The sequence below is a fragment of the Paenibacillus sp. plas6 genome, assembly GCF_057221655.1.
The window spans coordinates 3,064,215-3,179,557 of sequence record NZ_CM170151.1; the positions used below are offsets into that span (position 1 = coordinate 3,064,215).

Genomic DNA, 115,343 nt, shown 5'->3' on the forward strand with positions numbered 1-115,343 from the left:
TTAGCATTTCTACACTGACAAATGAAACAACTAGTTTTGCGAATGAAGGACATATTACAATCGAAAATGCTTTAGAACAGATGAGTATCATTCAAAAAACGGTTGAAGATTCTAGTAATAAAATCAACGAACTCAGCAGTAAATCGACTGAAATCGGATCGATTGTAAATATGATTACTGATATAGCACATCAAACCAATTTGCTTGCGCTAAATGCTGCAATTGAAGCAGCGCGAGCTGGGGAGCATGGAAAAGGGTTTGCAGTTGTAGCAGAGGAGGTACGATCTCTAGCTGAACAATCTCGAGCTTCTGCTTCGAAAATTACCGAACTGATTAATAGGATTAATGAAGACACCGCAAACTCAGTCGAAATGATGGGACTGGTTCAAAATAGTGTTCTGGCAGGAATTAAAGTAACTGAAGAAGCTGCAAGTAAATTCGATTATATCTTAAAAAATATGAATACTTTAAATCCACAAACTGATGATATATCTGCAACTACAACTCAATTTTCTGCTCAAGCAGAACAAGTTTCTCTGGCAATCAAGCAGCTATTAGAAATGATAAATAATTCAAGTAACGCAACTGAAAAAATTGCAACTTCTTCTGAAGAGCAACTATCAATTATGGAGGAAGTTTCATCCTCGGCATCTGCTTTATCAGAAATGGCTGATTCCTTGCAACAATTAGTTATTAAGTTTAAGCTTTAAGTTCATTTAGGTTAATTAAATAAATACCTTAGAAGTTTAAGGTTTTACCTTAATTTTCTAAGGTAATTTTTATTAGTAAATGACAGAATGACCTCTATTTTCATTTGGAGATTAAATTATACTATTAAAATAAAACTAGATTATTTTTACATTTTTTATCAGTAAAAATATTTTAAATAAAAAAATATTATTTTTTTATCGTTTAAATATTGAGTTTTACAGTATATTTTGATGCTTTATAGTTATAAATGTTCGTCTTTGTTATAATAATGTACTAGTTTATAAGCAAATTCGCTCTAGTCAGAAACCGGTTTCTCAATGATTTTCAGTACATAGTGAAAGGATTATTGTAATGAAAATTACAATTCAGGATGTAGCGAAAAGAGCTAATGTTTCTAAGGCAACAGTGTCTCGTGTCCTTAATCAAAATCCTCAAGTTAAAAAAGAGATTAGAGAAAAGGTCTTAAAGGTGATAGAAGAGCTGAATTTTCGTCCTAATGCAGTAGCGAGAAACTTAGCGAATAGTCGTTCTAACACAATAGCACTTGTTGTACCCGATATGACAAATCCTTACTTCCCAGTTCTTGCACGAGGAGTAGAAGATGAGGCTCATAAAAGAGGCTATATGCTGTTTATTTCCAATACAGATAACAATGCCGAACTCGAGAAGCAATATTTAGATAAATTAATTGAACAACAAGTTTGTGGTATTGTGCTTGTTTCCGCCTTAAAGGAGGATGAGCTTTTGGCTCATTGGAATAAGCATCAAACTCCAATCGTTTTATGTGAGCGTCATATCGCTCATTCACCATTCGATATTGTGCTTATTGATGATTTTAAAGCTTCATACGATGTCATTAACGGTTTTATTCGTAAAGGTCATACTCATATTGCTCATATTACTGGGCCAATGTGGGTAGATTCTGCCAGAAAACGTAGAGAGGCCTATGAGCAAGCAATGCAGGAAGCGAATTTGCATGCTGTAGTGAAAATTGGTGAGTTCACTTTTGAATCTGGAAAAACATTGATGAATGAAATTTTGGATTCAGGTTATCAACCAACAGCATTATTTGCCGCTAACGATTTGATTGCGATAGGAGCAATTTCAGCTATTTATGAACGAGGGTTGTCTGTACCAGAAGATATTGCTGTAATTGGTTGTGACGACACTCTGCTTAGTTCAATGTCAAGACCTACGTTGAGTACGATTAAAGTGCCAGCATATGAAATAGGGGTTCGTGCCGTTCAACTATTAGATGGCAGAGTGAAAGGTGATAAACGAATGCCAACGATGGAATTTATGGAGCATCGCTATATTTGGCGTGAATCGAGTGGTGGACGATTGATTTAATTGATATATAGCTAGGCGAAATTGTATTACTTAATTACAAAGGCTAAAGGAGATTAGACAGAAATGAAAAAAAGTAAGCGTAGTTTTATTAGCATGATGTTATTATCTATGGCAATTTTAGTTTCAGCTTGCGGTGGTAACAACAGCGCAAATTCTAGTGCCAATACTAGTAACACAGCACAGTCTGCAAACTCAGAAAGTTCAAGCAATGAATCAAATTCAGCTAAGGCTTCAGGAGAAGAACTTAGTGTATTGTACTATATCAATGGTACATTTCTATGACTCTGCTCAAGCAGGATTAGATGCAGCTGCAGCTGACTTTGGAATTTCCGTTAAAACTATTGAAGGTGGAACTAACTCAGCTGACTGGCCTGCAGGTATGGCTTCTGCACTAGCAACTGGTAAATATAATGTTGTCGTAACTGGGACTACACAAATGGCTGATATTTCTAGAGAGCTTGCAGCAGAATATCCAGATGTTCAATTTATTTTCTTTGATGATTTAGTTGATGATGTACCAAATATATACTCAATGCTTTATGCGCAAGCTGAAGGTGCATTCCTTGCAGGTGCATTTGCCGCTTTAGTTACAACAAGTGATGAACTAAGCAATGCGAATGCAGACAAAACAATTGGTTTCGTAGGTGGTATGGATATTCCAATTATTAATGATTTCCGTTCAGGCTATGAGCAAGGTGCAGCATATGTTGATCCTTCTGTACAAGTAATTTCTTCTTATGTTGGTGACTTCTCAAGTGCACCAAAAGCAAAAGAAATTGCACTATCTCAAATTAGCACTCAAAACGTAGATATTATTTTCAACGTAGCTTCAGGTGCTGGTCTAGGTACACTAGAAGCAGCAAATGAAAAAGGAATTTACTCAATCGGTGTAGACAGCAACCAAAATCCTTTGTATCCAGGCAGTGTTTTAACATCTATGTTGAAAAATGTAGATGCTACAGTATATCGTGCTATTGAAAAATTAATTAACGGTGAACTTCCTGAAGAAGGCGAAATTCTTGGTATGTCTGAAAATGCAGTAGGTTTAGCTAAAGATGAATACTACGAGCAATATGTACCTCAATCTATTAAAGACAAAATGCTTGAAATTGAAGAAAAATTAGCTAACGGTGAAATTCAAGTTCAATCAACACTTTATTAATTTATATAGTATGAAAATACTAAATGTTGCTTCTATTAAGGAGGAGTAGGGTTTTCCTTACTTCTCTTTTTTATATCCATGATTTGATAGAGAATCGACATCACAGAGTGATCGTCTATTAACAACTTTGAAAGGAATGCCCTATATGACTGTATTGCTTGAAATGAAAAATATACATAAGGTGTATCCCAATGGAACTGCAGCAAATCGTGGCATTGATTTAACAATCAATGAAGGTGAGATTCATGCGTTAGTAGGTGAAAATGGAGCGGGAAAGTCGACTTTAATGAAAGTGCTATTCGGCTTAGAAGCACCTACGAGTGGCACGATTACGTATAAAGGCGAAGCTGTCTCGTTCAAGGGTCCCGGAGATGCTATTCATAAAGGTCTTGGTATGGTCCATCAGCATTTTATGCTAGCTCCATCGTTAACTGTTGCCGAAAATATTGTGTTAGGCGAAGAACCAAAGAAAAAGAGTTTTTCTTTTGTAAGGGATCGAAAAACAGAGCTCGCCGAAGTAGAGCGACTTATTCAAACTTATGGGTTAAATGTTAACCCGCATGCTAAAGTAGAGAGTATTCCTGTAGGACAAAAACAGCGTGTTGAAATCTTAAAAGTTTTATATCGCGGCGCTAAATTAATCATTATGGATGAACCTACAGCTGTGCTTACCCCGCAGGAGACGGATGAGTTATTCAACTCCATTAAAGCCCTTGTTGCAGAAGGACATACGATTATTTTTATAACGCATAAATTGCGTGAAGTTATGGAAATATCCGATCGGATTACCGTGCTGCGAGCTGGACAATCGATCGCTACTTTAATTACTGCCGAAACCAATCAAGAGGAAATATCACAATTAATGGTTGGTCGAGAAATTTTGTTTAAGGTTGAAAAAGCGCCAGCAAAAGTAGGCGAGAAAATTCTTGACGTTTCGGGGCTTTCTGCTGTAGATGATAAGGGACATGAAGCGCTAAAAGACATTTCGTTCCAAATTAGAGCTGGAGAAGTGCTAGGAATTGCAGGTGTCGAAGGTAACGGTCAAACCGAATTGGTCGAAGTGTTAACTGGACTGCGAAAAGTTAAGTCAGGCAAAATCGATTACTGCGGTCAAAATCTTGTAGGTGTGCCGGCAGTGAAAATAAGAAATATGCAAGTTGGACATATTCCGGAGGATCGCCAAACGTCTGGTGCATGTCTTACTGCATCAATAACTGAAAATATGATTCTGGATCATTATCGAAATAAAGAATATAAGCTGGGTCCATTTCTTAACAAGAAAAAAATGAGAGAGTTTACTAAAGAAATGATGAAAAAATTCGATGTTCGAGCGCAAAGTGAAGCGACTTTGGCAGGCTCCTTATCCGGAGGTAATTTGCAAAAAGTGATTATCGCCAGAGAACTTTCTAAAAATCCTAAGTTGCTCATTGCTTCTCAGCCAACTCGCGGCGTTGATATTGGCGCAATTGAATTTATTCATCGTGAGATTATCAATCATCGTGATCGCGGAGCAGCGGTTCTCGTTGTATCTGCAGAACTGTCGGAAGTTATGGCGTTAAGTGATCGCATTGCCGTGCTTTACAACGGTGAAATAGCGGCTGTGCTGGAAAATACGCCAGACTTAACGGAACAAGAGCTTGGTTATTACATGTTAGGGATTAAGAAACAATAGAAGGGAACGTCATCATGAAAAACTCACGCACATTAACTTTAGAGTTAACTGGTATATTAATCGCAGTTGTCGCGGCATTAATCGGAGGGTCTATCATTATTTTATTGACGAGTGCGGAACCATTAGTTGCCATAAAAGCGATGTTCATCGATCCGTTCTCTAGCGTTTTTAATATCGGTACCATATTAAATAAAGCAGTGCCACTGATATTAACGGGTTTAGCTTTATCGATAGTATTTCAGTCAGGCGTGTTTAGTATGGGGGCTGAAGGACAGCTATATATCGGAGCATTCGTCGGAACAGTAGTTGGGGTTAGTTTTACAGGGGAAGAACAGACGTGGCTAGCTTCGAATGATGTTGAGAAATTTATTGATATGAACCTAAAGTTATTTTGGACAAGTAATGTGCCAGGGTCAGGAGCCCCTGAATCACTTGCTGTTGCAGCAGTGCAGTCCATGCATAATATGGGCTACGAAACATCTCAGCTAGAGCCGCTTCTTGAAGAAGGAGAGCGTGCGTTGCTAGCGGAGGATTATCAGCAGCTGCAACGTCTAACTGCTCGCTTGATGAAACAACTAGATACATTGCCAAAAGTGGAGGATGCTAGCTATTGGCGTTATACACCATATACAAGCTGGAGTGAATACGAGAAAAAAGCTAAATTTACATCTTATGATCCAATAGATGTAAAGGCAGACTCATTTGCCTCACAAATTCATGCAGGCTGGGTAGCTCAAATTGTAGGTGGAGCTTTAGGGACAGCAATCGAAGGCTACACTTCGCAACAGCTTAAGGCTAAATTTGGCGATATTCATTATTATGTGCGTAAACCGAATACGTACAATGACGATATTACGTTCGAAATTGCCTTTTTAAGTGCATTTGAAAAGTTTGGTTATACGATTACTTCAGATGCAATTGCGGAAGAATGGGTTGCATTGGTTCCAAATGGTTGGTCTGCTGAGGAAATTGCACTAAAAAATATTCGTGCTGGATTCTATCCTCCGCTAAGCGGTTCGTTACATAATCCGTTTAAGGAGTGGATTGGCGCTCAAATGCGTGGTGCGATTTGCGGTATGGTTGCACCAGGCAATCCGAAGCTAGCTGCAGAGTTAGCTTGGAAGGATGGAGTTGTATCTCACGAGAATAACGGTGTATTAGGCGAAATTTTTAATGCTGTGTTTGTTTCGCTAGCATTCGTACAATCTGATGTCCGTCAAATTGTAGAACAAGCTGTGGCGGCAATTCCTGATGATAGCGAGTACTATCATTTTATAGCAACTGCGCTAGACTGGTGTCGTACGTATGAGAATTGGCATGAAACATGGGCACTCTGTGAAGAGAAGTTTAAAGAATTCAACTGGATTCATGCTTATCCAAATGCAATGGCTGAAGTTGTGGCACTTTGGTATGGAAACGGTGATTTTGACAAAACGATGCATATTATTGCAACAGTTGGTCAAGACGTAGATTGTAATGCTGCGCAAATTGCAACTGTTATTGGTATTATCGGAGGTCTTTCAGCTATCGATAAAAAATGGACGTCCGCTAGGAGATACGCTAAATACTTATTTACGTGGCATGAAGACTTCAACCATCAGTGCATTATCTGAATGGACGACACGTGCTGTACGTATTCATCAATCATAGGATGAAGTTAAAGGACATTATAAGTTATAATCGAGTTTAGTTATTGAATTAAACTACCATTTTTCATAGATTTCAAAATCTTGAGAGATGGTAGTTTTTTATATACCATATTTACAACTGTATATAAAATGTTATAATAAAACCGACAGACAGTCGGTCGGTGGATATGAGTGAAAGATAAAGGAGGATATTATGAGAAAGGAAGCTGAACAACGTAAAAATGAAATCTTAGATGCTGCAGATGAGCTTTTTAGTAAGAAGGGTTTTGAAGGTACAAGTACTAACGATATTCTTGAAAAAGTAGGTATTGCAAGAGGCACATTGTATCATCATTTCAAATCAAAAGAGGAAATTATGGATGCCTTAATTGCTCGTTATAGTGTTCGACTACTAGGTGCAGCACGAGTAATTGCCGCAGATAAATCAATTCCTATCATTGAACGTATAATTCGTGTTGCAATGTCGATGAATTTAAGCGGCGGCAGCAGTCATGAAATTATGGAACATATTCATAAGCCGCAAAACGCGCTTATGCATCAGAAAATTCAAAAAATGATTATTAACGAATTTACGCCGATATTAACGGATATCATCTGTGAGGGCATCGAGCAAGGGGTATTCAATACACCATACCCATATGAATGTATGGAGATGGTTCTGACCTATGCGAATAATATTTTTGATGATGACATGGTTCACATGACTGAGCAGGAGCGGGTTACCCGCATCACTGCATTTATCTTTAACATAGAAAGACTGCTAGGTGCAGAAACAGGAAGTCTAATGTCTGTTATGCAAATGTTTGAACGAAAATAAGCATCATTAAAAATGTGTTGTATGAATTATTCTTTATCATATAACTTTGGTTGGATATTGGGAATCAGCAGAGGTGAACTATGAACTTCAGAATAATACGCAATGACATTTTAAAAAATAAGCTAATTACGTTAGTAACCATTGTTTTTATTGCTGCTGCAACGATGCTTGTCGCGCTAGCAGCTATATTAACCGTTAATCTTACCGGTGCACTGGACACATTAATGACAAAAGCGAAAACTCCTCATTTTCTCCAGATGCATTCGGGAGAAATTGATAAAGCAAGACTTACTTCTTTTGCTGAACAAAATAGCAATGTTGAACAGTTTCAGTTGCTTGAATTTCTAAATATAGACGGCTCACAAATTGTGCTTGGAGAAAATACATTAGCTGATAGTGTGCAGGATAACGGTATTAGTACACAAAGTGATAAATTCGACTACCTTTTGGACTTGGACGGGCATATGATTACTCCATCCGCTGGGGAAATTTATGTCCCGATTAGCTATATGAAGGAAAACATTACAAAAGTCGGTGATAAGGCAGTAATCGGTGGACAGCAATTTGTGGTAGCGGGATTTCTTCGCGATTCAATGATGAATTCCACGCTTTCTAGTTCCAAAAGATTTCTGGTAAGTGAAAAAGATTATAACAAATTAAAAAAACTAGGGATTATCGAATATCTTATAGAGTTCAGATTAAAGGATCTGTCTCTTATTGGTGAATTTGAAACGGCTTATGCTGCTGCACAGCTAGCAGCAAACGGTCCAGCAGTTACTTATTCCCTTTTTAAAATGATGAATGCAATTTCTGATGGATTGATGATTGCAGTTATTCTTTTTATAAGCATACTTGTCATTACTATCGCCTTTATGTGCATTCGCTTTACGCTCCTCTCAAAAATAGAAGATGACTACCACGAAATTGGGGTGATGAAAGCAATTGGACTTCGTATTTCTGATATAAAAAGAATTTATTTTGGCAAATATGTAGCGATTGCTTTAGTCGGAAGTAGTATAGGATTTGCGCTTTCCTTATTGTTTAAAGGTACGTTACTTGAAAATATACGATTATACATGGGGGAAGCCGAAAATGCTTCTATTGCATATCTTTTCGCTGGTTTAGGGATAATGATCGTCTTTTTCTCCATTCTTCTTTTCGTAAATCTCGTGTTAAAGCATTTCCAAAAAATATCTGTTGTCGAAGCTATTCGCTTCGGTACTTCACAAGAAAAGCGTTCAAGGAAATCAAGATTTTATTTGAGTAAAAATCGGTTATTGAATACGAATATTTTTCTTGGTATTAAGGACGTTCTTATCAGAAAAAAACTGTATGCAACAATGCTGACAGTATTAGTTACTTCATCATTTATCGTTATTGTTCCATTAAATTTATACAATACGATTTCCTCTAAAGACTTCACTCAATATATGGGGATTGGCGATTATGACTTGCGAATTGATATTCAGCAGACGCAAACTATTTCCGAAAAAGCAAATGAAATTTTGCAGGAGATAGCAAGTGACGCAGATATTTCAAAATATGCAATACTTACAACTAAAATATTTAAGGTAAAGCTAGAAAACGGCACAGAAGAAAATATTAAAGTCGAACTAGGGGATCATACGGTATTCCCAATCAAGTATTCCAAAGGAAAAGCACCTGTTCAAGAAGATGAAATTGCTCTCTCTTCAATCAATGCAGAGGAACTAAATAAAAACGTGGGCGATCGAATGACGTTGGTGATTGAAGGAAAGGAAAAACAATTTTTAGTAAGTGGAATTTATTCTGACATTACAAATGGAGGAAAAACAGCCAAGGCAGTATTCATTGAGCGTTCACCTCATATCGTTTGGAGTATTGTTGTTGCTAAGCTTTCAGATCTCTCTATGATTGATAAGAAAATTACTGAGTATTCTACTAAGTTTGCTTACGCCAACGTTTCAGATATAAAGGAATTTATTAAGCAAACATTTGGCTCAACGATAAACGCTGTGGAAATGGCGGCTTTTGCTGCGATTAGCATTGCTCTTGTCATTACAATTTTAATTACGCTATTGTTTATGCGAATGCTAATTACTAAGGACAAACATTCAATCGCAATTTTGAAAGCATTAGGGTTTAGAAATCGAGATATTAAAATCCAGTATATTTCTCGAGCAATATTTGTTTTGCTTATAGGAATTGTTCTAGGAACGGTTATGGCAAATACGCTTGGTGAAGCTCTGGCAGGACTCGTCATTTCCTCGTTTGGAGCGGATACGTTTAAGTTTACGGTAAAACCATTTGCAGCTTATATCCTTTGCCCGCTAATGATGGTTGCTGCGGTGCTTATTGCAACCATAAGTGGTACAACCGGTGCAGGACAGATAAAAATTTCGGAAAATGTTAAGGGGTAGGCAGATGACAAAAATAATTATCGGTGAGCAAATAACAAAGACTTTTGGCCAAGGTAATGAACAGCGAAATATTTTAGATAAGATCTCTATTGAAATAAGTGAGGGCGAATTTGTTGCAATTATGGGGCCATCGGGTTCAGGAAAATCGACGTTAATGTTTGCACTTAGCGGAATGGAACGTCTCGACAGCGGAAAGGTGCTATTTGATGGGGAAAATTTATCTTCACTTGGGGAAAATGAGCTTTCAGATATACGCAGAGGGAAAATGGGCTTTGTCTTTCAACAGCCTACAATGCTGAAAAATTTAAATATTCTCGATAATATTATTCTCCTAGCTATGCGGAATAATCGAAAAAATGCAGCAGAGATTACAGAGAAGGCTAAGAGGTTAATGAAAAGAGTCGGCATTGAAGGACTTGAACAGCATAGGATTACCCAAGTTTCAGGAGGTCAATTACAGCGAGCGGGAATATGCAGAGCGCTTATGAATAATCCGAAAATTATTTTTGGAGATGAGCCAACAGGGGCGCTTAATTCTAAATTTTCGCAGCAAATTATGAATATTTTTTCGGAAATTAACGCAGAGGGTACAGCCGTTTTACTCGTCACGCATGATGCAAAGGTGGCTGCTCAGACAGAACGAATCTTATTTATGCGCGATGGGAAAATCGTAAGTCAGATGCAGCTTGCTAGATACGACGGGACTAATATGGACAATAGAGTTGCAATGGTTACGAAAAAAATGATCGAGCTGGATATTTAGCTGATCGAGTACTTAAGATAAGCGACGTAAAAACAGAGGCAGGATTTAGAAAGCTTTTATTATTTGGCTAAGCACAATTCTATGTTTTTTAATAGAAACTGATATAATGTATCTGAAAGTGTCCTGTTAGTAGATTGATGTCTTAATTTTGCACATTTTTTATTTGAGGGAGAACATTATGAACATCATTGAAAAACGAATTAATGAATTATTTAATTATCGTCCAGAGCTGACAAAGCAGCATGATTTAGAACAATTTTGGCAAAGAGCATTAAGCAAAGTTCATGAAGTTCCCCTTCATGCAACACGTACAAAACATGAAACCATTATTAACAGTATCGAGGTATTTGATGTCAAATTTAATGGCTTTAAGGAAACCGAGCTTCATGGTTTTTTAATCAAGCCAAAAAGCAGTGATAAAGCTTCATCAAAATTCCCTTGTGTCATTATTTTTCATGGTTATCAGCATGTGCGCACAGGACCAGAGCATTATATGGATTGGCTTTCTTTAGGTGTTGCTGTTTTTGCGGTAAGCGTACGAGGACAATCAACCGGCAATACGCTTGGTAGCGAGCATGGCATGGTAAAGGGATGGATGACCGAAAATCTATTAAATATTGAAGAAAGCTATTATATGGCGCTTGCAATTGATCATTTGCGAGCAGTGCGCTGGGTGCTTGAGCAAGCTGATTTAGATGCTGCGCGAGTTGCCGTGACAGGTGTTAGTCAAGGTGGCGGACAAGCACTTCTCGCTGCTGAGTTTTATCCGCAACTGCGAGCTGTCGTTGCAGACATTCCTAATTTATGTCATATCGATTATGGTATATTTTACTCTCAGGGCTCTTTAACAGAAATTGCAGAGTTTTGTCGTAAGGTCAATACAGACTGGCAAACCGTTTTGAAAAATTTAAGCTATTTCGATCATTTGAACCTAGCTGATCGGATACAAGTACCGATTATGATGTCAGTTGGGCTTAAGGATATGATCTGTATGCCTGAAACGATTTTTCCCGTATACAATCGGATCGCTTCCGAGCAGAAGAGCCTAGAGATTTATCCTTTTACTGGACATATGATTGAATATGCGCAGAAGAAAAAAGGGATGGAGTTTATTTATAAGCAGCTTTTTGCAGATGCGAATTAGTTTCGAGTTAGCGTTAACTAAACTAATAGAATATGTTTAAGTAGGATCGATTAGAATTATAATATTTCAATCAGTTGCAGAAACGAGAAAATGCCTTCCTGTAAGTTAACTAAAGCTTGCAGGAAGGTTTTTTTATGTTCGTTTTTTTACTATTTCATTTTTTTACTGCACGCTTATTGCGGTCCTAAATATTGTGTGATAAACTGACAATCGTAATTAATCGTAATCGTTACTATTACGATTAACCAAAAAGTAGGAGGTAATCAAATGAAAAAAATAGCGATCGCAATCCTTGTCTTACTTATTTCTAGTTTACTCTTTGCGTGCAGCACTGAGAGAACTGAGGTGCAAAGCAAAATAGAGCAGGTAGAAGCTAGTGCTGGAGCAAGTACACAAAGCTTTACAGATAGTTTAGGAAATGAAGTCGAGGTACCAACTGAGGTACATAGAATAGTTACATTGTCGACAGAGATGCTAATGCTGCTTGCTGATTTAGGTGTAAATGTAGTAGGGACAGTAGATAGTCATATGCATTTGCCAGAAGAAGAAGGGATACCAAAGGTTGGGGGCATTAATGAGGTGAATTTAGAGCAAGTTATCTCCTTAGAGCCTGACTTAGTTATTGGGACGCCGCGCTTTCATTCAAAATTATTACCTAGCATGGCAGAAAATCGTATACCGATGGCGATTATGCAAATGGTTACGTTTGATGATGTTAAGCAAGTGGCTCGTACATACGGAAAAATTTTAGGGATTGAAGACACTGTAGAGCAAAAAATAGCAGAAGCACAACAACGAGTAGATGCAGCAATTGCAAAGGCTTCAGCTGTAATAGACAAAAAGAGCGTCGTATTAAATGTTACTCCAGGGGGAATATCGATTCAAAAAAGCGGTACAACTACGTTAGAAGTAGTAGGGCTGCTAGGAATAAAAAATGTAGCCGATGAATTGCCTTCATTGCCTGATAGTGCTAATGCCGCTCCATTTAGTATGGAAACTTTAGTAGAATTGCAGCCTGATTATATTTTCATTACGGTACATGGGGCGACGGAAACAGGAACAGAAATTATTGAATCTCAGTTAAAAGCTAATCCAGCATGGCAAACATTACAGGCGGTAAAAAATAATCAAATCCATGTGCTGCCTTCAAATCTATTTCTAACAAACCCTGGCTTACATTATGAGCAAACGGTGCAGTATATGGTAGATATTATTTCACAATAGGAGAAGCAGCGAATGGCTTACTATCGGAAAAATACATTTTATTTGCTAGGCTACACTGTCGCTCTGCTTTTTATCTTTCTAATAAGCATTCATATTGGAGCAGTGAAAATACCGTTAAGTGACGTAGCGTATTACCTTTTTTCAAGCAAGGCAACGGGAAGTATGCATGACATTGTTTGGAATATTCGTTTACCGCGTTCTATTTTAGCAGCTCTTGTTGGCTCTGCATTAGCTATCGCAGGAGCATTGTTACAAGGGTTAATGCAAAACCCGTTAGCAGATCCGCAAATTATTGGAGTTTCTAGCGGGGCTGGTCTTGCTGGTATGATCATTTTAATTTTATTTCCTGAACAGATGCATTTATTGCCGCCATTTGCTTTTATCGGAGCGACGCTCGCAGTGCTGCTCGTTTATGGTTTAGCTTGGAAAAATGGTATTCAGCCCGTACGGGTTATTTTAGCAGGTGTCGCTATTGCGGCATTTTTTGGGGCAGGAACCTCAGCATTAATGTCATTTTTCAGTGATCGCGTACAAGGGACAATTAGCTTTATGGTGGGTGGCTTAGCTGCAAAAGGTTGGCAAGAGATAGGGATTATTTGGCCCTATATTCTAGCAGGTCTAATTATGGCGATGCTGCTAGCAAATCAAATGAACCTTCTTGTATTAGGAGATGCAGCAGCAAAAAGTTTAGGTCAACATGTTGAATTGACACGGGCAATTGTCACTGTTGTTGCTACATTATTGGCTGGAGCGGCTGTTAGTGTTGTTGGGCTGCTCGGCTTCGTTGGACTTATCGTTCCTCATATTACACGACTAATGCTCGGGAATGACTATCGCATTTTGCTTCCAGCATCAATGTTGCTTGGCGCTGGGCTGGTCACACTCTGTGATACGATCGCTCGCAGTATGTTTGCTCCGTTTGAGTTGCCTGTTGGTGTAATCATGGGTGTGATTGGAGCTCCATTTTTCTTATATTTGCTTAGAAGGAGAGAGCAGGTATGAGTTACTTAGTCGCTTCGGATATTGTGCAAATGATCGAGGGAAGGAAGATTTTACATCATATTGATTTGTGTCTTGAAAAAGGAAAAATTTACAGCATTATCGGACCAAATGGCTGTGGAAAAAGTACGCTGCTTAAAACTCTTGCTCGTCAGCTTCAGCCAGTGCAAGGTATGGTGCAGTTAGCTGGGCGAAGTATTTACAGTTTATCGCAAAAGGAGATAGCGAAACAGCTTGCTTATTTAATGCAGCATACAGGACGGATCGATATTACAGTGGAGCAGCTAGTTTCATATGGCCGTGCACCTCATAAATCGTTGCTGCAAAGACTTTCAGCAGAGGATGAAGCGATTATTAAATGGGCGATGGAGCAAACGAAAACTATGCATTTATGCAGGCGCAGCATCACCACATTATCTGGTGGGGAGCTGCAGCGAGTTTGGATTGCAATGGCATTAAGTCAAAAGACTGCGATGCTGTTTTTAGATTAGCCAACCAATCATCTAGATATTGCTCATCAGATTGATTTGCTAGAGCTAATTAAGCGACTAAATAAAGAGCTGACGATGACGATAGTGATGGTGCTGCATGATTTAAATTTTGCTGCCGCCTATTCAGATGAAGTGATTGTATTAAAAGACGGAATCATTTATGGAAGCGGCGCTCCAGAGCAAGTGATGGTACCGCAAATGTTTCAGGACGTTTTTTCAATTGATGTAAAGGTGCTTTTTGACGAACAGGATCAATCCCATTTTTTCAAAATGAAAGGAAGAAAACGATGAACGATATAATTTATCCTTTTTCCGCATTAGTCGGTCAAGAGGAAATGAAGCTAGCGTTACTCTTAAACTGTATAAATCCTGCAATCGGCGGAGTTTGTATTACAGGTGAAAAAGGGACGGCAAAATCAACTGCTGTGCGAGCACTAACAGGGTTATTTGAAGATTTACAAGTTGTTACATTGCCGTTAAGTGCAACGGAGGATCGTGTTGTCGGTACGCTTAATATTGAACATGCGTTAAAGCAAGGGGAAAAGAAGTTTGAGCCCGGCATTTTAGCCAAAGCGCATGGTCATATTTTATATGTCGATGAAATTAATTTACTGGAGGACCATATTGTTGATGTGTTGCTTGATGCTGCGGCAATGGGGGTTAATACAATTGAAAGAGACGGAATTTCTTATTCTCATCCTGCAAAATTTATTTTAGTGGGGACGATGAATCCAGAAGAAGGTGAGCTTCGTCCGCAGCTTTTAGACCGCTTTGGCTTATCAACGAATGTTGAAAGTGAAAAACTCCCAGCGCAGCGTGTAGAGGTTATAAAACGTCGACTCGCCTTTGAAGAAAATCCGACGGAGTTTATTCAGCAATATGAAATGCAGCAAATGGCATTATTCGCGCAAATTCAGCACGCCAAGCAATTATTATGTAAGGTGCAAGTCTCCGAGTATATTTATGATACCGTCGCAAATTTATCAATAACGCTTGGAATTGAGAGTCATCGAGCGGATATTACAATGATTAAAGCTGCAAAAACTTATGCTGCTCTGCAAGGGGAAGCAGAAGTAACAAACCGTCATCTAGCCACGATTGCACCGCTTGTTTATGCCCATCGTTTGCAGCAAAACCCGTTTGAAGATGAAAGTAAAACACGTCAGCAGATGAAAGCGATAATCGAACAGTATTGTGTGGTGGCACAATAAATGGCAACGCTACAGCAGGCAGTTACTGTGCTGAAATTGTTGGCGATAAATGAGCGAATAAAGAGTGTATGTATTGGCGGGGCAATTGGCAGTGGAAAATCTGAGCTGCTCTCGCTTTATAGGCAATTATCAGAGCGACCGCAAATTGTTATTCCAACTCATATTACAGTTGATCTGCTTTATGGTGGAGTATCTATCGAGGAAACATTGCAGCGGCAAAAGGTAGTATATGAGCAAAGTATATTTGAGCGAGCAGAAAATGGTTGCTTATTCGTCGAACAGCTAGAGCGATTGGAACCAATGATAGCTAGAACGATTGTGAAAGCAATAGAAGAGGAAACGATTACCTTTACTCGCGAACAGACAATAGAGAAAAGAATATCACATACGGCGCTTTATACAATACATACCCCATTTAAGCAAATGTCAAGCACATTATTAGATTGTATCGGATTAAGTGTAAGCTTAGATGCGCCAGATAAGGCTCAGCGAGTTAATGTTTTGAAAAATAATGCAATGGGTAATATCTCTGAAATACAGCGACAGATTAAAGAAGCCAGACTGCGATTATCGCATGTGACAGTTTCGGAAGAGATGTTAATATATATCGATCATCTGTTAGTGCAATACGGAATTTTTAGTATACGTGCCCAGTATGCATTGCTGCAAGCTGCACGAGCTCTGGCAGCAATGCAGAATGAATTCGAGGTAGCCGAATTGCATATTCAAGCAGTAGCTCCATATGTGCTTAATCATCGGGCTGCGGAACTGCATTCCAATGTAGAGTCGTCAGCGCAAAAGGAAGCTCAAGAAAATAAAGAAGAAACTTACGAGCAAGAAACCGAATATGAAGCTGATTCACTAGAGCCAACTACCCGAGAGAACGATTGGCAACCTAATAAACAGGAGATAAGTGGAGAAAGATTAGAGTATCCAGCTAATAACCAAGAGAAGAAAAATCAAGCTGGGGATCTTAATTATTCACTTGAATCGCAGTCACAGCAAGAAACTGATGCACTTGTTGATGTAAGCGCAGAGGAAGCAGGTGCAATTACGTTAAATGTAGAGCAAAGCTCACAAATGAAAAAATCGCTAAGCGGTAAGGCGGCAAAACTTCAAATAAATAAAAAGCGTGGACGTCAAATTGGAACGATGCCTTATAAAAAAGCAACAGCTGATTTGGACTTATTAGCTACGCTGGTAAAGGCAATTCCTGAACAACGATTGTATGAAAAAGGTAAGACTGCGATTACTGTAAAACCTCATCATTTTGTGAATAAAAAGCGTGAGCAAAAACAAGCACAGCATTTTATTTTTGTTGTTGATGCAAGTCAGTCAATGCAGCAAAATAAGCAAATGACTATCGTTAAAGGAGTAGTGTTATCGTTATTAAAGGATGCCTATCAAAAACGAAATGTAATTAGCTTTATTTCGATGAGTCAAGCAAAGGCTGAAATTCAATTACAGGCTGTCAAAAATATTAATTTAGCACGGAAAACACTGCAAAATTTGAAAGTTGGCGGAAAAACACCGCTAGCAAGTGGTTTAGAGCTAAGTTTATCGCTATTGCAAAACAGTGAGTTTCCTATTGATGCAGCGAAGATAATTGTTATTACCGATGGGCGTGCGAATATGACATTAGCTGGAGAAAAGCATGTAAAGCAGGCGATGCAGGAAGCATTAGCACAAGCAGAGCAGCTTCGCAAGTTAGCTGCACAAGTTCTCGTTGTTGATACGGAGCAAGGTGCCGTTAAGCTAGAGAAGTCCAAAGAGTTAGCGAGTGTGATACAAGGTCATTATATTCCATTTTCAGAATTTTCAAAATTAAAAACGTATCATTTTTTAAGAAAGGGAGATAAGTAATGCGATTAATTATTGCAACTGCTGCTGATGCTACGATCATTGAAGCAATTCAAGCATATAAGGAAATTAAAGAGGAACTGGCATATTTATCTGTTGAGGTTTACAGCATTCATCAGCCTGTAGCGGAAAAACAATGGATAGCTTTGCAGCAACCATCAACCGAGCATACGATGTTGCTTATTGATTCTCATGGAGCGGATGAGCAAACGGTTATGCGCATGTTAAATATTGCTGCAGCAGAGCAATGGGATGTTATTCCGCTCATGTTTAGTATGGAAGTAATGCATTTCTTCAAAATCGGCACTTTACAAGGATGTGATTTAGTTCCTGGCCAACATGGGCAGATGGTGCTGCATGAACATATACAGGGGACTGAGCGTGAGTGCAAACAACGTGATTTAGCTAATTTTATGCAGCTATTTGCATATTGGCGCGTATCAGGGCGAGCAAACTGGAAAAATGCATTGCTTTTTATCAGTAAGCATTATGCAGGCGGTAAACATGAGATTAGTCCACCAATTGAATATCCAGACATCGGCATCATCAATCCAGTTACAGATAAGCATTATGACAAATTAGAGAGCTATATAGAGGACATTCATTACGATTCCAGCCTGCCAAATGTTGCCTTTATTTATTTATCTGCAAAATCTCGATTAGATGCAACGCTTGTATTACAGAACTTCATTGAGAAATTGAAAGGTAAGGCGAATGTTTTACCGATTGGACTTGCAAGTATGATGAACGTAGATGCAGAGAAGCTGACAGCACTTTTGCAAAATCAAAAGATGCCGATAGATCTAATTGTTAGCTTTATGAATTTCCGTCTCGGAAGCGGGCCGCAAGGTATAGCGACAACAACCTATACTGATTTATTTGCAAAACTCAATGTGCCTATCGTTCATCCCGTTTTAATGGGAGGCATTGATTATGAAGATTGGCAGAAGCCTGATCGTACAATCAGTCCAGCCGAACAGCTTGTTAGCATTGTATTGCCTGAATTAGACGGTGTTATTGATAGTTTGCCAGTTGCAGCTATGCAAAATATTGGTGAGGATGAGGCGTTTCAAGTGAATATGAAAATACTGACGCCGATTGAAGACCGAGTTGAAAAAATGGTTAGACGGATCATGAATTGGCTAAAGCTGCGCAGACTTACCAATGATCAAAAGCGTGTTGCAATTATTGGCTATAACTATCCAGTTGGAGAAGGAAATTTATTTGGTGGAGCATTTTTAGATACGTTTGCTTCCCTTGAAAAAATGATAAAGCTGCTCCATCAGCAAAATTATGATGTGACACCATACTCTGCTGAAGAGCTGCGAGCTAAATTTATTGAAAATGGCTTTACAAATGGCAGCAATTGGTTTGCTGTCAATGAGACCGAGGCTATTTTTTATCCAGCTGAGTCTTATCAAGCGTTTATTGACAAGTCAGCATGGAAATCTGAAATTGAAGCAAAATGGGGAGCTGCGCCAGGCAATATCCTTGTTAACAAAGGGAAATTTTTAATTCCAGGAATTTGCAACGGGAATGTTTTTATCGGGATTCAACCGCCGCGAGCAGTACAGATTGATGCGCAAACGTATCATAGTGGTGACTTACCGCCAACCCACCATTATATTGCGTTTTATCAATGGATTCATGAAGTGTTTAAACCAGATGTTATTGTTCATATCGGTACACATGGTACGCTAGAATTTTTATCAGGTAAACAAGTAACATTAAGCGAGCATTGCTATAGCGATGCGTTAATTGGCGATGTGCCGCATTTATATTATTACTATGTCGGCAATGTAGCCGAAGCAATGATTGCCAAACGCCGCAGCAGTGCAACATTAATAACATATCAAGCTCCACCGTTTGCTAATGGCGAGCTATATGGGAAATATGAGGAGTTACATGCTTTATTGCAGGAATATTCGCAGGCAGAGCAGCTTAATCGGGAGCGCATGCAAACTGTATTAACACTTATTCAGCAGCAAGCAGAGCAGCTTCACTTACCGTCAAGTTCTCTACAAGATTTAGAGCGAGAACTTTATCGTATTCAAACATCCTTTATTCCAAATGGCTTACACGTATTTGGCGAAGGATTTTCTAAACAAGCAGCGCTTGATTTCACATTTAAAATTGTAAGTATGTCTCGTCCTGCGATGCATTCTATACAACAAGCAGTTGCGCTTAAACAAGGATTGTCTTTTGAGAAACTTGTAGAGCAAGGAGACATGTTGCAAGTCAAGCATATTGAGCAGGAAGCAAAGCAATTGCTTGAAAACTATATCAATAATCGCAAAGAACTGAATGCAGACGATCCAGTGGAAAAGGTGTTGAATTATGCTTGGACGATCTTTAATAAACTATACCAAAATAACGAGGAAGCAGGTTTGATCAATGCGTTAAATGGAGGCTATACTCCAGCAAAATTAGCCGGTGATATATTGCGTAATCCTGAAATTTTACCTACAGGCTACAACATGGTACAAATCGATCCTAGTACAATTCCTAGTGAGGCAGCTGTATTGCGCGGTCAGCAAATTGCTGAGAATTCATTGGCTGCTTACTTGGCAGAGCATGATCATTATCCTCAATCTGTTGGTTTAGTAATGTGGGGGATAGAAACGGCACGTACACAAGGAGAAACGATTGGACAAATCCTACATTATGTCGGAGCTCGTCTAGTCAAGGTACCTCATTCATTAACGAAGCGGGTTGAAGTAATCCCTTTAGCTGAGCTAAAACGTCCACGAATTAATGTGTTTATTAACGCCAGTGGAGTATTCCGTGATATGTTCTCAAATGTAATTGATGAGTTAAGTGATTTATTCCAGCAAATTTCCGAGTTAGATGAGCCGTTGGAAATGAACTATGTCAAGGCACAAACTGAGCGTGTACTTAAACAGCTTGGTGAGATGGAACATGCAAAAGAACTTGCTGCAGGTCGAATTTTCGCACCTGCTCTAGGGGAATATGATTCAGGGGTGACCCATTTAATTCATGAAAATAGTTGGAAAAATGATTCAGAAATTGGAGAGCTATTTGCAGCTAATCGAAATTATGTTTATACGAAGCAAGTTAAAGGAAAGAAGATAGCTTCACTTTATGATGAACATGCAAAGCAGGTTGATTTAATTTCACAAATTCGCAGTGAATTTGAATATGAGGTCATTGATTTAGATCATTATTTTGAATACTTTGGCGGTATGGCGAAAGCTGTGGAAAATGTGAAGGGGGAGCAGGTAGATATATTAATATCTGACTCTAGCAATGAGCAAATTTTAACTGAAACATTATCTCATTCCTTAGAACGAGCTGTTCGTACACGTTTAACCAATCCAAAATGGATTAACGGTTTGCTTGCTCATCAATATGCTGGCGGTCAATCAATTGCCAAGCGCTTTGAAAATATGCTTGGTTTAGCAGCAACAACGAATAGCGTCAAACAATGGGTATTCAATGACTTACATCAAACTTATGTAGAGAATGAAGAGATTGCGGCAAGACTTGAGGAAAATAATCCATACGCCTACGAGCAGATTTTGAGGACTATGCTTGTTTACTATGAACGTGGTTATTGGCAAGCTAGTGAGCAACAACTGGATCTAATAAAAGAAAAGTATTTGGAGCTGGAAAGTGTAATAGAATGAACGATGAGGACTTTTGCCTGTCTCTAATTTTATGCAGATACTAAAAAAGATGCTGCCTGAATCTATCGGGCAGCATCTTTAGTATGAGTTTGCAGTCAGTTCACATGCGGTCTTACATTCTATTCACTTAGTGCGAAGTAACCATTTCTGCCTTAACACGCTTAGGAATTCGCATTGTAATGCTGGTACCTCGACCTAATTCACTGTAAACTTTTAATGAAGTGCCATACTCATATTTTAAACGTTTATTAATATTAATAAGTCCAACACTTTCTGTGTTTCGTGTTAAATCGTCATTGAGCAACTGATGGATCATTTGTTGATTCATTCCTTGACCATCATCTGCTACAACAATTAACCATTCATGCTCAAGTTGATATGCTGTTAGCGTAATCGTACCACCTTCGACTCGACTTCCTAAGCCATGTTGTATCGCATTTTCGATAAGAGGCTGGATAATTAGTGGCGGTATTTTTAAGTTAAAAACTTCGGCATCAATTTCCTCATGCAAAGTTATTCGATTATCAAAGCGAGCACTTTCAATTTTCAGATAAGCTTGAATCAACTGATATTCTTCAGCAAATGTAATCGTTTCATCTGTATTGCTAAATCTAAAGCTTCCTCGTAAATAATCTGCGAAATCAATAATTAATTCTCTTGCTCGTTCAACATCAGAGTAGCTTAATGCAATGATAGTGTTTAAAACATTATATAAAAAATGCGGTTTTATTTGAGATTGCAAGAAGGCGAGCTCCATGCCTACTAAGCGTTCAAATGAGCTTTTCATTGCTAATAAGCTTTGCACACGTGCCTTTAATTCTTCAATATCAAACGGCTTTGGCAAATAATCATTAGCGCCAGCCTGAAATGCAGTGACTTTATCATTTGTTTGAATTGCTGCTGTAACCATCAAGATCGGCAGTTCTACCATCGAATAACGTTTTCTTATTTCTTGACATACCTCATAGCCAGATATTCCAGGCATCATATTATCTAAAATGATCAAATCGACTTTATGTCCGTCTTGCAGCTCCTCAAGTGCTTCGTATCCATTTTTTACGGCAATGACCTTATAATCAAACGGCTTTAAGGCATCAACTAATATTTTTAGATTAATAATCTGATCATCAACAACAAGTACAGTTTGTTTACCAGCAGGATTAGAAACATAAGGCGTTTCGATGAAATAACTTGGCTGATATGTTTCCTTATTAGAAAGAGAGCTAACTGCTGCAGGGTAGGAGTTAAAAACAGCTTCATTACGAACAGATAAAGCTTCTCCTACTGGAAGTGTGAACGTGAAAGTTGAACCTTCTCCTAAAGTAGAGGTAACCTCAATTGCACCATTTTGCAGTTCAACTAGTTGCTCAACGATAGACAGCCCTAGACCGAAATGTTCAATATTTTCATTATCTTCTATGTTGAACGGTTCAAAAATATAAGGAAGTCTGTCGGGCGCTATACCACTGCCCGTATCTTGTACCGAAATGACAATTTTACTATCCCGTTCTTCTGCCTTGACGATGACTTTGCCGTTTTGTGTATGCTTAATCGCATTGTCTAGTAAATTACTTATGATTTGACTTAAACGACTTTCATCAGCTAGAGCAGGCTTAAGATTTCTGTTTACTTGATTTTCTAACACAATATTCCGTTCTTTACTCATGTAATTATAAATATGGATTTGTGCATCTACAATTGCATGAACATCAACTAATCTAGGGGAAATATGCAGTACATTATGCTTTAGCTTCGATAAATCTAAAATATCATAGACAAGCTTAGAGAGTCTTGTCGTTAAGCTTCGAATAAGTTGCAGCTTTTCCTGCTGCTGATTATGCAATGGATACATAGGATCTTGCAAAATAGATTGCGTAATATGCAATATCCCGTGCAACGGAGTTTTAAACTCATGCGATGTGCGTGCTAAAAAATCATCCTTAACTTTATCTGCTTTTATAAGCTCTTCAGATAATTTAGCAATTTGATTATAAGCATTCGTAAAACGCAGCGACATTATAAGTGCTAGCATTAATAAAAACAAGAAAGGTTCAATAGGCGGTAAACCATATGTTGGAATACCGAAATAAAGACTCGCCCCTTGTTTAATTGTAATAATATTTAGCGCAATTGCAGCGACAACTAAATAAACAGTTCCTGCAATTTTATGCAGTGCTGCTAAAATAAACACATAGGTTGCATAGATTAATGTAAATGAAATGAAAAAAGTAGACAAATTTCTCACTATAGGACTTAACAAATGTGCAGAAAATAGTAAATAATAAATGGATAAAATGATGCCTAATATAAATCCAGCATACATAATAGATTTATTGCAGTACTTCCGCATAACGATATGCAAGTAAGAAAAAATGCAGATTACTGCAAGGAGGGAGACAATCATCTGAATGCGAAAGCTAAGCTGAAATGAAAAATCACCAAAGATATAAAATATTAATCGTTCGCTTCTAGTGCTTGTAAATATAGCGATAAAGATACATAACAGACCTAAAGATAGCCATGAATAATCAGATCTTCGTTGATAATATAATCCTAAAAAATTTAATCCCATAATGAAGAAGGTTGCTATTGTAATCCAATCATGAGCCATTGCATTATCTCTAAGCTTTGAAATTTGCTCTGCAGTTCCAAAATAGATCGGCTCTATAATTCCACTTTCAATTGGAAAATCGTAGTTTGAAACTTGCAAAATGATTTCATTCCACCCTTGCTGCAAAGTAAAATAACTTACATAGGGCTTATTTAATGCAGAATAGCTTTGCTTTTCTCCAGGTGTGCCGCTATTACCAATTTCATTTCCATTTAAAAATAGTTTATTGGACATGTAAATGGAAGATGTTTTTATACCGTATGTTGTCATTGAATCTGATGAATAGAGCAGTAAACGATAAGTAGCAGAACCAGTTATATTCATAACCGAATGCCATGAGCCAGGAACTTCAATTTTAAGGGGGGGCTGTAAAGCTTGCTCAGAAGAAGTGTTTGAATCGATACTGGATAGTAGGCTGTTAGGATAAAACTCCCATTCACCTTGCAATGGGATTACATCCTTAGCTGTAGCTTGCCAATCAGTAAGATCTAGTTTTCCATCAATTGCGTGAATATCATGATGTGTTTTACTTAATAAAAAATTTGAAAGCAAAGCATAAACTCCAATAATCAAGCAAAGTGTAAGCAGTATTGCTAAGAGCCGTTTATTCATATAATTTCACCCAATATATCTCAATTCTAAAATAGTATTGCTTATCTTATCATAAAAAATAGTTCTATGTCATTAGTGCTAAATGAAGTTATGAAATTATTATCTAATAATATACAATTTCTGTTAAAATAAAACAGTGCGGTAGAAATAGTTTTGCTGAAATTTAATGCTATTGAACTGTATAATGTAGACATATTACCTTATAATGATCCTGCAGATAAAAAAGAGCCTGGGACAAAACTTGTCTCTTAAAACAAGCAAACGGTGAAATCTGTTCAAAGATTTCACCGTTTGCTCATTTTAGGCTCTGTTTTTCTAATGCTATGCTACGTTCGTAGCACATATTTCCTTAAGTTTACTGCCATTAAGGCAAGTCCAATCTCATGCTCAACTTTCCGTTTTCCTCGAACTGAAAAGCGAGTGAAACCTAAATTAGCCTTCAAGAATCCAAAAACTGGTTCTACGTCAATTTTTCGTTGACGGTAGATCTCCCCTGTTTTTTCTCCTGAAAGCTGCTCTCTTACATAGGTTTTTTGTTGTTCCCAACGTGCATTGATCATCAGTTGTCGGTGTCTTCCTTCTTGTGCTTTCGTACATGAGGATCGGAAAGGACATCCTGTACAATCCGCACAAGCATAGATCTTGAATTGTCGCTCAAACCCATCTTTATCTTTGCGTATGGTATAGCGTTGAAACGTTAGTTCCTGTCCATTTGGACAAAGATAACGATCCTTTTCGGCATCATAGTGCCAGTTACTTGTTTGAAATGGATCGGTTTTAGACTTTCTCTTTTGCTCACGCTCATACATCGTATACTTTATTAATGGAACACGCTTGCGCTTCGTGATCACATCCTCATAGTTTTGCTCACTTCCATATCCGGCATCCGCTACGATATAGGTAGGCAAGTCAAAATAATGGGTTTCAATTTCATCAAGAAAAGGAATAAGCGTCTTGGTGTCCGTTGGATTGGAATAGATACCATAAGCCAGTGTGTATTGTCCTTCGGTTGCAATTTGTACATTGTATCCAGGCTTCAATTGTCCATTCTTCATGTAGTCATCTTTCATTCGCATGAAGGTTGCATCAGGATCGGTTTTGGAATAACTGTTGCGCTTTCCGAATCGTTGTTGATGAAGCTTGTACATGTTTTTTCGTTCCATCCAATCACGGACTTGCTTGAGTAGTTGTTTTGGTGCTTTTCGCTTGCTTCGTAATTGTTTTCGTTCACTCGTATCTTCGGATGCTGCGATCTTTTCTGTATAGCTTTCAACCACTCGCTCAAGGTGTTCTGCGATCTCCAGTAAGTTTTCCGTAGAGAGTTCTTGCTCATGTTCAAGCTCTGGAATGATCTTTTGTTCCAATAACTCGTTGTACAGTTGATTCGACTTTTCAATGAGCCGAGCATGATGTTTGTCCACGGCTTTTTTCCATACAAAGGTGAACTTATTCGCATTGGCTTCAATTTTGGTTCCATCAATGAACATCGCTTCTTGGGTAATGATCTTTTCTTCCACTAACTTCGAGCGAAATTGAACGAAGCACTGGCGGAGTAAGTCTTTCATCACAGGATGAACACGGAAACGATTAATCGTACGGTAGCAAGGTTCATAGCCTTGAGCTAACCACATCATCCGAATACTGTCTTTCGTAAGAGCTTCAATTTTACGACCAGAAAAGGCAGATTGAGTGTAGCCGCATAGAATGATCTTGAGCATCATGCGCGGATGATAGGCTGGACAACCGTCACGACGAACAAACGAACGAAACGCTTCATCTGGAATACTTTCGACCAAATGATGAATGGCAAATGCGATATCATGTTTATCTAATTTAACTTCTAAATTTAGAGGCAAAACTAATTGATTCATGTTATAATCTTTAAACATAAGGAACACCTTTCTTTTGAAATTTTTGGGGTGAGATACTTAAATTTTAACAGAAAGTGTTCCTTTTGTATGTAAAAAATGAACTCCTGGCATTCTACTTTGTAGAGCACCAGGAGTTTTCTTTCATTTAGCTGGGTTTTGTCCCAGGTTCTTTTTTTATAAAATCATATCACTCTGATGAATATTTAAAACCCCATCGCACAGCCGTCCTTACGCGGATCGGAGCCGCCCATTAACACGCCTGTTTGTCGGTTGATAGCAATGCCTTGATAGCCGCCTACTGCAAATGCGTCACCATCCTCTAGGGTGAGCAAACGATAGCCTAGCTGCTCCAGCTCTTTACGTACATGAGAAGGGAATGAACTTTCCAAATAGATGCCCTCATTATAATGACGGAAGCGTGGACAATCTGTAGCCTGCTGAATATTCATATTAAAGTCCAGCATATTTACAAGCACCTGTACTTGCCCCTGCGGCTGCATATCCGCGCCCATTACTCCAAAGCTAATAATCGGTACTCCATCCTTTAACACCATCGAAGGGATAATCGTATGGAAAGGACGCTTGTGCGGAGCTATTTGGTTAGGATGTCCATCTTCCAGTTTAAACAGCCCTCCGCGATTGTGCAGTACAATTCCTGTTTCAGGGATAGCAATGCCGCTGCCGAACAGACTAAAAATGCTGTTTGTAACTGAGGCGATATTTCCTTGGCTGTCAACAACTGTAAGATAGACGGTATCTCCTCCTAGTTCTGCTCCGATATAGTCGTTTAGATTGTCGCTCAGCTTAATTTGCTCTGCGAGCTGCTTAGCATACTCCTTTGACAGCAGATGTTCGACAGGAATATCGGCAAACTCTGAATCGGCGATATAGCGATCGCGATCTGCATAAGCTAGCTTTTTCGCTTCTGAAAATAAATGAATAAAGGCAGCGCTATTATGACCTAACGCTTGAATATCAAATTGCTCCAGTATATTTAGCATTTCAAGAACAACGAGTCCTTGACCGTTCGGCGGAATTTCTAAAATATCATAGCCGCGATAAGTTGTGGAAATCGGTTCTACCCAAGCAGACTGATGCTTTGCAAAATCCTCTTTGCGCAATAAGCCACCATGCTGCTTCATATACTTATCAATTTGATCAGCGATCTCTCCTTTGTAAAAGGCATCTCGTCCTCCCTCGCTAAGCTTTCTCAATGTACGAGCAAGCAGCGGTTGCTTGAATATCTCACCTGATTGAGGCAGTTTACCGTTAGGTAAGAAAAGTGAGCTTGCCTCGGCATCCTGCAGAAGCAAGTTGTATGCCTTTTTCCAGTAATAAGCGACCATTTCTGTTATAGGAAAGCCTTGCTCAGCATAGTGGATAGCTGGTGCGAGCGTTTGTTTAAAGTCCATTGTACCGTAACGCTTTAGCAACTCTGACCACCCATCAACGACACCAGGAATTGAAATAGAGTGGATACCAGTCATTGGGATGCTTGAATAGCCAAGCTGACGATAGCGCTCAGCAGTTGCTAAATGCGGGGCACGACCGCTTGCATTTAAACCCTTTATTTCTCCCGTTTGTGCATGATAGGTGATGGCAAACATATCGCCGCCAAGTCCAGTCATCATCGGTTCGACGACACATAAAGTTGCAGCAACCGCGACGGCTGCATCAAAGGCATTGCCGCCAGCCTTCAATATATCGATACCTGCTCCAGCAGCTAATGGATGACTTGTTGCGACCATACCACCTGTAGCTTGAACGACGGAGCGAGATTGAAAATGGGAGTAGCCTGGTCTATCGAACATGATGTTTCCCTCCTAATTTGAAAAAAGAATGGTTAAATAACAAAAAAGCCGTAAACAAGTGCAGCAACAATCATGAAGAAGGGATGCAGCTTAAATTTCTCCATAACAACTAAACTGACTGCGGCAATAAGCAAGGAATGAAGAAAGCCAAGCTTATTATAGGAATTGACGAAGAAATCAATTGCGATCGTTGCCAGCAAAGCAATGATAACAGGTTGGATGAGCAACATCATATTTTGAATTCTTGGCGAGCTTTTAAACTTCATCAGCAGTTGTAATAATCCAATCATTAATAACAAAGAAGGAAGAACGGTCGCGATAAGAGCGATCACGGACCCTAGAATGCCTCCTTGCTCGTAGCCAATATAACCTGCTAGTTTTGTTGCGATAGGACCTGGCAGTGTATTGCCTAATGCTAAAATTTCTGCAAATCGAGATGCATCGATCCAGCCGTAACGGTCGACTGCTTCATATTTAATGAGCGGAATAACCGACGGACCACCGCCATAACCAAGAATATTCGCTAGAAAAAATGCGATAAATAGCTCAAGATAGATCATTTGCCAGCTTCCTTTCGTTGCTTCTTCACGTTAATTGGCTTACTGTAAAAGGCTCCAATAAGCAGTAAGGCAACAATTAAGAACGCTGGATGCAAATTAGTAAAATATAGAGTTGCAGCGATAATAAAAGTCATTGCAATAGATAGTATAAGTCCGAGTTTTTGCTTGTTTTTTACCCACATTTGGTATGCCATGACAGCGAGCATCACTCCGATTACTGGCTCGATTGCCGCTGTAGCGTTAGTTACATGTACGTTTCCGCTTACTGAGCCCAACAAGGCAAATAAAGCAATTAAAGCGATAATCGTTGGGACGGTTGTGACAATGATTGCAACAACAGCTCCCATTATTCCTTTTAAATAATAGCCGATGTAGCCTGCCATTTTCGTTAAAATCGGACCTGGCAAAGAGTTTCCGATGGCAAGAATATTCGTAAATTCCTCATCAGAAAACCATTTATATTTCTCGACCGCTTCCTTATGAAGCAAGGGGATAGAGGATGGACCTCCACCAAATCCTAAAATACTTACGCGAAATAAAGCCATTATTAAGTTAGTCCACATGCTGTTCCTCCTGCTTGCCAGTTTGACTTTCTGGCAATCTAGCTGATTTTAAATGGTTAATGATTGCCATAACGCTGTAAGCTTCTCATTGCTCCACTGAAATGGATGATCACCAGTTCGGAGCCATTGGCCATTACGGAAGATCCATCGTCGATCAGGCAACATTACAAACAGTTGCTCTACTGAATTAACATCGAAAATAACAAAATCAGCAAGATGTCCTTCTTTGATTCCATAGCCTTTTGCTGCAACAAGTGCTGCAGGATTCTCTGTAATCATTCGGAGTAATGTCCGCATATCTCTTGGCGCTCCCATGTGAGCAGCGTAGGCTGCCAGTAAAGCGATTTGCACGAGATCTCCGCGACCAAAGGGGTGAAATGGATCGTTAATATTATCTGAGCCGATAGAAATGTTGACCCTAGCAGCTAAAAAATCTTTAATTCTCGTTACGCCTCGTCTAACCCGCGTATCATCACCGCGCCCTTGTAAATAAAGATTAGCTCCAGGCAGAGAAATAACATGAAGCCGTGCTGCAGCAATAAGTTTTATAATTGCTGCTGCTTCTTCTGTTGGCATCGACGCTAAAGAGCAAAGATGGCCTACAGTTATTTTTCCTTGCAGTCCGCGCTTAATCGTTTCCTCTGCAACATATACAACAGTTTTTGCATCAAGCTCATCGGATTCATCAGAATGGAAATCGAGAATACAGCGATAGTTTTCAGCTAGATCAAACATCGTCCGAATTTCTTCAGCAGGATTTTCTGCTAAATAAGGCGCACTGCCGATCCCGTCTGCACCAAGAGCTAGAGCTTTCTCTGCTAACACAACTGCTTTATCATCGAGAAAGCTTGGTGCGAGCAAAATTGTCTCGATTGTGATGAAAGGCTTAAGCTGCTCCTTCACTGCTAATGCTGCGCGAATGCCTCTTAAAGCGACCTCTTCACCAAGTTTAGTATGAAAGTCAATATGTGTACGAATAAAGGATGTCCCATAGTTAATAGCCTGAAGAGCTGAACGCAAAATTCGTTGCTGAAGTTCTTTTTCAGAAAAGCTTGCAACATTATTAAAATAGTTGCTGCATGCTTCACCTAATGTGCCCGATTGATTGCCTATAGTAGCTAGAGAAAAAGCTTTATCTAAATGCATATGACCATCAACCATACCAGGAAGGATTAACCTGCCCTGAGCATTGAGAATAGAAGACATGCCGCAATTTGCAGCTGTCACAGGAACGGAAAGATTATCCTCGATGTAAGCTTCTTGTGCATTGATCGAACTCCATTTACCGTCCTCAATTTGTAATGTATAGAGAACCTGTTCGTTAGAAAGGGGAAGTGCTGCATTTTGAATAATTAGCCCTTGGGTCATCATTTATCACTCCTTTATCAATTAAAACTGACTTATGATTGTTGAATCAGTATATTAGCTTGATTTGCACTCGTCAATTGTCATTGTTAAAAAACATGACAATTTCGTTTTTATGCACAAGGATAGTGCAAATAAAATAATGAAATAATGAAATTCGTGCAAATTATCTTACGATATTGTCATGTTTATTTACAATAACCTCGCTTAGAATGAGACTGAGGTGAGGGAAAATGCAAATTACTGTTGAGCAAGCGATGAACATCTATCCTTTGTCTGAAGGCAACGTTGTTGCTGGTGCTTCAGGGAATCAGCGAATTATTAAGGCAGTCAATATTATGGATGCACCTGATATTGCTGATTGGATTAAGGAAGGGGAAATGTTATTCACGACAGCCTTCCTTATTAAAGATGATTTAGATATGGCGGTTACGCTCATTAAGAAGCTTAATGCGCGTGGTTTAGCAGCACTTGGAATTAAGCTAGGACGTTTTTGGCAAGCGATTCCTCAGAAATTAATTGATGTTGCAGATGAGCTTGGTTTGCCGTTAATTGAGTTGCCTTATCAATATACCTTTTCTGATCAAATGAATGGGTTATTCCATGCAGAAATGAAAAGGAATACACAATTGCTGGAAAGTGTAATGGAGCGTCAATTAAAGCTTATGCGTTATGCTTTGCAAGCCGAGCCTGTAGGTTCCTTGTTTCAAAATATAGAGACGATAATCGGCTGTAAAATTGCTGTTATCGGTGCAAAAGGACAGATTATTCATAATGGAACAGCTTATCAGCGAGAATGGTTAGTCGCTGGCTGGCCATGGAATAATCAAAAGGTTGCTGTTCGTCGACGGGAATGGCATGGATTGCGCGTTCCTTTTACGAATTTTGAAAGCTATGGCGGTTTTGTTTATTTCTTCACTGAGACACCATATGTTACACCTGTGGAGGAAGCACTTTATGTGCAAGCAGCTGAGTTGATCACGCATCAATTAACTTTCCTTCACTCAGATTATTTAGAGCAATCTGCTCAAAAGGATTTTGGACTATTAATTCGTCAACATATAAAACATGGGCTTTCGCTAGAAGTATTAACTGATTATGCAGAACGTTGGGAAATGGGCTGGTTAATGGAAGGGTATCGTTGCATATTGATTGAGGTGGATGAGGTGATAGATGGCTCCACCAAAATTGAAAAATGGAACGAATTGAAAACAGCAATGCTTTGTCATGCAAAGATGCAGGCATTAAAAGGAATTTATTTATTGGTTGATGATGGGATATTAATTGTTATTCCTGATTCGTTGTCAGTCGAGAGCAGAGGATATGTCAAAATACTGGAATCAGTAATTGATGATTTTGATTGGGTCGATTGGCATGAGCCAAGAGTGGTGATTAGCAGTCGAAAAAAGCAACTGGCGCATTTGCTGGAGGCATATAAAGATTGTAAAGAAACATTAGTTCTTTGTCGCAAATGGAATATGTCAGAACGCGTTATATTACAGGAAACTTATGATCTTACACTTATATTTCAAAGTGTGCCGCATGATCGGATGAGAAAATTTTATACACATTGGCTAGCAGAGCTGCTGCCAGGCGGCAAAATTTATACCGAGGAAATGTATCATACGTTGGAAACGTATCTTGATTGTGACGGCAGCATTAATGAAACTGCAAAGCAGCTTTATGTCCATCGAAACACTGCAGCTTATCGCATTGAGAAGCTAAGTGAATTAATTGGTGTGGACTTAAAAGAAATGAATCACGTTATTCGCTTAAAGCTCGCTTTGTTGTTTTACCGAACATTGGAGGGAAAAGTATGCAGATAATAATGTTAGGTGTTAGAGATGGCTATACGGTGAAAGAACAAGCTGCTTTATTATGGAAAGGAAAAGCGGTGCTAGTTGAGACGCTCAATGAAACTTTTCAAAAGAAGTGGGCAACGACGGTTGCAGGCTTGCTGGAGTCATTGCAATGGGAAGAGTTAGTAGATTGGTATAATAATGAAGGAAAAATCAAGCTTAACTATGTAAAAACAGTCTCGTTTGAAAATGAGGACATCGTTCGGCTTTATGATAAGCCCAATGTTGTTTGGGGAGTTGGAGCGAACTATTGGAAAAAGGCGGAGCAGATGAATGTTACGCCGCCAGATGGCGAGCCGATCTGCTTCATTAAACCGTCATCCTCTTTAATTGGATACGGTGAATCCATTGTGCTGCCGGCTATTGCTCAAGATGTAACTGCGGAAGCGGAAATTGGTATTGTTATCGGCAAGCCTTGTAAAAATATCTCAATAGAAGATGCGTGGGATGTGGTAGCGGGATTTACACCAACACTGGATATGACTGCGCAGGACATTCATGCGCGTAATCCAAGGTTTTTAGGGCGCTCAAAAGTGTGTGACACTTTTTGCAGTTTTGGACCACTGTTAATTTCGCATGACGAGGTAAAGGATTGGGCGCAGTTATCTATTGAAACGATGCATAACGGGGCAGTGGTGCATCGCGCGGTTGTAGCCGATATGATCTATTCCATTCCTTATTTAGTGCATTATTTCTCCAGTATGATGACTTTAAAGCCTGGCGATATCATTATGACAGGAACTCCCGGCTCTGTAAAAATCCAAGCTGGAGACATCGTTATTAGTCGAATAGAAGGTTTTAGAGAGCTAAAAAATAGCGTGATATAAACAAAAAAGTAAATTTGCACTTTAACACATAGACGTTAGATTATATTACATTAATCTAACGTCTATTTTTGTAATAATGAACAAATAACCGATAAATCTTTGTAAAAACGAAATTAATGTCATGTTTCTTTACAAAAACCATTGAGTGTAGTGTAGTCATACGGTAAGATTCAAGTATCAAAAGCGGCACGAAAAAGGCAGCTTAGAAAGCATCAAAATGTGAGGTGTTAATGATGGGTGAAGCAGCAAAAATCATTACTGGAATAAACGAAGGCTTGAAAAATCAAGAAACAGCCAGTCAGCTAGTTGTTATGGATCGTGTTGGTAAAGTTTATCCGACAGGTACAGTTGCTGTAACAGATGTTAGCTTAACGGTTGGTGAAGGAGAATTCATTAGCTTTGTTGGTCCTTCTGGTTGCGGTAAATCAACAATCTTTAATATGATTACCGGTTTACAGGAAAATACAAGCGGTCATTTATCCGTGTTAGGAACGACACCAAAGCAGGCCAGACATCATAATGAAATTGCCTTTGTGTTTCAGGAGCACACATTACTACCTTGGTGCAGCATTATTGATAATGTGACGATGCCTCTACAATTAAAAGGTGTTAGTAAAAAGGAACGAAATGAAGCGGCAGAGCACGTGCTTGAAATGGTAGGCTTAAAAGATTATACGAAGGCATTGCCTAGACAGTTGTCTGGCGGGATGAAAATGAGGGTTTCAATTGCACGAGCTCTTGTTTCAAAGCCTAAGTTGCTTTTAATGGATGAGCCGTTTGGCGCATTAGATGAGATTACACGTCAATCGTTACAAGATGAGATTCTTAATATATGGAGTAAGGATAAAAAAATGAGCGTAATGTTTATTACGCACAACGTGTACGAGGCAGTTTACTTATCAAGTAAAATCGTCGTAATGACCCCTAGACCGGGCAAGGTTTCTGAGATTATTGAGGTGCCGGTACTGGGAGAGCGTGATGAAAGCTTCCGTGTTTCGCCGGAGTTTAATCAATATTTGAAACGTGCGTCTGAGGCGCTTAAGCATTAAATAAATGATGGGTTAAGGAGATGATAACGATGGCGAATGAATTAGTAGGAAAATTGCAACAAGAGCGTGTTGTCGTAGAGACGAAGAGATCCTGGAGTGAACATAAGCTCGCTAAAGCACTCAAAATGGCTCTTCCAACATTTTTAGTTTTTATGATTTTCATTGTCGGTTGGGAATTGATTGTATCTTTGCTTGGCATTCAAAAGTATATATTGCCTAAGCCTAGTGATATATGGGAAGCAGCAGTTGCCAACCAAGCGAATTTATTAAGTGCCATTTGGACAACTGTAAAGGAGTCCGTTATCGGATTTTTAATAAGTGTTGTACTTGGCGTAGGGGCTGCGGTGCTACTGGCATTGTCCAAAACAATTGAACGCAGCGTTTATCCATATGCAATCATTTTACAAACAATCCCCGTTGTCGCAATCGCTCCAATCATTGTTATTTGGATCGGTGCAGGGATTAATGCAATTGTAACGATTGCCTTTATTATTAGCTTCTTCCCGATTTTATCAAATACGCTAATTGGCTTGAATTCTACAGATAAAAACATGAGCAATCTCTTCTATTTATATAATGCTTCTCGCATGCAAACAATTATTAAGCTAAGAATTCCAGCAGCTTTGCCTTATATTATGGGCGGCTTAAAAATATCTTGCTCATTAGCAGTGGTAGGAGCAATTGTTGGTGAGTATGTCGCTGGGGTAGGCGGTGGTGATGGCGGGCTTGGTTATGCCATTACAGTAGCTGCAGCTCGTATGCAAATTCCATATTTATTCGCTTGTGGACTTGCTGCTTCAGTGCTAGGCATTGTGTTCTTCTTAATTGTTAATAGCTTTTCAAAATTAATGCTGCGTTCTTGGCATGAATCTGAAATGAAATAAGAGGTGTAGCGATATGACAAATGAAACAATGACAAAAGAGTGGATGACAGCTATTCGCGAGCAATTTGATGAAGAAATTATGAAGTGGGATGAAAAATCTCTTAAAAAATTCTCTACGGATTATTCTTATTTCTCTCCTGTACTAGTTGAGCAATTGAAGGATAAGCGAGCGGAATGCATCGTATCTCCGCGAGATGAGGCAGAGCTTGAGCAAATTATTACCTTTTCCGTAAAGTACGAAGTGCCAATCACTGTTCGCGGTAATGGAACAGGAAACTATGGACAGTGCGTGCCAATGACTGGCGGGATTGTACTAAACTTAGCTAACATGAACAAAATCCTTGAGGTGGGAGACGGCTACATGGTCGTGCAACCTGGGGTCCGCATGGGCAAGATGGAGCAAGAAGCACGGAAACATAATCAAGAAATGAGACTGTTGCCATCAACTTATTTAACAGCTTCAATTGGCGGTTATATTGCTGGTGGTTCAGGAGGAATTGGTTCAATCTCACACGGCTTTATCTGGGATGGCATGGTGCGCTCCATGAAAGTAAAAACGATCGAAGAAAATCCGCGTACGATTGAAGTTGAGGGAACAGAGCTAAGATCTTATCTTCATACTTATGGCACAATCGGCATAGTCTCTGAGCTGGTAATTAATATTGTGCCTAAGGTGGAATGGGCTCAACTGGTTGTTACCTTTGCTGATTGGGTAGAAGCAGCGAAGTTTGCGCAAGCAGTTGCTGAGGATGAGGGGATTCAAAAACGTTTAGTATCCTGTCATGAAGCAGAACTTGCGAAATACTTTAAGCCGCTTAACATTACCTCGGGACGTGCTGCGGCGTTGTTAGAAATAAGTGAGCAGCATCTTGAACAACTGCAACTGCACATTGATGAATGGAATGGCTTAATCGAAATGAAAATAGCAGCGGACAGTTATCATAAAGGAATTAGCATTTCAGATTTTAGTTGGAATCATACGACGCTTTGGACATTGAAATCAGATCCAACAGTGACATATTTGCAAATTGTTCATCAAACTGATGAATTTCTAGAAACGACAAAAATTCTTAAAGAAGAATTCCCAGAATATATGGTGCATTTAGAATTTGTTAAATCTCAAGGTAAAGTATCTCTTAATGGTCTGCCAGTATTTAAATTTACAGATGAAGCCCGACTTAATCGTATGATGGCACGCTGTGAAGAGCTGGGTGCTCCAGTGATTAATCCACATACATGGAAGGTTGAAGATATAAGTATTGATGGAGAAAGCATCCTTTGGCGAATTAAACGAAATCATGATCCTAAAGGAATACTTAATCAGTTGAAGTTAATTGAACCATCTGCTTAATCAAATTAAATCGAAAACAGTTATTGGAGGAGATCAGGATGAAGAAGATGAACCGTACGATGAAAACTATTTCGGCAGTTTTATTGGTGGGAGCAGTGCTTGCAGGATGCGGTAATGGCAATAGCAATAGTGTAAATAATAGTACAACTGGAAGCTCTGGATCTAACAGCTCGGCAAGCGGCGGCAATAATGCGGCAGTCGCAGAATCAACTGAGACACCAAAAGTAGAGGTTTCTAAGATTACACAAGTCGTAAACTGGTTTCCACAACCTGAGCATGGCGGACAATTTGCTGCCAATGAAAAAGGGTTTTATGAAGAAGCTGGCCTAGAGATGGAAATTCTTCCTGGCGGACCGCAAGTATCTACGATGCAAATTGTAGCTGCTGGTAAGGCGCAATTTGGTTTAGGTATTGCCGACGATATTTTAATGGCTCGTGAAAATGGTCTGCCGCTAGTTGCAGTAGCTTCAGTATTCCAAGAAAGTCCAAATGCGATTATGACGCATAAATCGGCTGGTATTGATTCATTGGAAAAAATTGAAGGACATAAAGTCATTGTAGCAAACAGCTCAAACTTCTGGCCGTTTGTAAAAGCGAAATTTGGCTATAAAAATATTACAGAGCAAGCTTATACAGGTTCGCTAGTAGAGTTTGCAAATGATCCGAACTCTGTAATTCAAAGCTTTGCTACTTCTGAGCCATTTGTTATGGAACAAGAAGGTGTAGATATTGAGCTGCGATTAGTAAGTGAATCTGGCTATAACCCATATATGAATCTAATTTTCACAACAGAGGAATTCCTTGAAGAAAATCCAGAAACGGTTCGTGCATTCGTTGAAGCATCACTTAAAGGCTGGGATTACTATAAAGAGAATTACGAGGAAATTAACCCAGTGTTGCAAGAAGGAAACCCAGACGTATCACTTGATCAAATGAAATTCTCTGCTGAAGCAGCAATGGATTATATTTACACTGGTGATGCATTAGAGTATGGCTTAGGTTTTATGTCTGTGGAACGTTGGCAAGAGCTTGCGGATCAATTGAGTGAGGTTGGTTTATTGAGCCCAGATACAGATGTTACACAAGCATTTACTAATGAATTTTTACCTGAAAGTGTAAAAGAGAAAATTAAATAAAGTCAGAATAGTTTGAATATTAACGATATTTAAGGATGTGAACATTATGGTAGCAACGAGATTTGCCGGAATTACAGTAGAGCGTAAGCAGCCATGCAGCATGCGTGATGGCACTGTCTTATACGCAGATATATACCGACCCGATACTACAGAGCAACTCCCAGTTTTGCTAATGAGACAGCCATACGGCAGAGCAATTGCATCAACTGTAAGTCATGCACATCCTGTGTGGTATGCACGACAAGGCTTTATCGTTGTAATACAGGATGTTCGAGGTAAGTGGGATTCTGAAGGGGAGTACGTTCCGTTTATACACGATGCTGACGATGGTTATGATACTGTCGAATGGGCAGCTCGCTTGCCAGGGGCAAATGGCAAGGTGGGAATGTATGGCTTCTCCTATCAGGGCTCAACTCAATGGGCTGCGGCTTCCGCAGCCCCACCTTCTCTAAAAGCAATTGCCCCTGCAATGTGTGCAGCAGATTTGTATCATGGGATGTTTTATCCTCACGGCAGATTTTTGTTGAGAGAGCATTTGCCGTGGGCGTATCAGCTGGCACGGGACCATGCAAAAAGGCTCGGTGCAGCGGAGGATGAACAGCAATGTGCAGCTTATATGCGTAATCCTGAGACACTTTTCTGGAAGTTGCCGCTTGCAAGTAAGGAAAATCATCCCTTGCTGGAAAAGTATTTTCCATTTTATCGCGAATGGCTGGAACATGAAAGCTACGATGCGTACTGGCAAGAGCGCGACTGGCTGGCAAAGCTGAAAAAGCAGAAGCAGTTGATTCCAGCACTTCATATCGGCGGCTGGTACGATGTATTTTTGCTTGGAACCTATCAAAGCTATCACGAGTTAAAACATCGACCAGGTGGAGAGCATCATCGCCTTGTACTTGGTCCTTGGACTCATATCCCTTGGGGACGATATGCTGGCGGTTATGATCATGGACCGCAAGCAGACGGCAATATTCATCAACTTCAGGTAGAGTGGTTTAACTATTGGTTAAAAGGTCAAGGCTCATCTATTGAGCAAAACATTACGTATTACGAATTTGGCAGTAAAGAATGGAAGCAATTATCTGATCAGACCTGTATAGAACAGCTTGAATTTGCTTTGCGCAGCAGTTATAAGCCGGCTAATGGAGGACTCGGCGGAGGGCATTTAGCGATAGATGATCATAATGCTGCAGACCTTCATAAGGAAAATAAGGACGAACTAGCTAAAGGTTTTGGACCTGATGTATTCGTATATGATGCAAGACAACCGATGCGATTAGATTCTTACTTACCGCTCGATCGTAAGGGAGATCAAGATCGGTATGAAATTTTAGTATATACAAGTGAACCTGTAGCAGAGGATGTTCATGTCTATGGCGTTCCTAAGGCAGAAATTAACTATCAATTATTAGAAGGCAAGGCAGATTTAGTAGCGATGCTTTCTCTGATCAATGAACAGGGGGAAGCTAGATTACTTTCAGTTGGAGTAAATGAGTTAGAGGCTAAAGAAGCACCAGATACGATAACTATCGAAATGAAGCCTTGTGCTTTTGTTATACCAGCAGGTTGTAAATTGAGGCTAGAGCTGACGGGAAGCGCATTTCCGCTGCTAACAAGACATCCTAATCAAGGGCTTGCAACACCTAATACTTCTGAACCGCTCCAGTTTAATATCGCAACAGTAGCAATTTATAGCAACCAAGGATATCTTTCAAAATTACAGCTGCCTATCTACAAATAAAAGAAGGTGAGTTTATGCAACGAATTGGAACTAGGAGCAATCATTGGTTTGTAAATAAGGACGAGGTTAGCTTTTATAGAGAGGCTGTTACGCCAAAGCTAATCTCAATTGATGCAGCACCGCAACGAATTACGTTAGATTTACATCGAACAGCAATTATTGTTGTTGATATGCAAAATGATTTTTGTTCTAAAGGCGGTTGGTTAGATCATATTGGCGCAAACTATGAAATATTACGTCAGCCAATTAAGCCATTACAGACTTTGCTGCCGAAGCTGCGTGCTCAAGGAGTTCCTGTGATTTGGCTAAACTGGGGAAATCGCAGCGATCGAGCTAATTTAAGTCCATCCATTATCCATGTATACAATCAAGATGGAGAAAGCAAAGGTATCGGTGACTCGCTGGCCAATGGGTCCAAGGTGCTTGAAAAGGGAAGTTGGGGAGCTGCCCTAGTCGATGAGCTTGTTGCTGAACCGGAAGATATCCATGTTGATAAATATAGAATGAGCGGCTTTTGGGATACACCGCTGGACAGTATTTTACGTAACCTAAAAGCAGATACGATTTTATTTGCTGGTGTCAATCTTGACCAATGTGTAATGGCAACACTGCAGGATGCAGTGAATAGCGGCTATGATGCCGTTCTATTAGAGGACTGTAGTGCAACAAACTCCCCCTCTTATTGCATAGATGCAACCATTTATAACGTGAAGCAATGCTATGGCTTTGTCACGAATTCTAAGGAGATCGTTGGTGCCATACAAGAGTAGGAGGAACAGCTATGAATAAAAGTATGATAGTGTGTGATGGGCATCACGAAGTAGAACATGCAGATTGGTATAAACAAGTGGTTGACAGTGCGATTGTCAGTCACTATCAAATAAATCCGTTAAATTCAGGAGTGTTAAAAGGCTTTCGGTTTGCGGTTAAGGATGTTTTTCAATTGGCTGGTTATCGCAATCGAGCAGGAAATCCAGATTGGTATGAAAGTCACCAAGCAGCTAGCGAGCATGCAGCAGCAGTACAGCTTCTGCTTAAGCAAGGTGCGGAGCTAGTTGCAACGACGCATACGGACGAGCTGATGTTTAGCTTAAATGGTGAAAACTATCACTATGGCACACCAATTAATCCTGCATCGCCGCAACGTATACCAGGCGGTTCTTCAAGCGGTTCCGCATCGCTTGTTGCATCAGGGTATGTTGATTTTTCATTAGGAACAGATACGGGCGGCTCCGTTCGCGTACCTGCTGCCTATTGTGGTATTTATGGATTTAGACCGACACATGGTGCAGTTGATATAACAGGAGTCATTCCTTTGGCAGAAAGCTTTGATACCGTAGGCTGGTTTGCGCAAAAGCTTGAGGTGCTAGAAAAAGTAGGTCAGGCTTTACTGCAAAATTTAAAAGAGTCTACTGAGGAGTTCAGCTCACTGTTCTATTGCAAGGAAGCATGGGAGCTAACTTCAAGAGAAGCTTACCAGCCTTTGCTAAATGCTGCGATGTCATTAACTAAAAAAAGCGGGCTGCCTGCAGAGTGGGTAACGATTTCGAAAAATGGGCTGGATGAATGGAAGGAAGCTTTCCGAGTCATCCAAGGCAAAGAAATTTGGACAGCACATCGTGATTGGATTAGTGAGCAGAAGCCTGCTTTTGGTCCTGGGGTTAAAGAACGATTCCAATGGACGTCTACTTTAACTGAGGAGGAGGCAAATGAGAAGCGGGCGTTTCGCAAGCAATTGAAGGCTAGTCTTGATGAGCTGCTTGCTGATCGTGCATTGTTAATTATTCCAACAACGCCAGACATCGCTCCGTTGCTGCATGAATCAGGTGAAGCGTTGGAGATAAGACGTCAGCAGACGCTTGAGCTGACTTGTATTGCTGGTCTGTCGGGTTTGCCGCAGTTAACGATTCCTGCTGGTCAGCTTAATGGAGCGCCAATTGCGATTTCTTTAATCGCTGGTCCGGGACAGGATTTGAAATTACTATCATTTGCCAAGAAGTTACTAGCACAATTGCAGGAGTGAGGACGATGTTTACAAGATATGAGGGCGAGGCTTGGAATAAACGATTTTTACCGCGCTTAAGTGCCAAGCAAGTGAAGGAATTAAATAAAGAGGATGCATTAGTTGTACTATCGCTTGGTGCTGTTGAGCAGCATGGACACCATCTTCCCGTCATGACAGATGCGTTAATTGGGGAAGAGACATTGACAAGAGTATTCGAAAAGATTAATCCAGAGGCTAATGTTTGGATGCTTCCGCCAATTTCTTATGGGAAGAGCAACGAGCATTTAGGAATTCCAGGGACGATCTCGCTATCTGCTAATACGTTGCAAAGCATGATTTTAGATATTGCTAACAGCTTAAAACTAAGTGGTTTTCGTAGATTAGTACTTTTTAATACACATGGTGGAAACGCTGATTTGCTTAATGTGGTGGCGCGTGAAATTAGGCTTACAACTGGTCTGATGGTATTTAGTATGATGCCATATGCCTTCCGTGTAGCAGATGATATTTTTTCAAAACGTGAATGGGAAGACGGGATTCACGGCGGAGATGTGGAAACTTCAGTCGTTTTATCAATTAAAGGCGACTGGGTCGATATGTCACAGGCAGTGTGTGAGTTTCCACAGCTTGAGAAATATGAGTTTCTTACTCTCGAAAGCTCGGTTCGTTTCGCTTGGTCAATGAGTGATATTTCTGTTAGTGGCATTGCAGGGGATGCGACAATTGCAACAGCAGAAAAAGGCAAAATTCTTCAAGATCGTGTAACGACCTTGCTTGCTAAGGCATTTGAAGAGCTCTGTACATTTGAAATTGAGGACGTAAAAACTAAATCATAACTAGGAGGCGTTAATTATGAGTAGCGAAATTCCAGGACTAATTGCAGGACATTTTACTGATTGCCCGGTACACAAAATTTCAGAAAAGGATACAAATAAATTTGTATTACTTTGTGATCGTACGCAGACAACATTTACATCATTTATTGAAATTTTTGATGTTGGTGGTCGTACACCGTCTAATGAGCATGCTGCTGCATATGAATACTTTTATATTCTAAAGGGTGAAGGAATTGCCAAGGTTTGCGACTTTGAAACTCCGATTCGTCAAGGTTCCTTTGTAATTATTCCACCGCAAAATCATCATGATATTATTAATACTGGCACTGAGAAGCTATACTGCTTAACATCAATGATACCGGATGAAAATTTTTCTGACTTAATTAAAAGAGGTCCAAAAGCTGAGCTGGATCAAGAGGATTTGGATGTATTGTTGAACTTTACACCGAGACAAGGGTAAATTGAAATGAAATAGACCCGAATGCAAAGCGATTGTTTTGCATTTGGGTCTATTTGGTTTAAGGGGAAAAACTATTCGAAAGCAACCTTATCTTTAGTCCGATATTTTTCACGGTACTGCCCTGGGGTCATTCCTTCTTGTTTTCTGAAGGAACGAATGAAGTTTTGGGAATTATTATATTTTAAGCGAGCGGCGATGTCCTTAATCGGTAGATTCGATTCAGATAACCATTTTTTCGCCATTTTAAAACGATACATCGTTAAATATTCACTAAAAGAAACATTGGTTTCCTTGCGAAACACTCCGCTTAAGTAATTAGCATTATAATGAAGCTTGGCAGCACATTCCTCTAAAGTAAGATCTGTATCGTAATATTGCTGAATTAAATCAATAATTTTCTCTGAAAGCTTATGGTATTGCTCCTCTTGTCGATCGCGATAAATATCAATTAATGGAGCGATAATCGTCTTCCAAAACCAATGTTCAATTTCCTGTCTATGAGAAATTTTTAGTAATTGCTCAAGTAAAGAAGCTGATCGTAGGTGAAGCTGATTAAGCATAATTCCAGACTCCTGCATCATATGAACAAGATTATTCAATAGACGTGTTAGTGGAAATTGAAATTCTTGCGGCGAGCGATTTGTCTGAAATATATTTAATAGGATTTGTGAGAGCAAATGCTTTGCTTGCTGTTCGTCAGCGAGCTTAATATTATCTAGTAGCTCATTTTCCAATTGTTGCGGATAGTTAAGCAGTAGGGCATGACTAGTCACATTTGTTTGATCATAGCGAATAATGATTCCTTCCCCTAGTATAATGCGATGCTTTAATGCATCTAGCCCCTCACGATATGCGGTGCTCATACTTTGGAATAAGTGAGCAGGCTGGCTAATCCCAATACTAATTTGTAAATGTAATATATCATAAATTTTCTTTTGCAAAGTTTCTGTTAAGCTATATTGAAAAGAATAAAACTTATCTTCGTTCGTTTCTGGTGAACCGATCGTAACAACGACACTTTGATCTAAAATAATTGGGGTTAGCCGTTGTTCTGTCTCGATTAACTCCTCGACGACATTATGAACAGCAAATAGTAGCAGATCACTATCTTGTTTCGTATGTCTAGTATTGTGATTGTAATCAATTTGGATCGTTAACGTCGCTAATGTATTCCAGCTTTCAAGCTGCTTATGGAATCCGTACTGCTGCAATTGTGAATGAAACTCTGATGACTTAATTTGTCCTTGATACGCCTTTATAAAAAACAACGTACGCACTTGATGCAGCTGTTGCTGCAATTGATGCTCAAGCTCGGATTTTGATTGAAATAGATCATGTACTCGCTCACTAATAAGCTGAAATTCATTGCTTTTTATTTTATCGAGTGTTGCTTCGCTGCTTGATCCGCTAATTTGCAAAAGCAAGCGCCGAATCGGGGTATAAAATTGTTTACTGCCTAACCAAACAATAAGGAAGCAGCCCAAAATTAAAATTAAGCAAATATAAATAGTATATAAGCCTATTTTTTTCGATTCTGCTGTCAACGCCTTAATAGAGGAAATTCCCATGTACGTCCAGCCTGTTAACGGTGAACGATAATAAGAGATGGCATAGGCTTCTCCATTAACCGTTACATCGTATTGTCCTCTTTGTTCGGTCATCTCCTCTAATGAAATCCCAATGCTTGAAACAGGCTCCCCAAGCAAAGTGGAATCTGGGTGGACAAGTAAACGCATATGCTCGTCAATAATCGTAACAGTTGTGTTGCTGTCATCCTGTTGATTCATTGTAATCATTTCCGTCAGACTGCAGGTAGGGATATTAGCAAGTGCTAAACCATAAGTATCTAGACTGTTGGCCGGGAACGGCTTGACTAAGGTAATGTTGTAGGGACATCCAGAAGTTGTACGTGCGAAACCTTCGCTATAAAACAAATAGGAAGGAGTTAACACCCACGAAGAATTATGAGGTGTATTCATTAACTGCATTAGCTCTTGTGCATATTCATACTCCTCTAACGTATATAGCCCTGAATTTTTAACTAACCAATTGTAACGTTCATTTATAAAAATGACATCCTCTAATTTTGTATCAAAGGATTGCATGTGGCGAATTTCATTGCGCAAATCGTTGTAGAGCTTAAACTCATTAGCTGATAATGATTGTCCTAAGGCTTGCTTTACAACTGTAGAGCCAAGAACTTGATTCATCGTATGGTTGACAGTTGTTAAGATATGCTCTACATTTGAGTTGATTTGCATAATTAGTTTAATTTTACCTTCATTAGCATTTTCTTGTATTGCTTGAGAGGATGTTAAGTAAGCAAAAATGCCGATAAAAATAACAGGAATGGTGCTTAGTAAACAACCAAATATCGTTAATTTAGCGAAATAGTTTAGCGATCGCATTAAGCTCCAACACCTTATCATAAATTGTTTTTGCTTAGCTTTATTTTAGTAAACGCATACATGATATACAATAATCATCTCCTCTCAAGATAATCATTATCTCATATTTGTCTAAAAAACCTTATAGAAAAGGGGATTTTGAATGCAAATAACGGTATTTCGGCAATATCATTTACATTTAATGCTAATGATTATTTTTGCATGCTTGCTCACTAGTTGTTCAAATAATGGAGCCCATTTTGCTTCCGAGCAGGACAAAACAGAAATATCGATTATGGTTCCTTTGCATTTTACAAATTTACCCAGTGACGAGGTGATGAATCTTTTCGAACAGTATACGAACACTGAACTGGACATTAGCTGGATTCCTGATGGCATTTATTCGGATAAGCTTAATACAGCACTTATGACCAATTCATTTAAGAAGGTTATGTTTGTAAAATATACCGATTATATGCTGGTTAAAAACTCCATTCGTGCAGGAGCTTTTTGGGAAATTGGTCCGTATCTTGAGCAGTTTCCTAATTTAAAGCAACTAAATCCTGTTATCTTACAGCAGTCAGCAGTAGATGGGAAAATTTATGGATTGTTTAGTGAGCGTCAGTCCTCACGGCAAGGTATCATTATCCGCAAGGATTGGCTTGATAAGTTAGAATTAGCACCTCCCACTAATTTAGAAGAATTGTACGATGTGTTATATCAATTTACCTATAATGACCCAGACGGTAATGGGATAGACGATACAATTGGCTTAACGGATCGAAATGATTTAATTTATGGAGCATTTAAGACATTAAGCTCATATTTTGGTACTCCGAACAATTGGGAGCTCAAGGACGGTAAAATTATTCCAGAATTTGAATCAGAGGGCTATCGCTTAACGATGGACTATATGAGGAAGATTTATAGCAATGGATTAATGAACGAGGAATTTCCCGTAACTAGTAAAGATAAGCAAAGGGAGTTGCTTATTCGTGGGAAGGCAGGAGTTTATATTGGCGCGATGACGGATGTTCAGCGGCTATATGAGGAAGCAAAGCATTTTAATGAGTCTGTAGAGTTTACGGTTGTAAATCGCATTGAAGGGCCAACTGGCTTTCATATATGGTCGATTCCAAATTTTAATGGTGTTTATTTGTTTTCTAAGAAAGCTATTCCAACAGAAGAAGAGCTGCTTAAAATTTTAGCATTTTTTGATCGAACGCTTGATGCTGATGTTGCCAATTTGATGCGTTATGGAATTTTAGATAAGCATTATTATGTTGAGGATGGAAAAGTCGTATTACCAGAAGAACTTACTGAAATTCGTATGCAGGAAATTGACGCTTTATATTCCCTAATGATTGCTTCATATAGCAATGAAAATATTATGGAAATAAAAATCCAACATCCGTTATGGAGCTATGCTGAAGATTTGATAAAAGATAATGAGCAATTTATTGTGTCCGATCCAACGGTAGGTTTGGAATCGCTTACGTTTGATGAGCGAGGCAGTGAACTATACAATTTAATTGCTGATGCAACCTATAACTATATTTTAGGTTCAATTACACTTGAGCAATTTAATCAAGAAGTTCTAACCTGGAGAGCAAATGGAGGTAACCAAATTATTAAGGAATTTCAGGAAAGTTATAATCAGAAGACAAAAAGCAATAACGAAGGGGCATAGCTGTAGCATGGGATAGTTATTCTAAGCAACGAAGCAATATTGAAAAAACTGTCAGTGGAGGAAAGTAAGCTCTGGAAACTTAGCAAGATGCATTTAAACCTGATGCTAACGTTTAATTATGAAGAAGCATCAGGTTTAAATAGCATTTTAAGCACTTACTGTTCTGTAGTGTTGTAAAGCATCAGCAAGAGCTTATCATTCCGAAACGCTCGGGAATTGTTGCGAATTCGTAGTCAACTTCAGCTACTTCATCAAGTATTACATCCTTACCAATGTCGTTCTTGTACATAATTAAAATGTCTTGCTCAGAGCTAACCTCGTTCATTGCTGCACTAGCGAATCCAGCACTGTTCAAGATTACTGAAAAGACGAGAACTGATGATAAAATTGTTATCTTCAAGTAAATTTCCTCCCTCTCTTCCTTAATATCTTGTTAACAATAACTAGCTTTTTCCGTCTTCTATTACCAATTCTCTTATTTCCATAATTTTTTTATTAATACAATTTTGAAAAATATATGATAGGCAAGTGCTAAACCGAAAGGGGGATTATCATTACAGAAAAGGATAATCATTTTTTCAGATTTTACTGTTGAACTGGCTAATATGAAGAAATGATTATTTCTGAACATCAATGTTCAATGTTACGTTTAAGACGTCTATTATGCATCACGATAGTTGCATTAGAGACAAGTAAATTCCAATAAAAACTAAATTGGAGGTCAAAATGTATGAAGAAGAAGCAAGCAGTTGCATTATTAACTGTTTTGACAGCGTTTTCAATTACAGTTAGTGCTTGTGGCAGCGATAGCAGTAATAAGCAAACTTCTACTACACCTAATAATACGTCGACAGAGAATAATACTTCTACAGCAGCACCTGAACAGAAGCAACCTACCGAAATTACAATTATGTTACCGCTAAATATTGCTGAGACACCACCTGACACGATTAAAAATGAGGTGGAAAAGCTAACAAATACGAAGCTAACGTATCAATTTTTCCCTGCTGATACGTATGAAGAAAAACTTAATGCTTCATTCGCTACCGGAACTTTGCCTCATGTTGTTTATTTGAAAAACCAAAGCACATTTTTACAGATGAAGGATGCAATTCGAGAAGGACAGTTTTGGGAAATTGGTCCTTACCTTTCTGAGTTTCCAAACTTAAGCAAGTTAAAGCCAGAAATCCTTAATAATACAAAAGTTGAAGGTAAATTATATTCACTGTACATTGGACGCCCGCTAGCTCGTCAGGGCTTAATCTATCGCAAAGATTGGGCGGATGCACTTGGATTAGAGGCACCAAAAACAGTAGATGATTTATATGTCATGCTTGATAAGTTTACCAATGAAGATCCAGATGGGAATGGTATTAATGACACAATAGGATTGGCAGATCGCAACGATCTCGTCTATGGTGCTTTCAAAACAGTTGCGTCATGGTTTGGCACTCCAAACGGTTGGGGTGAAAAGGATGGTCAATTGCTTCCAGAGTTTATGTTTGATGAATACTTCCAATCCATGGACTATATTAAAAAGATCCGTGATAACAAATTAATGAATGTTGATTTTGCTGGTACAAGTAAAACTGACCAAGTTGCACTATTTACAAGCGGCAAGGCAGGGGCTTATATCGGCTCGATGCAGGATATTAACACATTACACAAAGATCTTATTAAAAACGTTCCAACAGCAAATGCTAGTGTTCATGCATTAATTGAAGGACCAAGTGGAAAAGCGACGACTTGGGCAATTCCTGGTTATAACAATATTGTCTTATTCCCGAAAACTGCGATTAAGGATGAGCAGCAATTAAAAGATATTCTTGCATTTTTTGATGCAATGATGACACCAGAGATTGCAAATTTAATGTATTGGGGTATAGAGGGCGTTCATTATACCGTTGTAGATGGTAAAGCTAAAGTTTCAGATAATCAAGAATTAGTAGAACGTGAGGTTAAAGGATTTAAGGATAGCGTTATTGGTGAAGCCGAGACAAACGGAAGTTATGAATCTTATAACGATCTTGAAGCTCGTATTCTTGCAGAAAAATTTGTAGTTGAAAATGAAAAAATTGCAATTCATGACCCAACTGCTGCATTAGATTCAGTAACCTATGCAGAAAAAGGAACCCAACTGCAAGAGTTAATTACTGATGCCACCTATAAATATATGTACGGAGATATTGATCGCACAGGCTTTGAAAAGATAGTTGAAGATTGGAAATCTCGCGGCGGTCAAAAAATAATTGATGAATTTAACGCTTCAAGATAAGAGAAGTTGAACAACTGCCAGACACTAGAACGCCAGCAGGAGACTAACGAAAGTGAAAGCGGAGGAATAAGTAACTCGTCTGATGAATGCAGAAAGCATCAAAGTTAAGCTACATTAGCTGCCAGCGAAGGGATAGTAAGCTCTGGAATGAAGTGGGACGCTTTTAAACTTGATGCTCGCAAAAAATTCATGCAAATGCATCAAGTTTAAAAAGCGTCGGTAAGAGCTTACTGATTCCGAAGCGAAGCGAAAACTCACTGATTCCAAAGCAACAATTCTTCCATAGAGAGGAGAGGACCGTGTGCAGGAGGCAGTAACGAAGTCGCAAGCTCCAACAATATACAAATCGAATGAGCGAGTAAAGCGAATTTGGAGAAATAAATGGCTATATGTCATGTTAGCTCCAGGAATTTTATATTTTATTATTTTTAAGTATATTCCGATGTTCGGAATTATTATTGCATTTCAGAATTATAAACCTTTCTTTGGCTTCAAAGGAAGTGAATGGGTCGGCTTTGAACATTTTATTCGCTTATTCACTGAGCCTGATTTCTTAAAAATATTAACAAACACATTAATCTTATTTGCAATGAATTTACTCTTTTATTTTCCTGTTCCAATCATATTGGCATTAATGTTAAACGAAGTGAGAATCAGCTTTTTCAAACGACTATTTCAGTCACTAGTGTATTTGCCTCATTTCTTATCATGGGTCATTATTGTATCGATTAGCTTTGTTATGTTAACGATGGACGGTGGGATCATTAATGAACTGCTTGTCTATTTTGGATTTGAAAAAGTCAATTTCCTACTCAGTGAAGCATGGTTTAGACCTGTATATATTATTCAAGTTATTTGGCGTGAAGCAGGGTGGGGAACGATTATATATTTAGCTGCAATTGCTTCGATCGATCCGCAGTTGTATGAGGCAGCTCGAATGGATGGAGCATCACGTATGCGGCAAGTATGGCATATTACTTTACCAGCAATTCGCAGTGTAATTATTGTACTGCTTATCCTAAAAATAGGTGATGTGCTAGAGCTAGGCTTTGAGCATGTTTATTTACTACTCAATTCAATGAATCGCGATGTCGCTGAAATTATTGATACGTACGTTTATACTGCTGGTGTAAGACAAGGACAATTTAGCTATAGCACTGCGATTGGGTTCTTTAAGTCACTAGTTGGTTTGATACTAGTTATGCTGTCAAACTATTTAGCTAAGAAAATGGGAGAAGAAGGCGTTTATTAGGTATTGATATGAATTGCTATACTAAAACTATTGTCAGGAGGGGGCTTAATGATAGAGGATCGCACATTTAGTGGACGTATGTTTTCACTCATCAATTATATACTACTATCAATAATCGCGCTAATTACGGTGTTGCCATTCGTCCATGTTGTTGCTGGCTCGTTTACGACAAGTGCTGAGTTAGCAGTAAAACGATTTATATTGATTCCGACTGAATGGAGTCTTGATGCGTATAAATTTATCTTTTCGACGAACACCATATTTCGTGCAATGGGGGTATCCATTGGTGTCACCTTATTTGGGACGTTATTTAGTATGCTTATTACCTCATTAATGGCATACGGCTTATCACGACGCGATCTTGATGGAAGATCAACGATTATGTTTTTGGTTGTATTTACGATGTTATTTAGCGGAGGATTAATTCCGACATTTCTTGTTGTGAAAGAGCTCGGTTTAATTGATAAATATGCTGCACTTATTCTTCCTTCAACAATTAGCGCTTTTAATCTCATTATCTTAAAAAATTTCTTTCAAAATATCCCTGAAGGGTTAGAGGAATCTGCAAAAATTGATGGGAGCAGCGATTTTGGCATCTTGTTCCGCATTGTATTGCCGCTCTCGATGCCAGCAATTGCAACTTTATCTCTGTTTTATGCAGTAACGTATTGGAACACATATTTAAGTGCGATTTTATACCTTAATGATAGTGCAAAATGGCCGATACAAGTGCTGCTTCGTCAAATCGTTGTTTTAGCTAGCGGTCTTGAATTTAGTTCTGAACTCGACGCTGCAGTTCCTCCGCCTGAACAAACAGTAAAAATGGCGGTTATCGTTGTAGCTACTTTACCAATTATTTGTGTTTACCCATTCTTACAAAAGTATTTTGCTAAGGGAGCTTTGTTAGGTTCTATTAAGGGCTAGTGATCCAATATTTCATTCTTTAAAGAGTTAGAATAGGTGATTAAATACAACAAGCTGTAAATGCTGCGCAAAAAATAAAGCAATTCTAAATCGAGCAAGGAGGTACTGAGATGGAGCAAATCGCTCAATGTTCTCCACTTGTATGGGCAGAACTGGCATGTAAAAGCTTAATGAACTCATATTTGCCTGAGGAGCTTCCGCCTGCCAATCGCTGGCATTATCATCAAGGGGTATTTTTATGCGGAATGGAGAGCGTATATGAAAAAACAGGAGATGCTCGTTATGAGCAATATATTAAGCGATATGTTGATAAGCTAATTGATGTTAACGGCAACTTTATGTTTGCAAGAGATGAATTGGATGCGATTCAGCCTGGGCTTTTATTATTTAAGCTAGCGGAACGTTATCCTGATGACAGACGCTATGAAATTGCTATGAGAAAGCTTCGTTATTTGTTTGAAACATTAAATGTAACAAGTGAGGGCGGATTTTGGCATAAAGATAAGTATCCCTATAATATGTGGCTTGATGGGCTTTATATGGGAGGGGTATTTGCACTAAAATATGCTAATCGCTATGGAGATAATAAACTGCGTGAACTTGTATTATTACAGGAGCGATTAATGTACAAGCATATGAGAAATAGCGAGCTTGGCTTATTATATCATGCTTGGGATGAAAGCAAACAAATGCCTTGGGCCAATAAAATAACTGGGTGCTCATCTGAATTTTGGGCAAGGTCGTTAGGCTGGTACGGTCTAGCACTCAGTCAGTTTATTCCTGAGTTACCTCCTGAACATAAAGGAAATTCTGAGCTTAAGGAGAAATTAAAACAGTTTATTCACGCGATTATTCCTTTTCAAGACGAACAAAGCGGACTCTGGTATCAGGTTGTTAATAAAGGGGACCAAAGCGACAATTGGCTAGAATCCTCTGGCACTTGCTTATTTATATATACGATAGCTAAAGGCTATCAATATGGAATTGTTGGTGAAGACGAATTAAATGTAGCAAAAAAGGCCTATTCAGGACTGCTGGAGATAATGAAAGTTAAAGGAGAAAGCTTTACACTTCCAATGATTTGTATCGGTACATCGGCAGGTGATTATCACCACTATGTTACACGGCCAACAAGTGAAAATGATTTACATGGTGTAGGAGCTTTTGTATTGGCATCAGTTGCTTTAGCAGAGATAGAAACAGGATTTTAATATTTTAAAAGAATATAGAAAAACGGTGATCAAAGTCGAAATTTATGATTAGTTCTCACTCATAAATTACGGCTTTTTTTCTGTTTTGTAGTGAAATTACAGTTAATTTTTTAAGGACATTTTTTTATGAGAATGTTATTATTTAAAATAATTAGTTACAGTAATTTAGTTGATGGGAGGCCAATTTAGCTTGAGAAGCTTTGTACGAGATGGCTCTAAGTCTAACTTTCTTCATATTATCATTGCGGTTATACTAGGTTTGGTAGCAAGCTATTTTCTCGTATCATCTCCAACCCTCCCAAAAATCAATAGTGAAGCAGGTATTCTAGACTTAAGTGAAATGAAGGTCAGTGAAAACCCAATTAAATTAAAAGGCGAATGGGAGTTTTACTGGAAGGAACTGTTGTCTCCTAAAGAGCTTGAGGAACGTATTGCTAAAAAAGAAAATGATGCACGCTTTATTGACATTCCAAGCTCATGGTTAGGCTATCAAATGGACGATAACAAATTAAGTGGAACAGGTTATGCAACATTCCGCTTAGTCATTCAGCTTAATGAGCAGGACAGAAATGAGCGGCTTGCTTTACGAGTCCCTACAATTTTTCATTCTTATAAATTGTGGGTGAATGGTGAGCAACTAGCTGAGGTTGGTGAAGTTGGTCAGGATAAGAGCAGCGTCACTCCGACTTTGGCAACGAAGTTAGTATTCTTTCAACCAGAACAGGATACTATAGAGTTAATTATGCAAGTAGCTAACTTTCATCATAAACGAGGTGGGATTACCAAGTACTTAGAGTTAGGCGGAAGTGACGTATTAGCAGCAAGAACTGAATTAAAAATAGCTGCTGAAACATTTGTTACCGCAAGCTTATTAGTTATTGGTATTTATCACTTGCTATTATTTTTACTTCGCAGAAAAGATAGAGCCCCTTTATATTTTGGTCTGATCACGACATTTTTCGGCATCCGCTCTCTACTCGTCGGAGAACATTTAATGACTCAAATCTTGCCCAATATGTCATGGGAACTCCAATTTAAGATCGAATATATCGTTTTGAGCAGCAGTGCATATCTAGTAGCAAAATATGCTGATACAGTATATCCCGATTATGTAACAAAGCGTTTTCAAATTGCCTCCGGTTTTATAACAGGAATATTGTGTTCCATCGTTATTTTTACTCCTGCAATTGTCTATTCACAACTATTAGTAGTTATCGGTGTAAACGTGGTAATACAGGTAATTTATTTAATGATTGGACTGATTCAAGCAGCTAAAAATCGGGTTGAGGGAGCGCTTAACTTTCTTATTGTATCAGTTGTTGCTTTTATCGCCGCAATCAGTGATTTCTTATACTATAATGAATGGTCACCTATCGAAAACTCATTCTCGCTTGCCCTATTGGTGTTTACTATTGCCCAAATGTTCTTGATTTCACTAAGATTTACGAGAACGGCTGCAAATGAGGAAAGAATTTCACAGGATTTACAAATCGCTAATAATAAACTAATTGAAATGAATGCAAATTTGGAGCAACTTGTGCAAGAACGGACGAATGAATTATCTGTTGCTCATGAAGAATTGAGATTTTCTTACGAGCAATTACTGCATTCTGAGCAAGGACGTAAAAAGTTGTTAGCGTATATTACACATGATTTGCGAATGCCGCTTTCAAGTATGCTCGGCTATGTAGAGGCCGTGCAGGATGGCGTAAAACCAGAACGTAACGAGCAATATTTACAATATATTCGAGATAACACAATACGAATTAATCGAATGATTGAGGAGCTTAGTTTCTTATCACATTTGGAAACAGGTCAGATTTCCTTTCAAATGAAGCCAGTCTATGTCACTCATTTCCTTGAGCGTTTTTATGAACAGTATGAGTTAGTAGTACGTGATGCTGGATTGGACTTCCAAATGGATATTAGTGCAGTTGACAGTCTGCAGACACTGCCGCCAATTGTCAAAATGGATACGAAAAAAATGGAACAAGCATTATTTAATTTAGTCTCGAATGCAATGAAATTTACGCCAAAAGGAGGGCAAGTACGCCTAACGCTAGCAATTGAGGAAAAAAATGCACATAAGTACGTAATGATTAGTGTGGAAGACAACGGCATAGGCATTCCGCCGGATCAGCTTGAACAAGTATTTAATCGTAATTATCGATATTTCAGACCAGATACAGAGCAAGATATTGAAGGAAGCGGGCTAGGACTAGCAATTTGCCGTGAAATCGTGCAAGGTCATGGTGGTACGGTGCGAGCAGAAAGTGATGGCAGGACAGGATCGATTTTTTATATGACGTATCCACTTATTGGCGAAGAGGGAAGGGGAATTGAGGATGAGCAATTTTAAAATATTGATTGTGGACGATGATCCTCATATTTGTGAAATTATTCAAGCATATTGTGATAAAGAGGGCTTTATCTCTTCTTATAGTCACAACGGAGCAGAAGCAATGAATCTGTTAAAAACGTTGAAGCCAGATTTAATTGTATTGGACGTATTACTTGCTGATGAGAATGGAATTGATTGGTGCAGAGAGGCTCGCCAATTTACCAATGCTCCGATTATGTTCTTGAGCAGCCGTGAAGAGGATGAAGTGAAAATAAGTGCTTTATCCTATGGCGGTGATGATTATATAACAAAGCCATTTAGTCCAGGAGTGCTTATGGCTAAAATTAAAGCCCATCTTCGCAGAGTGTCAGCAGCTAAAAGAGATCAAATACTAGAACTACGAGGAATGACACTTGATTACTATGCACAAACAGTTACGATGTTTAGTAAAACGGTCTATTTATCCAAAAAAGAATTCAGTTTATTGTCTTATTTAGCGCAAAATATAAATCGCGTATGCGATGTTACAGAGCTTTATCATTTAATATGGGGAATGGATAGTTTAGAGGATACAAGAACCGTTGCAGTTCATATTAGTAATTTGCGAAAAAAAATTGAAAATGATCCGATGAACCCTGAGAAAATTATTACCATTCGCGGGGCTGGATATATGCTAGTCGACAAAGATAAGTAAATCAATTAATAGCAAACGTACGCAAGGTGCCTTATTTCTTAAAATAAGGTGCTTTTTTATTTGCATATTAAAAGACGTACAGAAGATAAAAAATGCTAAAAAATAAACTATAATCGAAATGTAAAAAAATGCAAATAAATTATACAAATAATCCATTCAATCGCAAAAATGATGTTTTTACCATATAACTATTAAAATTGTATATGGTTATGGGAGAGTGGATTTGATGATAACAACAGAATCCTCAATGCTGCCTATTCAGAGTCAATATGAGCTTGACGGCAAAACAATGAAAGCGATTGTAATCAATGAGCTTCCCCTAATAATCGAATTTGAACAATTTTTAGAGGACGAAGAATGTGACAAGCTCATTTCATTATCTGAGGGACGGCTTAAACGTTCTAAGCTGGCTACAAAAGAAATAAGTGATTATCGCACCAGCAGCGGCACCTTTTTAGAAGAAGACCATCCCATTGTTGCTGAAATCGAGCAACGTATTTCAAAGCTCTTACAAATTCCTGTACGTTTTTTTGAAGGGCTGCAGATTCTCCATTATGAACCAGGTCAAAAATTTTCAGCACACTTTGATTATTTTGGACCAAATCATCCTTCCAGCGCAAACAATCGCATTTGTACGCTAATTATGTATTTAAATGATGTTGAGGCTGGGGGTGAAACTTCATTTCCAGAGCTAAAGTTATCTATCGCTCCGAAAAAAGGAAATGCTGTTTATTTTGAATATTTTTATCAATCATCCGAGCTAAATGAATTGACACTGCATAGCGGAGATCCGGTCGTTTCTGGTGAGAAATGGATTGCTACTGAGTGGGTGCGCAGACAGGCGTATCGTTAAAAATAGTAGAATAATAGAATATATTAAACTAAAACCCATAAGAAGCCGCTTGAATGTGTGAAGTGACTCACTTATGGGTTTTATGCTTTAAAGGTGAGCGAGTTATACAAGCTTATGTTTATACCAAGCACTTCCTCTGTACCGCAAATAAAAAATAATGCCTCGTATAGCCCATTCTGCAACCATTGCTACCCAAACGCCCAATAAACCGTATCCTAATGATACGCCCAGTATATAACCAAGAATGACTCGGAATAACCACATCGTTAATAACGAAGTGATGGAGGTAAACTTAGAGTCACCAGCAGCGCGGAGTGCTGAAGGCAAAATAAAGCTTAATGACCATACAATTGGTTGAGCTACTGAAAGTAATATAATTAGCTGTAAAATATTAGGTACAATTTCCTTCGGCGGTGAGTAGAGACTAACTAGCCAAGGGAAGATTAAAAGAATGATGGCTGTAATTAAGATAAATAAGATGCTGGATAGCCATAGGAATGAACGAATAAATTTTTTAGCATCTTCGATATCTCTGCGACCGAGACATTGACCAACAACGGTAACGATGGCAACACTAATGGTATTGCCTCCTACTTGAAGCAGCATCGATAATGAATTGCTTATCGCATTTACGGTAATCGACAATGTCCCAAATTGTACGATAAAAGTTTGGGTAAGCAGCTTCCCGCCGTTGAAAAATAATTGCTCCATTGCAAATGGCAGACCAATAAACATAATCTTCTTAAGTAGTGATAATTGCAGCTTAAACATATTTTTAATGGTGCAGTGCAACGTATGATTATAGCGAAATAAGTAAAATAAGGCAGAAGCCGCACCTAGCACTCTTGCGGTGATTAGTGAAATCGCAAGACCAAGTACTCCCATATCGAGCCATGTAATAAATACTAGATTTAATATAAAATAAGACAGATTTAATATAATCGAGAGCACAAGACATGCTTTAGTCTCTGATACTCCCCGCAAAGCTCCAATAACAGCTTGATAGAGCCCCAGAAACGGATACGAAATTGCACTTCCGATCAGAAATAACTTTGCATTATTTATTACTTCATGTTCTGCTGAACCAAATAAAAAATTTAAAATTGGTGTATGAAACACAATGACAAGTAAACAAATGACCAGTGATAATGTGGTAACAGATGAAACAGCTTGTGAAGCCGCATTGGAAGCTTGAGCTGCTTCTCGTTTACCTGTGTACTGGGCAACAATAACAGTTCCACCTGTCGAGATCGCAATAAACACACTAACAATAAAAATATTTATTGAGTCTACCATACTTACTGCGCTTACAGCTGCAACTCCTGATGAGCTAACCATGGCTGTATTAAGAATGCTAATCAAAACAATGAATAATGAGTCTAAAAAAATAGGAAAGATCATCGAGAATATTTGCTTATAATTCATCGATGATCCTGTGAAATATTTATCTAGTAACTTTATGATCGGTGTTTTTATGTATGCATTCATTGCTGCAGCATCCTCTCGTATAATTGAGCTGTACTTGAGACTAGACATTTTTACAACTACTAATATTATATCATGTTATGCTCTCAAATACTTTGTAGCAAATTACAAATTCAACTCAATTATCGATTGTGCTCGACCAGGGTAGTCGGTAATCATTCCATCAATTTGGAATTTTAATACTTCCTTCATATTTTTTGTGCTATTGACGGTCCAGACCCAAATTTCGCGGCCAGCGCCATGAGCCTGCTTAACAAAATCTTCCGTTAACATCGTTTGTTCAATTGTATAAAAATTAACGTCTAACGAACCAAGATTGCCTAAGGCAAAATATAAAATTTGACCGATTTTAATATCAGGTGAAAGAGCTCGAACTTGCTTTAACGCATTAAGATCAAAGGATTGAATATATACTTGATCCTGCATTTCATAAGCTTGAATTTGCTTAACTACTTCGCTTACCAGCGCCTCACTTGGTCCATATGCCTTAAGATCAACTAGCAACTTTACCTGACCTTGCGTTTCTGCTAACACTTCTGAAAAAGTAGGAATCGAAATAGGCTGCAAATTGTTGTCATAGCCAATTACAAATTTGCTTAATTCCTCATATGTAAGGTCAGATATTTTTACTGGAGTACCAGTCATTCGCTGTAATGTTTGGTCGTGATTCAGAACTGCAATCCCATCTTTCGTTAGTTGCACATCTATTTCAACGGATTGATAGCCTTTTTCAATGGCATTTAGAACAGCAGCTAAAGAATTTTCTGGAGCAGTTTCTGTATCTCCGCGATGGGCAGAAATAATAATATTCCATTTTGCATAAACCAGGTTATCACTGGCTTTAAAGCCGATAAAAACAGTAATACCGACATAGCATAGAATAGCAACTGCATAAAATAAACGTGGTTTAGTTAAATTATCCAGAAAAGCAGAAAGCCGCTTTTCCAAGCGTCCTAAACGGCTACGAAAAACGTTTGCTCTATCCAGCGGTGTTCTTCCATCTTTTATCGTGTAATAGTAATATAAACGCGTTAAAAAGATAAGGTTTACTGGAATAATGAGTAGCGTAAACATATATGTCAAAATGGTCGACAACGTTAAGGAATAATGACTAGAAAATGCTTTAAGCAAATCAATATCCAGCCATACAGGCAAATATGACAAGGTGTTTAATATCAAAAAGCTAGTGCCTACAATAATCGTATTAAACGTAACTAAAGCAAGAAAAAGCCGCAATCGTCTGCCGCGAGTCAAAGCTTGACTGGCACGTATCGCTTCAGTAATTCTCATATCTTCCAACATAATAAAATGCAATACAAATATCCAGCGAAGGATGGTGTAAAGCAAAACAAGAACTAGCACAATATAAATGAACGTCATTGTAATCGAAGCGTTCAATACTTGATTTTGAATAAAGATAGGAAGATTAAACAATTTATAAAACGATTTCGATAATGGAGAATCGATAAATGGAATGAGCAGAAGCAGGAATACTAGCAATTGCACAGAACCGAAACCTAACAGGCGAGGTGTTTTTAGCATTGTCGTCAATATCGCGTCGATAATCGTAATATTTTTACCGAAATAACGTTGCTGTATTAAAAGGATAACTACGGATAACTCAATAAACAATGCAAATGAAGCCAGCATCCCGATTAGCAATAAGCCAATAATACCTTCGTAACTCATACTCAGCTCGTACACTTCACTATTAAGCAAGGAACCAGAGCCTAAAACCATTAATATACGATTGAAAATAAACGTAATTACTGGAATAATAACGGCACTCGTAAGTAGCATAAATATATATTCAAAAATAAGCAATTTTTTGTATGAGGCACGAAAATCCTCTAAGCTTCTTTTTAGTAAATTCATCATTATTGTTCATCCCATCTGTCTGAAACTTCTCCTCGCACCCATTATAACATAACGTTGCTAGTGATTATGAACAATCTATAGTAGTATGAAGAATAGTAAAGTGAAACTAGAGGAGAAAATAAATGGCTAGTATTAGTGTATGTATTGTTACCTATAACAGTGAGAAATATATTGACAGTTGTCTTCATGCGGTAACATGTCAATCGTACCGGATAAATTCAATCGTTATTGTCGATAATGGTTCAACTGATCAATCAGTAAAGATTATTGAACAGTATAAAAATCAAGGTGCGCCCATTTTACTTATAAAAAATAAAGTGAATAATGGCTTTGCAGGCGGGCAAAATCAAGCGATAGCAGCTACTGATAGTGATTATGTGCTAGTGCTTAACCCTGACGTTATTTTAGATAGGGACTACGTTCGAGTGCTAGTTGAGCTTATAGAAAAAAATCCTCACTATGGCAGTGCCACAGGTTTGCTTGTTCGCGAGGCAGATCCTACTATTGTAGACAGTACAGGGCTAGTGATGAAGCTGACTCGACAATGTGTCGATCGCGGCTCCGAACAAAAGGTAGAAGAGTGGTTAGAGCCGACTCCTGTGTTTGGTGTTTCTGGTGCAGCAGCTCTTTATTCACGGCAAATGATAAATGATATTCAGTTAGCAGGAGAATTTTTCGATGAGCATTTCTTTGCCTACAAGGAGGATGTAGATGTGGCATGGCGTGCTCAGCTATTAGGTTGGGCAGCTTATTATACTTCAGCAGCTAAAGCAACGCATGCGAGGGGATGGCAACGAGGAGGAAGAGCTCATATTTCAACATTTGTAAGGCAGCATTCCTATCAAAATCATCTTTTTATGCTGATTAAAAATGAACAGTTATCGCTATCATTAATGTATCGAGTGCCAGCAATTGTTTGCTATGAATTGATGAAGTTAATTTATATCATGATCCGTGAGCGAGATGTATTAACAAGCTGGAAAAATATTAGAAAGTTGCTTCCTGTTATGCTGCATAAACGCAAATTGTTAAAGCAAAAATTAAAGGCAAAGCAGGCAAAACAATAAAGGACGTAGCAACAGCGGATTAGCTATTGATGCGTCCTTAATTATTGCAATATTTTATCGATTATTGCAAAGGTGCAGCATTAATTAGAGAGTTGATTTGAGTCTCTAAATTAGTTTGATCATTAGGATATGCAGCATAAAGTGAAGCAGTTACTGCTGTATTGTCTCCGTTCAACTTATAAAGTACAGCAGCGTAATAAAGTGCAGCAGTAATATCCTCTTGCTCCTCGAACTGACCTGTGTAAGCTTGCCCCAAGTATTGCAGAGCTAGCTCATATTGACCAAACACATAATATGCTTCGCCGATTGCTCTTGCCATCTTAGGTGTGACATAAAAATCTCGTCCAGATAACTGTTCTTCTGGCAACAGTGCAAGCAGTTTTTGTTTTTCTACAATCTTTTGCTCTAGGGCTAGAATTGCTTCAAGATGCTCTTTTGCTGCTGTCGTGTTTCCTTCCACTAAATCAGCAACGGCAACCCGAAAATAGGTTGTTGCCAGCAACTGATAGAGCTCAATTTCCCAAGGCATTTTAGTAATCGACGCTTGCAGAAAATCAATAGAGGCAATATCGTTGCCCATTAGCTTGTTAAGCTCGAGCTGTCTAAAGTACAAGGCCTCATAATAAGGCTCTTTTTTCTGCATACGCTGTAAAATGGCTTGAGCTTCATTGGCCCATGGTTCATCGCCCGATAATGAGTAAGCTTGAATATACAGCTCTAACTGCATATTCACATAACGTGGATTGGCATTTCGTGAAATAGCTTTATCTAATTGCTCGATCGATTCCTGCAGTGACTGCTCTTGAACGGCTTGAGTCGTTTTATCAAATTGCTTGTATCCTGATAAATGAATGAAATTAGTGAACATGAAGTATACACCAATAACAGCAATAAAGGCCGGTAACATTAGCTTCCATTTTGACTGAAGCAATTGGGCATGCCAGTTTCCTGTTTTTAGAGAAACATTAGCAATCATTGCACCAAGGCTAAAAAATACGAGTGCGCCGATATAAATATAACTCATATTAAAATCAATCAAGCTATGGACTAAAATGGTCGTAGCTATCGTTAACCATACAAAAGGTATAAATTGCTGTTCACTTGTTTTACGTACGAATGAGCGAATAAACAACGTATAGATCCCAATAAGCAGTACAAATAAGCAAATAATCCCGAGCAAACCTACCTCTAGCAACGTTTCGAAGACGAAGCTATGAACGAGAGTGCTTGTATACGGATTATCTTGGTATTGCTGATATAATGCTTGCCAAGCTCCGCCGCCTGCACCAATGATAGGATAATCCTTCCATATTTTTAGCGCATCACCATAAAATGCAGAACGTTCAAGCACACTGTGTTGATTGAAATTAATGGACTCAATCCGTTGACCGATGCTTTCAGGCAATATTTTTGTTAAGCCGCTGTTTCCTAATAATAGGAATGCACCAAGTGCAACTACAACAAGCGCAAGGATTGGCAAAATTAGATTAAAGCGAAGTCGCTCATTTTTAGACGCTAGCCGTTGCTCTACTTTATTCCATACGTATTGATTTGCTAAATAAGAAAGTGCAGTCATAATTGCACAAGCGACAATTAACAGCCCCCAAGCTTTAATAGCTGTACCGGCAGAATATTCGTTTTGCAGCTCCAACCCCCACTTATTAATAAATGGAAGGGTTATAGCGAATACTACAACACTTACGATAAAGTTGCATGTAAATTGAATTTGCTTAGAAATTCGCAATAAAGGTAAAATAGCAATAAAAACGATCGGCGCAATGACCCAAGCACCGCGCGATAATGTAAACATAAATGATAGCAGAGCAGGAATGACCATAGCTGAGCTTATAACAAGAATCACTTTATTTTTAGATAAGGTCATCGCTGCAACACATGCAAAAATATAAGCTAATAAAAAGACAGCATATGTGTTAGCATATTGGAAAATCGACGTTAAGCGCATGCCATCTTCATGCTGCTGTATCGCGTCAAAATACCAGCTCTCAGGAAGAATGCCGCCAAGCGACGGACTGCCAAGCCAAGTCGACATGCCACAGAAAATAATTAGCGATGCGGCGCCCATAACAATATAAATTGCTGTTTTCTGACCTTTTTCGGTTTGTGTATAGTAATAAGCTAATATAAATAAAATAGCATAAAAAATCCAAATACTAAGTTGTCGATAAGCATGGTAGCTGGATACTGCTCCAATACTGGAGAGCAAATAAAATAGAGGCATAAGCCAAATAAGCTGTGGCAGTAACGATACTGTTTTTTTAACTGTACCAATATAAAATGCTAAGCAAACCGCCAACGCTCCGCCTATAATAAAGCTCCAAAAAATTCTTACTTCATTAGCAGGGGTATCATCATTAAATATCCCATTTTGAAAAGGCATAATTAAAAAGAAGATAGCTAGAAATACGGAGGTAATTGTTAGTATTAAAGCAGACTTTGATAAATTAACAGGCATATGTCTGGAAGAATTTACTGCAGCCTGTTTTTTTGTCGATAAACCCATTTTGACTCTCCTTATGTAATAATAATCATATCCTTTACAAGTATAGCACAGTCCTGCCTAAATAAGTTAGGATTCATTTCCTTACTATTTTTTGCTAGAATAGAAAGGTAGAAAAATGTTGGATATAGGTGGTTTTTGTACATGTTGCGACAGAATCAGCGTTTCTTCACACAGTTATATATGTTATGCGATATGCTGTGTACATTAGTAGTGTTTTTATTTGCTTATTGGCTTAAATTTAAAAGTCAGTGGTTAGAGTCAACGCACTCTTTGCCATTTACAACTTACTTAATTTGGGGGACTGTATACTCATTTTCATCAATAGTTATAGGATTCTATTTGCAATTCTACACACCAAAAAGACGAAGAAGCTATTCACAAGATTTTTGGAAAATTATACAAATTCAAAGTTTTAGTTTACTAGGCTTGCTAGGGTTGCTATATTTTGCGAAAGAAAATGATATTTCGCGTCAATTACTACTTATCTTTTATGGATTGAATATTGTATGTATTGCAGTTTATCGTTACATTGTAAAAAATGTTTTATTTTCTATGCGTCGCAAAGGTTACAACAAAAAATATGTACTTATTATAGGAGCGGGAAAGCTGGGCAGAAGCTTCTATTTTAATTTAGGCAAGTACCCAGAAATCGGCTATGATGCTTGCGGTTTTTTAGACGATAAGCTTACGGAGCATGATGCGGAGTATCGTCAGTTGCCGCCTATTTTAGGCAAAGTAGATGATCTTGAGCAAATGCTGCAAAAGCATGATGTCGATGAGGTCATTGTTGCTCTTCCGCTTGATGCTCATCATAAGCTGCCGAATATCATTAATATATCTGAGAACGCAGGGATTAAAGTTTTAATTATACCAGATTATTTTGATTTACTTCCAGCTCGTCCATTCTTTGATAACTTCGCAGGAATTCCATTAATCAATGTGCGTGATGTGCCACTTGATGAACTAGGCAATCGCATCTTGAAGCGAAGCTTTGATATTGTGTTTTCAATCTTCGCGATTATATTAACTTCACCAATATGGCTGTTTGCTATTATTGGAATTAAGCTTACTTCACCAGGTCCTGTTATTTTTAAGCAGGAACGAGTCGGATTAAATCGCAAAACATTTCAAATGTATAAGTTCCGTTCGATGCATGTGTCTCCTCCAGAAGTTGCTGATACGCAATGGACTGTAAAGGATGACCCTCGTCGCACTCGTTTTGGCAGCTTCTTAAGAAGAACGAATATTGATGAACTGCCACAATTTATTAATGTGCTGCTAGGCCATATGAGCGTTGTTGGTCCAAGACCAGAGCGACCATATTTTGTAAATCAATTTAAGGATGAAATTCCAAAGTATATGGTTAAGCATCAAATTCGTCCTGGTATTACAGGGTGGGCACAATCGAATGGTTTGCGCGGAGATACGTCGATTCAAGAGCGAATTTTCCATGATATTTTTTACATTGAAAATTGGTCTTTTTTCTTAGATATTAAAATTATTTTTATGACTGCTTTTAGAAGAAAGGTAAATCAAAATGCCTACTAATTCATTAACCGATGCCGCTGTGGTATCGGTTATTATTCCAACTTTGAACGCTGGAGAGCAATTTGCTTTATTGCTAGCTAAGCTTCAGCAGCAAAGCGTTAAGCCCCATGAAATTATTGTGATTGACTCCTGCTCTGATGACGCTACGCGGCAATATGCAGAGCAGGCAGGAGCTATTGTTTTAACTGTAAATCGAGCGGAGTTTGATCATGGAGGTACGCGAAATATAGCAGCTAGTTACGCGACAGGAAATATTTTAATGTTTATGACTCAAGATGTACTGCCTGTTGATAATTTTTTGATTGAGCGGCTAATTGCTCCGTTGACGGTTAATATACGCGAAAATAGTGTCGCTTATAGCTATGCCCGTCAAATTGCCGATGAAAGTGGAGATCCACTGGAAAAGCTTTCCCGTGCGAACAATTATCCAACATACTCTATGATTAAAGGCTACGAGCAGATTGAGCAATTGGGCATTAAAACCTTTTTTTGTTCCAATGCTTGCTCAGCAATTCGCAATAATGTTTTTCAAGAGCTTGGCGGCTTTCAAAGTCCAGTGATCTTTAATGAGGATCTGTTTATGGCTGCAAAATGTGTATTGCAGGGGTTAAAGATTGCTTATTGTGCTGACGCGCAAGTGTATCATACTCATCATTATACGTTAAGTCAGCAGTTTAAACGCTTTTTTGACAATGGAGTATCGATGCGCTGTAATCAATGGATTTTGCCTTATACTGCTGTAGGTAAGGCTGGCTCCTCATTAGTGCTCTATCAAATGAAGGGACTAATAGAATTAGGAAAGTGGTATATGATTCCTCGCTTAATTTTTGAATCAGCGGCGAAACTGATAGGTTACAAGCTAGGGATGAACTTTACTAAATTACCTTCTTTTCAAGCCAGAAAGTTTAGTATGCACAGCAGAATTTGGGAGCTGCTTCAGCATGATACAGAATATTCCAGTGAACAAGGAGACGTATCCTCATTACAAGGGAAAATAAGTAAGCAAGTAAGCGATAGTTCATCATCTCATTAAAACTGTCAGTATATCAATTATTTTAAGGCATGCTTTTGCTTTAGCATGCTTTTTTATTTGCGTTTTTACATATCAACAAGTTAAGGAGAAATAGATTAGCTTGCCATGACTTTTATCTATCTTTTCATTGTAACAATTAGATTTTTTTGTTAAAATAACATAGTAATGTAAAAAAATCTGTTATCCCTTTTCCTTAATTGACTCCTTAGATAGACAAGTTTTTTAATTCTCCTCCTAGACTATTAACAGTTAATCTCAAATTAGTTTTATCCTCCTACTTCATCAAGAATTGCTTCAATCAGAATGCAATTGATTTATTGTGTCTATTTATTGGTAAAATTTGTAATTTTCTATTGCAGCAGTATTTATAATCTAAAATGCTAGAAAATAACTGCTTGTGCAAAATGTTGAGTTATATCTCAAATCTATTATGTAAAAGAGAGGAGTAGGTAGATGAGCGATCAATATATTGGTGAAATTCGGATGTTTGCAGGAAACTATGCACCAGTAGGCTGGAAAATTTGCGATGGTTCTTTGTTATCTATTGCCCAATATCCTGAGTTGTTTACTTTGATTGGAACATTATATGGCGGTGATGGTCAGACTACGTTTGGTATCCCTGATTTTCGTGGAAGAATCCCAGTTCATTACAGTCCAACAATTCCACTTGGTACAAAGAGTGGAGCTGAGACAGTTATATTAACATCTAGTCAAATACCTGCCCATACACATCTTGCAAATGCGAATAATGATCAAGAGAGCGCTGTAGCGAGCTCGCCAATCAATCATTTTTGGGGAGTTAGTGATTTTACAAACTACACGAATCAATCACCTGATACGACAATGTCTCCTGTATCGATACAACCATCTGGAGGCAATCAGCCACATGACAATATGATGCCGAGTTTAGCTATTAATTTCATTATAGCTGTTGCAGGACTTTATCCTTCACAAAATTAAAGTATTGGTTCGAAGGTATCTTTTTTTAGGAGGTTAGATTTCATGTCAGATCCATTTATTGGTGAAATTCGTCCTTTCGCTTTCGGAATTGTGCCAAGAGGTTGGGCACCATGTAATGGTCAACTATTAAATATCAATCAAAATCAAGCTTTATTTGCTTTATTAGGTACCAGATATGGCGGTAATGGTGTTACTACGTTTGCCTTACCAAACTTGCAAGGAAGAACACCTATTCATCCTAGTGAGTCAATTACTCTTGCTCAGATCGGTGGAGAGGAAACTCATACGTTGACTATAAATGAGATTCCTGCTCATACCCATCAAGTTATGGCAAGTACGGATAATGCTACGCTGCCGGCTGCGTCTGGAAATACATGGGGGGATACAGGAGTTCGTAAAATTTATGCTGCTTCATCTAATGCGACAATGAGCTCTACAGCCATTGGCGCTAGTGGCGGAAGTCAAGCTCATAATAATATGCAGCCATATACTGCCGTGCAATTTTGTATAGCATTGCAAGGAATTTGGCCGCCGAGAAATTAGGAGGTGCGATATGGATCCGTACATTGGGGAAATTCGATTATTTGCAGGAGATTTCCCTCCAAAAGACTGGGCTTTTTGTGAAGGACAACTTCTGCAGATTCAGCAATACACTGCACTATACAGTATTTTAGGCGTTACATATGGAGGAGATGGTAAGACTACGTTTGCTTTGCCTAACTTGAAAGGCAGAGCTGCAATGGGAAGCGGTGTTGGTCCTGGGCTTAGCGCAAGAACTTTAGGTCAGGCGGTTGGAAGCAGTGAGGTAACATTGTTATCAAATCAACTTCCAGCACATACGCATTCTGTAAATGCAAGTACTCAAGTAGCAAGCAACTCAGATCCGACGAATAATATTTGGGGTAGTGAGCTGCCAATAGGAAATAACAAGCCATATGCTGCAAATGTAAATGGTACAATGCATCCTTCTGCTTTATCTCCTGCCGGAGCCGGTCAGCCACATAACAATATGCAGCCTTATCTGGCTTTAAATTTTATTATTGCTCTAAATGGTATTTTTCCACCTAAAGACTAATAGTGGACAAAGCTGCCTTGATAACTTCAGGGCAGCTTTTGTGATTGGTTATTTCATCCGTTGGGGGTGTTAAAGTTATATGAAAAGTAAAGCAAGTGTTTTAATTTTATTTTCTTTATTTCTAATTTTGTCTTTATTTCCGTTGTCTCCATCACATACTTCTGCTTCTCCAGAAACGCTAAATCCGATAGCTGGCAGGCTCTATAACTACTATTACGGGCTTATAATGGATGAAAATTTTTCGGGTTGTGACTGTTTAGCTATTTCTTCCAGAGGCACTTTTGTAGAGAAGAGTGCGATAAAATTTCAAGTTAATGAAAATGTTCAGTCAGCTTACTTTGTATTTGAAGCGGCACCTGAAGAATTAGATGTTACGTATGATATGAAGATAGCCGTGGCAGAGGATAATTGGCCAGCAAATGGTTTGCCCGATGAATTAGGCCCTGCTATTAGCGGTACAATTCCAGCAGTATTTAGCGAGGTCGGTCCTAAAATAGAATTTTTTTCTAAGATTAAGATCGATGTCACCAGCTTGTTGACGCAAAGTAATATTGACCCTAATAATACGAATGATAAAAATATTACGTTTGTACTGTCTTCAACTCAATCTGAGAACTTAGGACTTTATTATCCTAGATTAGAGGTTGAGTATAAATCGAACAATCCGCCTGAAGTGAGCGCGATTAGTAATAAAACTATTGATGAATTAGATACACTTTCTTTTCAAGTAGCAGCAAGTGATCCTGATGGAGACGCATTAACATATAGTTTGATTAGTCCGCCGCTAGGGGCAGAAATTAATTCAACAGGGTTGTTCAGTTGGACTCCAACAGAGGAACAAGATGGTACACATACGATAGTCGTGCAAGTATCCGACGGTGAATTGACTGCTGAGACTCAATTTACGATAACTGTCAATGAAGTAAACAGTCCTCCAGTATTAGGTACGATCGGTAACAAAACGATAGATGAAGAAACGCTATTAAAATTTACCGCTACGGCGACGGATGCTGATATTCCAGCGAATCCACTTAGCTTTAGCCTAGTGGATGCCCCTGAAGGAGCAAGCATTGATGAGACAACAGGCGAATTTACTTGGACACCGACTGAAGCGCAAGGTCCAGGCGTATATACCTTTAAGATCGTTGTGAGTGACGGAGAAGCAAGTGATGAAGAGGAAATTACGGTGACGGTGAATGAAGTAAATGCCGCACCAGTTCTAGCTCCAATTGGCGATAAGGTCGTCGATGAATTAACGGAGCTGACCTTTACAGCAACTGCTAGCGATACAGATCATGTGAATTTAATTTACAGCTTAGAAGGAGCACCAACAGGAGCGACGATTCATTCAGCAACAGGTGAATTTAGCTGGACGCCGGAAGAAAATCAAGGACCAGGGGTATATACCTTTAAAGTAGTTGTAAGTGATGGAGAATTACGTGATGAGGAAGAAATTAAGGTCACTGTCAATGAAGTAAATAGTGTACCTGTAATCACGAATAAAGCAGCCATCGCCGAACAGGAAGTGGATGAAGAAGACGAGTTAACGTTTAACGTACTGGCGACAGATGCAGATATTCCAGCGAATACGCTTAACTATAGCTTAGTTGATGCGCCAGCAGGAGCAAGTATCAACCCAGCAACAGGGGCTTTCAGCTGGACCCCAAGCGAAGTCCAAGGCCCACAAACATATAGCTTTAAAGTGGTAGTAAGTGACGGAGAAGAGCATGATGAGGCAGTTATTAAAGTTAAAGTGAATGAAGTGAATATTCCGCCAGTGCTAGGGACAATTGGTAACAAAACGGTAGATGAAGAAACGCAATTAATATTTACCGCTACGGCGACGGATGCTGACATTCCAGCGAACTCACTTAGCTTTAGCCTAGTGGATGCCCCTGAAGGAGCAAGCATTGATGAGACAACAGGCGAATTTACTTGGACGCCAACTGAAGCGCAAGGTCCAGGCGTATATGTCTTTAAGGTTGTTGTTAGCGACGGAGAAGCAAGTGATGAAGAGGAAATTACAGTGACGGTGAATGAAGTAAATGCCGCACCAGTTCTAGCTCCAATTGGCGATAAGGTCGTCGATGAATTAACGGAGCTGACCTTTACAGCAACTGCTAGCGATACAGATAATGTGGATTTAATTTACAGCTTAGAAGGAGCACCAACGGGAGCGGTGATAGATCCGGAGACGGGTGAATTTAGCTGGACGCCGGAAGAAAATCAAGGACCAGGGGTATATACCTTTAAAGTAGTTGTAAGTGATGGAGAATTACGTGATGAGGAAGAAATTAAGGTCACTGTCAATGAAGTAAATAGTGTACCTGTAATCACGAATAAAGCAGCCATCGCCGAACAGGAAGTGGATGAAGAAGACGAGTTAACGTTTAACGTACTGGCGACAGATGCAGATATTCCAGCGAATACGCTTAACTATAGCTTAGTTGATGCGCCAGCAGGAGCAAGTATCAACCCAGCAACAGGGGCTTTCAGCTGGACCCCAAGCGAAGTCCAAGGCCCACAAACATATAGCTTTAAAGTGGTAGTAAGTGACGGAGAAGAGCATGATGAGGCAGTTATTAAAGTTAAAGTGAATGAAGTGAATATTCCGCCAGTGCTAGGGACAATTGGTAACAAAACGGTAGATGAAGAAACGCAATTAATATTTACCGCTACGGCGACGGATGCTGACATTCCAGCGAACTCACTTAGCTTTAGCCTAGTGGATGCCCCTGAAGGAGCAAGCATTGATGAGACAACAGGCGAATTTACTTGGACGCCAACTGAAGCGCAAGGTCCAGGCGTATATGTCTTTAAGGTTGTTGTTAGCGACGGAGAAGCAAGTGATGAAGAGGAAATTACAGTGACGGTGAATGAAGTAAATGCCGCACCAGTTCTAGCTCCAATTGGCGATAAGGTCGTCGATGAATTAACGGAGCTGACCTTTACAGCAATTGCTAGCGATACAGATAATGTGGATTTAATTTACAGCTTAGAAGGAGCACCAACGGGAGCGACGATTCATTCAACAACAGGTGAATTTAGCTGGACGCCGGAAGAAAATCAAGGACCAGGGGGATATACCTTTAAGGTCATTGTCAGTGACGGAAGCTTAACAGCAGAAGAAGAGATTAAAGTAACGGTCAACGAAGTGAATGCTGCTCCAGTGATTACAAATAAAGCAGCCATCGCCGAACAGGAAGTGGATGAAGAAGACGAGTTAACGTTTAACGTACTAGCGACAGATGCAGATATTCCAGCGAATACGCTTAACTATAGCTTAGTTGATGCGCCAGCAGGAGCAAGTATCGACCCAGCAACAGGAGCTTTCAGCTGGACCCCAAGCGAAGTCCAAGGCCCACAAACATATAGCTTTAAAGTGGTAGTAAGTGACGGAGAAGACACTGATGAGGCTGTTATTAAAGTTAAAGTGAATGAAGTGAATGTTCCACCAGTGCTAGGTACAATTGGTAACAAAACGATAGATGAGGAAACGCAATTAATATTTACCGCTACGGCGACCGATGCTGATATTCCAGCGAATCCACTTAGCTTTAGCCTAGTGGATGCCCCTGAAGGAGCAAGCATTGATGAGACAACAGGCGAATTTACTTGGACACCAACTGAAGCGCAAGGTCCAGGCGTATATGCTTTTAAGGTTGTTGTTAGCGACGGAGAAGCAAGTGATGAAGAGGAAATTACAGTGACGGTGAATGAAGTAAATGCCGCACCAGTTCTAGCTCCAATTGGCGATAAGGTCGTCGATGAATTAACGGAGCTGACCTTTACAGCAACTGCTAGCGATACAGATAATGTGGATTTAATTTACAGCTTAGAAGGAGCACCAACGGGAGCGACGATTCATTCAGCAACAGGTGAATTTAGCTGGACGCCGGAAGAAAATCAAGGACCAGGGGTATATACCTTTAAGGTCATTGTCAGTGACGGAAGCTTAACAGCAGAAGAAGAGATTAAAGTAACGGTCAACGAAGTGAATGCTGCTCCAGTGATTACAAATAAAGCAGCCATCGCTGAACAGGAAGTGGATGAAGAAGACGAGTTAACGTTTAACGTACTAGCGACAGATGCAGATATTCCAGCGAACCCACTTAACTATAGCTTAGTTGATGCGCCAGCAGGAGCAAGTATCGACCCAGCAACAGGAGCTTTCAGCTGGACCCCAAGCGAAGTCCAAGGCCCACAAACATATAGCTTTAAAGTGGTAGTAAGTGACGGAGAAGACACTGATGAGGCTGTTATTAAAGTTAAAGTGAATGAAGTGAATATTCCGCCAGTGCTAGGTACAATTGGTAACAAAACGGTAGATGAAGAAACATTATTGACGTTTATCGCTGCCGTACAAGATATTGATTTGCCTGCAAATACATTGGAATTCCGACTTGAAGGTGAAGTGCCTTCAGGAGCAACGATTAACTCAGCAACAGGCGAATTTACTTGGACGCCAACTGAAGAACAAGGTCCAGGTGAGTATATCTTTAAGATCGTTGTAAGTGACGGAGAAGCAAGTGATGAAGAGGAAATTACGGTTACTGTTAACGAAGTAAATACTGCGCCTAAACTAAATACAATTAACGTTTCTAGCGTTAGAGCCGGTTCGATCTTAACCTTTACAGCAACTGCAATTGATAAAGACGTGCCTAGCAGTAAGTTAACGTATCAACTTGTAGATGCACCTGAAGGAGCAGAGATCAATAATGAAACAGGCGAATTTACATGGAAGCCAACTTCATCGCAAGCAGGCAAAACGTTTACTTTTAAAGTTCGAGTAAGTGACGGTGCATTAACTGATGAGCAAGAATTAAATGTTAGAGTTAACTATGATTATTCTAACTCTCTAGATGTAGAAGTAGAGCAGCCAGTAGTTAATACAGATGTACTTGTCAATGGTAAACTGAGAGATATCGATACGACAACATTAACTAAAAATAATAATCAAAGAATCATTACTATTGCTGTGGATGAACAGAAGCTTGAGCAAATTTTGCAAACAGAGGGCGAACATGCTGTTATTACGCTTATTGTAAACAGTGAACAAGAGGTAGCCATTGGACAATTAAGTGGAAGCATGGTTCAAACGTTGATCGATTATCATCATGTGATCGGTATTCGAACAAAAGAGGCCTTATATGAACTTGCTGCAGATCAAATTGATTTAGCGGCAATTGTTAATCAGTTTGGAGCAAATGTCGATTTGAAAGACTTAATAGTAAAATTCGAAATTGCAAAGCCGCTGCAATCAGTCACTCAAGCTGTTGAGGATGCAGTAAAGAAAGATGGTCAAGTGCTAGTAATGTCGCCACTTAACTTTACTATTAGCGTAAATTACAACGGTAAAACAATAGAGTTGAACAAATTCGGCAGCTATATGAAGCGTAAAATCACCATTCCAGCAGAAGTTAATCCGACCTCTGTTACAACAGCAGTTGTCGTTGAAAAGGATGGAACACTTCGACATGTGCCTACGAAGATCGTTAAAGAGAATCAATCCTATTATGCGATTATTTCTAGCATAAGTAATAGCACATACGCGCTCATTTGGAATCCTGTTCAATTCATTGATGTAGAGAATCATTGGGCAAAGAATGCGATTAACAATATGGGCTCTCGTTTAATCATCAATGGTAAAGGTGAGGGTACATTTTATCCAAATCAGGATATTACGCGGGCAGAGTTTGCAGCTATAATTGTTAGAGGTTTGGGTATTCAAATTTCAACAAGCGCTGGCAGTTTTACCGATGTGAAGAAAAGTGATTGGTATTATGGCGTTATTCAAACTGCATATGAATATGGATTGATTAACGGTTTTACAGACGGTACGTTCCGTCCAAATGACAATATTACACGTGAGCAAGCGATGCTTATTATATCCAAAGCAATGAAGCTAACGAAGCTGCAAGGGGCAGCTGCAGGGCAAGCTGTAACTGATATGATTAACAGATATACTGACGCAGGAACAGTGTCAAGCTGGGCATTAGATGGAGTTGCAGACAATGTAAGTGCGGGAATTATTACAGGAAAAAATAATCAGTTAGATCCAAAGGCAAATATTACTCGTGCAGAAGTTGCGGCAATCATTGAAAGACTACTGCAAAAATCAGATTTGATTGATTAAGAAATAACGAAGATTATAGAAGCGAATGACCTTAGTCTTATTTATAAGACTAGGGTCATTTTTTTAAGAAAGACGATAAAATAATCTAAAATTTGTATGTAATGCAACATTTTATGTAAATAACCAGTCTAATATTAAAAGTTAAAAAAAGAATATAAGGGGATGAGAAAGTGATAAAGTTTAAGACCAGGACGCAAGCTATATTGTTAACAGCGTTTTTGTTTACAGCTATGATCCCTACTGCGAAAGCGAATACGATTGATGCTTTGCCAGCTTCAAGCGTTACTAATTCATTGGCTAATGAAACTAACTCAGTCGATAATAAGAGTTCCTCGATAATAAAAGCAGCGCTTACGAAAGAAAAAGCTGAGGAATTGGTTAGAAAGAATTTAAATATTCCACAGGACTATTCATTAGAAGGAGCTGGTTTGTCAACAAATCGACTTGTTAATGGAACGCGTAATATTTGGTCGTTAGACTTTGCAAAGCGAGTAAACAGTAAATATGTTGGTAGCATTTATGTAACAATAGATGCGGATAATGCGCAAATTCTTTACTTCAACAGCTATAACAATGATGCTAATGTGAAACCAAGCTACCCGCTTAAGGTAGAGCGGGATGCCGCTCAAGAAATTGCAGCTTCTTTCATTAAAGAAGTTGCTGGCGATTATGCGCAACAAGTTAAGCTTAATGAGTATTATGGGGAGCAACTGTTGCCAGCATTAACGGGATCGGTTTATCATCATTTCCGCTTTGACCGTATAGTAAACAATTTAACATTTTTAGATAACTATATTGAAGTTGCTGTTGATAGTGAAGGACATATTGTTGAATATAGCTTTATTTGGGATGACACAATTTCATTCCCTGCCTATGAAAATTATCTCAATATAGAGCAGGCAACAGCAAAAATAAAAGAGCTAGACATTCCAGAATTATCTTATGTCTTAACAAATGGAGGTAAAGAGAAAGGAACACCGATATTAAGTTATTCATTAAAACCTTTAGTCCTCAATGCAACTACTGGAGAAAAGATCAGTGATTCCTATCGCAATTACCGTTTTAATGGTGAGGTGTCGGATAAGCCAGTTACAGAAAAGCCTTTAGCGGCAAAGCCAAGTGCTAGCAAGTTAAGTGAAGCACAAGCTTTGGCAAAGGTGGAAGTGGCTAAATTGTTGCCAGAGGGTTCAGAGTTAACTGACTCAAGCTACAATGAACAAATTGACAGTGAAACAGGACACTCTTTTACAAGCTGGTATTTCACATGGTCGATTAAACAAGCAGGGAAGGAAATTGGTTCAGTTTGGGCAAGCGTTGATGGCGAGCGAGGATATTTACAAAACTATTATGTGAGCTTGTACAGCGGTAATAATGAAGCAGAGAAAGAAAAGGTCTCGCTTGATAATGCTGTATCTACTGCTACTGAATTCGTGAAAAAGCAATTACCTTGGTTAACGCATGAGTTATACTTGGTTAAGCCTGATCCGAAGCAATATGAAGCTAATACGATTTCAAACTATTATATTTCGTTTAAGCATAAAATTCATGGGGCGACAGCGGATTATGACACGATTTCAGTTTCGATAAATGCCAACACCGGCAAAGTCGTTGGATTTGATGCATATATTCAGCCTTATACTTATCCAAGTGAAGCGCCTACTACAATTACGAAAGGTGAAGCTATCGAAAAGCTATTAGATTACTATCGAACAGAATTAACGTACCGCGTTGTTAGTGAATATTCATTGGATGGTAAGCCGCTGTCAATTGAAAAATATAATGTGCTTGTTGCGGCAGGTGAGCTCAATCATAATGAAGAGCTTGAAACTAAATCTAAGGTTGAGTTAGTTTATCGTTTGACAGAAAAGCAATTGCACGAACGAGTTTTTTTAGATGCTGCTAGTGGTCAATGGCGTACTTATGAAAATGGAGAGGTTACTCAGCTTGAACGACCAAAACTTGTTGATATTGAGGGTCATTGGGCAAAGCCTCAACTTGAACTAATGGTTGCGTATAAGGCGCTAGATGTTGTTGATGGCAAGGTTAGACCAAACGAGATAATTAAACGCGGTGAGCTGATTAAAATGTTAGTCATTGCTCGTAATGGTGGGAAATACGGATTCGATACTATGAATACGACAGCAGCAATGAAAGCTTCTTTCAAGGATGTGGCAGTTAGTTCCGAATACTTTACCTATGTAGAGCAGGCATTACAGCAAAACTTAATTGATATTGGAGACGGTTCTTTTAATCCTGAGGCACCTGTTACACGCGAAGAAATGGCAGAGCTTATTGTACGAGCGCTTGGCTATAATACATTAGCGAAATACGATAATATTTTTGTTGACAATTTTGCAGATTCTGACAAAATAAAGAAGAAAGGACAGGCAACTATTGTTGTCGGATTAAAAATAATGAGTTTGACAGAAGACGGTAAGTTTTTACCGCAAAAGCAAGTTCAGCGTGCTGAAGCTGCGACTGCTTTTTTCCGTTATTTACAGGTTCGTTCCGAATTACAGGAAGCGCCATTACGTATGTAGAAAATTAATGTAACTTGGATTTGTAATAAGATGTTGTTCGGTTAAATGATAAGCTTCCCAAAAGGTAAGTGTACGACTTGCACTTATGGGAAGCTTTTCTATTAAAAGACGGGTGCATAGGAATGAATGAAAATTGTAGAAGAGAACAATGGCGAAAATTTTGGCAATGGTTTCGGATCGTTGCTGTAATTTTAACCATTGTTTGCTTGCACGGAGCATGGCTATATTATTTTTCCACTTCTAATCATGGAGAAATAAAAGATGGAAAGCTAAACTTACAATCCTGGGATAGCAAAAGCGGGCAGACTTTATTATTAGAAGGGATTTGGAAGTTTTACCCTAATACATTTATTGAATCAGATAAAGCAAACCATAAAATAGAGCCAGTAGATATAAAAGTACCAGGTAACTGGAAAAATGTTTTAGGCAGCCATTTTGGATATGGCTCCTATCAATTACAAATTCAGCTTAATGCTAATGATACGAATAGCTATGCCATTTATATACCAAGTATTCAAAGTGCTTCGAGGGTATATATTAACGGAGAATTGGTTGGCTCATCTGGTCAGCCTGCCGATAATAAGCAGGAATATACACCATATAACGTTCCTTATATTGTTGAAGCTAAAGCAAATGAACAAGGGATTATCGATATTACGATTGAAGCTGCTAATTACATCATTGATGGATTAAGTGGCATAGAAAAGGCGCTGCAATTCGGGGAAACGTCGATCATTGTTGAACATAATAAATGGTCAGTGATTTTGCAACGGCTTGTATTTGTTGTTTTATTGTTTCATGTAATTTATTCATTTCAGCTTTACATTATGGGGATTCGAGATAAACGCCTGCTTTATTTGTCTGCGCTATTGTTTTTCCTATTATTATTAATCGCAGGCAATGGCAGCAAGCTGATTTTTGAATGGGTTCCACTAACTTATTTCCAGGACTATAAATTGAAAGGGTTATTATTATCTATTGGCTCTATAATACTACTGCGCTGCTGTATTGATGAGCAGTCCAATAGAGTACTTATTATAGCCTCCCGCATACTAAGCGTTATCGCAATTTTGTTAGTGGGTTATGATTTATCTTTATTTGATATTATTCCAAACTTAAGTCTAATCATATTTCCATTTCATATGATCTGCACGATTATTATTGCGGCTATCGGTGTTCTTTTAACTCGAACGTTTCATCGCAATACATATATGATTTATTTATTCACTGCATTTTTTTGTGTTGCTGGCTGGGAATATACACAAATGGTACTTAGTATTAGTACATTGTTTTATCCATTTGACTTAGTAGTTATTATGTTTTGTATAAGCTCTATGATATTTAAAAATTATTTGACTACAGTGGAGCATAATAAGCAGCTTACTGCTAAGCTGCAACGACAAGATAAGTTTAAGGATCAACTGCTAGCAAGTACTTCCCATGAATTGCGAAATCCGCTACATGGGATGCTTAATTTAACCCAAGCAGTGTTAGAGCAAGAAAAAACAATGTTAGATCAGCGCAGTGTGCAAAATTTAGAACTTGTGTTGTCGATCGGCAGAAGAATGAACATTATGCTAGGCGATTTATTGGATGTTTCTACGCTGAAGGAAAAAGGAATTCAATTAAAATTAGGCAGTGTTAACCTGTATCAGCTAGTAGAGAAAACGATAGATTCGCTGCAATATTTGATCGAGCGTAAAAGAATTATCGTTAAAAACGAAATTTTACTGCAATATCCTCCTGTAATTGCGGATGAAAATAGATTAATGCAAGTAATGTTTAATTTACTGCACAATGCGATCAAATTTACCGATCGAGGCAGTATTACAATTAAGGCTGAGCAGGCTAAGGGAAAATTAAAAATCTTCGTTATCGATACAGGTTGTGGGATGGCTTCGGATCTTTTAGAGCATATTGATGGCAACAGCCAAACGATAAGAAATAATGATAATAGTATTAATACAGGCTTTGGTTTTGGACTGAGCATAAGTAAGCAACTAGTTGAACTTCATGGTAGTCAGTTAAAGGTGAAATCTGTAGAAGGAAGGGGTTCAACTTTTTATTTTAGTCTCCCAATAGCGAAGAAAGAACAGCAAGAGAATTACATCAATAAACAGGAGAATGAAAGAAATATGAGCTCTCTTACCCCAATTAAAGCGAACATTGTATACAAAAAGGAGGCTGCAAATAGCAGAGATAATCTGAAAACCGTTAATGGAAATAAAAACCAGGGTGAACGAGTAAAAATATTGGCGGTTGATGATGAACCTGTTAATTTACAAGTCCTTTGCAATACTTTAAATGGAGATAATGAGCTAGATATTTACTGTGCGACAAGTGGAATGGAAGCTCTTGAAATGCTTGCTGACCAGCAATGGGACATTATTATTAGTGATGTTATGATGCCTGATATGTCTGGTCCCACATTAGTAAGCATAATCCGTGAAACATATGGGTTAAATGAATTACCTATACTACTGCTAACTGCACGTGGTGATGTGCTTGATATTGAAGCAGGCTTGCTTGCTGGAGCGAATGATTATGTAGCGAAGCCGATAAATGCGATAGAACTAAATGCAAGAGTCAGGACCTTGGTGCGTTTAAAGCGTTCTCATCAGGAAGCTTTAGGGTTGGAGGCTGCATGGCTGCAGGCGCAAATCAAACCACATTTTATCGTTAATACTCTTAATTCGATTGTTGCATTAAGCGCTATTGATCAAAATCAAATGATTGAGCTTGTTGATCAATTTTCTCAATATTTGCGTTCCAGCTACAGCATTAACCATACCTATCGTTTAATTGCATTAGAGCAGGAGCTAAAGTTAGTGAAAGCTTATTTGTCAATTAATAAGCATCGCTTTAATAAGCTGCAAATTGATTGGGAGGTTGAGGAAGACATTCCTTTTAATGAGTTAATGCTTCCCCCGCTAGTGCTTCAGTCGGTAGTGGAAAATGCCGTTGTTCATGGAGCGTTATCTCGCAGTGATAATCATTATGTGTTCATTAGCATTAAGCAGGTTGACTCATTTGTACAGTTTTTCATTAAGGAAAACGGAATCGGCATGAGTGTAGAGACAATTGATTTAGCGCTGTTAGGTAAATTAGAATCAGGAATCGGCTTATATAACACAAATTTGCGCTTAAAGCAGCATTATCGAGAGGGATTGTCGATTAACAGTCAACCTGGACAAGGTACCGAAGTAACATTCAAAATACCTCTTCTCTCAAGAAATGCAGCAAAGGCTAGCAACTGAGCAGCTGCTTTTGCTATTCACAACTGATTTGAAAAACGAAGATGGAGTTAATAAAGATAAAAAATAGCTGCGCTAAGCCTTGCTGGCTTCTTCATTTTTTATTCAGCAAGTTTTAGCGTAGCTTTTTCTAATTGGATAAATCTGATTGCACTGTGGCAAGTTAACAAACATAATATAATTTTGCTAAGCAGGGTAAACCAATGACAAATAAGCTATACTAAAAATCATCGTTCATGTTGATTTAAGGATAAAACATGAAGCAAAATATGCTGAGAGATATGAAGCAGTACTAAGGAGATATAGCAATGATTACTAGCGAATTTGTTAATGATCTGATACAGGCAAAAGTTTCAAGCTGTCTTGTATATGCTAAGGGAGAGTTGATCTATCATTATGAGCATGAACCTGAAGCATCGCAAACATTAATGCCGATTAATTCCTGTACGAAAAGCATCGTTTCTGCTCTTTATTGTATTGGCTTGGAGCGCGGCATAGTACCTGGACCAGAAGAAAGCATTGCCCCCTATTTCCCTCAATTGCTAAGCAGTGCTAATGAAGAGAAAAGAGCTATTAAGGTAGAGCATCTGTTAACGTTAACGGCGGGGTTTACATGGCAGGAATTTGGCGGCAGCAATCATTTTCCTAGGATGACTAGAAGCAAGCATTGGATAAATTTTGTTTTACAGCAATCATTGGCGACGGAGCCAGGGGATAAATGGAGATATAACTCAGGTATTTCACAGTTATTAGCAAGCTTAATACAGCAAGCTAGCGGCTTCAGGCTAGCAAAGCTAGCAGAGCAGTATTTATGGCATCCGCTCAACATTAAGGAATATCGTTGGAAGGTAAGTCCGCAAGGAGAAAATACCGGAGGCTTTGGAATAGAACTAAGCGCAATAGACATGCTGAAGTTTGGCATTATGTTTTTGCAGCAAGGACAGTATGAAGGACAACAAGTTATTTCATCTGAACTTGCGACTAGATCAACCACCCCATACATTGCAGTGGAGGAGCCGGAGCGCGGTTACTATGGTTGGCATTGGTGGTGTGAGAAAGATGAAAAAATGCCTTATTTCTATGCTCGTGGTTATGGTGGACAGTTCATTATTGTTGTACCGAATGCTGATCTTGTTGTCGTTTTTACTCGCAACCAAAAATATAAAGCAAATTCACCACTAAACGTGTTTCGAACCCAACTTCATCCTCTGCTTGCCAAAGAGCTACATAATTAGTCAAATAAATAATCCCGGTACATGAAAAAGCATTGAGTGACAAGGTGTTGTTCAATAGATTTTTCGCTCTAACAATAACTATTGAAAAATCATGCATTTGGAAAGAGAGAGTGTCCGCCTTTAAAGCCTGATACGTCCTATTAAATCATATAAGTAACAGGCTTTAAACCGCGGATAAAAGATGTTCTATTTTCTAGCCCAGCAGCATTATCTTTTTGCTGGTGAAATTACCCCGCATGCAATCCTTGCTCCTGAATTACCTGCAGGATCAGTAACATAATCATCGGCTTCGGCATGAATTACAATTGAAGTTCCCTGCTTATTGCGCAAAGAGTTTGCTTTCCCTTTCTTCAACGTTACATGATTTGTTACTAGCATTACATCAATTGTCCCATCCTCATTAACTACGATATTTGGCAAGTCCCCACTATGAAAACCTTTTTCATTTTCAAAGCCATGCTGTTTAGCTGTGGGATTGAAGTGGCTGCCTGCTGAACTGAAATCAGGCGGCTCACAGAGTCCTTTCTCATGAATGTGAAGTCCATGCGTTCCAGGAGAAAGCTGTTTGGCCTTCACATGAATATTGACATTTTTACCATCCTGAATGAACGTTGCTTGTCCGATTGTTGCCCCTTCACTATTAATAATCGGCACAGTTAACGGTCGCTGATTAGCATAGCTAGTTGGAGCAAGCAAGAGCAACATTATTGTAGAGCTAACTAGCAGTTTCTTGTTCATAAATATCCTCCTAAATTTGGATTGCATACAATCTGCTTTAGTTTGTTCAGAAAGCAAAACGATTATTCGTAAATCAAACAGAAATGTAGATAGAGCAGTAAAGTGTATGTAAGAAAACATAACGAAGTGTCGTTTGAAAACGAACAATTTTATAAACCTTGCTCAAAACGTTCGTGATAATGTGATAAATAAGTTGACACCTATGAGGGTTAAATAGTAAAATAAAGGTAAAATACCTGTTATTTCTAAGTTCAATGTAATAAAACATGACAATTGCGTTACTGCAGTCAGCTCACTCAGGAGGTGGTCGAATGTCAACGACCAAAAGAAAACAATCATTTTCTTATGATTCACATTCCTTCTATGATGAAATGTTTGATAGCTATGGAGGAGTGCGTGCCCATTATCGATCGATTCATGCACAATTTACGCAAATGAGTCCTGCCAATCAGGCGGCACGTGGCAAAGCATTTCAGCAACGAATGATTGAGGAGGGTGTGACATTTACGCTCTATCGTCCTGATCAGAGCGAGCCTCTTGAGCGAACAATTCCTTTTGACTATATACCGCGTTTAATTGCAGCTAATGAATGGGACATTATCGATCGTGGGTTGCGTCAGCGAGTACAAGCGCTTAATGCTTTCATCCACGATATTTACCACAATCAAAATATTGTTAAAGACGGAGTAATTCCGCGAAGATTGATCGTTTCCAACACCTATTACCGTCCGGAAATGGTGTCGCTTGATGTACCAGGAGGCGTATACATTACGGCTTCGGGCATAGACTTAATACGTGATGATAGCGGAGAATATTTTGTGCTGGAGGATAATTTGCGCTCGCCTTCCGGATTTTCCTATTTATTTAAAGGAAGGTCATTAATGCGTGAATTGTTCCATGATTTATATTTAAAAAATGCCGTTGTAGAAATTGAGCGAAGCATCAATGCATTTCTTAGCTCGCTGCGCAGCATTGCGCCTAATGGAAAGAAGGAGCCAGTAATTGCTCTATTAAGCCCTGGTCCATATAACTCAGCATATTTTGAGCATACGTTTTTGGCGCAGCAAATGGGGATATATTTAGTAGAGGGAAGAGATTTAGTTTATAAAGATCACAAAATCTATATCCGCAGCCTTGATGGTTTACGTCAAGTGGATGTTATATATCGTCGCATTGATGATGATTTTCTTGACCCGCTTGCTTTTAATCCAAATTCTTTATTAGGTGTTCCTGGAATTATGAACGCATATCGTGCAGGCAATGTAGCGATTGCCAATGCTCCCGGCACTGGTGTAGCAGATGACAAAGCAATCTATGCTTATGTTCCTGACATGATCCGCTATTATTTGCATGAGGAACCGATACTAAACAACGTGCCGACCTATATTTTAGATAGAAAAGAAGAACGCGAATATGTACTGGAACATTTATCTGAGCTTGTAGTGAAGGAAACTTCGTTGTCTGGTGGTTATGGCATGCTTATTGGACCGACAGCTTCGGAGGAGGAATTAGCTCATTTTCGAGCAGCGATTCAAGCTAATCCATCGCGTTATGTTGCGCAAAAAACGATGAAACTATCAACAGCACCGATTATGCATGATGGCGTTATGGTCCCTCGACATATCGATTTACGTGGCTTTGTGCTTAAGGGAACAGAGACTCATGTTATTCCAGGAGGCTTGACTCGTGTAGCTCTTGTGGAAGGCTCATTAGTCGTCAATTCATCGCAAGGCGGTGGTGTAAAAGATACTTGGGTTCTTAAATAAACTGTCCAAGTTGTGAGAATTTTGCGAATCGTATGCAAATCAATATAAAGTATGGAGGGATAAGGATGCTAAATCGAACTGCTGAGGCTTTATTTTGGATTGGGAGATATATGGAACGAGCAGAAAATCATGCACGTTTAATTGATGTTTACTATCATTTGCAGCAAGATGAGTTTATGAATGTTGATCAGCTTGCGCTTGCCCAGCATAGTGACAAGTGGCAACGAATTGTGGAGGCACTTGGCAGCAGACTTTCCTTCGAACAAGCATACGATCAATATAGTGAGCATACTGTGCTGACCTATATTACTCTAGATCGCGACAATCCGAATGCGCTGCTATCCTGTATTATTCATGCTCGTAACAATTTGCGGACACTTCGCGAGCAAGCACCTACGGAAATGTGGGAAGTGCTTAACAGCTTTTATTTGTGGCTACGCGAGCAACAAAGTGATGGGATGCTAAAGGAATCTCCTCATCAATTTTTATTGCAAATTAAAAATTGGTGTCATATGTTTTATGGTTGCGTTAATTCCGTTATTCCGCGTCAAAATGAATGGAACTTTATGGAGGCAGGGCGCTATTTAGAGCGGGCTGAAAATACACTGCGAATATTAAATACTGTTCCGCGAGATATTGCTAACGGCGGCAATGATGGAGCGTATTTGTATTTGCAGGCTGTATTAAGAGCAATGAGCGGCTATCAAGCATTTCGTCGGATATATGCGGACAATATCTCTGTCGAACGGATATTAGAATTTGTTATCCTAAACACGAAATTTCCTCGCTCCGTACATTACTCATTTCATCGGCTGATCGAGCATATTCGCGCTTTAGAGCTGTATGATAAGCAGTTGAAAATAGCGCATGATCGTATTTATCGACAAATTAGCAAGCTATGCGCAGAGTTGGATTGTATTGAGCTTACAGAGCTGACTTGTGAGAAAAAAGATGAACTGACGCAATCATTGCTGCAGTCTTGCGCTTGGGTAGGCCATGAGATGGGGAAAACCTTTTTTCTTATCGGGGAGGTCAGTGCATGAAGCTGAAGATCAGTCATATTACAACGTATCAGTACGCTCAGGATGTGACCGACAGTGTCAATGAAATACGCTTGACCCCTGTAACTAATGAACGTCAGTCCTGCTATAACCATAATATTTCGATAGAACCCAATGCTTCATTGTTTGCTTATGAGGATAGCTTTGGCAATCGAGTGCATGTTTTTTCCGTTAATCAGCCACATCGCACATTAACAATTAAAAGCTCAATGATTGTAGTTACAACAGAGCCTTTTACGCTAGATAGTAAAAAGAAGCTGCAAAGTATGAAGCCCAGTCAAGCATGGGAACAGCTGTATTCGGACAAAACTGTCGACCGATTTATTGAATATTTACTGCCGACAGCTTATACGGAAATAACGGCGGAAATTAAAGAGTTAATGGACCGTATACCAAACTATAGTTTGATTATGGGCGGTGAAGAGGGCAACGGTGAAGTTGTTCCAGCATTCTCTGTGTATGAATGGGTAGAAGCTTTGTGTGAATATATTCGCACTCATTTCATCTATGATCCCGAGGCTACGACAGTGAATACGAAAGCTTATGAGCTAATTGATAAGCAACGCGGCGTTTGTCAGGACTTTGCCCATCTGATGATTGCGGTCTGTCGTGCCAAAGGAGTTCCTGCACGCTATGTCAGCGGCTATCATTTTGTTGGTGACTTGCAAGGTGGGGCTGCTGATTTTGAGCAGGCATCGCATGCTTGGGTAGAAGCGTATGTACCAGAGCTTGGCTGGTGTTCCTTTGATCCCACTAACAAAACAGCATTTGACGATCGCTATGTCAAGCTAGGGCATGGACGAGATTATCGAGATATTGTGCCTGTTAAAGGAATCTATCGTGGAACCGGTGAGCAGAAGTTGACGGTTAAAGTGGATGTCCAAAAGCTAAGCAGAGGTGTATAAACAGAGCCAGATGAATGATAATAAACATAGGAGTTAAAGATAAAATTTTGCGATTAAAATGCCCCTTCAGCAAGCAACTGAAGCAGGGCATTTTAATTTAGCTCTTCTATAGTGAACTAGGCAGGAAAACAGAAGCAAATAGCAAATAAGTTGTTAGAATATATCTAGTTTTGGCACGTACGATAATGATAAGGCTTGTATTAAATCAATGCGATGAATGGAGGAGGGACTCATTTGCTTAACATACTCGATATGGATGCCACTGCAATAGCAGAAAGTATTAAGCGAGGAGAACTAACATCTCAGCAGGTCACAGATACATATATTCAACATTTGCAAAAAGCAAATGAAAGTATTAATTGCATTACCGCTCAACGCTTTACTCAAGCACGTGCTGAGGCGATTGCAGCAGATAAGAAGTTGCAGCAAGGTGAGACAGTAGGCAAGCTGCACGGTGTACCGATTAGCGTGAAGGATTGTTTTCATGTTGCCGGCATGCCGACAACATCAGGGTTAACCTACCGTCGTAATATGATTGAAGAAGAGGATGCAGTCGTTGTAAAACTGCTGAAAGAGCAGGGAGCTATTGTGCTTGCTAAAACCAATACGCCTGCCCTCTGTTTTTGTCAGGAAACGGAAAATAAGCTGCATGGGCGAACGAATAATCCTTGGGATCTAGAGCGTTCAGCAGGAGGCTCAAGCGGTGGTGAGGGGGCGCTAATCGCTGTAGGCGGTGCAGCAGTTGGCTTAGGTGCTGATATAGGCGGTTCTATTCGCTTTCCAAGTCATTATAATGGCATCGTTGGCTTTAAATCGGGAAATGAGCAAGTCAATGATTCAGGCAACTATCCTCATGTGACGATTCCAGAGCAGCGACGGATGCTTGGCATTGGTGCAATGGGAAAATCAGTTCGCGATGCAAGACTTATCAATGAAATATTAACAAATCGTAAGCGGAAATATGTTGATTTGGACGCTTTTGAAATTGTTATTCCTGCTAAACAGCCGCAAATTCCACTATCAAAGAGAACTGAGCAAATATTAGAGCAGCTGCGAGCAAAAATCGCTGAAAGCTTTAAATGCAATGATGATGTGCCGCCATACTTTGAGCAATCATCATTGCTATGGCAGGAAATTATGAGCATCGATGGAGCAAGTCATGTAAAGGCTTTGATGAGTCATAATGGTAAAGGAAGTCCGCTTATAGAATTTGTCAAAGAAAAACTTACTGGACGTTCAGAAACACATGCTTATCTATCTTGGGCTTTACTAGGAGCGAATATGTTTAAGCCTTCTCCAGCGCGAAGGGAAGAGATTAATCATATTTTGCAGCAAGGTGATAAGGAGCTAACATCTTATTTCCATACTTCATTGCTAATTCTGCCTGTTTATCATGAAGCTGCACAACGTCATGGAAAGCAATACGGTGAAATTTTCTCTATCCGAAAAACGTACAAGCAATACATGCCATATATCGCTTATGCCAACGTATGGGGATTACCGTCGTTAACTTTGCCAATTGGCAAGGATGAGGATGGTATGCCAATAGGTGTTCAAATTATTTCTGCTGTTGGCAATGAAGATGCGATTTTTCAGTTTGGCGAATGGCTTGAGGAGGAAGTATATCGATATGTTCGTTGTTCTGCCTATGATGCTGTGTATGCATAAATGACCAATCTATTAGAGAGGCTAAATAAGATAAGCGATTGGTTTTGAACAAAGGAGTAACAGGCAAATGGATGTATTTAATAGCAGTGAGTATCGGGAGCAATATAATAAGCAATATGATGAAGCGTTAAAGTTATTTCACTGTCCATATACCGAATATCAAATTCATACAAACTATGGAAGAACCTATGTTTTGCGCTTTGGCGGGGGAGAAAAGCCGCCGCTTGTTCTGCTGCATGGGATGACGATGAGCTCCGTAATGTGGTATCCCAATGTTAAAGCTTGGTCCGAGCATTTTACGATTTATGCAATTGATATTGTTGGTGATATAAACAAAAGTATTCCGCAGCAAATGATATTGCAGCAGGAGGAAGCAGTGGAATGGCTTAAGCAAACTCTTGATGCACTTCAGCTTGAAAAAGTTCATTTGGCAGGACATTCTATTGGCGGTTATATTTCTTTGCGGTTTACGCTTGCCTGTCCGAAGCGGGTAAACAAACTGATGCTATTCGCTCCTGCAGCAGCTTTTCATAGGCTTCATTGGAAATTTTTCTATTATTCCTTTCCAGGTTTATTGTTTCAAACGGAAAAATGGATTGATCGAGCATTTCGCTCCTTTTCGGCAGTCGGTTTGCCATTTGCTCCAGCCTATCATCAGTTAATTAAAATAGGCTATCAGCATGCTTTGCCAGACTTACGTTTATATCCGCTAAAAATAGATGCGCAGTTACTAGCTGACTTAAAGCAGCCGGTTCTTTTAATGATTGGTGAAGATGAAGTGATTTATCCAGCACAGCAAGCTTTAGCGTATGCTAAAGCTGCTGTGCCGAAGATAGATTGTATGCTGGTAAAGCAGGCGAACCATTTGCTTACGATGGAGCGTGCAGAATTTGTGAACTGCTATGCCCTTCAATTTTTAATTCATGCTCAATGATTTGCTCTCAACATTTGTCTTAGATAATCTTTATTTGCAATAAGGCAAGGAGCTAACAGCAGCATCATTCAAAAAAATATTTGATTCAGGAAATGTAAGCGTTTAAATTTTAATTGACAACGATTAACAACTGCTCTATTATATTTAGATGAAAACGATTGCACAACGTTACACTACATAAGGTTGATCCTTAGAGGGGGTAGGTAAAACATATGTAATGCACGATTGTGTATTTTTTCAACTCGAAAATACAAACGTTTGCACAACTCTTTCACAATTAAAACATTTAGAATTGGAGGAGAAAAAATGGCGTTAAAACAGAAAAAGTGGATAGCAATACTAGCTATTATTGCATTACTTTTTTCATTATTTCCAATGGGTCAGCTCAATGTTCAGGCAGAAGAGGCAAATCATGATGATTCATGCAGTTATATTACTGTAGATGGCATTAAGGATGACCTATGGAATAATGCCAATATCGTTGGCAGCTCACCTACAGCAGGCTGGCAAGGCTTTCATATTAACAATTTACATTTTATGAATGACTGCACGTACCTCTATTATTGGGTAGACAGTGTAAATGTACAAAATTGGGGAGATAACGGACAGTACATTGATATTGCGCTGTTAATTAATGGCGGTGAAAGCGAATCATCAGAAAACGCTGCTCCTTGGGGAACTGCTTTTAATTTCAGCATAGCTGAGAAGAAGCCAGACTATCATATTACAAGTCGTATAAAAAATGATAATGAACTAAATGGTGCTGCGGTATATGCTTCATCAGATTTATTAAATCCTATTGCTTCAAGCTGGGGTGAGCATAAGGGGACGCAATTTGCTAACAGTATTCATAATGGATTTGAAGGTCGGATTCCGCTTGAGCTGCTAGGACTTGAAGAAGGTGACACAATTCAAGCAATTGCGGTTTTAAGTGGAAATAACGGAACGGAGCATGGTGCATTCGATGTTATTCCAGAGACGCAAGGCAATATCATTGCCTCTGATTGGAATCATAGCAGCAATCCGAATACACTTGCTGATTATTCCGCAACATATACAATATCGTTTGATTCCTTAACTCAAGCATTATTAGGCTCTAGCCCAGTACATGGAGCAACTAACGTAAGCACTCAATTGAATGCGGTTACATTTGACTTTCTAGATCGTATTGAGCTAGATGATACAACTGTGTTACCAAGTTTAATTGATGGAGATAATACGTTAGCTACCGACGTAACTGTTGACGATAAAAGACTTGTTATGCAAATAAATGAAACATTAACGTATAATACAACATATACAGTTACTATTCCTGCAAATTATATTGCAGGCTTAACGGAGGCTAAGACTATTAATTTTACAACTGAGCGAGATCCTGCTGAGTTATATACGTATAATGTCCATTACTATCGCTACGATGGTAAACAATTAAATTGGGATATTTGGACATGGGAAGATAATAAAGATGGTAGAGAGGTAGATTTTGCATCTGAATTAGATGAGGATGGTTTTGCCTTTGCTACAATTCAAAGCTTTGCTGACAAAATTTATATTATAACTCGTCAAGGAAATTGGGATTCTCAAGAAAGTGATCGGATCGTTTATATGCCAGAAGGTAAACGTGAAGTGGATGTTTGGTTATTAGAAGGGGACACAGCGGTTTATTTCAGTAAGGATGATTTTGACATCTCTGATAAAGTACAAGTTGCCTTTATGGATTCATTGTCGGAGATTAATGTGATGACAACAAAGGAAGTTGCTGAGGAGCAGTTAGCGGACTTTTATATTGAAGAGCTGTCTACTGGACAAAAGATTATCCCACAGGTGCGCAAGGTAGGTGATCGAAGTTACCGCCTTTCTGTAAATGAAGGGACTATCGATGTTCAAAAGGCTTATATTGTTGGGCATTCTAGATTGAGCTCTACAAATCTAGTTTTCCGCAATGTGTTAGATGATAAACAGTTTTATTATAACGGCAATGACCTCGGCTTAACGTATACAGCGACTGAAAGCTCCTTTAAGCTATGGGCTCCGACAGCTTCTGAGGTTGCAGTAGCAATCTATGATGATGCTGGTGTATACAATAGCTTAGGAGAGGTTGACGATCATAGCGGCGGTCAAGAAACTTCTTTAGTTCGAACTAATAATGGAGTTTGGTCAGGGACCGTTGCAGGAAATCTAGCTGGCAAATACTATATGTACAAAGTTTCCTTTGCTGACGGCACAGTTAATTATGCGGTAGATCCTTATGCTCGTGCGGTAGCGGCAAATGGTGTGCGTACAGCAATTATTGATTTAGATACAACTGACCCGAACGGTTGGAATGAAGACGATAAACCGCCATTCATAAATGCAACTGATGCAATCATCTATGAGCTTCATGTTCGTGATTTTTCAATTAGTGCTAGTTCAGGCGTTAGTGCTGCTAATAGAGGCAAATATTTAGCATTTACGGAAACAGGATTAGTTGATGAGCAAGGCAATAAGCTTGGAGTCGATCATTTAGCTGAACTAGGAATTACACATGTACATTTACTGCCATCTTATGATTTCAAAACAGTAAATGAGTTGACGGTAAATGATCCAACCTCCTCAAATCCAAAGTATAACTGGGGTTATGATCCGCAAAATTACAATGTGCCGGAAGGTTCCTACTCAACTGATGCGACCAATCCGACTGCTAGAATTATAGAATTTAAGCAAATGGTTCAAGCGCTTCATAATAAAGGGATTCGTGTCATTATGGACGTTGTCTACAATCATAGCTACTCGATTGAAGATGGCCCATTCAATCGTATCGTACCAGGTTATTTCTATCGTACGTATGATAATGGAACATTTTCAAACGGTTCAGGAGTAGGAAATGAGATTGCAACGGAGCGTCCGATGGTTCGCAAATATATTAAAGATTCTGTAAGCTATTGGGCGAAAGAATACAATATTGATGGCTTCCGATTTGACCTTATGGGAATTATTGATACTCCGACAATGAAAGAGATTACTGAGGAGTTAAAGAGCGAAATTGATCCTAGCATGCTTATTTACGGCGAGCCTTGGATGGGCGGCTCTACACCACTTCCATATGCTGACCAAACGTTAAAAGGCTCACAAAAAGATTTAGACTTTGCAGTATTTAACGATAACCTTCGCTCAGCGATTAAAGGAGATAGCGACGGTGAAGGGAAAGGTTTTGCAACTGGTAATCTCGATACGTTAGACGGTATCGTACAGGGCGTTAGAGGCGCAATCGAAGACTTTGCCAATGCACCTACGGAAACGATCAACTATGTAACCGCACATGATAATTTGAATCTTTGGGATAAAGTACTGAAAACTCAAGGTCTATTCGAAGAGCTGGGCATGCTCAACATTAAAGATGGCGAGCTTATTGGCGGCGGCGATGTGGCTGATGCTGTTGCTAATGCAAAGCCATATCATTACGTTGATTCTGAAAACGTACTTGCAAATGAAACTGTAAAACGTTCCTTGCTTGCTAACGGTATCGTGTTTACTTCGCAAGGTATTCCGTTTATCCATGCTGGTGATGAGTTCCTGCGTACAAAATACGGAGATCATAACAGCTATCGCAGCCCAGATGCGGTGAATGCAATTAATTGGGACAAAAAAGCTGATTTCCTTGATGTTACGAAATACTATGAAGGGTTAATTAAGCTTCGCAAGGAGCATTCTGCATTCCGTATGACGTCAAGCGAAGATATTAAAGCGCATTGGAAGTTGCTTGAGAAAAATAATGGTGTCGTCGCTTTTAAACTTGGAGAATACGCTAATGAAGATGCTTGGAAAAACATTATCGTTATTTACAATGGAGCAAACGAAACACGAGAAGTGAGTTTACCTGGTTCAAGCAATTGGCATGTTGTTGTTAATGAAACGGCAGCAGGGACGACTACACTGGCTACAGTTAGCGGCTCTGTCCAAGTTGCACCAATTTCAATGATGGTGTTGTATGATGAAAGTCGAGATTATGAGGCTGTTCCAACGACGATTGAGCTTCATTTAGCAAAGCAAGCAATCGAAGTCGGCAAAGTGCTTGTTGGTAATGCAATCGTTAAGGATCAACATGGCAGACCAATAATGGGCAAAACGGTCGAATGGAGTTCTACAAATGAAAATGTAGCGACTGTAACAGGAAATGGACGAATAATTGCTCTTGCTAACGGTGAAACGACGATTACAGTTAAGCTTGGTCAATTAACTGCTTCAGCAACGTTATACGTTGCAGAACTAATACCTACTACGTTAACGTTACAGGGCGATAGTTTTGTTTACGAAAATTATTCAATAAGACTAAATCCAGTTGTTAAAGATCAGTTTAATCAAGTGATAAGCAGTCCATTAATTAGTTGGTCAAGCGATAATCCAGCGGTTGCCATCGTAAATAGTTCTGGACTTGTCACTGGCGTAAGCGCTGGTCGTGCAACGATTACTGCTCAAATCGGCAATGTTTCGGCTGACTTTTCAATTGAGGTAAGAGCATACGTTAAACGTTATATTCAATTCCAATATACAAGACCGGATAAAGACTACGCTGGTTGGGATATGTGGGTATGGAATACAGGTGCCACAAATGGTGCGATACCGTTTACTGAAAAGAATGGTAAAGCTGTTGCGCTTGTCGAAATTGGTCCAAGTGTAACGCAAATCGGCTTTATTGTACGCTTTGGCGGAGATCAATGGTTGCAAAAGGATGTGGAGCAGGATCGCTTTGTCAATGTAAGCTTAGATGATACGTTTACGATTGTTAATTTAACGAGCGGACAATCAAGCTTTACCCAAACTAAATCGATCTCTGGTCCAGTTATTAATGGCAATGATGTCACTTTCTATTATCGTAATGATGATCTGTTCCGCAGCGGCGAACATGATCGGATTACGTCTGTTAAGCTATCAATTGATGGCGAGACATATCCAATGATCTACAACGAAGAAGATATTTATTATAGCTATACTTTGCAAAATATTTCTGAAGGTGAGCATATCTATACTTTCATCGTTACTCTTGATGGTGAGGATATTACGATTAATGATCCAAGAAATACCGTTGATGGAGTATCTAAAATCATTTATCAACCGATTGAGATCGAGGCAACTGCTTCAGTATCGCCAAGTGCATTTAACTATAATACACATGCGATATTAACAGTGGAAACGACTAGCCCTGATCAAGACATTAAGCGGATTTATGCTGACTTGACAGCATTAGGCGGAAGAGCTGACGTTGAAATTGACAAGCAAATAAAAGCGTTAACATTATCTGTAACGGATGATGTTACTGCAGGAATGAAAACTATTCCAGTTGTCTTTGTTGATAGCAATAATGTTGAGCATACATTTACAGCTACCGTTAATATCGAGCCGCGTCAAATTAAGGATAGTAACGATTTTGATTGGGATGAGGCTAGAATTTACTTTATGTTGACCGATCGCTTTAACGATGGGGATGAAAGCAATAATGATCCAAATGGGGAAGGTTACGATATTTCACATCCGCAAACATATCATGGAGGTGACTTCCGTGGAATTATTGAACGCTTAGATTATTTACAGGAGCTGGGCATCAATACAATTTGGATTACTCCAATCGTTGATAATATTGATTGGAATGTGGGATATGGTCAGTCGTGGGAATATCAATATGGCTATCACGGTTATTGGGCGAAGGACTTTACAAAGCTTGATGAGCATCTTGGGGATCTTGAAACGTTTAAAGAGCTAATTGAAAAAGCGCATGATCGTGGAATTAAAATTATGGTTGATGTAGTGCTTAATCACGTAGGTTATGGCATGGATTCCAATGATCCTGCAGTAAATGTGCCAAATTATCCTACCCGTGAGGAGCAAGCTGTATTTGATGACTTAATCCGTGAAAATCCTGTGCCAGATCATGAGGTAGTTGGTGAATTAGCTGGCTTACCAGATCTAAAAACAGAGGAGCAAGCCGTTCGTGAGCAAATTGTGCAGTGGCAAGTAGACTGGCTAAATCGCGCTCGTACCGATCGTGGAGACACTATCGATTATTATCGTGTTGATACGGTGAAGCATGTGGAAAATGCTACATGGATGCATTTCAAAAATGAGCTTACGAAAGTAAGTCCGCAGTTTAAGCTAATTGGCGAAGTGTATGGTGCTTCTGTTGACGATCAACGCGGATACCTGGGCTCAGGCATGATGGATTCATTGCTAGACTTCAACTTTAAAAATATTGCTAAAAGCTTTATAGACGGTTACATTGATTCGGTTGAGCAAACGTTAGAAGCTAGAAATGAAAAGATGAATAATACTGCGACAATGGGACAATTTTTATCTAGTCATGATGAGGATGGCTTCCTGGAAACACGTGCAAACGGCGATCTTGGCAAGCAAAAAATTGCTGCCGCTCTGCAAATTACTGCTAAAGGTCAACCAGTAATTTACTATGGTGAAGAGTTAGCAATGTCTGGACGCCATGATAACCTTGGTGAAGGTTTCTTAGGTTCAAATCGTTATGATATGCCATGGGATGAGCTTGAAGAGCGTAGCGATATGTTAATCCACTATCAGAAACTGTTAAATGCACGTAAACAATATTCGAAAGTATTCGCAAAAGGCACTCGCACCAAGTTAGCTGGCGGTGACGCTGACAAGTACATTGTATTTGAACGAGCATATAATGGCGATAAAGTGTATGTCGGAATTAATATTGATGATGCTGCTAAACAGATTACTTTTACAGTCGATGCTGAGGAAGGTAAAGAGTTGATTAATTTATATAGCGGGGAAAAGGTAAAAGTAGGCGAAGCTGGTAAAGTAACTTTGGAGCTGGCTGCGCGCTCGCTTGGCGGTACGTTCATCTTAGCAAATCCTGCATCCATTACACCTGAACCAAATGAGCCAAAGCCAACTCCGCCTGCTCGTCCAATCTCGACTCCGACACCTATTAATAATGTGATTACAGTAGATGAACGTTATTTGTCGGGCGATAACTACAATGTTGAAGTAAAGGATGTTGACGCAGTTGTTACTTTGGAGCCGGCAAAATTAACTAAACCAGTCGTTATCTCTGCTGGTGAGGTTACACTTCATATTTCTGTGGAACAGCTTAAAGCTTGGTCAGAGCAATATAACAGTGTTGAGCTGAAACTTGCAGAAGGAACAGTAGCAGATGCTAATAAAATTACAAAACAAGCTAAGCAGAAAGCGATAGAAGTAAATCTGCATTCACCGCTTGTCTCAGTAACTATCTCTGGAAAAACGGCTTCTGGTACGACAACTCAGCTTAATGCAATAGGAGCAAACATTGCATTATCTGCTTCGGAGCAAGAAGATATTTACGAGAACGTATATCGAGTGCTTACAGATGGCTCATTGCAATATGTACCGGCTAAGCTGGTAGATGGAGTTTATCAAATAATGACAGACTTAGCAGGCACATATGTTGTAGCAAGCTATAAGAAGCAATTTACAGATGTAGATGAAAGTCATTGGGCTGCTAAACTAATTGCTCAAGCAGCAGCAAAGCAGCTTATTGAAGGAAAAACACTGGATAGCTTCGTACCTGATGGAGAAATTACTCGTGCTGAATTTACGATGATAATTGCTCGTATCTTTAATTTATTTTCTACTACAGCTACTCCGTTTAAGGATGTAGAAGCGGGCAGTTGGTATGAACAAGCGGTAGCAGGCGCGTATGAAGCTGGCTTAATTAACGGTATAAGTAACGAACAGTTTGCACCGAATCAGTCTATTACGCGGGAAGAGATGGCTGTACTGATCGTTCGAGCGATAGAGTATAAGCTTGGTGAGCCTCTGCCAACGGGAGAAATTAGCCAATACGAGGATGCTGATCGTATTGCAGCTTGGGCTCAGGAAGCTGTCAAAAAAGCTACTGCTGCAGGCATTTTACAAGGAAAAGGAAACGGCTTTGACCCTAAAGCTAACCTAACACGTGCAGAAAGTGTAAAGGTGCTGCTAGCATTAGAGATTCTCTAATTAATGGAATAGCGTTGCTAGATAGACGTATATCCTGCCAGGATATACGTCTATTTTTCGTTAAATGGGTGACTTAACCTTGAACAATACGATATATCGTTATATTATTACGATATATCGTATTGTTCAAATTAAGGAGTGATCATTATGAAATCTAAAAAGCATCATAAGCGCCATCATCACCGCGGACAGTTCGCTGTAGACTTTGAGCTTCAAGCTAGTGATGAAGTTAGCCATGGCCGTCATCATGATAGTGGTTTGAACGAAAAGTCAGATCGCAGAAGAAAAGGTCCAAGACATCATAGTGAAGTTTTAGAGCGTGCAATTTCTGTAGGTCATCGTGAAGGAAAGCGATTTTTTGAACGAGGCAGATTTAAATTTGCTCTTCTAGAGCTGCTTTCAGAGCAAGAAATGCACGGTTATCAGATCATTAAAGCAATGGAAGCAAAAACAGGCGGTTTGTATGTACCAAGTGCAGGCTCTGTCTATCCAAATTTGCAAATGTTAGAAGATATGGGATATATTCTAGCCCTTGAAAGTGAAGGTAAAAAGCTCTATCAAATTACTGAAGCTGGCAAGCTATATTTAAACGAGCATCATCAGCAAGCAGAGTCAGAGGACGTGGCTGTTCATTTAAAGCATGGTTCAGGAATTCCACCACATCTTGCTCGTAAGCAGCAAAAGCTACAGCTGCGTAAATTTATGAAAAACTGGTCCCATCTTGTTCATTTAATGGCAAAGGTAGATGAAGCAGCTACGCAAGCTCCAGAATCAGAGCATGCTAAACAATTTCAGCAGTTAATGACCTCTGCAGAAGCAAGTTTAAAAGAGATTCTTACTGCCATAAAGCAAGCAACAATTGAATCAATTGAAAGAAAAGAACGAAAAGAACCAGAAGAGCTAGAAAATGAAGGACTTGTAAATGAAGAGTTAGATATTGCTGATTTTGATTATGAAGAACAAGATGATGATGAGCTACTAGATAAATAATTCTTTTTTATGCTATGCCAACAGAGTTACTGACTCTAGAGCTAAGGAATAGATAACTTTGTTAACGATGAACCTTTTAAAGCTGAAACTATTTATTTTATGCTTTTTGAGCAAAGCTTACTAGCTTTAAATTGTGTCAGAGAAGTTATCTATTCCATAATGCCGAAGAGTTAACTATTTCGCAGCGACAAGAACTGGGCATGGCTCATGTTGCAGTTGTGCTTTTTCAATTTGAAAGGTTGAATGCTTAATTCCAAATTGCTCAGCTAGCTTTATTGCTGCAGCCAGTACTGCACCTTGATCGCTGTCATCCTCTACAACTAAATGGCAGCTTAATGAGTTCAAACCAGAAGTAATTGTCCAAAGATGCAAGTCATGAAGTGCTGTTACTTGTGGCAAGGAAAGCAAGCTTTCTCGTAATTGCTGCAAATCGATCTCAGCAGGAGCTCCTTCCATTAATATATGAAGGCTTAACTTCAATACGCTCCAGGCACTACGTAAAATAAGCAGAGCGACAAGAAGACTAATAATCGGATCGGCATAGTACCAGTTGAAAGTAATCATAATAAGCCCCGCAACAACCGCTCCAACTGAACCTAACATATCGCCAATAACATGCAAGTATGCGGAACGCATATTAACGTTATGCTTAACATCTCCTTTATGCATTAAAGCAATTGCAGATAGTAAATTTGCTACAAGACCGATGCTAGCAATAATTATCATCGTGCTGCTAGCAACTTCAGTTGGACTCGTAAAACGTTCAATTGCTTCAATAATAATAATTGTCGCGACGACAAATAAAGTAACAGCATTAAACAATGCAGCTATAATTTCAAAGCGAGAGTTACCAAAAGTTCTTGAACTGGATGAAGCTTTACTTGAAAACCAAAAGGCAATCAGACTTAATATTAAGGAGCTGCTATCACTTAACATATGACCGCTATCCGATAGTAACGCCAAGCTATTCGTTAGTAAGCCGCCAACAAATTCAAGTGTCATAATTGTTGCAGTGATGATTAGTGCGATAAGCAATCCTTGGCGATTACTATCCATTGCCCCATGTGGATGCAGCAATCCATGACTATGCGCATGATGACTAAGCCCATAATGACTGTGTTCATAATGGTTATGACGATGATGATTTCCATGTTGAGCATCGTCGTGGTAACTATGTTCGTTATCATGCTGTTTCTGATGACTTAGATTACTTTGCTTATGATTATGAAGCTCATGATCGTGAGATTTATGTAAAATGTTGTACGGTTGCTTTCTCATTTTTATCACTCCTCAGTACACTTTTAACTATATATGAACATATGCTCATATATAGTTAATCATATGTCTATTATTTTGTCAATTTAACTTATATATATTAAAAAAACTCTCTCAGTTAAAAACAAGTTAGAAAAACCTTGTTAAAACAGAGAGAGTTAAAAATAAAAGAGTTAGTAATAGGTTTTGCGTATAGTTTTACTATTCATTATCATCGTTATTTTCAACGTGGTTGTTGTCAAGATGGCTATTCTCAACATTGTTATTCTCAACTTTGCTATTTTCAACGTTGTTGTTGTCAATGCTGCTATTTTCAACGTTGTTGTTGTCAATGCTGCTATTTTCATTGCCGTCGTGGAGCTTGTCCGTTGCCATAATCGGTTTGCGTGTTGTTCCTAAGTCGCTATACATATCAAAGAAGAAACGTCGTTTTTCCTTACTTGCTAACACAACTAGCGTATGAATGACAATAACAAAGAACAGCACTACTGGGATTAAAAGACCAAGCAAATTAATTGCTACAATAAAAATGTACGCAGGTGAACCAATTCCGACTTCTAATTGGTTCAATACTTGGGCAACAAACAATATTGCATAAATCAAAAAGATAGCTAGCATTCGTTTCGTAAGCTTTCTAACTAATTTATCACTTGTAAAGCGGAAGCGCATAAACCAACTGCCGAGCGTACGACCATGCCAAATAGCTGGAATCATTACTAAGAAAATAACTAATCCAACAAAGTGAATAATCAGCATAGTCCAAATGTCATCACTGCCATAAATGCCAGCAGCGATACGCGAGCTAATTTGAATAATGATAATATCTAGCAGTGTCGCTAGCAGGATTGGCATATTACGTACTTCATCACGCTCTAGCAATTGGTTCGCTTTTTCTATAACTGCTGCGCGGCTAGGGAATAGCGCCAGCAAAATAGGAGCTATAAAGAAGCCCAGCACTCCTCCTACCGTATTAAGCATTAAATCATCAATATCAAATAGACGATACGGGCAATCATAAATGCCAAAAATAGCAGTTAACTGAGTAATCTCGTACATTAAAGTAACTGCAAACACAAGAATTAATGCTTTCCACCAAGCTTTACGGGTTTGAAAGAAATAACGTAAATATACACCAAATGGCATTAACAGCAGCAAATTAAAAAACGCCTGAAAAAAAGCGCGCTCTTTTAATAGCAGAATATAGGTCGACGGATTATTCCAAACGACATTGCTTTCACGCAATATGTCCTTAACAAATTGAAAAGGTACTAATGAGTAATTTGCTCTCGATGACGAGACGACGCAGTTGTGTCGGCTATCAGGTAAAGGAAGCATCGTTAGTAAAAAAGCAGCTAAAAAGTAAAAAATAAAAGAAAAAACAATGAGTGTTGACGATAACGGAAAATATCCTAGCTTTCTGTAAATATAAATTAGCCAAGGTAAAAAGCTGAGCATGGCAATAACGCCGAATATTAGTAATGCAACTAAGATTGGTTGTCCATATTCCAGCACTATGTATAGTCCTTTCATCTTATAATTAGGTTATTTATTATAACATTACTATTGATAAAAAGCATTATTTTCCATATTAAATTTATGCAAGATGAAATCATATTGATTTGCTAATATTCGGTTATTTTCGGTATGATAAAGCATATGTAATCGAAACTAAGGAGATGAGTTGATGTTTTCAAGAGCGAAGCTAGGGAAGATTAGCGCTAAAGTACGTGAGCAATCTTTATTTTTAGAGCAGGTCTTTCCAGCATCAAGAGATAAAGTTTTTCAAGCCTTTACAGAAGCGGAGTCATTAAAAAAATGGTGGGGGCCGAATGGATGGGAACTCACATATTGCCAAATCGATGCTAAGCCAGAAGGCGAGTGGCATTATTGCCTTACATGCACAGATAAAAGCAAGGAATACGCTGGTCAGCAGTCCTGGGGAAAAGCGATGTTTGAAGAAGTGGAGGAAGGAAATCGGCTCGTTTATCGAGATTATTTATCTAATGAGCAAGGAGAGATTAATACTGCTGCACCTAGCGCATTAGTTGTGCTTACTTTTAAGGATCAAGCAAAATTTACTAGAGTGATTAGCGAAACGCAATATTCGACTAAAGAAGAGCTAGAGAATATGATGAAAATGGGCTTGGTTACTGGCATTACCGAAACATGGATGAGATTGGATAATTTTCTAAGAAATAAATAATTGTAGCAGAATATATTGCTACTTTTTATTGAAATTATGATATACTTAACTAAGATGTAATGATTAATAGGTTTATTATTAATAAGGTGGTAGACAATGAAAATAGATATTTCTCAGCACTCATTACCTGTATACGAAGCGCTTGCAAGCAGTGTACGTATTGAAATGATTCGCTTATTGGCGATTAAATCAATGAATATAAAAGAATTAGCGGATGCGATGAATTTAAGTAGTGCGATTATGACAATGCATGTTAAAAAACTAGAACGTGCTGGTATTATCAAATCATCGATGCAGCCAGGTAAGGGTGGAGCGAAAAAGGTATGTACGCTTGTTACAGACTCTATTGAAATCGTTTTTCCGCCAAAGGTTGAGACGGTGTACCGGGATTGTCATGTAACGGAGGTTTCGGTTGGTCATTATACGGATTTTGAAGTTACACCGACTTGTGGTTTAGCAACGACAGTAAAAGTGATCGGGATGTTTGATGAGCCGCGTGCCTTTCTTGAGCCAGAACGAGTTAATGCAAAAATATTATGGTTTGGTCAAGGCTTTGTTGAATACCGACTTGCCAATTATCTTAATAAAAATGAAGTGCCTGTTGAATTGGAAATTTCAATGGAAATTTCATCCGAGGCTCCATTTGCTAACGAAAACTGGCCATCAGATATTACCTTTACACTTAACGGTGTAGATTTAGGAATGTGGACGAGCCCAGGCGACTTTGGCGGCGAAAAGCAGCGTGGTCGCTATACTCCTGACTGGTGGTGGGATGAAATCAACCAGTACGGGTTACTAAAAGTGTTAAAAATTAATAATGAGGGCACATTTATCGATGGCACACAAATTTCTAATGTAACATTAAAAGATCTTGATTTAGAGCTGACTCAATGGAAGTTCAGAATTTCTGTGCGTGAGGATGCGGAAAATGTCGGCGGTGTAACATTGTTTGGCAGCGGCTTTGGAAACTATAATCAAGACATTGTGTTTAAGCTATATTATGATCGCAAGTTAACTGATGCTGAACTGCAAGAGTTGCAAGCGGAGCAGGAGAAAAAGAGAAGCAAAACTAAAAAAAGTAATGAGAAGTAACTAGTAGCTTCATAGTATTACCACTACTTATTATCGTCGATAAACAAAGGGCTGTATTCAAAAAGAAGTTTTTTTGAATACAGCCCTTTTTGTTAAAGCAATTGTTAGCTCTATTTCGCGTTAGCTGCTGCGGGAGTTAAGCTAACGTGATTCAACGGTTTTCCGAAATCAGGGAAGCCGCTTGGTGTCCAGTAAAATGGTTGAACACGAGTATGACGATTTGGATCATAAAGCGGATCGCCGACAATTTCTTTATAATTGCGAGCATGATAAACAAGCAGATCCGTCACTCCATCCTCTGCAACCGTAAAGCTATTATGTCCTGGACCATAAATCGATAATGATTCATGTGTCGTAAATACTGGCGCTGGTGATTTATGCCATGATGCGGCATCCAGCAAATCACTGTTTTCATCTGCCCATAATAAGCCCATACAATAATTATGATCTGTAGCGCTTGCAGAATAAGTGATAAAGATTTTTCCGTTACGCTTAATAACTGCAGCCCCTTCATTTACGAGAAATCCGATTTTTTCCCACTCATATTCAGGAATTGAAATACAAGTTTGCTTATCAGCTATTGTCCAAGGATTAATCATTGGTGCGATATATAGATTGGAGTTCCCTTTAATTTGGGGATCTTTTTGTGCCCATACATAGTAACGCACGCCACGATGCTCAAAGCTTGTAGCATCAAGAGAAAATGATTCCCAAGCTGTTTTAACCTGCCCTTTTTCTACCCAAGGTCCATCAAGCGGATTGCTTGCTTCACATTCTAAAACGAACATACGATGATCAAATAATCCTTCATTCGTTTCTGCAGTACGTGCAGCAGCGAAGTAAATATACCATTTATTATCAATGTAATGGATTTCAGGCGCCCAAATGTTAGCGCTCATTGGTCCTGAATCATATTTTCTCCAGCACACTACAGGTTCAGCATCAGCAAGTCCATTAATCGTAGTAGCACGTCGTAATTCAATATAATCGTAGGATGGAACAGAAGCAGTAAAGTAATAATATCCATCTGTGTGTTTATAAATCCAAGGATCAGCTCGTTGAGGAACAATTGGATTAATATACTCGGTTGTAGTCATTAGATATAGTCAGTCCTCCTTGTAAAGTTAATATAAATATTAAGAATTTATAATAGTATTAATATTACATAATCTTAATACTTTGTCTAGGGGTTAATTTAAAATGACAAAAAAATTTAGTTGTTTGCGCCAAAAATAGGTGGTTTATTACAAAGACTATTGAATTTTGTCAGTGTCTACGATAAACTGATTCACAAAGTTATTAATTGATTAACTAACTTGTTAATAATCAAATATGGCGGTGATTAATATGAAGCAAAACAATAAACTGCTAGTGGCACATTATGCCAGTACATTGGCAGAGCAACCAGGCATCGATCGTTCTGGCAACAAAAATCATGCAACCGTTTTAGGCAGTGGCAAGCTGCCAACTTTGCTGGAGCTAGATGGTCGCCCTGCAATTCAATTTTATGGCGGTATGCATGGCAGTGGCTTTATACAGCTACCAGCTAATCTATTAGCGAATGTCGATGATGAGACGGGATTAACAGTTGTAAGCTGGATTTATTTGCGGGAAGGACAAAGTGTATGGGAAAGAATATTTGATTTTGGTGAAGGTGAACAAGGGCCCTATCTTTTTTTAACACGAAATTTACGCGGGGTTTGCTTTAATGGAGCAGATATTGCGGTTGACTATAATAAGCAATTGCCTATTGGTACTTGGGTTCATATTGCTTATACGATAAGTGGAACGAAGGGAGGGACAGAAAGTAAGGCTGGGCCAAAGCTGTATTTAAACGGACGACTTGTCGTTGATGGCTCAATAAGTCAAACTTCAAGCGGTGCCTATCTTGCATATCGTCAGTGGCTGGCAACGTTAAGCGGTCAAGGATATGCGCAAAACTATATCGGACGCTCACAATTTGCTGCTGATGCTGACTTTAATGGTGCTATATCTGATTTTAGGATTTATGAAGCAGCTTTGCAGGAAGAAGACATTATTAGCATTATGTGCGAAACATTAAGCGACGAGCAAATTATAAGCATTGCAAGCAGAAATGAGTTATCTTTGCCAACTTCAATCGTGACCGAATCAATTGCTCTGCCGCAATCTTTGCTGGGTGGACTGGTTGCTATTGAATGGACTAGCTCTAATCCTGAAGTGCTAACTGCCCAAGGAGAAGTTAATGATAAACTTAACGAACCGCAAGCTGTTGAATTGACAGCAACGTTGCGCCGCGGTAATGCCAGCTATATGATCGCCCATTCCTTAACTGTATTGCCAAAAGAGACTATCCCTTATGAAATAGAGTTGATTAAGCATGGAAAGTCTGCAGAAATCAGTCCACATCTTTACGGACTGTTTTATGAGGATATTAACAATGCCGCCGATGGCGGGATTTATGCTGAGCTTGTGCGCAATCGCAGCTTTGAAGCATTTACTTATGACAGCTACTCGCATATATGTGGGGAGCATGGTCATTCTACTGGACGTCGTCACCAACCGCTTGAAGGTTGGTATGGTCAGCTAGAACGTTTAGAAGTGTGTAATGAAGGTGGGTTAAACGAACATTTTGCTTTAGCAGATACTGATACAAATGCTTATTATGTCAAAGTTTTAGCTGGAACGACCATTGTTAACAAGGGATTCAATGATAGCAATCATCAATGTGCGATGTCATTTACAAAAGGGGAGGGTTATTTATTTACAATTTGGGCTAAAGCTGAACCATCCTCTGCTAGGGATGACAATGATGGACAAATTCAAGTTCAGCTTCAAGACAGTAGTGGTGAAGCCATTAGCGATACTATTGTTATACCACTTCGGCCTGACGGCAAATGGCATAAATATGGCGTAAGCGAGTCGCTTTGTCTTGTGGCTAACAAAACTACACTGGGGCAATTAAGTTTACATTTTACGGGGGAAGCAGCGATTGATATGGTTTCGCTGTTCCCTGAACAGGTATGGGGAGCAAGTGAGGAAGATGGTTCACCAACAGCACATCGTAACTTTAAGGGAAATTCGAATTATCGCTTGCGCCGCGATATGGTGCTTGCCTTGCAAAAAATGAAGCCTCGCTTCTTGCGTTTTCCAGGAGGATGCATATCTGAAGGGTCGCATATATGGGAGAATGTCTATGATTGGAAACATTCTGTTGGTCCAGTTGAGTTGCGTAAAGAAAACTTTAATGTTTGGGGATATATGATGACGCTAGGACTTGGCTATATGGAATATTTCCAATTAGCTGAGGATTTGAATGCAACACCGTTACCTGTTATGGCATGTGGGGTGCTCTGCCAAGCGCGCAGCGATTATGCTAACCCGGCAGGAGGATCTTTACGTGATTATTATATTAAAAATTTTACTGACCTAATCGATTTTGCGCTTAGTGAAGATGTCAAAGGCAATGAATGGGCAAAATTGCGCTCCAGCATGGGACATCCAGAGCCGTTTGATTTACGTTACCTAGGCGTCGGTAATGAAAACTGGGGCAGTGAATTTTATGCTAATTTTGAAATATTTAAAAATGCAATCGATGAGTATATGGCGGAGCATTATCCGCAGCATAAGCTAACGATAATTTCAACGGTTGGCGCGCAAGCAGATGATGATGCATATCAGCAGGGATGGAAATTTTTAAGCGGTAACTATAAAGGAAGTGAAACGATCGCCTTTACTGATGGTAAAAATCGTATAACTGAACACATTACTTGGTACAGTAAGCAGCCACATTATATGGATACCATTGTTGATGAGCATTACTATCGCTCTAACGATTATTTACTAGCAAATGTCGATCGCTATAACTATTATTTTCGTGCTTATGATGAGCAAGGAAACTTAGATGAAGCCTTGAGCAGCAAGGTGTTTGTTGGAGAGTATGCATCGAATGATAAAAACACATTAGCAGGAGCAATTGCAGAGGCTGCAATGATGACAGGATTTGAAAATAATGCTGATGTTGTACGGCTTGCAGCGTACGCCCCATTATTTAATAAGGTGCTAAGTGATGGGCAATATCGTTGGACTCCAGATTGCATTTGGTTTGATGATTCAGATATTTGGTTTACGCCGAATTACTATGTGCAAACAATGTTTGCGCAAAACATCGGAACGCGTACTGTTGCTAGTTGCTTTAAAACTTTTCGGAATGGTAAACAAATTATTTTAAAGCCAGAGGGCGGGATTAGTTTATCTACTGTTAAAGGGCATATTGTGTTGAAAAAGCTAACGATTAGAGATCAAATAAACGGACAGGTTGTTTTTGAACAGGATTTTACACAGCGATTAGATGAAAAATGGCAATGGTTAAATGATACAAATCCTCAATTATGGCAGGCTGGCGTTGGCGTTGTGCTGCAGGGAGATGGCAACAAACGTACAGGGCTTTTCATCGAGGAAAGCTGGAGTGATATTATCGTTGACGTTATCGCTTATCATTTGTCTGATGATGATGGTTTATATATTGGTGTTGGCTTGCAGGGAGGAAATTCTAGCAAAGTAAATGTAATCGAATATGTAGCTGGAGAGAGAGGGAAAGCAACAGGCATTAAAGTATTTAAACAAGGTGTAGAAGCATATACACTTGGAGATTATGCATCAAGCTCAATGGCCGGCAATATGCGTGCCGCTTATGATGAGAAAATTGAGGCTGATTCTGTCTATTGCTATCGTATCGTTTATGGTGGAGGTACAAGCGATGTGTTGCATTGCTCGCATCATAAGCAAGGGGAAGATAGTGCCAGATTTTCTGCATCCTATAAGCTAGAGGCATACAATGACGAAATCTATTATTCTGCTTCAGTTGATGAGCAGTATCTTTATATGAAACTTGTAAACGCAGATCCAATTAATAAATCAGTTAGAATTAAGCTAGGTGCTTATTTAGTGGACAAGCTTGCAATTAAAGAGGTGTTAACAGGAGAGGCGGCATTGCTTAATATGCCTAATGTTAATAAAAAGAATGCTGAGTTAATTTCTCCGCGACAAGAAACAGTTAAGCTTGAAGGAAATGAGCTGATACTAGAATTGCCGGCCCATTCTGTGCAAGCTGTAAGATGGTCATTAAAGCAATAAAGGAAATACAGGAAAGCATGAAAAACAGATAAAATTTTTAGAAAGTTATCGTTTATGTATTGACTAATTATTAATAAAAAGATAATCTATTAACAAAGACATAAACGATAACTTCTCAGTATATTTTTCGTTTGTTTCTTATATGGCATTATGCGAGTTTTCTTTTTTTAATGCATGTGTAAGCGATTGCAACATGAATTAATAAAAAGTTAAACCCCGCTTGCAAAAATATAAGAAAAAACGTAAAAAACAGTCTTATCATTAACGTTTATGTTAATTTAAGCAATTGCTTCAGGGGTCGTACATTTTAGTTTTACAACACAAAACTAGGAGGTAGAACAGATGAAGAATTTTTCAAAATTTAACAAAGCGACAATTGCCTTGCTAACATCAATGTTAGTGCTGTCTGCTTGTTCTGGTGGAGGCTCAAGCAATAGTGGTAATTCTGGGGGCAATGCAACGACTACGCCAACTGCTGCAACACAAAATGATAACGGTGGTTCTGGCGGTGAAGCTGCAGAGGGTGCTGCAGAAGAAGACTTTGGTAAGGATGTATCTGGTGAAGTAACAATTTGGGTCTTTAATGAAAACGTATTCGAAGAAGTAGCGGAAGCATTTATGCAAGAGTACCCTAACATTAAAGTGAATACAGTTTTTGTTCCGTTCGAAGAGTTACATAATAACTTGCAAACTGCATTGGCGAGTGGTACTGGAGCTCCTGATATTGCAGAAGTTGAGCAAGGACAATTTACGCGTTATGTAACTGGCGGCGTATTAGAAAATCTGCTGGCTGAACCATACAATGCTGGAAAATATAAAGATTTGGTGCCTGAATATAACTGGGAGCGTTGGATGAGCCCAGACGGTACACAGCTTCTTGGTATGCCTTGGGATTCAACTCCTGGTGTTTGGTATTATCGTGCAGATATTGTTGAGGAGCTTGGTTTCCCTAGCGATCCAGAAGAGCTTGGTGAATTTATTAAAGATGGAGAAAACTTCCTACAGTTAGCACAAGCAGCTGCTGCTCAAGGGAAAATGGTTATGGAATGGCGCGATGGTCCAATTCACTGGGCTGGTGACGAAATCGGTTACTTCGATGACAACATCGAATGGGTGCGTGATACTGATAAGCTAGTTGAAATTCTTGACTATACAAAACGCGGTAACCAATTAGGTTGGGCGCCTCACTTAGCTTACGGTACTGATGAAGGTAAGCCGCTTGTTCAATCTGGACAACTAATGGGAATTGCGCTTGGTTCTTGGGGAGCTCGTGATATCGCTGCTAACTTCCCAGAACAATCAGGAAAATGGAGAGTTACCAATCTTCCATTCGGTATCAACTATCCTATCGGTGGTTCTAGCTTTGTTATTCCTTCGCAATCGCAAAACAAAGAAGCAGCTTGGGTTTACTTGCAATGGGCAATGCGTTCAGAAAATGCTTGGAAAATTTGGACGAAATATTCAATCCAACCAGGCTACAAAGATATTGCACAGCTTGATTGGTATGCAAACAACACCAACGAGTTTTTAGGCGGTCAGCAAGACTACAAGCTTTATGAACAAATTGCATCTGAAACTCCTGCTAAACGCTTGAATCCACTTGATGGTGCAGCATGGAATATTTGGGTGCCACGTATTCTAGATGCACTTGATAACAATGTTGATTCTCGGACAACATTGCAGTTGGCGAAGGAAGATGTTGAGTCTATGCTTGCTGAAGATATCGCTAAGCTAAAAGCTGAGTTAGGAAAATAATAGTTGCTATTTATCCGAATCAAGTCGCCCCGACTTGATTCGGATTGTTTATCACGGACAATTCTAGACGACGATTGGGGGGGAGCCACTTGGTCAGATTTTTGAAAAAATATACGGGAACCATACTGATATTAATATGTTTAACAACACTGTCCATATGGTGGTATAACAACCGCAGCTTTGATCAGAATGTAATGGCTGATGTTCCAAGGCATCCTGATCTAGATGAAACCACCTTGCTAGCAGGCGAACAAGCAAGCGTTCAATTAGAGCAAAGCTATTATAAATATTATTATGGTCATGTTGGTGAAGGAGCATCTGATGTTAAGGATGTACATCTCATTATTCCTTCCATGCAATATAAAAGTATTAGCGCAACTGGAACTACAGTAGAAAACAATCTTGATGGAAAGTTTGGTGAAGTCATCGCCTTACGCGATGAAAAGAGCTGGGTAGAGTATGAGGTTAATATTCCGCAAGACGGATTTTATTTTATAGGGCTTGATTATTACGCGCTCGAAGGCAAACGTGCTGGATTAGTAAGAAGTATACAGATAGATGGAGAATATCCTTTCTATCAGGCTAAACAAGTAGAATTTCAACGGATGTGGCAAGAATCGGGAGAGTCTTGGTACGACAACCAAGGAAATGAATATAACCCTAAAAGGGCAGAAGTATTTGGCTGGCAATATCGTGACTTTATCGATTCGGAAGCTAAGGTTGCAGAAAGCTTTCGTTTCTATTTAAGCAAAGGTACTCATAGCATTCGGATTGAAGCAATTCGTGAGCCAGGAGCAATTGGACAGTTGCATATATATGCACCAACTGTCATTCCGACTTACGAGGAAGTAACTCAGCAATATAAGGAAAACAATTTAACAGTGACATCTGGTCACTATTTGACGTTCCAAGCTGAGTTGTCCACATTAAGATCTGATCCAACCTTAAAACGAATAGAAGACCGCGAGCCTGATACTGTTCCTTTTAATAGTGAAGCTGTTGTCTTAAATAGCTTTGGCGGATTAAGTTGGCGTGAAGGTGGTCAATGGGCAGAATGGGAAATTGAAGTGCCAGAGAGCGGTTTATACAATATAGGGGTTCGCTTTGGACAATGGTATCTTAACGGCTTTCCAGTACAACGCAAAGTTTATATTAATGGAGAATTGCCATTTAAAGAGATGAACTTTGTGCCGTTCCCATATAAAGCGGAGTGGCAAATTAGCAATTTTAGTCAAACAAATGAAGAGGACTACTTATTCTATTTGCAGCAAGGTAAAAATACGATTCGCATGGAGGTTCAAGTTGGCGAGTTAGGTGAAGTGCTAGAGCTAGTTACCGATACGTCGCAAAAAATGAGTGAGCTGGCACGCGAAGTTATTCGCGTTACTGGTACAAATCCTGACCCGAATGCCGATTGGAAGCTTGATCGTAACATTCCAAACATCGTAGAACGACTGCAAAATATGGCATGGAATATTGAAGATGCGATAACATTGCTGACGCTGTTCGGTGTAGAAGAAGGCAGCTCGGAAATAAGTACGCTATATGAAGCGAGAGGCGTATTAGTCGATATGGCTAACGATACTCGATCTATTCCAGCTCGACTAACGCAATTCCGTGAGCTGCAATCCTCGCTTGGTCTATGGGTAAATGGACTAAGTAAGCAAAGTTTAGTGTTAGATTACATTATTGTAAAATCACCAGATCAAGATTGGCCGCGTCCAGCTGCACCAATCTATGTGCGGATCGGTACGAGTATAAGCGACCTGCTGATGACTTTCCGCAAAAATTACGGTGGCGTAGGTACAGTTTATGATGAGGACGAGGAAGTGCTTGATGTATGGATTGCGCGTGGTCGCGACTGGGTTGATATTATTAAGCAAATGATCGATGAGGACTTTACTCCTGAGACAGGAATTAAGGTTAATGTTAACGTAATTCCAACTAATCAGTCACAGGTGCTTATGCTTGCTAACACTTCAGGACTTGCACCAGATGTGGCGCTTGGGGTAGATGGAGAGGTGCCGATTGATTTTGCAGTCCGTAATGCATTAGTTGATTTGAGCAGCTTTGACGATTACGAGGAAGTAGCAGCACGCTTCCGTCCAGGAGCGCTTATTCCTTACAAATATAACGGAGGAAATTTTGCTCTTCCTGAAAACCAAAACTTCTATATGTTGTTCTATCGTAAAGATATTATGTCAGAGCTAGGTTACAGTGAAGAGGATATTCCTGAAACATGGGATGAAGTAATGGAGCTGATTCCAATTTTGCAACAGAACGGAATGGATTTCTATTATCCTCATGCGATTAATGATACAAAACAAGCAATTAATGAATTTGCACCATTCTTATTCCAAAATGGCGGTGAATTCTACAGCGAAAATGGTAAAAAATCAGCACTAGATTCACCAGAGGCGATTGCAGCGATGAGAATGTGGACGGGGCTATTTACGAACTACAAAATTGAGAAGCAAGCTGATTTTTATAACCGCTTCCGTTCAGGGGAAATGCCGATCGGGGTAGCTGACTATTCCACTTATATTCTTTTATCGACTGCAGCACCAGAGCTTACTGGCTGGTGGGGGATGAAGCCAATGCCTGGTATACGACAAGAAGATGGGCAAATTAACCGTTCCACAGGCGGTCTGGCGCAAACGGGTATTATTTTCAAGTCTACTGACCGTAAAGAAGAAGCTTGGGAGTTCCTCAAATGGTGGACGAGTGCCGATGCCCAAGAACGCTTCGGTTCTGAGCTAGAAGCATTATTAGGTGTTGAAGCACGCTGGAATACAGCTAATGTTGAAGCGTTGCAGCGCCTGCCTTGGAATGCTGAGGATATTGAAGCGATTCTCGAGCAATGGGAATGGTTCCGTGAGCGTGAGGTTGTGCTAGGCGGTTATTATACTACACGATATGTTGCAAATATGTGGAATGAAATCGTATTAAACGGTCGAATTGTTCGTGAAGCTGTTGAAGACGGTGTTAAAGAAATTAATAAAGAGCTTGAGAAAAAACGTGAGGAATTTGGTCTAGATAAACTTGAACAAGGAGGGGCAACCGAATGATAGCTGAAAAAACAGAGAATCAGACAGGCATAGTGTTGCCTTCCTCTGAGTCCCGCTTAAAGAAAAAGCTAAAACTATTTTGGGCAGATGTTAAGCGTAGCAAGGTGTCACTGCTATTTGTCGCACCGTTTCTGCTGCTGTTCACTTTATTTATCGTAGTGCCCATCATTATTTCAATCGCACTTAGCTTTTCCTACTATAACATTTTGGAATCACCGCGCTTTATCGGTTTTTCTAACTATAAGCTGCTCTTTGTTGATGATGATATTTTTATGCAAGCAGTTGGCATTACGTTAAAGTTTGCAATTATTACGGGACCTGTTGGCTATATTATGGCATTTTTACTAGCATGGCTGATTAGTCAAATTCCGATTAAATATCGCTTTTTCTATACGCTATGCTTCTATACTCCTTCAATCGCGAGCGGTACTGCAATGTCCGTCGTATGGCTTTATTTATTTGCCGGTGACCGTAAAGGCTTGCTTAACCATTGGTTAATTCAACTAGGAATTATTGATGAGCCATTCCTATTTTTACAGGATGTTCGTTCAATCGTTCCAGTTATTATCATTGTTTCGCTTTGGATGAGCATGGGGGTTGGTTTCCTTGCTTTCCTTGCGGGCTTGCAAAATGTTCCGAAAGATTTATATGAAGCAGGCGATATTGACGGGATTCGTAATCGCTGGCAAAGGCTTTGGTACATTACGGTTCCTGCTGTTAAACCGCAGCTTCTGTTCGGGGCAGTTATGCAGGTCGTTTCTTCGTTACAAGTATTCGATATTAGCGTTCAGCTTGTAGGCTTGCCGAGCCCATTATATGCAGGACACACGATATTAACGCATTTATTTGATTACGCGTTTATTCGCTTTGAGATGGGCTATGCCTCTGCAATTGCTGTTGTATTGTTTTTATTGATGATGGGGTTAAACCGTCTAATCTTTAATCTGTTAGGGAGGGATTAATGTTGTCTCGATTGCAATCAATTAGAAGAAAAATAGACTGGGGCGGCATCGTTCTTTATACCTTTCTAACAGCATTTGGTTTATTGATGCTGATGCCGCTTGTTTATCTAGCGTCAACAGCGTTAAAGCCAATTAGTGAGCTGTTCTTGTTCCCACCTAGATTCTTCGTAATGAATCCGACGTTAGTTAACTTTCGAGATTTGCTGTTAGTAACAGGAACAACTACAGTGCCATTTATGCGATACATTTTTAACAGCATCATTATTACGGTAGGTATTGTTGGAGGCGGAATCATTATCAGTGCGCTGGCTGCGTTTCCGCTGGCAAAGCACAATATGATTTTTAAGAAATTTATCTTTGACTTAATTGTTGCATCGTTAATGTTTTCTCCGCTTGTATTGCAAATTCCGCAATACCTAATTATGAGTAAATCAGGCTTAATGAATACGTATTTTGCTTTAATTTTGCCTTATTTGGCAGCTCCAGTCGGTATGTTCTTAATGGTTCAGTTTTTACGACAAATACCGGACGCCTTATTAGAGGCAGCACGCATTGACGGTGCAAGCGAATGGACAATATTTTGGAAAATAGTTATGCCAATGCTTAAGCCGGCGATTGCCACCTTCGCATTGTTTAGCTTTATTAATGCATGGAATGATCCGTATCCTGCAATGGTATATACAACAAGTGAAAATATGAAATCGTTGCCGCTAGCAATCCAGACGATTCAAGGCGGTGCTGGAGTAATCGCACGTGTTGGTACATTTGCTGCAGCTAGTTTCTTAATGATTATTCCAACGCTTATCGTGTTCATTGCAACACAACGTATGGTGTTGCAAACGATGGCTCATTCAGGCTTGAAGGAATAGGAGGACGTAGAATGAAAACTGGTAAAAAAGTGCGAGTCATCGTGCTTATAACGTTTATTCTGTCCTTGCTTGCTTCAACAGCTCATGCGGCTACGCCTTATGAAAGCTATACCATTAATTCGCAAGGATCAGATATTCGTTCGATCGCAGGCTTTGTCTATGATAGTTCAATTACAGGGCTAGATTTAGAGTCAGGAGGCTTTCTTCGCCCAGAATCAATATTTATTACTAGCGATGGCATGATGTATATTGCTGATGCTGGTAATAATCGCATTGTGCAGCTTAATAAGCAGCGTCAATTTGTACGCACAATCGGCGATAGTGAAGGAAAAGGCAAGCTTAGCGAGCCAAAAGGAGTTTATGTTAAAGAAGATGGCACGATCTATGTAGCTGATACGAAAAACGGACGCATCGTTATTTTTAACAAGGACGGTCAGTTTGAAAAGGAATTTACAAAACCTGAAAGTCCATTGATTGGAGCGACGTTTTCGTATTCGCCGTCCAAACTTATTTTGGATAAACGGGATTATATGTACGTTGTCAGTGATGGCAATACACAAGGGTTAATTCAGCTTGACCCGAACGGGCAATTTAAAGGGTTTTATGGTGCCAACCACGTTGGTTTTAGCTGGTCACGTTTGCTTATCCGCTTAATTGCAACAGATTCACAAAAGCAGAAAATGGCAGCTATTGTTCCAGCGGAGTTTTCTAACCTTGATATTGATAATGAAGGCTTTATGTATACAACTACACTAGGAGAAGATTTCAATCAAATTAAACGTTTGTCTCCTGTAGGGGTAGATACACTTAATATCGGGATTAAAAGACAGTATGGCGATTTTTATACTCAAGGCCCTTTTGCTATGCCGTCCTTTATCGGGATTACGGTTGATGAAAATGGAATTATCACAGCGCTAGATTTACAGACAAGCAAAGTGTTCCAATATGATAAGCTAGGCAATTTTTTGTTTGCATTTGGCGGATCTGGTGAACAACGCGGCATGTTTACAACACCTGCTGATTTAACACTTGATGCCGATGGCAATGTTTATGTTGTTGATCGCGGCAGAAACTCTATTGAAGTGTTCCGTAGAACTCCTTTTGCTGAGCTAGTGCAGAAGGCCTCTACATTATACGTAGACGGACGCTATGAGGAAGCTAAGGAGATGTGGACAGAGGTTATTCGTTTAAACAGTAACTATGAGATGGCTTATCAAGCAATCGGTAAAGCACTTTATAAGGAAGAAAATTATAAAGAGGCAATGAAATACTTTAAGCTGGCGAGCGCGCGGGGCGACTACTCGATGGCATTTAAAGAATATCGCAAAGAGTTAATTAAGGAGAACTTTGCAATCATTGCGATTGCGATCATCGTGCTATTTATTTTGCTGCGTATCTATATTCCGAAATTTGCAAGATGGCTAGCGCGCAAAGTAAAGGAAAGCGCAGAAAAGCGTAAATCTACTATTCATGGAGTAGTGAAAGAGGGTGAGACGGTATGAGTCCATTTGTTATGATCCATAAAATCATTTTCCGTCCATTCGACTTTTTTGAAGAAATTCAAAGCCCCGGCATGGTACGTATTAAGCAAGCAGTAGCGCTTGTTATTGCCGCCTATATTGCCCGAATTATATCACTCTATTTAATAGGCTATGCCTTTGAAACGAGAGAAGCATATCAAATCTCGATTTTACAGGAAGCGATTTGGATTTTTGTTCCGTGGGTAACATGGTGCATTGCCCATTGGGCAGTAGCAGCAATTCTCGATGGCGAGGGTAAGTTTGTTGAAATCGTATATGGAAGTGCTTATGCGCTAATTCCGTATATTATTTTTATCATTCCTGTAACGTTGCTAACCCAATTTTTAGCGCTTGATGAAGCGGGCATTGTCAGAATATTAACCATTGGCATTTATTTATGGTGTGCATGGCTATTTCTGTTAAAAGTGAAAATT

At 39.2% G+C, this 115,343-nt stretch carries 76 protein-coding genes and 1 pseudogene (2 of these 77 cut by a window edge); 62 read left to right on the forward strand and 15 right to left on the reverse strand.

Going from position 1 to position 115,343, the window contains the following annotated elements; translation table 11 throughout:
- The 17 genes from AC2TDL_RS13695 to AC2TDL_RS13775 all read left to right on the forward strand — a co-directional run.
- Positions 1-710, forward strand: partial view of a methyl-accepting chemotaxis protein gene (locus AC2TDL_RS13695; RefSeq protein WP_484696647.1) — the final stretch only. The gene continues 1,375 nt to the left of window position 1, outside the view; the window shows 710 of its 2,085 coding nt (coding positions 1,376-2,085); its start codon lies off the left edge, out of view; it ends in the stop codon at positions 708-710.
- Positions 711-1,062: 352 nt separating this feature from the next.
- Positions 1,063-2,061 (forward strand): LacI family DNA-binding transcriptional regulator, encoded by a 999-nt coding sequence (locus AC2TDL_RS13700; RefSeq protein WP_484696648.1) that lies wholly within the window; start codon positions 1,063-1,065, stop codon positions 2,059-2,061.
- Positions 2,062-2,124: 63 nt separating this feature from the next.
- Positions 2,125-2,343, forward strand: coding sequence for a hypothetical protein (locus tag AC2TDL_RS13705; RefSeq protein WP_484696649.1), 219 nt, complete (start codon positions 2,125-2,127; stop codon positions 2,341-2,343).
- Positions 2,309-3,223 (forward strand): BMP family lipoprotein, encoded by a 915-nt coding sequence (locus tag AC2TDL_RS13710; RefSeq protein ID WP_484696650.1) that lies wholly within the window; start codon positions 2,309-2,311, stop codon positions 3,221-3,223. The genes AC2TDL_RS13705 and AC2TDL_RS13710 overlap by 35 nt, the downstream gene beginning before the upstream one ends.
- Positions 3,224-3,368: 145 nt before the next feature.
- Positions 3,369-4,895, forward strand: coding sequence for an ABC transporter ATP-binding protein (locus AC2TDL_RS13715; RefSeq protein ID WP_484696651.1), 1,527 nt, complete (start codon positions 3,369-3,371; stop codon positions 4,893-4,895).
- A 14-nt stretch (positions 4,896-4,909) separates the two neighbouring features.
- Positions 4,910-6,508, forward strand: a complete 1,599-nt coding sequence (locus AC2TDL_RS13720; protein WP_484696652.1) for an ADP-ribosylglycohydrolase family protein — start codon at positions 4,910-4,912, stop codon at positions 6,506-6,508.
- Positions 6,509-6,737: 229 nt separating this feature from the next.
- A complete protein-coding gene (locus AC2TDL_RS13725; RefSeq protein WP_484696653.1) occupies positions 6,738-7,361 on the forward strand; it encodes a TetR/AcrR family transcriptional regulator in 624 nt (207 codons plus the stop codon).
- 80 nt (positions 7,362-7,441) lie between these two features.
- Complete coding sequence (locus AC2TDL_RS13730; RefSeq protein WP_484696654.1) at positions 7,442-9,760, forward strand: ABC transporter permease; 2,319 nt, start codon at positions 7,442-7,444, stop codon at positions 9,758-9,760.
- Between the two features lie 4 nt (positions 9,761-9,764).
- Positions 9,765-10,523, forward strand: coding sequence for an ABC transporter ATP-binding protein (locus tag AC2TDL_RS13735; RefSeq protein ID WP_484696655.1), 759 nt, complete (start codon positions 9,765-9,767; stop codon positions 10,521-10,523).
- A 178-nt stretch (positions 10,524-10,701) separates the two neighbouring features.
- Positions 10,702-11,667 carry an acetylxylan esterase gene (locus AC2TDL_RS13740; RefSeq protein ID WP_484696656.1) on the forward strand — a complete coding sequence of 322 codons (966 nt, stop codon included), beginning with the start codon at positions 10,702-10,704 and terminating at the stop codon, positions 11,665-11,667.
- A 267-nt stretch (positions 11,668-11,934) separates the two neighbouring features.
- Entirely contained in the window at positions 11,935-12,891 is a 957-nt protein-coding gene (locus AC2TDL_RS13745) for an ABC transporter substrate-binding protein (RefSeq protein WP_484696657.1), read from the forward strand.
- A gap of 12 nt (positions 12,892-12,903) precedes the next feature.
- The gene (locus AC2TDL_RS13750) at positions 12,904-13,893 is read left to right on the forward strand and encodes a FecCD family ABC transporter permease (RefSeq protein WP_484696658.1); all 990 of its coding nucleotides are present in this window, start codon (positions 12,904-12,906) and stop codon (positions 13,891-13,893) included.
- The gene (locus AC2TDL_RS13755) at positions 13,890-14,381 is read left to right on the forward strand and encodes an ABC transporter ATP-binding protein (RefSeq protein ID WP_484696659.1); all 492 of its coding nucleotides are present in this window, start codon (positions 13,890-13,892) and stop codon (positions 14,379-14,381) included. The genes AC2TDL_RS13750 and AC2TDL_RS13755 overlap by 4 nt, the downstream gene beginning before the upstream one ends.
- 36 nt (positions 14,382-14,417) lie before the next feature.
- Positions 14,418-14,672: a hypothetical protein gene (locus AC2TDL_RS13760; protein WP_484696660.1), complete on the forward strand. Its 255-nt coding sequence runs from the start codon at positions 14,418-14,420 to the stop codon at positions 14,670-14,672.
- Positions 14,669-15,592: a magnesium chelatase ATPase subunit I gene (locus AC2TDL_RS13765; RefSeq protein WP_484696661.1), complete on the forward strand. Its 924-nt coding sequence runs from the start codon at positions 14,669-14,671 to the stop codon at positions 15,590-15,592. Before AC2TDL_RS13760 ends, AC2TDL_RS13765 begins: the two co-directional genes overlap by 4 nt.
- A complete protein-coding gene (locus AC2TDL_RS13770; RefSeq protein WP_484696662.1) occupies positions 15,593-17,455 on the forward strand; it encodes a VWA domain-containing protein in 1,863 nt (620 codons plus the stop codon). It begins immediately after the preceding gene.
- On the forward strand, positions 17,455-21,099 hold the full coding sequence (locus tag AC2TDL_RS13775; RefSeq protein ID WP_484696663.1) for a cobaltochelatase subunit CobN: 3,645 nt from the start codon (positions 17,455-17,457) through the stop codon (positions 21,097-21,099). The genes AC2TDL_RS13770 and AC2TDL_RS13775 overlap by 1 nt, the downstream gene beginning before the upstream one ends.
- A 127-nt stretch (positions 21,100-21,226) precedes the next feature.
- Here the strand turns inward: AC2TDL_RS13775 and AC2TDL_RS13780 are convergent, their stop codons facing one another.
- The 6 genes and pseudogenes from AC2TDL_RS13780 to AC2TDL_RS13805 form a co-directional block, all read right to left on the reverse strand.
- Positions 21,227-24,322 carry an ATP-binding protein gene (locus AC2TDL_RS13780; protein WP_484696664.1) on the reverse strand — a complete coding sequence of 1,032 codons (3,096 nt, stop codon included), beginning with the start codon at positions 24,320-24,322 and terminating at the stop codon, positions 21,227-21,229.
- Between the two features lie 341 nt (positions 24,323-24,663).
- A pseudogene (locus AC2TDL_RS13785) lies at positions 24,664-26,211 on the reverse strand (IS1182 family transposase); the annotation flags it as partial.
- A gap of 185 nt (positions 26,212-26,396) precedes the next feature.
- Positions 26,397-28,004: a gamma-glutamyltransferase gene (ggt, locus tag AC2TDL_RS13790; protein WP_484696665.1), complete on the reverse strand. Its 1,608-nt coding sequence runs from the start codon at positions 28,002-28,004 to the stop codon at positions 26,397-26,399.
- Positions 28,005-28,036: 32 nt separating this feature from the next.
- Positions 28,037-28,564 carry a chromate transporter gene (locus AC2TDL_RS13795; RefSeq protein ID WP_484696666.1) on the reverse strand — a complete coding sequence of 176 codons (528 nt, stop codon included), beginning with the start codon at positions 28,562-28,564 and terminating at the stop codon, positions 28,037-28,039.
- Positions 28,561-29,127, reverse strand: a complete 567-nt coding sequence (locus AC2TDL_RS13800; RefSeq protein ID WP_484696667.1) for a chromate transporter — start codon at positions 29,125-29,127, stop codon at positions 28,561-28,563. The genes AC2TDL_RS13795 and AC2TDL_RS13800 overlap by 4 nt, the downstream gene beginning before the upstream one ends.
- A 48-nt stretch (positions 29,128-29,175) precedes the next feature.
- A complete protein-coding gene (locus tag AC2TDL_RS13805; protein ID WP_484696668.1) occupies positions 29,176-30,498 on the reverse strand; it encodes an amidohydrolase family protein in 1,323 nt (440 codons plus the stop codon).
- Positions 30,499-30,725: 227 nt separating this feature from the next.
- Here AC2TDL_RS13805 and AC2TDL_RS13810 point away from each other — a divergent pair, with 227 nt between their 5' ends.
- The 11 genes from AC2TDL_RS13810 to AC2TDL_RS13860 all read left to right on the forward strand — a co-directional run bounded on the left by AC2TDL_RS13810 (position 30,726) and on the right by AC2TDL_RS13860 (position 42,640).
- Positions 30,726-32,318, forward strand: coding sequence for a PucR family transcriptional regulator (locus tag AC2TDL_RS13810; protein ID WP_484696669.1), 1,593 nt, complete (start codon positions 30,726-30,728; stop codon positions 32,316-32,318).
- A complete protein-coding gene (locus tag AC2TDL_RS13815; protein WP_484696670.1) occupies positions 32,309-33,178 on the forward strand; it encodes a fumarylacetoacetate hydrolase family protein in 870 nt (289 codons plus the stop codon). The genes AC2TDL_RS13810 and AC2TDL_RS13815 overlap by 10 nt, the downstream gene beginning before the upstream one ends.
- Before the next feature lie 233 nt (positions 33,179-33,411).
- Positions 33,412-34,227, forward strand: coding sequence for an ABC transporter ATP-binding protein (locus AC2TDL_RS13820; protein ID WP_484701191.1), 816 nt, complete (start codon positions 33,412-33,414; stop codon positions 34,225-34,227).
- Positions 34,228-34,256: 29 nt separating this feature from the next.
- Entirely contained in the window at positions 34,257-35,111 is an 855-nt protein-coding gene (locus AC2TDL_RS13825) for an ABC transporter permease (protein ID WP_484696671.1), read from the forward strand.
- A 13-nt stretch (positions 35,112-35,124) separates the two neighbouring features.
- Positions 35,125-36,462, forward strand: a complete 1,338-nt coding sequence (locus AC2TDL_RS13830) for an FAD-binding oxidoreductase (RefSeq protein WP_484696672.1) — start codon at positions 35,125-35,127, stop codon at positions 36,460-36,462.
- Between the two features lie 38 nt (positions 36,463-36,500).
- Positions 36,501-37,598 (forward strand): ABC transporter substrate-binding protein, encoded by a 1,098-nt coding sequence (locus tag AC2TDL_RS13835; RefSeq protein WP_484696673.1) that lies wholly within the window; start codon positions 36,501-36,503, stop codon positions 37,596-37,598.
- A 46-nt stretch (positions 37,599-37,644) separates the two neighbouring features.
- Positions 37,645-39,339 carry a CocE/NonD family hydrolase gene (locus AC2TDL_RS13840; RefSeq protein ID WP_484696674.1) on the forward strand — a complete coding sequence of 565 codons (1,695 nt, stop codon included), beginning with the start codon at positions 37,645-37,647 and terminating at the stop codon, positions 39,337-39,339.
- Positions 39,340-39,353: 14 nt separating this feature from the next.
- Positions 39,354-40,109 (forward strand): cysteine hydrolase family protein, encoded by a 756-nt coding sequence (locus AC2TDL_RS13845; protein WP_484696675.1) that lies wholly within the window; start codon positions 39,354-39,356, stop codon positions 40,107-40,109.
- Positions 40,110-40,120: 11 nt separating this feature from the next.
- Positions 40,121-41,362 carry an amidase gene (locus AC2TDL_RS13850; protein WP_484696676.1) on the forward strand — a complete coding sequence of 414 codons (1,242 nt, stop codon included), beginning with the start codon at positions 40,121-40,123 and terminating at the stop codon, positions 41,360-41,362.
- 5 nt (positions 41,363-41,367) lie between these two features.
- A complete protein-coding gene (locus AC2TDL_RS13855) occupies positions 41,368-42,180 on the forward strand; it encodes a creatininase family protein (RefSeq protein WP_484696677.1) in 813 nt (270 codons plus the stop codon).
- A 16-nt stretch (positions 42,181-42,196) separates the two neighbouring features.
- Positions 42,197-42,640 (forward strand): cupin domain-containing protein, encoded by a 444-nt coding sequence (locus AC2TDL_RS13860; protein WP_484696678.1) that lies wholly within the window; start codon positions 42,197-42,199, stop codon positions 42,638-42,640.
- Between the two features lie 71 nt (positions 42,641-42,711).
- On the opposite strand, the gene AC2TDL_RS13865 is transcribed toward AC2TDL_RS13860, so the two are convergent.
- Positions 42,712-45,048, reverse strand: coding sequence for an AraC family transcriptional regulator (locus AC2TDL_RS13865; RefSeq protein WP_484696679.1), 2,337 nt, complete (start codon positions 45,046-45,048; stop codon positions 42,712-42,714).
- A 142-nt stretch (positions 45,049-45,190) separates the two neighbouring features.
- Here AC2TDL_RS13865 and AC2TDL_RS13870 point away from each other — a divergent pair, with 142 nt between their 5' ends.
- The gene (locus AC2TDL_RS13870; RefSeq protein ID WP_484696680.1) at positions 45,191-46,717 is read left to right on the forward strand and encodes an extracellular solute-binding protein; all 1,527 of its coding nucleotides are present in this window, start codon (positions 45,191-45,193) and stop codon (positions 46,715-46,717) included.
- Between the two features lie 181 nt (positions 46,718-46,898).
- Here the strand turns inward: AC2TDL_RS13870 and AC2TDL_RS13875 are convergent, their stop codons facing one another.
- The gene (locus tag AC2TDL_RS13875; RefSeq protein ID WP_484696681.1) at positions 46,899-47,117 is read right to left on the reverse strand and encodes a hypothetical protein; all 219 of its coding nucleotides are present in this window, start codon (positions 47,115-47,117) and stop codon (positions 46,899-46,901) included.
- A gap of 330 nt (positions 47,118-47,447) precedes the next feature.
- On the opposite strand from AC2TDL_RS13875, the gene AC2TDL_RS13880 reads away from it, so the two are divergent.
- The 7 genes from AC2TDL_RS13880 (at position 47,448) to AC2TDL_RS13910 (ending at position 56,267) form a co-directional block, all read left to right on the forward strand.
- On the forward strand, positions 47,448-48,992 hold the full coding sequence (locus AC2TDL_RS13880) for an extracellular solute-binding protein (RefSeq protein WP_484696682.1): 1,545 nt from the start codon (positions 47,448-47,450) through the stop codon (positions 48,990-48,992).
- A gap of 337 nt (positions 48,993-49,329) precedes the next feature.
- Positions 49,330-50,244, forward strand: coding sequence for an ABC transporter permease (locus AC2TDL_RS13885; RefSeq protein WP_484701193.1), 915 nt, complete (start codon positions 49,330-49,332; stop codon positions 50,242-50,244).
- A gap of 48 nt (positions 50,245-50,292) precedes the next feature.
- Positions 50,293-51,168, forward strand: coding sequence for a carbohydrate ABC transporter permease (locus tag AC2TDL_RS13890; protein ID WP_484696683.1), 876 nt, complete (start codon positions 50,293-50,295; stop codon positions 51,166-51,168).
- A gap of 110 nt (positions 51,169-51,278) precedes the next feature.
- Positions 51,279-52,379: a glycoside hydrolase family 88/105 protein gene (locus AC2TDL_RS13895; RefSeq protein ID WP_484696684.1), complete on the forward strand. Its 1,101-nt coding sequence runs from the start codon at positions 51,279-51,281 to the stop codon at positions 52,377-52,379.
- 190 nt (positions 52,380-52,569) lie between these two features.
- Entirely contained in the window at positions 52,570-54,738 is a 2,169-nt protein-coding gene (locus AC2TDL_RS13900; protein WP_484696685.1) for an ATP-binding protein, read from the forward strand.
- Positions 54,725-55,414 (forward strand): response regulator transcription factor, encoded by a 690-nt coding sequence (locus AC2TDL_RS13905; protein WP_484696686.1) that lies wholly within the window; start codon positions 54,725-54,727, stop codon positions 55,412-55,414. Before AC2TDL_RS13900 ends, AC2TDL_RS13905 begins: the two co-directional genes overlap by 14 nt.
- Positions 55,415-55,640: 226 nt before the next feature.
- On the forward strand, positions 55,641-56,267 hold the full coding sequence (locus AC2TDL_RS13910; RefSeq protein WP_484696687.1) for a 2OG-Fe(II) oxygenase: 627 nt from the start codon (positions 55,641-55,643) through the stop codon (positions 56,265-56,267).
- 102 nt (positions 56,268-56,369) lie between these two features.
- Here AC2TDL_RS13910 and AC2TDL_RS13915 read toward each other — a convergent pair whose 3' ends face one another.
- Both AC2TDL_RS13915 and AC2TDL_RS13920 read right to left on the reverse strand, forming a co-directional pair.
- The gene (locus AC2TDL_RS13915; RefSeq protein WP_484696688.1) at positions 56,370-57,755 is read right to left on the reverse strand and encodes an MATE family efflux transporter; all 1,386 of its coding nucleotides are present in this window, start codon (positions 57,753-57,755) and stop codon (positions 56,370-56,372) included.
- 102 nt (positions 57,756-57,857) lie between these two features.
- On the reverse strand, positions 57,858-59,630 hold the full coding sequence (locus tag AC2TDL_RS13920; RefSeq protein WP_484696689.1) for a glycerophosphoryl diester phosphodiesterase membrane domain-containing protein: 1,773 nt from the start codon (positions 59,628-59,630) through the stop codon (positions 57,858-57,860).
- Positions 59,631-59,752: 122 nt separating this feature from the next.
- Between AC2TDL_RS13920 and AC2TDL_RS13925 the strand changes: the two genes are divergently transcribed.
- Positions 59,753-60,697, forward strand: a complete 945-nt coding sequence (locus AC2TDL_RS13925) for a glycosyltransferase family 2 protein (protein ID WP_484696690.1) — start codon at positions 59,753-59,755, stop codon at positions 60,695-60,697.
- 61 nt (positions 60,698-60,758) lie between these two features.
- Here the strand turns inward: AC2TDL_RS13925 and AC2TDL_RS13930 are convergent, their stop codons facing one another.
- On the reverse strand, positions 60,759-63,218 hold the full coding sequence (locus AC2TDL_RS13930; RefSeq protein ID WP_484696691.1) for an O-antigen ligase family protein: 2,460 nt from the start codon (positions 63,216-63,218) through the stop codon (positions 60,759-60,761).
- A 141-nt stretch (positions 63,219-63,359) separates the two neighbouring features.
- Here AC2TDL_RS13930 and AC2TDL_RS13935 point away from each other — a divergent pair, with 141 nt between their 5' ends.
- The 9 genes from AC2TDL_RS13935 (at position 63,360) to AC2TDL_RS13975 (ending at position 80,999) form a co-directional block, all read left to right on the forward strand.
- The gene (locus tag AC2TDL_RS13935) at positions 63,360-64,766 is read left to right on the forward strand and encodes an undecaprenyl-phosphate glucose phosphotransferase (protein WP_484696692.1); all 1,407 of its coding nucleotides are present in this window, start codon (positions 63,360-63,362) and stop codon (positions 64,764-64,766) included.
- Positions 64,756-65,799 (forward strand): glycosyltransferase family 2 protein, encoded by a 1,044-nt coding sequence (locus AC2TDL_RS13940; RefSeq protein ID WP_484696693.1) that lies wholly within the window; start codon positions 64,756-64,758, stop codon positions 65,797-65,799. Before AC2TDL_RS13935 ends, AC2TDL_RS13940 begins: the two co-directional genes overlap by 11 nt.
- A gap of 453 nt (positions 65,800-66,252) precedes the next feature.
- On the forward strand, positions 66,253-66,759 hold the full coding sequence (locus AC2TDL_RS13945) for a phage tail protein (protein WP_484696694.1): 507 nt from the start codon (positions 66,253-66,255) through the stop codon (positions 66,757-66,759).
- Between the two features lie 42 nt (positions 66,760-66,801).
- Entirely contained in the window at positions 66,802-67,302 is a 501-nt protein-coding gene (locus AC2TDL_RS13950) for a phage tail protein (RefSeq protein WP_484696695.1), read from the forward strand.
- 10 nt (positions 67,303-67,312) lie between these two features.
- A complete protein-coding gene (locus AC2TDL_RS13955) occupies positions 67,313-67,834 on the forward strand; it encodes a phage tail protein (protein ID WP_484696696.1) in 522 nt (173 codons plus the stop codon).
- Positions 67,835-67,913: 79 nt separating this feature from the next.
- Entirely contained in the window at positions 67,914-73,970 is a 6,057-nt protein-coding gene (locus AC2TDL_RS13960; RefSeq protein WP_484696697.1) for a putative Ig domain-containing protein, read from the forward strand.
- Between the two features lie 203 nt (positions 73,971-74,173).
- Positions 74,174-76,510, forward strand: a complete 2,337-nt coding sequence (locus AC2TDL_RS13965) for an S-layer homology domain-containing protein (protein WP_484696698.1) — start codon at positions 74,174-74,176, stop codon at positions 76,508-76,510.
- A 122-nt stretch (positions 76,511-76,632) separates the two neighbouring features.
- Entirely contained in the window at positions 76,633-79,767 is a 3,135-nt protein-coding gene (locus AC2TDL_RS13970) for a hybrid sensor histidine kinase/response regulator (RefSeq protein WP_484696699.1), read from the forward strand.
- Positions 79,768-80,072: 305 nt separating this feature from the next.
- A complete protein-coding gene (locus tag AC2TDL_RS13975) occupies positions 80,073-80,999 on the forward strand; it encodes a serine hydrolase domain-containing protein (protein WP_484696700.1) in 927 nt (308 codons plus the stop codon).
- Positions 81,000-81,206: 207 nt separating this feature from the next.
- Here the strand turns inward: AC2TDL_RS13975 and AC2TDL_RS13980 are convergent, their stop codons facing one another.
- Positions 81,207-81,737, reverse strand: a complete 531-nt coding sequence (locus tag AC2TDL_RS13980) for a superoxide dismutase family protein (RefSeq protein ID WP_484696701.1) — start codon at positions 81,735-81,737, stop codon at positions 81,207-81,209.
- A gap of 311 nt (positions 81,738-82,048) precedes the next feature.
- Between AC2TDL_RS13980 and AC2TDL_RS13985 the strand changes: the two genes are divergently transcribed.
- The 7 genes from AC2TDL_RS13985 (at position 82,049) to AC2TDL_RS14015 (ending at position 97,050) form a co-directional block, all read left to right on the forward strand.
- Complete coding sequence (locus AC2TDL_RS13985) at positions 82,049-83,503, forward strand: circularly permuted type 2 ATP-grasp protein (protein ID WP_484696702.1); 1,455 nt, start codon at positions 82,049-82,051, stop codon at positions 83,501-83,503.
- 65 nt (positions 83,504-83,568) lie between these two features.
- A complete protein-coding gene (locus tag AC2TDL_RS13990) occupies positions 83,569-84,546 on the forward strand; it encodes an alpha-E domain-containing protein (RefSeq protein ID WP_484696703.1) in 978 nt (325 codons plus the stop codon).
- Complete coding sequence (locus AC2TDL_RS13995; protein WP_484696704.1) at positions 84,543-85,469, forward strand: transglutaminase family protein; 927 nt, start codon at positions 84,543-84,545, stop codon at positions 85,467-85,469. Before AC2TDL_RS13990 ends, AC2TDL_RS13995 begins: the two co-directional genes overlap by 4 nt.
- 234 nt (positions 85,470-85,703) lie before the next feature.
- A complete protein-coding gene (locus tag AC2TDL_RS14000; RefSeq protein WP_484696705.1) occupies positions 85,704-87,137 on the forward strand; it encodes an amidase in 1,434 nt (477 codons plus the stop codon).
- A 67-nt stretch (positions 87,138-87,204) separates the two neighbouring features.
- Positions 87,205-88,071, forward strand: a complete 867-nt coding sequence (locus tag AC2TDL_RS14005; RefSeq protein WP_484696706.1) for an alpha/beta fold hydrolase — start codon at positions 87,205-87,207, stop codon at positions 88,069-88,071.
- A gap of 306 nt (positions 88,072-88,377) precedes the next feature.
- On the forward strand, positions 88,378-96,060 hold the full coding sequence (pulA, locus tag AC2TDL_RS14010; RefSeq protein WP_484696707.1) for a type I pullulanase: 7,683 nt from the start codon (positions 88,378-88,380) through the stop codon (positions 96,058-96,060).
- Between the two features lie 147 nt (positions 96,061-96,207).
- A complete protein-coding gene (locus tag AC2TDL_RS14015) occupies positions 96,208-97,050 on the forward strand; it encodes a PadR family transcriptional regulator (RefSeq protein ID WP_484696708.1) in 843 nt (280 codons plus the stop codon).
- 174 nt (positions 97,051-97,224) lie between these two features.
- Here the strand turns inward: AC2TDL_RS14015 and AC2TDL_RS14020 are convergent, their stop codons facing one another.
- Together AC2TDL_RS14020 and AC2TDL_RS14025 are read right to left on the reverse strand one after the other, a co-directional pair.
- Positions 97,225-98,328 (reverse strand): cation diffusion facilitator family transporter, encoded by a 1,104-nt coding sequence (locus AC2TDL_RS14020; protein ID WP_484696709.1) that lies wholly within the window; start codon positions 98,326-98,328, stop codon positions 97,225-97,227.
- A gap of 198 nt (positions 98,329-98,526) precedes the next feature.
- On the reverse strand, positions 98,527-99,837 hold the full coding sequence (locus tag AC2TDL_RS14025) for a VanZ family protein (RefSeq protein WP_484696710.1): 1,311 nt from the start codon (positions 99,835-99,837) through the stop codon (positions 98,527-98,529).
- 172 nt (positions 99,838-100,009) lie between these two features.
- Here AC2TDL_RS14025 and AC2TDL_RS14030 point away from each other — a divergent pair, with 172 nt between their 5' ends.
- Both AC2TDL_RS14030 and AC2TDL_RS14035 read left to right on the forward strand, forming a co-directional pair.
- Positions 100,010-100,528: an SRPBCC family protein gene (locus tag AC2TDL_RS14030; protein ID WP_484696711.1), complete on the forward strand. Its 519-nt coding sequence runs from the start codon at positions 100,010-100,012 to the stop codon at positions 100,526-100,528.
- A gap of 96 nt (positions 100,529-100,624) precedes the next feature.
- On the forward strand, positions 100,625-101,620 hold the full coding sequence (locus AC2TDL_RS14035; protein WP_484696712.1) for an ArsR/SmtB family transcription factor: 996 nt from the start codon (positions 100,625-100,627) through the stop codon (positions 101,618-101,620).
- A 110-nt stretch (positions 101,621-101,730) separates the two neighbouring features.
- Here AC2TDL_RS14035 and AC2TDL_RS14040 read toward each other — a convergent pair whose 3' ends face one another.
- Entirely contained in the window at positions 101,731-102,717 is a 987-nt protein-coding gene (locus tag AC2TDL_RS14040; RefSeq protein WP_484696713.1) for a glycoside hydrolase family 43 protein, read from the reverse strand.
- Positions 102,718-102,967: 250 nt separating this feature from the next.
- Here AC2TDL_RS14040 and AC2TDL_RS14045 point away from each other — a divergent pair, with 250 nt between their 5' ends.
- The 7 genes from AC2TDL_RS14045 to AC2TDL_RS14075 form a co-directional block, all read left to right on the forward strand.
- A complete protein-coding gene (locus AC2TDL_RS14045) occupies positions 102,968-106,735 on the forward strand; it encodes an alpha-L-arabinofuranosidase C-terminal domain-containing protein (protein ID WP_484696714.1) in 3,768 nt (1,255 codons plus the stop codon).
- A 342-nt stretch (positions 106,736-107,077) separates the two neighbouring features.
- On the forward strand, positions 107,078-108,490 hold the full coding sequence (locus AC2TDL_RS14050; RefSeq protein ID WP_484696715.1) for an ABC transporter substrate-binding protein: 1,413 nt from the start codon (positions 107,078-107,080) through the stop codon (positions 108,488-108,490).
- An 89-nt stretch (positions 108,491-108,579) separates the two neighbouring features.
- On the forward strand, positions 108,580-111,558 hold the full coding sequence (locus AC2TDL_RS14055; protein ID WP_484696716.1) for an extracellular solute-binding protein: 2,979 nt from the start codon (positions 108,580-108,582) through the stop codon (positions 111,556-111,558).
- The gene (locus AC2TDL_RS14060; protein WP_484696717.1) at positions 111,555-112,520 is read left to right on the forward strand and encodes a carbohydrate ABC transporter permease; all 966 of its coding nucleotides are present in this window, start codon (positions 111,555-111,557) and stop codon (positions 112,518-112,520) included. The genes AC2TDL_RS14055 and AC2TDL_RS14060 overlap by 4 nt, the downstream gene beginning before the upstream one ends.
- Complete coding sequence (locus tag AC2TDL_RS14065) at positions 112,520-113,389, forward strand: carbohydrate ABC transporter permease (RefSeq protein WP_484696718.1); 870 nt, start codon at positions 112,520-112,522, stop codon at positions 113,387-113,389. Before AC2TDL_RS14060 ends, AC2TDL_RS14065 begins: the two co-directional genes overlap by 1 nt.
- Before the next feature lie 11 nt (positions 113,390-113,400).
- Positions 113,401-114,891, forward strand: a complete 1,491-nt coding sequence (locus tag AC2TDL_RS14070; protein WP_484696719.1) for a hypothetical protein — start codon at positions 113,401-113,403, stop codon at positions 114,889-114,891.
- Positions 114,888-115,343, forward strand: partial view of a Yip1 family protein gene (locus AC2TDL_RS14075; RefSeq protein ID WP_484696720.1) — the 5' portion only. It continues 159 nt past the right edge of the window; the window shows 456 of its 615 coding nt (coding positions 1-456); its start codon is at positions 114,888-114,890; the stop codon falls past the right edge of the window. The genes AC2TDL_RS14070 and AC2TDL_RS14075 overlap by 4 nt, the downstream gene beginning before the upstream one ends.

Coding starts and splice junctions, on each gene's coding strand:
- AC2TDL_RS14005 (WP_484696706.1), top strand. CDS start 87,205: ATGGATGTATTTAATAGCAGTGAGTATCGGGAGCAATATAATAAGCAA.
- AC2TDL_RS13920 (WP_484696689.1), bottom strand. CDS start 59,630: ATGATGAATTTACTAAAAAGAAGCTTAGAGGATTTTCGTGCCTCATAC.
- AC2TDL_RS13735 (WP_484696655.1), top strand. CDS start 9,765: ATGACAAAAATAATTATCGGTGAGCAAATAACAAAGACTTTTGGCCAA.
- AC2TDL_RS14065 (WP_484696718.1), top strand. CDS start 112,520: ATGTTGTCTCGATTGCAATCAATTAGAAGAAAAATAGACTGGGGCGGC.
- AC2TDL_RS13945 (WP_484696694.1), top strand. CDS start 66,253: ATGAGCGATCAATATATTGGTGAAATTCGGATGTTTGCAGGAAACTAT.
- AC2TDL_RS13955 (WP_484696696.1), top strand. CDS start 67,313: ATGGATCCGTACATTGGGGAAATTCGATTATTTGCAGGAGATTTCCCT.
- AC2TDL_RS13815 (WP_484696670.1), top strand. CDS start 32,309: ATGCAGATAATAATGTTAGGTGTTAGAGATGGCTATACGGTGAAAGAA.
- AC2TDL_RS13740 (WP_484696656.1), top strand. CDS start 10,702: ATGAACATCATTGAAAAACGAATTAATGAATTATTTAATTATCGTCCA.
- AC2TDL_RS14030 (WP_484696711.1), top strand. CDS start 100,010: ATGTTTTCAAGAGCGAAGCTAGGGAAGATTAGCGCTAAAGTACGTGAG.
- AC2TDL_RS13990 (WP_484696703.1), top strand. CDS start 83,569: ATGCTAAATCGAACTGCTGAGGCTTTATTTTGGATTGGGAGATATATG.
- AC2TDL_RS13765 (WP_484696661.1), top strand. CDS start 14,669: ATGAACGATATAATTTATCCTTTTTCCGCATTAGTCGGTCAAGAGGAA.
- AC2TDL_RS14020 (WP_484696709.1), bottom strand. CDS start 98,328: ATGAGAAAGCAACCGTACAACATTTTACATAAATCTCACGATCATGAG.
- AC2TDL_RS13810 (WP_484696669.1), top strand. CDS start 30,726: ATGCAAATTACTGTTGAGCAAGCGATGAACATCTATCCTTTGTCTGAA.
- AC2TDL_RS13855 (WP_484696677.1), top strand. CDS start 41,368: ATGTTTACAAGATATGAGGGCGAGGCTTGGAATAAACGATTTTTACCG.
- AC2TDL_RS13825 (WP_484696671.1), top strand. CDS start 34,257: ATGGCGAATGAATTAGTAGGAAAATTGCAACAAGAGCGTGTTGTCGTA.
- AC2TDL_RS13865 (WP_484696679.1), bottom strand. CDS start 45,048: ATGCGATCGCTAAACTATTTCGCTAAATTAACGATATTTGGTTGTTTA.
- AC2TDL_RS13970 (WP_484696699.1), top strand. CDS start 76,633: ATGAATGAAAATTGTAGAAGAGAACAATGGCGAAAATTTTGGCAATGG.
- AC2TDL_RS14060 (WP_484696717.1), top strand. CDS start 111,555: ATGATAGCTGAAAAAACAGAGAATCAGACAGGCATAGTGTTGCCTTCC.
- AC2TDL_RS13755 (WP_484696659.1), top strand. CDS start 13,890: ATGAGTTACTTAGTCGCTTCGGATATTGTGCAAATGATCGAGGGAAGG.
- AC2TDL_RS14050 (WP_484696715.1), top strand. CDS start 107,078: ATGAAGAATTTTTCAAAATTTAACAAAGCGACAATTGCCTTGCTAACA.
- AC2TDL_RS13820 (WP_484701191.1), top strand. CDS start 33,412: ATGGGTGAAGCAGCAAAAATCATTACTGGAATAAACGAAGGCTTGAAA.
- AC2TDL_RS14045 (WP_484696714.1), top strand. CDS start 102,968: ATGAAGCAAAACAATAAACTGCTAGTGGCACATTATGCCAGTACATTG.
- AC2TDL_RS13935 (WP_484696692.1), top strand. CDS start 63,360: ATGTTGCGACAGAATCAGCGTTTCTTCACACAGTTATATATGTTATGC.
- AC2TDL_RS13700 (WP_484696648.1), top strand. CDS start 1,063: ATGAAAATTACAATTCAGGATGTAGCGAAAAGAGCTAATGTTTCTAAG.
- AC2TDL_RS13750 (WP_484696658.1), top strand. CDS start 12,904: ATGGCTTACTATCGGAAAAATACATTTTATTTGCTAGGCTACACTGTC.
- AC2TDL_RS13730 (WP_484696654.1), top strand. CDS start 7,442: ATGAACTTCAGAATAATACGCAATGACATTTTAAAAAATAAGCTAATT.
- AC2TDL_RS13930 (WP_484696691.1), bottom strand. CDS start 63,218: ATGGGTTTATCGACAAAAAAACAGGCTGCAGTAAATTCTTCCAGACAT.
- AC2TDL_RS13975 (WP_484696700.1), top strand. CDS start 80,073: ATGATTACTAGCGAATTTGTTAATGATCTGATACAGGCAAAAGTTTCA.
- AC2TDL_RS13840 (WP_484696674.1), top strand. CDS start 37,645: ATGGTAGCAACGAGATTTGCCGGAATTACAGTAGAGCGTAAGCAGCCA.
- AC2TDL_RS13715 (WP_484696651.1), top strand. CDS start 3,369: ATGACTGTATTGCTTGAAATGAAAAATATACATAAGGTGTATCCCAAT.
- AC2TDL_RS14015 (WP_484696708.1), top strand. CDS start 96,208: ATGAAATCTAAAAAGCATCATAAGCGCCATCATCACCGCGGACAGTTC.
- AC2TDL_RS14070 (WP_484696719.1), top strand. CDS start 113,401: ATGAAAACTGGTAAAAAAGTGCGAGTCATCGTGCTTATAACGTTTATT.
- AC2TDL_RS13770 (WP_484696662.1), top strand. CDS start 15,593: ATGGCAACGCTACAGCAGGCAGTTACTGTGCTGAAATTGTTGGCGATA.
- AC2TDL_RS13905 (WP_484696686.1), top strand. CDS start 54,725: ATGAGCAATTTTAAAATATTGATTGTGGACGATGATCCTCATATTTGT.
- AC2TDL_RS13800 (WP_484696667.1), bottom strand. CDS start 29,127: ATGTGGACTAACTTAATAATGGCTTTATTTCGCGTAAGTATTTTAGGA.
- AC2TDL_RS13845 (WP_484696675.1), top strand. CDS start 39,354: ATGCAACGAATTGGAACTAGGAGCAATCATTGGTTTGTAAATAAGGAC.
- AC2TDL_RS13950 (WP_484696695.1), top strand. CDS start 66,802: ATGTCAGATCCATTTATTGGTGAAATTCGTCCTTTCGCTTTCGGAATT.
- AC2TDL_RS13795 (WP_484696666.1), bottom strand. CDS start 28,564: ATGATCTATCTTGAGCTATTTATCGCATTTTTTCTAGCGAATATTCTT.
- AC2TDL_RS13835 (WP_484696673.1), top strand. CDS start 36,501: ATGAAGAAGATGAACCGTACGATGAAAACTATTTCGGCAGTTTTATTG.
- AC2TDL_RS13870 (WP_484696680.1), top strand. CDS start 45,191: ATGCAAATAACGGTATTTCGGCAATATCATTTACATTTAATGCTAATG.
- pulA (WP_484696707.1), top strand. CDS start 88,378: ATGGCGTTAAAACAGAAAAAGTGGATAGCAATACTAGCTATTATTGCA.
- AC2TDL_RS13960 (WP_484696697.1), top strand. CDS start 67,914: ATGAAAAGTAAAGCAAGTGTTTTAATTTTATTTTCTTTATTTCTAATT.
- AC2TDL_RS13725 (WP_484696653.1), top strand. CDS start 6,738: ATGAGAAAGGAAGCTGAACAACGTAAAAATGAAATCTTAGATGCTGCA.
- AC2TDL_RS13910 (WP_484696687.1), top strand. CDS start 55,641: ATGATAACAACAGAATCCTCAATGCTGCCTATTCAGAGTCAATATGAG.
- AC2TDL_RS13985 (WP_484696702.1), top strand. CDS start 82,049: ATGTCAACGACCAAAAGAAAACAATCATTTTCTTATGATTCACATTCC.
- AC2TDL_RS13860 (WP_484696678.1), top strand. CDS start 42,197: ATGAGTAGCGAAATTCCAGGACTAATTGCAGGACATTTTACTGATTGC.
- AC2TDL_RS14040 (WP_484696713.1), bottom strand. CDS start 102,717: ATGACTACAACCGAGTATATTAATCCAATTGTTCCTCAACGAGCTGAT.
- AC2TDL_RS13995 (WP_484696704.1), top strand. CDS start 84,543: ATGAAGCTGAAGATCAGTCATATTACAACGTATCAGTACGCTCAGGAT.
- AC2TDL_RS13850 (WP_484696676.1), top strand. CDS start 40,121: ATGAATAAAAGTATGATAGTGTGTGATGGGCATCACGAAGTAGAACAT.
- AC2TDL_RS13880 (WP_484696682.1), top strand. CDS start 47,448: ATGAAGAAGAAGCAAGCAGTTGCATTATTAACTGTTTTGACAGCGTTT.
- AC2TDL_RS13805 (WP_484696668.1), bottom strand. CDS start 30,498: ATGATGACCCAAGGGCTAATTATTCAAAATGCAGCACTTCCCCTTTCT.
- AC2TDL_RS13705 (WP_484696649.1), top strand. CDS start 2,125: ATGAAAAAAAGTAAGCGTAGTTTTATTAGCATGATGTTATTATCTATG.
- AC2TDL_RS13775 (WP_484696663.1), top strand. CDS start 17,455: ATGCGATTAATTATTGCAACTGCTGCTGATGCTACGATCATTGAAGCA.
- AC2TDL_RS14035 (WP_484696712.1), top strand. CDS start 100,625: ATGAAAATAGATATTTCTCAGCACTCATTACCTGTATACGAAGCGCTT.
- AC2TDL_RS13720 (WP_484696652.1), top strand. CDS start 4,910: ATGAAAAACTCACGCACATTAACTTTAGAGTTAACTGGTATATTAATC.
- AC2TDL_RS13915 (WP_484696688.1), bottom strand. CDS start 57,755: ATGAATGCATACATAAAAACACCGATCATAAAGTTACTAGATAAATAT.
- AC2TDL_RS13895 (WP_484696684.1), top strand. CDS start 51,279: ATGGAGCAAATCGCTCAATGTTCTCCACTTGTATGGGCAGAACTGGCA.
- ggt (WP_484696665.1), bottom strand. CDS start 28,004: ATGTTCGATAGACCAGGCTACTCCCATTTTCAATCTCGCTCCGTCGTT.
- AC2TDL_RS13890 (WP_484696683.1), top strand. CDS start 50,293: ATGATAGAGGATCGCACATTTAGTGGACGTATGTTTTCACTCATCAAT.
- AC2TDL_RS13780 (WP_484696664.1), bottom strand. CDS start 24,322: ATGAATAAACGGCTCTTAGCAATACTGCTTACACTTTGCTTGATTATT.
- AC2TDL_RS13745 (WP_484696657.1), top strand. CDS start 11,935: ATGAAAAAAATAGCGATCGCAATCCTTGTCTTACTTATTTCTAGTTTA.
- AC2TDL_RS13925 (WP_484696690.1), top strand. CDS start 59,753: ATGGCTAGTATTAGTGTATGTATTGTTACCTATAACAGTGAGAAATAT.
- AC2TDL_RS13830 (WP_484696672.1), top strand. CDS start 35,125: ATGACAAATGAAACAATGACAAAAGAGTGGATGACAGCTATTCGCGAG.
- AC2TDL_RS13980 (WP_484696701.1), bottom strand. CDS start 81,737: ATGAACAAGAAACTGCTAGTTAGCTCTACAATAATGTTGCTCTTGCTT.
- AC2TDL_RS13940 (WP_484696693.1), top strand. CDS start 64,756: ATGCCTACTAATTCATTAACCGATGCCGCTGTGGTATCGGTTATTATT.